Here is a 111,381-nt window from a genome sequence, read left to right on the forward strand (position 1 = left end):
GGCGCGAGTGACGGGGCTCGAACCCGCGACCTCCGGCGTGACAGGCCGGCGCTCTAACCAACTGAGCTACACCCGCTCGTATCAAGCTTGCACCCATGCCGTTTGGCCGGGCGCGCACCCGATCTATTCAAATGCCTTCCTGGCGATCGCAACCATCCGTGAAGGATGGCGCGAGTGACGGGGCTCGAACCCGCGACCTCCGGCGTGACAGGCCGGCGCTCTAACCAACTGAGCTACACCCGCTTGGATCAGCGTGGAGGCGCGCCACTATGCCACGGTTGCGGGGCTGTCAACGACTGACGCCTCGCTTTTTTCACCGCGCCGGAACCGCCCGCGCGGCTGGCGTACCAAAGTGCCATGTTCGAACAGGAAGCCGGCGATGTCCGGCTTGCCCGCCGCGCCCAGGATCGTCTGCACGATGATCAGCAGCGGCACCGCCAGCAGCGCGCCGATCGTGCCCCACACCCACCCCCAATAGCTCAGCGAGACAAGGATCAGCACCGGATTGATCGTCAGCCGGTGCCCGACGATCAGTGGCGTCACCACGTTCGCCTCGATGAGGTGGAGGCCATACATGATCGCCGGCGCCGCCAGCGCGGTCCAGATGTCGGAAAAGGTCATCAGCCCGCCGATCGCCACGAGCAGCGCGGCGATCACCGGCCCGAAATAGGGGATGTAGTTGAAAAGCGCGACGATCCCGCCCCACATCAAGGGGAAGGGCATGCCGAGAAGGTACAGCGCGCCTGCCGTCACCAGGCCCAGCACGATGTTGATCGCGGTGATCGTGCCGAGATAGCTCGACACGTCGTCGATCACGTCCTGGATCACCCGCGCCGTCGCCATCGCGCCGCCGAAGCTTTCGCGGTTGGTGATCATCTTCGCGCGAAACTTCGTCCACCCCGACAGGAAGAAGAAGGTGACGAGAACGGCGTAGAGCACCTGAATGATGACGCCAGGCGCCGAAGTCGCGGCCAGCTCCAGGATCGAGCTCGGCGGCGCGACCGCGGCGGTGGGCGAGGACCGGATCGGCGTCGAGGCAAGCTGCCGCAGCGTCCGGTTCGCATAGCGCTCGAGGTTCGAATAAAGATCGAGCAGCGGCGCCAGGTTCTCCTGGATCCGCCCGATGCGGCTTGGCAGCAGCCGGAAGAAATCGGTCGCCGGCACCACGATCGCTGCCAGCGCCACGTTCGCCGCGATCAGGAACACCAGAACGCAGAACAGCGAGGCGACCGCGGACGGGATCCGCCGCGACTCCAGCCATTCCAGCAGCGGGATCAGCGCCACGCCAACCACCAGCGCCGCCGCGGTCGGCATGAAGAACTCGGCCCCCGCCTTCAACGCAAACGGCAGTCCCAGCGCCAGCCCCGCGCCGGCGGTCAGCGTCAGGGCTGCCAGCAACCGGTCACGTCGGAGGCCGATCCGCGGATCCTCCGGAAGCACCGGAGATGCAGCAGGCGGGGTGCCCGCCGTTAAGGGAGCAAGCGGGTCCTGCGGCGCGGGATCTGACATATGGGCCGATCTTACTGGGGTCAGTGTCCGCCGCCTAGCGATATCGATTGGCGGTTCGGCGCTGCTCGCCTTCGGTCCACGGCCCGTCGCTGAGATACAGGTAATCCGAATCGAACTCGCCCAGCCGGGCAAGCTGCTGGAAGTTGTGGATCTCGGCGCGCCCGCGCCCCACGGTTGCCAGCCCCTCCTCGCGCAGCCGCCGGATCACGCGGTTCACGTGCACGCTGGTCAGCCCCACCGCCTCGCCCAGATCCTGCTGCGTCATCGGCAATTCGAAGCTGCCGTCGCGCACCCGTCCCACCGCCTCCATCCGGCAACAGGTTTCGCACAGGAAGTGCGCGAGCCGCCCGATCGCGTCGAGCCGGCCGATGCGGAAGATCCATTCCCGGTGCATCGCCGCGTCCAGCATCGTGCTGAACCACAATTGCCGGGCAAGGTGCGGCCGCTCCGCCATGATCGCCTCGAGCCGCTCGTGCGGCACCAGGCCAATCGTCGATTCGCTGATCGCCGCGATGTCATGGTCGATATACCGGGTCGGGAAGCCGTGCAGGTCCACGAAGTCGCCCGGAACCTGATAGGACAGCAGCTGCCGGTATCCGTCGCGGGCATCCATGTATCGGCACATGAAGCCGCCGATCAGCAGCGTGCTGTAATGCAGCCGCTCGCCCCGTCGCGAGATCACCTTGCGCGCCGGCACCGTGTCGACGCGCTCGATAGCGGCCTCCAGCGCCGCAAGATCGTCCTCCGACAATTCGTGTCGCCGCCGGCCACGCAGAAAGTCGTCGGTCTTCATCTCGCTGCCCTTCGTTTCGACCGGGTAACGCTTCAGGCCGCAGCACGATCCTCGAAATAGGCCTTCAGGTCACGCTTCAGGATTTTCCCATTGGCATTGCGCGGCAACATCTCGTCGCAAAAGCGGATCGCCACCGGCACCTTGAAGGCGGCAAGCCGATCGCGGACCCACGCCTGAAGCTCCGCTTCGCTGGCGCTGGTGCCCGGCGCCAGGTGCACCACCGCCGCCGGCTCCTCGCCCAGCGTACGGTGCGGAATGCCGATCAGCGCGCAATCGGTGACGGCGGGGTGATCGTAAAGGCAGTTCTCCACCTCGCTGGAATAGATGTTCTCTCCGCCGCGGATCACCATGTCCTTGGCGCGGTCGACGATGAAGCAGAAGCCTTCCTCGTCCAGCCGTGCAAGGTCCCCGGTGCGCACCCAGCCATCGACGAACGTGGCTGCGGTCGCCTCGGGCTTGTTCCAATATCCCTTCACGATCATCGGCCCGCGCGCCCACAGCTCGCCCACCTCGCCAGCCGGCAATTCACGCACGCCATCGGGATCCATGATCCTGAGGTCCGCCACGGCCACGGCGGGGCCGCAGCTTTCGGGCCGGTTCACATAATCCTCGCCGGAATGGGTGGTGACCGTCGCGGTGGTCTCGGTCATGCCCCATCCGTTGCCCGGCGCGCTCTTCAGCTCGCCGGCGATCTTGCGCACCAGTTCCGGCGCGGACGGCGCGCCGCCATAACCGATCGTCTCCAGGCTTGAGAGGTCGTAGCGGTGGCGTTCGGGATGCTCCAGCAACTGCCAGGCGATGGTGGGCACGCCGCCCGTCGAATTCACCTTCTCGCGCTCGATGATCTCCATCGCGCGGATCGGCTCGAACTTGCGCATGTAGATGATGGTGTGGCCGCCAGCCATCGCGCCCATCAGCCCGGCGGACAGGGCGGTTGCGTGGAACAGCGGAATGACGGTCAGCGCCACCTTCGGCGTCGGCTCGGGCAAGGCCTCGCCACGCCGCAGTATCGTCCGCGCGGCGGCATAGGCGGTCGACAGGATGTTGGTCATGAAGTTGCGGTGGGTGCCCAGCGCGCCCTTGGGCTTGCCGGTCGTGCCGCTGGTATAAAGGATTGTCGCCTCGTCCTCCGGCATCAGCGCCACCGCCGGCAGGTCACGCGTTGCCAGCCCGGCCCAGTCGCGCGGCGTGCCGATCACGTCCTCCAGTCGCTCCGCGCCGTACAGCGGCTGGGTGGCGCGACTCACCAGGACGCGCGCCACGCCCGGGATCTCGCTGCGTAGCGGCGCAAGCCGGTCCCAGCGCTCGTCATCGGTGATCAGCACCTTCGCGCCCGCGTCATTCAGGCCGTAGACCAGTTCCTCGCCCGTCCACCACGCGTTCAGCGGGACCGCGATTGCGCCGAGCGTGGTCGCGGCAAAAAAGGCGACGATCCATTCCGGTAGGTTGCGCATCGCCACTGCCACGCGGTCGCCCTTGGTCACGCCACCGGCGGCGAGGTCGGCGGCCAGAGTCGCGATCGCGCGGAACTGCGCTTCGTAGCTGACGCGCTCATCCTCGTAGATCGTCGCCAGCCGTTCGCCATGCGTACGCGATAGCTGGACGAGCGCGGCCATGTGCGGCGGCGCGTTCTTCCATACGCGCGTCGGCACACCGCGAATGTCCACCGTCTCCATCTCGAACTTGGCGCCGGGTGCCGTCAGCAGCGCCTCTACCTCTTTGATGGACATGGCCGGCCATGATGCGGCCGATGCTTGTGTCGCCACGGCGATCCTCCCCAGATCGAAAAACGAGTGTGCAGGACCTCGCATTAGGATTGATTCATGCCTCGCTCAAGCGATAGGGAGATCAGGATTTAGAAACCGGGGTATGGAGGGGCCATGAAGATCGCTGCACCCGAGAAGCACGGGTTCGACGGCAGCCGCCTGCGCGCCATCGATACGTTCCTGAAAGAGCGGTACCTCGATTCGGGCGAGTTCCCGCACGCCCAGCTGCTGGTATCGCGCGACGGCGAAATCGTGCACTTCTCGTCTCAGGGTGCGGCGCGCGAGGGCGGGTCCGCCACCATCGACGAAGGCAGCCTGTTCCGCATCGCCTCGATGACGAAGCCGATCACTTCGGTCGCGTTCATGATGCTGGTGGAAGAGTGCAAGGTCGCGCTCGACACGCCGGTCCACCACGTCCTGCCGGAATTCAGGAAGACCGGCGTCTATGCTGGCGGCGGCGCGGGTGTGCCGTTCATCACCAAGCGCACCGATGAACCGATGCGGATGGTGGATCTCCTGCGGCACACCTCCGGCCTCACCTACGGCTTCCAGAACCGCTCGAACGTCGATGCCGCTCACCGCGAGCTGAAGCTGGAGAACTGGCACGGCAACTACGATCTCGACACCTTCGTCGCCGAGCTCGCGCGGCTGCCGCTCGAATTCTCGCCCGGAACGAGCTGGAACTATTCGGTCTCGACCGACGTGCTCGGTGCGGTGGTGCAGCGCGTCTCGGGCATGTCGCTGGCGGACTTCTTCGAACAGCGCATTTTCAAGCCGCTCGGCATGAACGACACTGGCTTCACCGTGCCGGCAGACAAGCTCGATCGCCTCGTCGATTGCTACACGCTCGTTCCCGGCAAGGGCCGCGTGATGTTCGATCGCGCGCAAGAAAGCATGTGGTCGAGCCCGTTCAAGCTCGTCTCGGGCGGCGGCGGCCTCGTCTCCACTGCGCTCGATTACCAGCGCTTCTGCCAGATGTGCCTCAACGGCGGCACCCTCGATGGCACGCGGATCCTCGGCCGCAAGACGATCGAGCTGATGACGCAGAACCACTTGCCCGGCGGTGCGGATCTGTCGGCCATGTCGAAGTCGCTGTTCAGCGAAACGCAGAATGCCGGCACCGGCTTCGGCCTCGGCTTTGCGGTGACGATCGATACCGCCCGCTCGATGATGCCGGGCAGCGTCGGCGAATATTACTGGGGCGGCATGTTCTCGACCGCCTTCTTCATCGATCCGGTGGAGCGCGTCACGATGGTGTTCATGACTCAGCTGTCGCCCAGCATGATCTACCCGATCCGGCGCGAGCTGAAGACGATGATCTACTCCGCCCTTACCTGACCAGCTTTCGGCCCCGGGCAACCGGGCCGCACGTCCTTCCTGTATTGGAGAGCAACGCACAATGACCTCCCCCGTCCGCTTCGAACGCCACGACGACGTTCTCGTCATCATTTCCGATTCGCCGCCGGTTAACGCGCTTGGCGCCGGCGTGCGTGACGGGCTGAAGGAAGGCGTCTCTCAGGGCATCAACGATCCCGCGGTGAAGGCGATGGTGATCCGCTGTGACGGCAAGACCTTCTTCGCCGGCGCCGACATCACCGAGTTCGGCAAGCCGCCCAAGGGCGCCTCGCTCCACGAAGTCATCGACATGATGGATTCGAGCGAGAAGCCGATCGTCGCAGCAATCCACGGCACCGCGCTCGGCGGTGGCTGCGAAGTCGCGCTCGCCTGCCACTATCGCGTCGCCGTGCCATCGGCGGTGATGGGCCTCCCCGAGGTCAAGCTGGGGCTGCTCCCCGGTGCCGGCGGCACGCAGCGCCTGCCGCGCATCGTCGGCGTGAAGGCCGCGATCGAGATGGTCGCGATTGGCGATCCGATCTCCGCCAAGAAGGCGGCAGAGGTCGGCCTCGTCGACCGCGTCGTTGGAGAGGACAGTCTGGAGGCGGACGCCATCGCCTTCGCGCGCGAGATCGCCGACAAGAAGCCGATCCCACGCGTTCGCGACAAGACAGTCGCCCCGGACCCCGAGGCGGTCGAGGAGTTCAAAAAGAAGCACGGTCGCCGCATGCGCGGCTTCGATGCGCCGGCCGCCAACATCGCCTGCGTCGTCGCCGCCAGCGAATTGCCCTTCGACGAGGGCATGAAGTTCGAGCGCGAGCAGTTCATGAAGCTGATGACCGGCACCCAGTCGGCGGCGCAGCGCCACCTGTTCTTCGCCGAGCGCCAGGCCGCCAAGATCGACGACGTCGATCCCAAGACCCCGCTTCGCCCGATCAACAAGGTCGGCGTCATCGGCGCCGGCACGATGGGCGGCGGCATTTCGATGAACTTCCTGTCGGCCGGGATCCCCGTCACCATCATCGAGATGCAGCAGGAAGCGCTCGACCGTGGCACCGGCGTGATGCGCAAGAACTACGAGGCGTCCGCTGCTAAGGGCCGGATCAAGCCCGACGCGCCCGAGAAGGCGATGGGCCTCCTCACCCCGACGCTTAGCCTTGAGGATCTCGCCGACTGCGATCTCATCATCGAGGCGGTGTATGAGAACATGGACGTCAAGAAGGAGCTGTTCACCAAGCTCGACGCCATCGCGAAGCCCGGCGCGATCCTCGCCACCAACACCAGCTACCTCAACGTCGACGAGATCGCCGCCGTCACCAAGCGTCCCGAGGACGTGCTCGGCATGCACTTCTTCTCACCGGCCAACGTCATGCGCCTGCTCGAAGTGGTGCGCGGCGAGAAGACCGCGAAGGACGTGCTCGCCACCGTCATGGCACTCGCCAAGAAGATCAAGAAGGTCGCCGTCGTCGCCGGCGTCTGCCATGGCTTCATCGGCAACCGCATGCTCAGCCCGCGTCAGATCGAGGCGAACAAGCTCCTCATGGAAGGGGCGACCCCGCAGCAGATCGACAAGGTCCATACCGATTTCGGCATGCCGATGGGCCCGTTCCAGATGGCCGATCTCGCCGGCGTCGACATCGGCTGGCACCGCGATCCGAGCCGGATCGAGAGCATCCGCGATGCGCTCGCCGCTGAGGGTCGCTGGGGCCAGAAGAAGGGCGCCGGCTATTACGATTACGACGAGAAGCGTAACGCGACGCCGAGCCCCCGCGCGCTAGAGATCATCGAGGAATTCCGCGCCAAGTCGAACCTGCCCAAGCGCGAGATCACCGATCAGGAGATCGTCGAGCGCACTTTGTATCCGATGGTCAACGAAGGCGCGCTGATCCTCGAAGAGGGCAAGGCACAGCGCGCCAGCGACATCGATGTGGTCTGGATCATGGGCTATGGCTGGCCGGTCTATCGCGGCGGCCCGATGTTCTGGGCGCAGAATGAAGTCGGCCTGAAGAAGATCGTCGAAGGCCTTGAAAAGCATGGCTTCAAGGTTGCCGAGAGCCTCAAGACCGCAGCCGAGACGGGCGCTGCGCTGAAGTGACCGCATCGTGTTCCGCCCTGCCCGTCACCGCGCGGTGCCGCCTCTCCCTATTCGGGGCTGGCGTTACCACGCGCGCCGGGCAGGCGGGCACAGGAGGAGGGGCCGATGACTGAACGCACCGCTCTTCAAACCGCCGCCGCGGTCCGCTCCGGCACCACCACGGCGCTGGCGGAAACCGAGGCGGCGATCGCCCGCATCGAGGAACGCGACGGCCCGCTCAACGCCGTCGTGGTCCGTGATTTCGATCGCGCCCGCGCCGCCGCTGCCGAGCTCGACGCGCGCATCGCCGAAGGCTTCGACGGCCCGCTGCTCGGCGTGCCGATGACGATCAAGGAAAGCTATGACGTCGCCGGCCTGCCGACGACCTTCGGCTTTGCCGAGCATCGCGATTTCACCGCTGCGCAAGATGCCGTCACCGTTCGACGCCTGAAGGCCGCCGGCGCGATCATCCTGGGCAAGACCAACGTCCCGCCTGCCCTGTCGGATCTCCAGTCCGACAACCCGGTCTATGGCCGCACCAACAATGCGGTGAACCCTGATCGCGTGGCGGGCGGTTCCTCCGGCGGATCGGCCGTTGCGCTCGCCGCCGGCATGGTCCCGCTGGAATTCGGATCCGACATCGGCGGCTCGATCCGCGTGCCCGCCGCCTTCAACGGCGTGTGGGGGCACAAGACCACCTGGGGCGTGATCCCCACGGAGGGCCATTACATGCCCGGCACGGACGGGGCGCGCACCGTCCTGTCGGTGCTCGGCCCGATGGCACGCGACGCTGACGATCTCGAAACGGCGCTCGGCATCGTCGCCGATCACCCGCTCGCCCCGGCACGCCGCCACGGCAGCAACTGGCGCTTCCTGCTCCTCACCAGCCATCTGATGGCACGGGTGCAGCAATCGATCGTCGATGCCCTCGAACGGGTGGCCGCGGCGTTGCGCGAAACCGGCGCGACCGTCGACACCAGCAGCGATCTCCTGCCCGACCTCGAACGCCAGCACGCCGGCTATTGGAAGATGCTCAACATCGCCATGTCACGCCGTGCACCGCGGCCGGAGGGCGAGGCCGCGCCCGAGCTCGAACCCTGGCTCCACCTCCATGACGAACAGGCGCGCAACCAGCGTCAGTGGCGCCGCCTGTTCGAAACCTACGACGCGGTGATCGCGCCAACCGTCGGCATGACGGCATTCCCGCACGATCCCACGCCACTCGCCACCCGCCGCCTCTCGATCAACGGCGAGGATACGCAATTCTTCCACCAGTTCGTCTTCCCCGGCCTCGCGACCTTCCCGATGCTGCCCGCCACCAGCGTGCCGATCGGCAACGATGCGGACGGGCTGCCGATCGGCGTCCAGGTGATCGCGGACCTTTATGCCGATCGCACCGCGATCGCCGCGGCACGCGACATTCACGACGCCGCCGGAGGCGCGCAATGACCGTCGGCCGCATCCTCTTCACCAAGTTCGTCGTGGAGGATCTGCCCCGCGCGCTCGCCTTCTACGAGCAAGCGTTCGGCTTCACGGAACGCAGGCGGATCGCGCTACCGGGCCTGGAGGAGGTGCTGATCGGCCTTCCCGATGATCCCTTCACCCTCGTCCTCTATCATCACACCGACGGCCGCGCCCTTGTGCGCGGGGACAATCACGGGCCGCTCGGCCTCTCGACGCGCGACATCCAGGCCGCCTGGGATCGCGCGATCGCCGCCGGTGCCACCGCCGTTCGCCCGCCGGAGGATCTCCCCGGCATGCGCATCGCCTTCCTCGATGATCCGGAAGGCCACACCATCGAACTCATCCAATATCTGCGCGAGAAGACCCGCGAAGGAGCAAGCGAATGACCGATCTTGATCAGTTCCGCGCCGAGACGCGCGCGTGGCTCGAGGCGAATTGCCCGCCCGAGATGCGCGAGCCGATCCGCAGCGAAAAAGACAGCGTCTGGGGTGGCCGCGACCAGAGCGCCATGACCCCGGCGCAGAAGAAGTGGATGGACGCCATGGGCGCGAAGGGCTGGACGGTGCCCGACTGGCCCAAGGAATATGGCGGCGGCGGGCTGTCTGCTGCCGAAACCAAGATCCTGCGCGAGGAAATGGCGAAGCTGCGGTGCCGCAACCCGCTCTCCTCGTTCGGCATCTCGATGCTTGGGCCGGCGCTGCTGAAATACGGCACCGAGGAGCAGAAGAAGGAGCATCTGCCCAAGATCGCGCGCGGCGAGATCCGCTGGTGTCAGGGCTATTCGGAGCCAAACGCCGGGTCCGACCTTGCGAGCCTCGCCACCTCGGCGGAGGACAAGGGCGATCACTTCCTCATCAACGGCCAGAAGATCTGGACCAGCTACGCGAATTACGCGGACTGGATCTTCTGCCTCGTGCGCACCGACAAGACGAACAAGCACAAGGGCATCAGCTTCGTCCTGTTCGACATGCAGACGCCGGGCGTCTCCACCAAGCCGATCCTGCTGATCAGCGGCTATTCGCCCTTCTGCGAAACCTTCTTCGACAATGTGAAGGTGCCGAAGGAGAACCTCGTCGGTGAGCTCAACAAGGGCTGGGACGTCGCGAAATACCTGCTCGGCCATGAGCGTGAGATGATCTCGAACATGGGCCTTGGCGGCGGCGGCAGGAACCCGCTGATCGAAGGCGCGATCGCCACCATCGGCCTCGATCATGACGGCCGCCTTGCCGATCCGCTGCTGCGCGCCAAGATCGCCGAGTTCGAGGTCCGCTCCAAGGCGTTCGCGGCCCAGTCCGAACGCTTCATTGACGAACTGAAGGCAGGCCGTGCGCACCCCGCGCAGCCGTCGATGATGAAATATTACGGGACGGAGCTGAACAAGGCCCGCCACGAACTGCTGATGGCATCCGGCGGCTCCGATAATCTGGAATGGGAAAGCGAGCGGTCGCGCGGCGGTGCGCCGGCACGCGACTGGCTGCGCACCAAGGCGAACTCGATCGAGGGCGGCACCAGCGAGGTGCAGCTCAACATCATCTCGAAGCGCATCCTGGAGCTTCCGGGCGCGTGATCGGGTCGCCCTTCCCCCAAGGGGAGGGCGCGCTCGCCAGACCATCTACGGGAAGCGGGCGGCGCGGCCGCAGGCGCCAGCCGCCCCTTCCCACCTCCTCCGGGGCCACATGAGTGCCGGAGCGTAAAAGGGACGAACGATGCCTCTTTTCCTGAACGAAGATCAGACCATGCTGCGCGATACCGCGCGCGATTTCGTGGCCGATTCCGCTCCCGTCAGCCACATGCGCAAGCTGCGCGACGACAATGATCAGACCGGCTTCTCGCGCGATTTGTGGAAGCAGTTCGCCGACATGGGCTTCACCGGCATTCTCATCGACGAGGCACAGGGCGGCCTTGGCCTCGGCCATGTCGAGGCGGGCTTGGTGCTGGAGGAGATCGGCCGCAACCTGTCGCCCTCGCCGTTCCTGCAGACTGCCGTCGCCGCGGTTGAGGCGATGAAGGGCACGCCGCACGCAGAACGCTGGTTCCCTGGCATCCTCGCTGGCGAGACCGTCGCCGCGCTCGCGATCGACGAAGGCGCGAAGCACCGTAACAGCGTGGCCATGAAGGCCGAGCGCGCGGGCAACGGCTTCAAGCTCACCGGCGCGAAGCAGTTCGTCCACCACGGCCATGTCGCCGATGTGGTGATCGTCGCCGCTCGCACCGCCGGCGCTGCCGATGATCAGGACGGCGTGACGCTGTTCGCCGTGCCCAAGAATGCCGCGGGCATGACCGCCAAGGCCGAGCGCCTTACCGACGCCAGCCTCGCCGCGCGGATTGAGTTCGCCGGTGTCGAAGTCGATGCCGACGCCGTAATCGGCGAAGTCGATGCCGGCCGCACGCCGCTCGATCGCCTGCTGCGCGCCGGCCGTGCGGGTGCCGCTGCCGAAATGCTCGGCGTCGGCGCTGGCGCGATGGACATGACGGTCAATTACCTGAAGGAGCGCAAGCAGTTCGGCGTGCTGATCGGCAGCTTCCAGGCGCTGCAGCACCGCGCCTCGCACCTCTACAGCGAGATGGAAGTGGCGCGCGCTGCCGTGCTGAAGGCGCAGCAGTTGCTCGACGCCGGTGACGAGAAGGCCGACGCCGCCGTCTCGGTCGCCAAGGCGATGACCGGTCTCGCCACGATGCTCAGCGTGCAGGAAGGCATCCAGATGCACGGCGGCATCGGCATGACCGATGAATATGACATCGGTTTCTACATGAAGCGCCAGCGCGTGCTCGCCGAACTGTTCGGAGACGCCAACTTCCACGCCGATCGCCTCGCGCGCGCGGCCGGCTATTGACGCTTTTCCCCTCCCTCCCGCAGGAGGGAGGGGAGCGACATCAGGGGCAGGTCGCAACGGGTGTGCCAGGCGTGATCCACGGCCGCCCTGCTTGCCTGCCCCATCGCGGCAGGCACAGGGACCGGATTAGATGAGCGACACCTCGAACGACACGCGCATTCCCCCCACCCCCGAGGCTCTGGCCGCCGATCTCGTTGATCTGCTCGACGTTGAGGAAATCGACACCGATCTCTATCGCGGCCGCCGGTCGAAGGGCGGCGTCGGCCGCGTCTTCGGCGGCCAGGTGATCGCGCAGGCGCTCCAGGCGGCGCAGCGCTCGACCGACGCGCCAAAGGTGGCTCATTCACTCCACGCCTATTTCATGCGGCCGGGGGACGAGAATTTCCCGATCATCTACCGCGTCGTGCGCGATTTCGAAGGCCGCAGCTTCGCCACCCGCCGCGTCATCGCGATGCAGCGCGGCGCCCCGATCCTCAATCTTGCCTGCTCGCTGCAGGTGCCGGAGGACGGCTTCCACCACCAGGATCGCATGCCCGACGTGCCCCCGCCCGAATCGCTGCCGACCGAGGCGGAACTGCGCGAGAAGGACGCGGTGAACCTGCCCGAAAAGCAGCGCCGGATGGTCACGCGCCCGCGCCCGATCGAGATCCGCCCCGTCTATCCGCGCAAGTGGTTCAACCCGACGCCGACCGAGCCGATCCAGCACAGCTGGTTCCGCGCCGTCGCCCCCGTCGGCGACGATCCCTCGATGCACCGCGCGATCCTCTCCTACGCGTCTGACATGGCGCTGCTCGGCACCTGTATGCTGCCGCACGGCGTCAACTGGACGACGCCCGGCTTCCAGAGCGCCAGCCTCGACCACTCCGTCTGGCTGCACGAGGATTTCCGCGCCGACGAATGGCTGCTCTACGCCACCGACAGCCCCTGGGCCGGCCATGCGCGCGGCATGAACCGCGGTCAGATCTTCACGCAGGATGGCCGCCTCGTCGCCAGCGTCGCGCAGGAGGGATTGATCCGTCAGCGCACCCCGCGCGCGGAATGACGTTCCATCGCTGCGCATTCGGCATCCATCGCCGCGCGACCACGCGCATTGATGCGCATCGGGCGCCAATCCCCGTCCCTTGAAAGCCATGTCATGACCATTGCGCGCCGCGATTTCCTCACCGGCACCGCCGCCGTCGCGGCCACCTCGGCCGTTTCCGCTCCCGTACTGGCGCAATCCGCCGACGCCGCCGCGCTCGCCACACTCGACCGCCACGCAGAGGCGCTGCTCACTGCGTACCCCGAGGGCGCCGCCTATCTCGGCCTCGACAATGGCAAGCGCATCGCGCTCAAGGCCAAGCTAACCGACCGCAGTGCCACCGCCGAGGCCACCCGGCGCAGTGACGCTGCCCAGAGCCTCGCCGAGCTGCGCCGCATCGACAGCGCTTCGCTTTCCCCGACGGTCGCGACACACGTCAAAACCGTCATCGCAGCTCATGAGATTGCGCTGGACGGCTGGAAGCGGATGCCGGTCGGCGACATGGCCTTCCTGTCGAATAATGGTTATCGCTCAACGCCTTACATAGTCACGCAGGGCAATGGCGCGTTCGTCGACACGCCCGATCTGCTGGAAAACAAGCATCAGGTGACGAACAGCGCGGACGCCGAAGCTTATCTGGCCCGGCTCGAAGCCTACGCAGCGCAACTGGCAGCAGAAACCGAGCGCCTTTGGGCGGATGCCGCGGAGGGCGTCCTCCTCCCGGCGCCGTTCAACGATATCACCGTGGCCCAGCTTCGCGCTGGGGCTGCCCAGCCCGCGGCCGAGCAGGGCATGATCCGCAGCTTCGCCGAGAAAACCGCAAAGGCTGGTCTCAAGGGCGACTGGGTCAGCCGCGCCGCGGCCATGGTCGACCGTCGCATCACCCCCGCCCTGATCAATCAAGCCGACACCCTTGCCGCACTCAAGGCTCGCGCCTCACAGGACGGGGGGATGTGGCATCTCCCCGACACGGCCGACCGCTATGCCTGGCTCGCCGAGGCGGCCACCACCACCAAACGTACGCCTGAACAGATTCACGAACTCGGGCTCGAACAATGCCGCGTTTATGCCGCTGAACTCGATCCTTTACTCCGCGCCCAAGGCCTCACCAAAGGCACGGCGGGCGAGCGGATGGCGGCGCTCGGCAAGCGGCCGGACCTGTTGTTTGCGGACAATGATCAGGGTCGCGCGGAACTGCTCGCCTATCTCAATACGATCGTCGCGAAGTTGCGGCCGAAGCTGCCGCAGGCGTTCGGGAAGCTCGTGCGCGGCAACCTCGTCATCAAACGCGTGCCGCCGGCGATCCAGAACGGTGCGCCCAACGGCTATGCGGGTCCGGGTGCGCTCGATGGCTCAACACCCGGAATTTACTTCATCAATCTCAAGGACATGGATAGCTGGGCGCGCTTCGGCCTGCCCACCCTCACCTTCCACGAAGGCATTCCGGGCCACATCTGGCAGGGCGAATATACCTTCGATCTGCCGCTGATCCGTACCCTCCTCGGGTTCAACGCCTATTCGGAAGGCTGGGGGCTCTACGCGGAGCAGATCGGGGCCGAGCTTGGCTATTACGATGACGATCCCCTCGGCCGCATCGGCTATCTGCAATCGATGAACTTCCGAGCGGCGCGCCTCGTCGTCGATACCGGCTTGCATCACAAGCGCTGGTCGATCGATCAGGCAACGCGCTGGATGATGGCAGCCACTGGCTACACTGAGGCGCATGCCCGGTCCGAGATCAACCGCTACTGCATCTGGCCCGGCCAGGCACTCGGCTACAAGACAGGCCACAACGAGATCAATCGCCTCCGCGACGCCGCAAAGGCGAAGCTCGGCCAGCGCTTCGACGTGCGCGGCTTCAATGATGCCGTGGTGCAGGCCGGGGGCATGCCGCTAGGCGTGCTCGGCAAGGTAGTGGATCGCTGGACGGCGAGCCGGGTCTAATCCCGGCGAGGCCGAAGCTTTAGCGGAGGCCGAGCAGCTTGTGCGTCTGCAGCGACAGGCGCCAGCGAGGCCGCGCCATCACCATCGCCATTGCTTCATCGCGGTTCGCATCGGCATGCGGATCATCAAGCGGCTGCAGCAGGAAGTGACGGAAATCCCACTCTTCCATTGCCGCGATGTCACTGCCCGGCTGTGGCCAGACCAGCTTCAACTCGTCACCGCGCCGCTGCACGGTAACGCTACCCGCCTTGGGACTGATGCACACCCAGTCGATGCCCGGGTGCACCGCCAGCGTTCCGTTGCTTTCGATGGCGATAAAGAAGCCGGCGGCGTGCAGTGCGTCGATCAACGCGTCGTCGATCTGCAACATCGGCTCCCCACCGGTGAGAACGACGAAGCGATCTTCCATCCCCTCGCCCCACATCGCGGTTACGGCAGCCACCAGCGCCTCGGCATCAGCGAAGCGGCCGCCACCAAGGCCATGGATGCCCACGAAATCGGTGTCGCAGAAGCGGCAGATCGCGCTCGCCCGATCCTGCTCACGGCCAGACCACAGGTTGCAGCCGGCAAAGCGCACGAACACCGCGCGCCGACCCGCTTGCACGCCTTCACCCTGGAGCGTCAGGAACATTTCCTTGACCGCATAGCTCATGCCGGCGCGATCCGTCAGGGCGCCGGCGGCGTCACGGCATAGACGGTAGGGTCCGAAACCCCGGCGTCCTCAAAGCCTTTGTGGCGGAGACGGCAGCTGTCGCACAGTCCGCAATGAACATCGTTCGGCGCCGGGTCATAACACGACCAGCTAAGTCCAAGATCGAGGCCTAGCCGCGTGCCCTCACGCACGATATCCGCCTTCGTCATGCTCTGCAGCGGGGCCTGGATGCGGAAGGCATTCCCCTCCACGCCTGCCTTGGTGGCGAGTTCCGCCAGCGCCTCGAAGCCGGCGATGAACTCGGGGCGACAATCGGGGTATCCCGAATAATCCAGCGCGTTCACCCCGATGTAGAGTGAGCGCGCACCTGCCGCCTCTGCCCAGGCGAGCGCCAGGCTGAGAAAAACCGTGTTGCGCGCCGGAACATAGGTCACCGGGATATCGCCGCCGACCCCGTCTTTCGGAACGTCGATGTCGGCCGTCAGGGCCGATCCGCCGAAGGCCCGCAGATCAATCGGCAGCACCACGTGCCGGATGGCCCCCAGCACTCGCGCGATCCGGGCGGCAGCCGCCAGTTCGACCTGGTGGCGCTGGTTATAATCGATCGACAGGGCGAGCAGCGGGTGTCCCGCCTCGCGCGCCAAGGCAGCGGATACCATGGAATCGAGGCCCCCGGAGACCAGCGCGACTGCGGGTGGAAGTTGGCTTGTCATGATCGCGCGGCGGCTAGGCGCATTGGGCGCGCGGCGCAAGAAAAAGGGCCGCACCGGCAAACCGGGCGGCCCAGGGTGCCCTTGTGAGGCGAAAAAACTAGGGAGAGAAAGTGCTCGGCTAGAAGCACGCGGCGCATTTAACGCCCAAAGCGTTAACACCGCGCTAATTTTTGGCCGATCGCACGCATATCCCGTCGCGTCTCGCCTCGTAATCCATGTCGAAGGGCGCCCCTTGAGCGAGCCCCTGCGTCTGAATGCGAACGAGCGTCGGACTTTCAGCGGTCAGGGTGGTGCGGCCGTATCCCTGGCCTGCGCAGGTGTAGCTCACGGTTGTCGTACGTTGATCGCTGGAGACGACGAAGCGCGCACATTGTGCCGCGCCGTGATGAACCTGCAGCAGGGACGCGGCATCGGTGACGCAAATCGTCCTTCGTGCGGCGGGCGAACCGATCTCGTGCAGCGTCCAGCTGCCCGGACGCAGCTGATCGAGCAATGCGGGTCGCGCGCCCTGCGCTGCGGCGGCCGCGGCAACGGCAGCCAGCCCGATCGCGGCTAGGTAAGCGAAGCGAAGCATGTCTCTTTCCCTGTCCTCACCGACGCGCGATCCTCAGCGCTCGGCTTGGCGATCCGGCAATAGCATAATCGTTGCGGTTGAAGGACGGCTGTCGACCGTCATGCGACGAGTTCGTCGACCCGAATTGGGAACACGGTCGAGCAGAAAGCGCAATCGACACCGATGACCCCTTCTTCATTGGCCATGGCGCGCTGCTCTTCGGGCGGGAACTTCGCCAGGACCGAGCGGATGTGCTCGATCGTACAGCGGCATCCCTTGACGATGGTCGTCTCCGCGAGGACACGAACCTCTTCCTCTTCGTTGAAAAGTCGCCACACCAGCGTTTCAAGCGGCAGCGTCGGGTCCGCGAGTTCCTCGCTCCCCATCGTGGCGCCAAGGGCTGCGACATGATCCCACTCGGGGTGGTCGAGCTTCGTATGCAGCCGCTCGCGGCCCTCTTCGCCCTCCGGCAAGTGCTGAAGCAGGAGACCACCGGCAACGCACTTACCATCCCGCTTGGCGAACCCGACCTGTACCTGCGTCGGGATCTGCTCGGACTGGGCAAAATAGCTCTGCACAGCGTCGCACAGGCGATCGCCGTCCAGAGGTACGATCCCCTGGTACCGCTCGCCGGTCGCTGCCAAGTCGAAAGTGATCGCCAGGTATGCCTGTCCGAACAGGCCGAAGAGCGTGGGGTCAGCCGGGGCGTCCGCCAGCTTGTCCGGATCGAACTGGACGTAGCCGCGAAGCTCCCCGGCGCGGTAATCGCACACCAGAAGACGCACGACACCATGCTCGCCCTGCGATTGCAGCGTCAGTTGTCCGCCCACATCCTTCAGCGTCGAGCCGACCAGCGCAGTGAGCGTCAGGGCCTCTGCCAGCAGCGACTCAATTGCCGGAGGATAGGCGTGAGCGGCAAGGATTTCGTCCAGCACCGGTCCCAGCCGAACGAGGCGGCCCCGAGCATTCTGATGCGGGATCGTGAATCCGATGGCGCGATCAAAGTCGTGATTGATGAGGTCAGTCATTTCCACCGTGCGGGGCTGAGAAGATGAAGCCCTGTCGTCGCGCCGCGAGCGGCAGGACAGCGGACGGGGATTCGGTCAGGCGCAGATGGGTATCGGGGGCGCTTCGATCAACCGATCTGGCCGAAGCACCAGCGAAGGATAGATTTCTGCGCATGCAGCCGGTTCTCAGCCTCGGCCCAGATCAGCGACTGCGGACCATCGATGACGTCCTCGGTCACCTCTTCGCCACGATGCGCCGGGAGGCAGTGGAGGAACTTCGCGTCGGGCTTGGCGGTGGCCATCAGCGCTGCATCGACCTGGAACGGCATCATGGCCGCGAGCTTCGTGTCGGCGTGCGCCTGACCCATCGAGATCCAGGTGTCGGTGACGACGATATCGGCGCCCTCAACGGCTTCGCGCGCATTGCCCACGACCTTCGCGCGCCCTTTTCCAAGGGCGAGGTCGGAGTCGGATGGCTGGAAGCCCTGCGGGCAGGCGGCGACAACGTCGAACTGCATCAGCCCGGCTGCCTCGACGATCGAGGCAAGCACATTGTTGCCATCGCCGAGCCAGGCGACCTTCAGGCCCGGCAGCGCCTTGCCCTGCTCCAGAACGGTCAGAAGGTCGGCGACGATCTGGCAAGGGTGCGAGGCGTCGGTCAGGCCGTTGATCACCGGAACGCTGGCGTAATGCGCCATTTCCTCGACCTTGGCATGGTCGTCGGTTCGGATCATGATCGCGTCGACATAGCCCGAGAGGACGCGGGCGGTGTCGGCCACGGTTTCGCCGCGACCGAGCTGCATCTGGCCCGCCTCCATCACGATCGACTGGCCGCCGAGCTGGCGGACCGCCATGTCGAACGAGACGCGGGTGCGGGTGGAGTTCTTCTCAAAGATCATCGCCAGGACGTGGCCGGCGAGCGGGGCGTCGGCGTCGACGCGGCCCTTGGTCCAGCCGGCGCGGGCCTTTTTGCGATCGAGCGCGTCCGCGAGGATGGCGGCGAGGCCGTCGGCACCAGCGTCCGACAGGTTCAAGAAATGGCGGGTCACTTCAGCTCCTCCAATGGCCTCATGCGCATCATGGGCGGCCGCTATCCGGCGAACATCGGCCTCAATCGGACTCGCGGCGGCCAGATCCGTCCAAACGGCTCCGGCGCGAGGCGCCGGAGCCCGTTCATCAATCGTCGCTGGCGGGAACGTAGACGCGTGCCGCCTCGCTGAGCTTCTCGATGCACTCGGCGATGTGGCTTTCGTCGATCACCAGCGGCGGCAGGACGCGCACGACATTCTCGCCGGCCGAGACCAGCAGCAGGCCGTGGTTGTCGCGGGCGAATTCGACGAAGCGGCGGCTGTCGCTCTTGAGCTTCAGGCCGAGCATCAGGCCGTGGCCGCGCACGCTGTCGAACAGGTGATCGTAGTTCGGGATCATCTGCTCAAGGGAGGAGCGCAGCCGCTCGCCCATCTGCGTCACCCGATCAAGGAAGCCGTCTTCCAGGATCACGTCGAGCACGGCCTCACCCGCCGCCATCGCGAGCGGGTTGCCGCCATAGGTGGAGCCGTGCGTGCCGATCACCATGCCCTTGGCCGCTTCCTCGGTGGCAAGGCAGGCGCCGAGCGGGAAGCCGCCGCCGATGCCCTTGGCCGAGGCCATGATGTCGGGCGTGATGCCGTAGAGTTCGTGCGCGAACAGCTTGCCGGTGCGGCCATAGCCCGCCTGCACTTCATCGAGCACCAGCAGCAGGCCGTGGTCGTCGCACGCCTTGCGCAAGCCCTTGAGGAATTCCGGCGTCGCGGCGCGGATGCCGCCTTCGCCCTGGATCGGTTCGACCAGGAAGCCGGCGGTATTTTCATCGATCAGCGCCAGTGCGCCTTCGAGATCGTTGAACTCGGCATATTTGAAGCCCGGCAGCAGCGGCTCGAACCCGTCACGCATCTTGGCCTGGTTGGTGGCCGAGATGGTGCCCATGGTGCGGCCGTGGAACGCCATCGAGAAGGTGATGAGGTCGTGGCGCTGCGGATTGCCATTGGCGAAGTGATAGCGGCGCGCGGTCTTGATCGCGCATTCCACCGCCTCTGCGCCCGAGTTGGTGAAGAACACCGTGTCGGCAAAGGTATTGTCGACCAGCCGCTGCGCGAACTGTTCACCCTGCGGGCTGCCGTAGAGGTTGCTGACGTGCATCAGCGTGGCGGCCTGATCGGCGATCGCCTTCACCAGTTTCGGATGGCCATGGCCGAGCGCGTTCACTGCGATGCCGCTGGCGAAATCCAGGAAACGGCGGCCATCCTCGCTGATCAGATGGCACCCCTCGCCTCGCACTGGCCGCACCCCGCAGCGGGGATAAACGGGCATCAGGGCGGTGATCGACACGGGGCGTCTCCTTGAAAGAGCAAGGGCGGCCCAACAGGGACCGCCCTGACGCCCTGATACGGATTCGGTGCCGGGGGCGTCAACACCGTGAAAGGCGTGACGCCATAACCGGCGGATCAGCCCTTCGCCGCGTCCAGCGCCTGCGCCAGATCGGCGAGGATATCGTCGATATGTTCAAGCCCGATCGAGAGGCGGACGTAGCCAGCCGAGACGCCGGTCGCGAACTGTTCCTCCTCCGACAATTGCGAATGGGTGGTGGAGGCGGGATGGATCGCGAGGCTGCGCGCGTCCCCGATGTTGGCGACATGGTAGAACAATTGCAGCGCATCGATGAAGCGCCGGCCGCCATCGCGACCGCTGGCAAGCTCGATGCCGATCAGCCCGCCGAGGCCACCGGTGAGGTAACGATCGGCGCGGGCGCGCTGCTTCCCCTCCTGAACCGAGGGGTGGATGATGCGGGTGACGTCCGAGCAGCCCTTCAGGAAATCGACCACCTTCAGCGCATTGTCGCAGTGGCGCGGCATGCGCAGCGGCAGCGTTTCCAGCCCCTGAAGGATCTGGAAGGCGTTGAACGGCGAGAGCGCGGCGCCGAGATCGCGCAGCAGCACGGTGCGGGCGCGTAGCGCATAAGCGATCGGGCCGAGCGGCTTTGCCGCCTCCGCCCAGACGGCGCCGTGATAGCTGGGATCGGGCGTGTTGAGCAGCGGCTGACGATCAGGATAGGCCGACCAGTCGAAATTGCCGCCGTCGACGATCATGCCGCCGATCGAGGTGCCATGGCCGCCGATGTACTTGGTGGTCGAATAGACGACGATCGCCGCGCCATGATCGAGCGGGCGGGCAAGCAGCGGCGCGGCGGTATTGTCGACGATGAGCGGGATGCCGAGCTCGCGCCCCGCGGCGGCAGTCTCCGCCAGCGGCGAGACGACCAGCTTCGGATTGGGCAAAGTCTCGACATACCAAGCGCGGGTGCGATCGTCGGAGGCAGCGGCGAAGGCGCCCGGATCGCTCGGATCGACGAAACGGGTCTCGATCCCCATGTCGCGCAGCGTGTTGGCGAAGAGATTGTAGGTACCGCCGTAGAGGTCGGTCGCGCTGACGATATTGTCGCCGGCGCGGGCGAGGTTCTGCACCGCATAGGCCGACGCTGCCTGGCCCGAGGCGACCGCGACCGCCGCCGCGCCGCCCTCGATCGCGGCAATCCGCTGTTCGAGGATGTCGGTCGTCGGGTTGCCGATGCGGGTGTAGATGTTGCCGAGTTCCTGCAACGCGAACAGCCCGGCGGCATGGTCGGCATCGCGGAACTGGTAGGAGGTCGTCTGGAAGATCGGCGGGGCCACCGATCCGGTGGCGGGATCCGCGCGCCAACCGGCATGCAGCGCCAGCGTTTCCGGACGGTAATTGGCCTTGCTCACGAACACTCTCCCTTGGCTTGGTTGCGGGCAGGCTATCGCCTCGCGCCCCGATCGCGAACCTAGAAAGGGTTTCGATCCCCCAAGATGGTATCGCCGTGACGCCAGACCGAGTGGCGCGTGCGACGATCCCCCCTTCCCCGGCGATGCCCGGCCGGAGTATCCATGTGTGTTAAGTGATCAACACAGACGAATGGAGCATGTCACATGGCCGGTCCCTGGTCCCATCACGCCCGTACCGGGCTGTCGGACGATATCGATTTCGAGATCAAGGGACAGGAATTGCAGTTCGTCGAGATCGAGCTGGACCCGGGCGAAAGCGCGGTCGCCGAGGCGGGGGCCTTCGTGTGGAAGGATGCCTCGATCGAGATGACCACCGTCTTCGGTGATGGGTCCGGCGGCAGTGATGGCGGGTTCATGGGCAAGCTGCTGGGGGCGGGCAAGCGCCTCGTCACCGGTGAAAGCCTGTTCACCACCGTCTTCACCCATCGCGGATCGGGCAAGGCGCGGGTCGCCTTCGCCAGCCCGACGCCGGGGACGATCCTGCCGATCCGCCTCGCCGACCTGGGCGGCACGCTGATCTGCCAGAAGGACAGCTTCCTTGCGGCGGCGAAGGGCGTGTCGATCGGCGTCGCGTTCCAGCGGCGGATGATGACCGGGCTGTTCGGCGGCGAAGGCTTCATCATGCAGAAGCTGGAGGGCGATGGCTGGGTGTTCGTTCAGATGGGCGGCACGCTGGTGGAGCGCGAGCTTGCCCCCGGCGAGCAATTGCACGTCGATACCGGCTGCCTTGCCGCGTTCACGCCCTCGGTCGATTTCGACCTGGAGATGGTGCGCGGCGTGAAGAGCATGATCTTCGGCGGCGAGGGCATGTTCTATGCGCGGCTGACCGGGCCGGGGAAAGTGTGGGTCCAGTCGCTGCCCTTCGCGCGGCTTGCGGGCCGGATGATGGCCGCAGCGCAGGGCGGCGGCGGCAACCGTGGCGAAGGATCGGCGCTGGGCGGGTTTGGCGATTTCATCGGCGGCAATCGCTAGCCGCGCAACCGGGGCGGCGACCGGCGTCGCCCCGCGATTTTCGGGAGGTAGCCATGCTGGATCATGTGAGCATTGCGGTGGGCGACATGCGGCGCTCGCTTGCCTTCTATGACAAGGCGCTGGCGCCGCTCGGCATCACGCGGGTCATGGTGCAGGGCGGCAGCGAAGAGTTGCCCGACCAGGTGGGCTATGGCGTCGGACCCAAGCCGTTCCTGTGGATCGCCAAGGGACGGGCGATCAGCGGCGCCATCCATATCGCGGTTGCGGCCCCCGACCGGGCCAGCGTTGACGCCTTTCACGCGGCGGCGCTGGCGGCCGGCGGGCAGGACAATGGCGCGCCCGGCCTGCGGCCCCATTACCATCCGGGCTATTACGCTGCCTTCGTGCTCGATCCCGACGGGTGCAATCTGGAGGCCGTCCACCACAGTTTCTGAGGCGTGGCGGGCGGCCCCCGATGCTCAGCCGGCGGCGGCGTCGATCACCGCGGCGGTCATGCGCGAGAGGCAGATGAGCTTGCCCGCATCATCCTCGATCCGGATCGTCCACACCTGAGTCGTGCGGCCGAGCTGCTCCGCCTTTGCGGTGGCGTGGACATAGCCGTCGCGCGCGGCGCGCACGTGATTGGCGTTGATGTCGAGCCCGACGGTCACCTTGCCGTCGGGCACGACCATCGCGCCGGCGACCGACGCCACCGTTTCGGCCAGCACCACCGAGGCGCCGCCGTGGAGGCGGCCGAAGGGCTGATGCACCTTCTTGCCCACCGGCATCCGCGCGCGCAGCCAATCGTCACCGTGATCGGTGAACTCGATCTCCAGCAGCCCGGGAAGGACGCCCTCCCCCAATGTGTTGAGCTGCGCCAGGTCGATCGGGCGGGTCCAGATCGCCATCAGTAGGACCGTCCGATCAGCACACGCTCGACCGCCGGGCCGCCGGTGAAGATGCAAGGCGCGCCGGGGTGGCCGGTCTGTCCCATCGGTGCGTTGCGGATGGTGAGCTTCAGCGCCTTCAGCCGCTCGACCACCTTGTCGAGTTCGGCGCCGGTCGGGCGCGACCAAGCGACGTCGGCCCAGCCGGGTTTCGCCGCGCTGTCGGCGAACATCGCCTCGACGCCGGCCCAGTCGTCGACGGGGCTGATGCTGGCCTTCAGCCGCTCGGACGCCTCCTTGTGGAGCGCGACCTGGATATCCTCGAGCATTGCGCCGGCCTGTTCGACGAACGTGTCCCGCGTGACGATCGCGCTGTCGAGCTTGCCATCCTCGCGATAAAGGCGGTCGCGACGGACGACCGAGACGTTGCCGCCGGCCATGTCGCGTGGGCCGACCTCGACAATGATCGGGGCGCCCTTCTTCACCCAGCCCCAACGCTTCGTCGCGGCCTTGGCGGGCTTCAGGTCGAGCAGCGCGCGGACCGGCTCGCCGAGCGCGGTCTGCTTCGCCAGCGACGCCTGCAGCGCCTTGCAATAATCGACCAGCTCCGCGTCCTCCGGCTTGTCGCGCAGCATGGGGACGATCACGATCTGCCACGGCGCGATGCGCGGCGGCACGCGCAGGCCATCGTCGTCGCCATGCACCATGATGACGCCGCCGATCATTCGGGTCGAGACGCCCCAGCTGGTGGTGTTGGCGAACTCAAGCTCGCCATTCGCATTCTGGAAGCGGATGTTCTGCGCATGGGCGAAATTGGTGCCGAGGAAGTGGCTGGTGCCCGCCTGGAGCGCCTTGCCGTCCTGCATCATCGCCTCGATCGAATAGGTCGCGACGGCGCCGGGGAAACGCTCATTCTCCGGCTTCTCGCCAGCGACGACCGGGAGCGCGAGGCAGTTTTCGGCGAAGTCGCGATAGACCTCGAGCATCTTCAGCGTCTCGTCACGCGCCTCGTCGGCGGTGGCGTGGGCGGTGTGCCCTTCCTGCCAGAGGAATTCGCTGGTGCGCAGGAACATGCGGGTGCGCATTTCCCAGCGGACGACATTGGCCCATTGGTTGATGAGCACCGGGAGATCGCGCCACGACTGGACCCAGCGGGAGAATGCGGTGCCGATCACCGTTTCGCTGGTCGGGCGGACGACCAGCGGCTCCTCCAGCTTGGCCTCGGGATCGGGGGTCAGGCCGCCCTTGCCATCGGCGACGAGGCGGTGGTGGGTGACGACCGCCATCTCCTTCGCGAAGCCTTCGACATGCTCGGCCTCCTTCTCGAAATAGGAGAGCGGGATGAACAGCGGGAAATAGCAATTTTCATGGCCGGTCGCCTTGATGCGATCGTCGAGCAGGCGCTGGATGCGTTCCCAGATGCCATAGCCCCATGGCCGGATGACCATGCAGCCGCGCACGCCCGATTCCTCGGCGAGGTCGGCTTCCGAAATGACGGCCTGGTACCAGGCGGCGAAATCCGCCTCGCGCGTGACGGGGAGTGCATGCTTGATCATTAGGCGCGGATAGCGGCGGTTGGCGCCATGTGCCAGATAGGACGTCTGCTGCCATCCACTGGCTAACCGAAGAGCCGAGGATCTCCCGGAGGCGGCACGGTGACCACTCCAGCTATCATGTGCGCGCGGAAGAACCGCAGTCGGCCGCGATCCTGGTAATCGGCTTCGTGAACCATCCAACCTAGGTCCCGCGTCTCGTTGATGGGCACTCCCTCTTCCGGCGCGGCATCCTCCAGCAATCGTATTTCGCCTGGATACGCCTCTCCTCCTAAGAAAACTGATGCGCCGCTTCGAACTTGACGCCTGAACATCCCTCTATGGCGTTCCGGTTCGTCCAAGGGTCCAGCCTTGGCCGTCAGATCAAAATGGGCGTCGATGAGATAACCGACATCGCGCAAGATGATGGAGCGACGGCGAAGGTGCTCATCTGCAGAGGTGCGGTACTCGCAAACACAGATCGGACGAAGAATGCTGATCGCGTTGATGCCCCAGCGAATTGCCGGTCGCCAATGTACACGATCTAGAACGCCTCGCGTGGCCGAAGGCGTCAGAACGTCGTAGGTGACTTCGTCGCGACGAAACTCCGGTCTTGGAAAACACGCGCTTTCCGCTGTCAGTAACACGCGAACGGCCGTCAGATTCGCCATACGTTCCTTGTATGTTCATATTCGGCAATCGCAAATGGGTGGTTAGTCCGTTCTGGAGCAACATGACGTTGCGACGATTCCGATCCTTAATGGACCCATCTGGATAGCCGCACGGCTTTGATCAGGAGGGTGCTTTGGGCTCAATCAAGATTGCTATAACGGTCAGCGCAGACAGTCAGTTGGCGTATTCAATATGTGTCGCGGCCGGCCCGCAGCCCTCACCCGCTCCAGTCGACGCTCGCAGGACTAGTCACGCTACGCCGAAACCAAAATCCTGCGGTTGCTGGCGGCAATAGAGTTTTCCTAAACAACGATCGTCGCATATGCGCGGGCGCAATGCCCGCGGCCCCTGAGTCTCTTTCAAACGCCATCGGCCTGCGCCTAATTTCTGTTGCGCTCTTTGCGACGATGAACGTCGTGATCAAGCTGGCAGAAGCCGAAGGGGCGGGTCTGGGCGAGATCCTGTTCTGGCGGCAGTTCGGAGCGGCACTGCTGGTTGCGGCGATTGTCGGCACGGGGCCGGGATTCGCCTCGCTCAAGACGCAGCGATTTGGTGCGCATGTGCTGCGCTGCGTGATCGGGCTGACCGCGATGTCGCTCACGTTCTGGACGTTGCTGCTGCTGCCGCTGGCCGAGGCGACGACGCTGGGGTTCTCCATGCCGATCTTCGCGACGATGCTGGGCGCATTGTTGCTGCACGAGGCGACCGGGTGGCGGCGCTGGGCGGCGGTGCTGACGGGGTTCATCGGCGTGCTGATCGTGACGCAGCCAGGCGACGGGCATATTCCGCCGCTGGGGATCATGACCGGGCTGGGCGCGGCGTTCTGCACCGCCTGTATCTCGATCCTGCTGCGGACCATCGGCAAGACCGAATCGGGGCTGACCACCGTCTTCTGGTTTTCCAGCCTGTCGCTGGTGCCGCTATCACTGGTCTATGCCGTGTCGGTGAAGGCGCATCCGCCGCTGGTATGGGTGCTGCTCCTCGCCATCGGCCTGCTCGGCGGCGTGGCGCAGATCGCGATGACGCGGTCGTTGCAGCTGGGCGATGTCAGCCTGGTGGTACCGATGGATTATACTGCGCTGCTCTGGGCGACGCTGTTCGGGTGGGTGGTGTTCGGGATGCTGCCGGTGCCGAGCACCTGGCTGGGCGCGCCGGTGATCATTGCATCGGGCCTCTACATTGTGTGGCGCGAGCATGTGCGGCGGCGGAAGGAGACAAAGGGCGCGATTTCGATGGAGTGACCGCTTGCGAGGACCGCAATGATCGGACACCTAGCCTGACATGCCCTTCCTTGCCCCGCTCGCCCTCGTTGCCGCTGCCACCGCTCCCGCCCCTGCCGCTACCGCCGCCGATGCCGCCTTCGACGCGATCTGGCGCGCGGAATGGGCGTGGCGACAAAGCGAAGGCCTGGCGGATGCCGGGCCGGGCGTGGTCGATGACCGGCTGCCCGACGTTTCAGCGGCAGCGCATGCGAAGCGCCTCGCCTATTGGAAAGGGATTCTGGCAAAGCTCGACGTGGTCGACACCAAGCGGCTGTCGCCCGACACGCTGATCGACTGGCAGGTCTATCGCGCGCAGATCGCCGCGCTGATCGACGAGGAGCAGTTCCGCGAGTGGGAAAAGCCGCTGAACGGCGACAGCGCGTTCTGGAGCGACCTGCATTATACCGCGCGTGGCAGCTTCGCCGGGGGCGAGAAGGATTATCGCCGATACCTGAGCTGGCTGCGCACCATGCCGCGGTACCTGGAGCAGCAGACCGACAATATGCGGCTGGGCCTGAAGCGCGGCTTCACCCCGCCCGCCGTCATCATGCAGGGCCGTGACAAGGCGGTGGAGACGATCGCGACGGCGACCGACCCGACGACGGTGGTCTATTACGAGCCCTTCGCCAAACTGCCGGCGTGGATGCCGGCGGATCGGCGCGCCGCGTTGCAGGCCGAAGCGCGCGCGATCATCGCCGAGCAGATCGTACCCGCGCACAAGACGCTGCTGACGTTCCTGCGCGGCGAATATTTCCCGGGCATGACGAACGAGCTGGCGGCGACGCGTTATGACAATGGCGCGGATTATTACCGCAGCCGGATCCGGGCCTTCACCACGCTGGACATGACGCCCGACGCGATTCACGCGCTGGGGCTGGCCGAGATCGCCAAGATCCGCGGCGAGATGGAGCAGGTGAAGAAGGATGCGAAGTTCGACGGCGACCTGCCGGCGTTCCTGAAGGTCCTGCGCACCGACCCGCAATTCTACCCCAAGACCGCCGACGAGCTGATGAAGGAGGCGGCGTGGCACGCCAAGCGTTTCGACGCGATGGCGGGCAAGTGGTTCGGCCGGCTGCCGCGGCAGCGGTTCGCGATCATCGAGGTTCCGCCCGACATCGCCCCCTTCTACACCGCGGGGCGCGGCGGGCCGGGCACGTATCTGGTCAACACCTATGACCTGCCATCGCGACCGCTGTTCCAGCTCCCGGCGCTGACGCTGCATGAAAGCGCGCCGGGGCATGCATTCCAGATGCCGCTGTCGATCGAGAATACGACGCTGAAGCCGTTCCGGCGCAACAGCTATATCTCGGCATTCGGCGAAGGCTGGGCGCTGTATACCGAGCGGCTGGGCGACGAGATGGGCTTCTATCGCACGCCCTATGAGCGGTTCGGCATGTTGTCGTACCAGGCGTGGCGGGCGGCGCGGCTGGTGATCGACACCGGCATTCACGCCAAGGGATGGACCCGCGCCCAGGCGCTGCAATATTTCCGTGAGAATACCGCGCTGAGCGAGCATGAGATCACCACCGAGGTGGATCGGTACATCGGCTGGCCGGCGCAGGCGCTGAGCTACTACCTCGGGCAGCTCGCCATCCAGCGGACTCGGACCAAGGCGGAGAAGGCACTTGGCGACAAGTTCGACATCCGCAACTTCCACGACATGGTGCTGAGCCTGGGCAGCGTGCCGATCCCGGTGCTGGAAGCGCGCGTCGACCGGTTCATCGCGGAAGGCGGCCCCTCCCCCTATTCCCAGGACGACGCGCCGGTCAGCTGACGAGCAGGCCGAGCCAGGCGAGGTCGAGCAGCAGCGCCGCGGCCAGGACGAGGCTCCATCGATGGGTCGACCGGCCCGTCGATGTGCGCCAGGCCATGACGGTCGCACCGGCGAGGGCACCGACCGCCAGCGCGCTGGGTAGCATGGGTACCAGCCTGATGAGGCCCGGCCGGGCGCCGTCGTCCAGCACGGTCAGATGATAGACGTCGAACCAGAAGGTGACGATCACGATCGCCGCCAGCACCACGAGCGCGGCACCGCCGACGAGGCCGAACAGCCCCGCCAGCGCTGCGCGCGCCCACATTATTCGGCGGCCTCGCTCGTCAGCACCGGCTCCTTCCACACGAGCTTCGGCTTGCGCGCGGCTAGCGTTTCATCGAGGCGGCTGCGCGGCGCGAAGTGCGGCGCGGTCTTGAGGCTGGCGTCGCCCGCCTTCGCGCGCTCTGCCACCGAGCGCAGCGCACCGATGAACTGATCGAGCGCGGCCTTTGACTCCGTTTCCGTCGGCTCGACCAGCATCGCGCCATGGACGACCAGCGGGAAATACATGGTCATCGGATGGAAGCCCTCGTCGATCAGCGCCTTGGCAACGTCGATCGTCGAGAAGCCCTCAGGGAAGCCTTCGTCGGAGAAGATCGCCTCGTGCATGCACGGGCCGGAGAAGGCGAACGGCGCGTCGAGCGTGTCCTCAAGGCTGCGCAGGACGTAGTTCGCGTTGAGCACCGCGTCTTCGGCGACCTGACGCAGACCATCGGCGCCGTGGCTGAGGATGTAGGTGAGAGCGCGGGTGAACATGCCCATCTGGCCGTGGAAGGCCGTCATGCGGCCGAAGCTGTGGAGCTTGCCGCCGAAATGCTCGGCCGAGAATTCCTCCGCACGCTCCTCCTCGATGAGGTGGATGTGACCGTCCTTGGTGCGCGCGGTGTAGGGCAAAGGTGCGAAGGGGCTGAGCGCCTCCGACAGCACGGTCGGGCCCGAGCCCGGGCCGCCGCCGCCGTGGGGGGTGGAGAAGGTCTTGTGCAGGTTGATGTGCATCGCGTCGACGCCAAGGTCGCCCGGACGAACCCGGCCGACGATGGCGTTGAAGTTCGCACCGTCGCAATAAACATACGCGCCCGCCGCATGGACCGCGTCCGAAATCGCCTTCAGATCACGCTCGAACAGGCCGCAGGTGTTCGGATTGGTGATCATCACCGCCGCGACGTCCGGCCCGAGCCGCGCCTTCAGCGCCTCGGTGTCGACGCGCCCCTCGGCGGTGGCGGGAATGTCCTCGACGCTGAAGCCGGCGAACGCCGCGGTCGCGGGGTTGGTGCCGTGCGCGCTTTCGGGCACCAGCACGACCTTGCGGTGACCCTCGCCGCGCTTTTCCAGCGCCGCCTTGATGCACAGGATGCCGCACAGCTCACCATGCGCGCCGGCCTTGGGGCTCATCGCGACGCCATGCATGCCGGTCAGCTCGATCAGCCACATGGCGAGTTCGTTGATGACGCCGAGCGCGCCCTGCACCGTATCGACCGGCTGGAGGGGGTGAACGTCGGCAAAGCCCGGCAGCCGCGCCATCTTCTCGTTCAGGCGCGGATTGTGCTTCATCGTGCACGAGCCGAGCGGGAACAGGCCGAGATCGATGGCGTAATTTTGCCGGCTGAGGCGCGTGTAATGCCGCACCGTCTCCGGCTCGCTGAGGCCGGGCAGGCCGATCGTCGCGGTGCGCGCGAGATTGCCGAGGCGGCTCGTCGTGGTGACGGGCTCCGCCACTTCGACGCCGGTCGTATCGGTCGAACCGATCTCGAAGATCAGCGCTTCCTCAAGCATCAGCGCCTTGTTGCCGGTGAAGGTTGCCGAAGTTGCCGAGCCCTGCTCCGGGCTCGTCGGACGCCAGCCGCTCTGGTTCAAGGCCATGGAATCATTGCCCTTTCAGCGTCTCGACGACATTCGCCGACGACGATTGCAAAAAACGAATGTTGAGGAAGTTGAGGCGATAGCGCGTTTTTCTCCAACGCCGCGCCGGGGTGCTTTCGCGGGCGGCAGGCGGGAAAGGCAGATGATCAGCCATGTTCCGAGAGAACCACGACTTTTCCAACTTTTGAAGAGGGCTAGCATGGTCGCCTTCGCCCCTTCGCAACCCGGTGCGAGCCTGCGCATCATCTCCGCAGTTCGTGCCGAGCAGCGTCGAGGCACGGCCAGCGAGGGCGGCGCTTCGGGCACGTCCCTCGACTTCGCTCGAGACGAACGGAGGGGATTTGGTCCCCAAGGGATGCCTCGACGAGGTCACGCCAGCGCTGCTTCGAGCGCGGTGGCCAGCGCTTCCACGTCCTCTGCCGTCGTCGTTTCGGTGACGGCGACGACGAGGCCGTTCTGCAACGCCGCTTCACCCGGATAGAGCCGGCCGAGCGACACGCCGGCAAGGATTCCCTGATCGGCAAGGGCACGAACGATCGGGCGCGCCTCATGCCCGAGATCGAGCGTGAATTCGTTGAAGAAGGTGTCGTTCACGAGGGTAACGCCTGGCACACGGGCGAGCCGTTCTGCCGCCGCGACGGCGCCCGCGTGATTCGTCGCTGCAAGCGCGCGCAGACCCGCCTCGCCCAGCAGCGTCATGTGGATCGAGAAGGCCAGCGCGCACAGGCCGGAGTTCGTGCAGATGTTGCTCGTCGCCTTCTCACGGCGGATGTGCTGCTCGCGCGTGGAGAGCGTCAGCACGAAGCCGCGGCGGCCGTCGGCGTCCACCGTCTCGCCACACAATCGGCCGGGCATCTGGCGGACATATTTGTCCTTGCAGCCGAACAGGCCCACGTAGGGCCCGCCGAACTGAAGCCCGACGCCGATCGACTGGCCCTCGCCGACCACGATATCGGCGTCCATCTCACCCGGCGACTTGATCGCGCCGAGTGCCACCGGCTCGGTGACGACGGCGATCAGCAGCGCCTTCTTCGCGTGGCACGCGTCCGCCAGCGGCTGAAGATCGGTGATGCGGCCGAGGATGTCGGGGTACTGCACGACGACGCAACTGGTGTCGTCATCGATGCTGGCGATCAGCGCGTCGACGTCCGTCTCTGCGGTCAGTGCAGGGACCGAGGTTTCGAGCGAGTCGCCGGTGTATTTCGCCATCGTCCTGGCGACGGAGACGTAATGCGGGTGGAGACCGCCCGACAGGATCGCCTTGGCGCGCTTGGTGATGCGACGCGCCATGCCGATCGCTTCCCAGCAGGCGGTCGAGCCGTCGTACATCGATGCATTGGCCACATCGGTCCCCAGCAGGCGCGCGACCTGCGTCTGGAACTCGAACAGCATCTGCAGCGTGCCCTGCGCGATTTCCGGCTGGTAGGGCGTGTAGGCGGTCAGGAACTCGCCGCGCTGGATCAGGTGATCGACGCTGGCGGGGACGTGATGGCGGTACGCGCCGCAGCCGAGAAAGAACGGCGCCTCGCCGGCGGACAGATTCTGCCGCGCGAGCTTCGTCATGTGGCGTTCGACCGCCAGTTCGCTGGCGTGCGCGGGAAGGTTCGCGATCGGGCCGGAAAGGCGCGCGGATTCGGGCACGTCGACGAACAGGTCGTCGATCGAGCCGGCACCGATGACGGCGAGCATCTCGCGGCGGTCATGGTCGGTAAGCGGTAGGTAGCGCATTCGATACACTCCTCCCCTCCCACCAGCGGGAGGGGCTGACAGGGTGTGTCACCCTCACGCGGCACAGCGCCGGCGGAGAGACCCCACCCCAACCCCTCCCCTGAAGGAGAGGGGCTAGTTGCCAATCACAGCTTCGCGACGAAGGCCTGGTAGGCGGCTTCGTCCATCAGGCCGTCGAGCTGCGACGCGTCGGACAGGGTCAGCTTGAAGAACCAGCCCTCGCCTTCCGGATCGGTGTTCACCAGGCCCGGCTCGTCAGCGAGCGCGGCGTTGCCTTCGATCACGGAGCCCGAGACCGGCGAATAGACGTCGCTGGCGGCCTTCACGCTTTCGACCACGGCTGCCTCGTCACCCTTGACGAGCGACTTGCCGGCTTCCGGCACGTCGACGAACACGATGTCGCCAAGCTGGCCCTGCGCATAATCCGAGATGCCGACCGAGCCGACATCACCGTCGACGTCGATCCACTCATGATCCTCGGTGAAATAACGGCTCATCTTACTTCGCTCCTCGGACATAGCGGTGGGGGACGAATGGCATGGGAGTAACGGTGGCGGCGTGGACCTTGCCACGCTGCGAAAGCTGGATGCGGGTGCCCGGCGTCGCCATCGCGAGCGGAACGTACGCCATGGCGATCGGTGCCCCGACGCTGGGAGCGAAGCCGCCGGACGTGACGTTGCCGACGGTGCTGCCGTCTTCATCGAGCACGGTGGCGCCCTCGCGCACCGGCTGGCGCCCTTCCACCAGCAGGCCGACCCGCTTGGTGACGGGGCCGTTCTCGCGCTCGGCCAGGATGCGCTCGGCACCGGGGAAGCCGCCTTCCTCGCGACGGCGCTTGAACAGCGCGAAACCGAGGTCCGCCATCACCGGGGTGATCTCCGGCGAGAGGTCATGACCGTAGAGCGGGAGCCCAGCCTCGAGGCGCAGCGAATCGCGTGCGCCAAGGCCGATCGGCTTCACTTCGGGCTGTTCGAGCAGCGCATCGGCGAACGCCCCGACGCCCTCCGCCGGGATCGAGATCTCGAAGCCATCCTCGCCGGTATAACCCGAGCGGCTGATCCACAGATCATGCCCCTCCCAGGTGAAAAGCGCGGCCTGCATGAACACCAAAGCATCGACGCCCGGCACCAGCCGCACCAGCGCATCCACTGCCTTGGGGCCCTGCAGCGCCAAGAGCGCATGGTCCTCCATCAGGTTCAGCGTGATGTCGTCCGGCAGATGATCGAGCATGTGCGCGATGTCGTCGTACTTGGTCGCGCCGTTGACGACCATGTAGATGCGCTCGCCATCCTCGTCGGCCGGCAGGCGCGTCAGCATCAGATCGTCGAGGATGCCGCCGCCCTCGTCGAGCAGCAACGAATAGCGTGCGCGATTGAGCGCGAGGCCGGCGATGTCGGCGGGCATCATCGCCTCGAGCGCGGGCACCAGCCCCTCGCCGCGGAAGGTGATCTGCCCCATGTGGCTGACATCGAACAGGCCGGCGCTTTCGCGCGTCCACAGATGCTCGGCCATGATGCCTTCGTACTGCACGGGCATCCAATAGCCAGCGAACTCGACCATCCGGCCGCCGCGCGCACGATGCCAGCCGTCGAGCGGCAGCGTCATGGTTTCGATGATTACGTCTTCGTCGTCGTGATCGCTCATCGCGGATCGTCCGTCTTCAAGGGCGATCGTCCGCCATTGCTGGCGAAACGAACCGAACCCCCTCTGTCACGGAACCTGAGAGCTTTCGCACGAGGACGCGCCCGTGCTTACACCTTCGGTGGGCCACGCCGCTGGCGGGGCCGCTTTCCAGAGCGTCGATGGGTGTGCGCGGTCCCTGCTGCCTGAGAGATTCCGGGGTGGTTGCTCCTTCGGCGGCGGATCGTGCCTGAAAGGCCATCCGCGCTCTCCCGCGCGCCCACGCCGGTTGCCCGGCATCGACAATTGCGCCTGTGGCGGGGCGCGGGGGGCGAGTCAATCGCCCATGATCGCGGCCCGTCTCAGCGCTGTGCGTTGTAGCGCAGTTGCTCTTCGGTGAGCTGGAAACCGACCAGCGCCTCGAAGCTGGCGGAGAGCACCGCCTGGCGCACGTCCGGCGCCGACAGCGGATCGATCGCGGCATCCTCGTCACCCGCCTTGCGCTTGCGCGTCAGGCGTTCGCGGACGGAGTCCGGCAGCGTCGCGGCGGCGCGGCTGACGCTGGCACTGGCCTGCGCGCTGGTGCTGGCGATCGCCTGGCCGGCATCGAAGTGCACCGTGACCTGACCGACGCGCTTCGCCACCACCTGCGTGCCGCCGCGAACGATGGTGATGAAATAGGGCAGCGTCACATCACGCGCGGCATCGGCACGGGCGCGGCGGGCGCGCACGTCGAAGGTGACGGTGCTGGTGACGTCCGCGCCGACGTCATTGCAGGTGCCGCGCACGTTGGTGATCAGCGCGGAAACGTCGATCGCGCTGGCGTCGCGGCTCGCCGGGGGATCGAACAGCGTGATGTCGCCCGTGCCGGCCGGCACGCCCACCACCGGGCAGACCGAGCGGACCGAACTGATGCCGACACCGCCATCGACGAGAATGTCCCCGCTCTTGGCGCAACCGCCGGCAAGCAGGAGCAGGGCGATGGGAGCGGCGGTGATGCGGAAGGACACGTGGCGGACACCTTATACGATACGGCCGCGCTCATAACCGCCTTCCGTGCGGGCAGGCAATCGCGTAAGCGCGGGAGCATGACCGACAAGCCTGTGCTCGAACTGCTGATCGCCGCGCCGCGCGGCTTCTGCGCCGGGGTGGACCGCGCGATCCGCATCGTCGAACTCGCGATCGAGAAGCACGGCGCGCCCGTCTATGTCCGGCACGAGATCGTCCACAACAAGTTCGTTGTCGACACGCTGAAGGCGAAGGGCGCGGTGTTCGTCGAGGAGCTGGACGAGGTGCCCGATGGCGCGCCGGTCGTCTTCTCGGCGCATGGCGTGCCCAAGTCCGTCCCGGCCAATGCCGAGGCGCGCGGGCTGGAGTATCTCGACGCCACCTGCCCGCTGGTGTCGAAGGTGCATCGCCAGGCGGAACGGCTGGTCGCCGCGGGGCGCCACATCCTGTTCATCGGCCACGCCGGCCACCCGGAGGTGATCGGGACGTTCGGCCAGGTGCCCCAGGGTGCGATGACGCTAGTGGAGGATCTGGCGGATGCCGAGAGCATCCAGCCGGCGGATCCCGACAATCTCGCGTTCCTCACGCAGACCACGCTTTCGGTGGACGACACGTCGGAGATGGTGCGCACGCTGCAGCGCCGCTTCCCCAGCATCCAGGCGCCGCGCGGCGAAGACATCTGTTATGCGACGTCGAACCGCCAGGCGGCGGTGAAGGCGATCGCGAGCGCGTGTGACGCCGTGCTGGTGATCGGGGCGCCCAATTCGTCGAACTCCCTTCGTTTGGTCGAGGTGGCCGAACGCGAGGGCGTGCGCGCGGCGCTGATCCAGCGGGCGAGCGATCTCGACTGGGCGTTCCTCGACGGCGTCGGCACGCTGGGGCTGACGGCGGGCGCGTCCGCGCCGGAGCTGCTGGTGCGCGAGCTCGTCGAGCGGCTGTCGACCCGCTACGAGGTGAGCGAGCGCGAGGAGGAGACGACGCGCGAGACGATCGCCTTCAAGCTGCCGCGCGCGCTGGAAGAGGCGGCCTGAGCCGCCGTCGGGGCACAAGACAATATCGGTAAAGGGAGACGCCGGCCTCGCGCGGGCGTGACGGGTGAATGGCGGTCTACACGCATGTCTCGGCGGAAGCGCTCGCCGATTTCCTCCGGCGCTACGACGTGGGCGAGCTCGTCTCCGCCAAGGGCATCGCGGAGGGCGTGGAGAACTCCAACTACCTCGTCGACACGACTCGCGGTCGCTTCATTTTGACCTTGTATGAAAAGCGCGTGGCGGCGGATGACCTGCCGTTCTTCATGGCGCTGCTCGATCATCTCGACGCAAAGGGCCTGCCGGTGCCACCCGCGATCAAGGATCGCGAGGGACAAGAGATCCAGGAGTTGGAGGGTCGCCCGGCCTGCCTGATCAAGTTCCTGTCAGGCGTTTCGCTGTCGCACCCCACCCCGGCACAGGCGCTGTCTGCCGGCGACGCGATGGGCGCGATGCACCGCGCCGTCGCCGATTTCCCGGAGACGCGCGAGAATTCTATGGGCGTCTCGACGTGGCAGCCGCTGTTCGAGCGCTGCGGCCGCAGCCTGGATGAAATCGCGCCCGGCCTCTATGACCGGCTCGGCCGCGCGCTGGACGATGTGCTGGCGCAATGGCGCCCCAAAGCGTTCGATCAGGGCGCGATCCATGCCGATCTCTTCCCCGACAACGTCCTGATGCTGGGCGACCGGGTGACGGGGCTGATCGATTTCTACTTCGCCTGCACCGATATTCGCGTCTACGACCTGGCGGTGATGCACAGCGCCTGGTCGTTCGATTTGCACGGCCGCGCCTTCGATGCCGCGATCGGCGACGCGCTGATCCAAGGTTATGAGCGCCACTATACGCTCTCGGACTTCGAGCGGGCGCAGTTCGCCACGCTGGCGAGCGGGGCGTGCATCCGCTTTGCGCTGTCGCGCGCTTGGGACTGGCTCAACACGCCGGCCGACGCGCTGGTGATGCGCAAAGACCCCCTCGCTTATGTCCGCCGGCTCGACCATTACCGCGCCGCATGAGCGAATTACCCAAGGTCGAAGCCTTCACTGACGGCGCGTGCAAAGGAAATCCCGGTCCCGGTGGCTGGGGCGTAGTGCTGCGCATGGGCGAGCACGAAAAGGAACTGTCTGGCGGCGAGCCCGTCACCACCAACAACCGAATGGAACTGACCGCCGCGATCGAGGCGCTGAAGGCGTTCACCCGCCCCTGCAACGTCACGCTCTACACCGACAGCCGGTATGTCATGGACGGGCTGACGAAATGGATCCACGGCTGGCGCCGCAACGGCTGGAAGACGGCCGACAAGAAGCCGGTAAAGAACGTGGAGCTGTGGCAAGCGCTGGTCGAGGCGGCCGATCGCCATCAGGTGCAATGGCAATGGGTGAAGGGCCACGCCGGCCACCCCGAGAACGAGCGCGCCGACAAGCTGGCGAGCGACGCAGCGATGGCCGCAGGAAAGCGCGCCTGACAGGACCAGCGCGGCGTTCGGGCCGCGCCGACCCGTTCACAGCGTCAGAATCGTCCGGGCGAATAGCGGGCGATATCGAATCCGAGCTCCGGCTCCTCGCCCATCAGCAGGGCCGCGCCGATCATTGCCGCGGCCGGCGCGGTCTGGATGCCGAAGCCGCCCTGCCCCGCGAACCAGAAGAAGCCTGAGGTGCGTGGATCGAAGCCGTAAACCGGCAGGCGATCAGGCGCGAAACTGCGCAGGCCGGCCCATTTGCGCTCCACCTGCGTGACGCGCCAGTCGACGAGATGCTCCAGCCGATCGATGGCGATGGCGACGTCGAGTTCCTCGGGCTGTGCGTCGCAGGGATCGCATGGCGTTTCGTCATGCGGGCTGAGCCACAGGCGGCCGCCGGCCTCCGGCTTGAAGTAGAAGTCACCGCCGAGATGCGCGACGTGCGGGATCGCCGGCGTCGACGGCGGATCGGTCTGCAGCTGAACGAGCGTCCGGCGATACGGCTGGATGCCGAGCGGTGCCGCGCCCGCGATGGCCGCCACGGCATCGGCCCAGGCACCGGCGGCATCGACCAGGATCTCGGCCTCGAACTCACCCGCACGGGTTTCGATGCGCCACTGCGCGCCGTGCCGGGTCGCCGCCTTGAGCGACGCGCCGAGCACCAGCGTGGCGCCCGCCCGCCGCGCACGGGCCAGCGCATCGGCGTGAAGCGCGGCCACGTCGATATAGGCGCAGCTGCGCTCCATCACGCCGATCGTCCAGCCCGGCCGCAGCCCGGACAGATAGTCGCGCGGGTCCACCCGCTCCAGATCGACGCCCGTTCCGGCGAATTCGGCGAGGAACGCTTCGGCGCGGCCCTCGTCCTTCGCCTCCCCGACATGGAGCGAACCAAGCGGCTCCAGGAAGCCGCCATGGCGCAACGGGGCACCGGAAAGCGACGTGAGCGGCTGGATGCCCGGGCCACCATAGGTTTCGGACCAGAAGGCGGCGGACCGCCCGGTCGCGTGATAGCCCGCGACATCCTCCGCCTCGAGCAGCAGGACACGGGCCCGGTCACCGAGTTCGGCGGCGAGCGTGGCGCCGGCAATCCCGGCGCCGACGATGGCGATATCGTAGGTCATGGTGCCTCGGCTGTAAGGAACGCATCGATTGCGGCAAGCGCCCGACCACGCACCGGATCAGCCTCACGCAGGATTTCGTGTGCCGACTCGCGGCCGAAGCGGACGAGTTGCGCATTGGGCAGCAGCCCCGCGACCCCGATCGCCGCCCGCGAATCGACCAGCCCATCCGCCTCCGCGACCAGCATCAGGATCGGGATAGCGAGCGTCGCGAGCCGAGGATCGGCGCGCTGCAGCCGGGTCGAAGCAAAGGCTTCCGCCAGCCAGGACCAGCTCGGCGGTCCGAGCTTGATCTCCGGCACCTGCTCGTACCAATATTGCTCGTCCTCGTAGCGACTGCGATCGCTGGTCAGCAGCTTCTGCCGATCGAGCCGCGCGCCGGGGCGCTCATGGCCTTTCCACGCCGGCCGTGCGGGATCGCCCAGTCCGCGCATCAAGCGCGCCAGCCGTTCGGCCATTCCCGCGCCGATCGGTGTCTTCAGCCCGAGCATCGGGGCGATCAGCACCGCGGCGGCCGGATCGATCGCCTGTTCCAGCATCGCGCGCAGCACGAGGTGCCCGCCCATCGAATGGCCCATCACCACGCGTGGGCCGTGCGCGTCCAGCGTTCGCCAGACGGCCGCGAGATCCGCGATCCACGGCGCAAAATCCGTGGCATGGCCGACATGCGGATCGGCGCTCAGTCGCCCCGAGCCGCCCTGCCCGCGCCAATCGAACGCAGTGATTGACCAGCCCGCTGCATGCCAATGCTCGAACGCCTCGAGATACTTCTCGATCACGTCACCGCGGCCGCCCTGGAACAGGATCGTGCCGCGGCCGGTGCCCGCCCAGTCGAAGCGGCGCAGCGGCCAGCCGTCCGCCGCCGCCCAGCGCGTGATCGCGGCTTCTGCCGGCAGCGCACGGCGGATCGGGCGTCCTGTCATCATGTCCATGCGCTGGTTACGGTTTGGCAAGCCATTCCGTCTACTGCCGTTCCTTCATGGGGTGGGACGTTCTTTCCTGGATGTTGCCGGCACTGCTGGTCCTGCTGCTCGTTTCGGCGGGCATCGAGGATGCGCGTACCCGCGAGATCGCCAATTGGAAAAACGCTGCGATCGCGCTGATGGCTCCGCTGTGGTGGGTTTCGATCGGGCTGGCGCCCTGGCCCGACATGGCGATCCAGATCGGCATAGCGACGGTGGTGCTGGCGCTGTTTTGCGTCGCCTTCCACTTCGGCCAGATGGGCGGCGGCGATGTGAAGCTGATCGCGGCGCTGGCGCTGTGGCTGCCGATCGCGCCGCTGATGCAGATGCTGCTGCTGATGTCAGTTCTCGGCGGGGCACTCACGCTGGTGATGCTAATAGAGCACAAGTTACGCAAAAATCCGCGAGCTCTAGAGATCCCATATGGCGTCGCAATCGCAATAGCCGCGCTGCTCGGCCTCCGCGAACCGCTTCTTAACCAATTCACGTAATCATATGCCGGCAACGAAAGAACAGCCCGCGCTGATGCGAAAGGCATGACAGGTCATGGATAGTCGGAAGGTCATCTTGCTGGTGGGTGCGCTGATCGTCGCCGCGATCACTGCATTCATGGCACGCACGCTGATCATGGGCAGCAGTGCCCCGATGGCGACCGCCATGCCGAACGAGGCGCAGCCGATCAACGGCCCGAAGGTGCTGGTCGCGACGCGCGCCCTGCCGGTCGGCACGATCATCGATCCCGGCTCCGTCAAGTTCCAGCCCTGGCCGCAGGAGCTCGTCGAGGGCGCCTATTTCCAGGAGCTGCCGGAATTCGACATGAAGACCGTGCTTGGCACGGTGGTGCGCAATCCGATCACCGCCGGCCAGCCGATCACCCAGGGCGCGCTGGTGAAGCCCGGCGATCGCGGCTTCCTGGCCGCGGCGCTAGGCCCAGGCATGCGCGCCGTGACGGTGCCGGTGTCGACCCAGTCGTCCGTCGCGGGCTTCGTCTTCCCGGGTGACCGCGTCGACCTGCTTCTGACCCAGGCGGTCGAGGGCGGCGGTGATGGCCCGCCGCTGAAGGCGGCGGAGACGATCATGCGCAACCTGCGCGTGCTGGCGACCGACCAGCGCACCAGCCAGGAGAAGGACGAGAACGGCAATACCGTCGTGCGCACCTTCTCGAACGTGACGATCGAGGCGACGCCCAAGATCGCCGAGCAGATTGCGGTAGCGCAGACACTCGGCTCGCTCTCGCTGTCGCTGCGCTCGATCGCGGACAATACCGCGGAACTGGAACAGGCGATCGCATCGGGTGACGTGAGGGTGCCGGAGGGCACCGATCCGAAGGCCGAGAAGGCGATGCTGCTTCAGCTCGCCACCGCCCCGCAGGCGGGCAACAGCACCTATGCCGTCGGCGCCGACGTGTCCCGCTTCCAGCGCCGCACGGTGCCGGGGAAGACCGAGCAGCCGGCGATGAACGGCCCGGTGATGGCGGGCGGCGCGCCCGGCGCGCCCTATCCCGGCGCGGCGGTGCGGGTGTCCGGCCCGGTGGTGCGGATCGCACGCGGAAATTCTGTGACCGAGGTTCCGGTCGGGGGGAAGAACTGAAGATGCGTATTCGCTCGACATCGATCGCCCGCTCGCTCGCGGTTGCGCTTGCCGCCGCCGCGGCGCTTGGCGCGCCGGCCGCGGCGCCCGCCCAGAGCGTCTCGGCCCGTCCGGAAACGCTGTCCGTCGCAACGGACCGCGGCCGCCTGATCACCCTGCCGCGCCCGATGAGCGACCTGTTCGTCGCCAACCCGGAGATCGCCGACGTGCAGGTGCGCTCGCCCACCCAGCTGTATGTCTTCGGCAAGAAGGCGGGCGAGACGACCGTGTCAGCCACGGCCAAGGGCGGCGCAGTGGTCTATGCCGCCACGGTTCGCGTGGGCAACAACTTCGACACGCTCGGCCAGATGCTGGCCATGGCGATGCCGGACGCAAACGTCACGACGACGACGATGAACGGCCTCGTGTTGCTGACCGGCACGGTCGCGAGCCCCGATGACGGCGCCGAGGCCGAACGGCTGGTGCAGGCATTCGTCGGCGAGGGCACGAAGGTGATCAGCCGGCTGCGCACCGCGACGCCGCTGCAGGTGAACCTGCAGGTGCGCTTCGCCGAGGTGAGCCGCAGCTTCGTGAAGAATATCGGCAGCAACTTCGCCACCGTCGACCAAACCGGAGGCTTCAAGTTCGGCCTGTCACGCGGCCGGTCCACCGGCCCTCAGTTTACGCCGGGCGGGCCGCTGGGCGTTGGCTTCACCGTGCCGCCAGTCGGCGGCTCGCTGGTGACTCAGGGTTCCAATGCCTCGACGGTCGGCCTTGCCGGCAAGCTGCTCGGCCTCGACGTACTCGGCGCGCTCGACCTGGGTGAACGCATCGGCCAGGTGACGAGCCTTGCCAACCCGAACCTCACCGCGCTGTCGGGCGAGACGGGCACGTTCCTTGCTGGCGGTGAGATCCCGATCCCGATCGCTCAGGGACTTGGCGGCGTCGGCGTCGAGTACAAGCAATATGGCGTGAGCCTGGCCTACACGCCGACGGTTCTGGCAGACGGGCGGATTTCGCTTCGCGTACGCCCGGAAGTGTCGCAGCTCGATTATTCGAACGCGGTGACGGTTGGTGGCGCGCAGGTGCCGGGGCTCACGACGCGGCGGACCGAGACCACGGTGGAGCTTGGTTCAGGCCAGAGCTTCATGATCGCCGGGCTGCTGCAGAACAACCACAACAACTCGATCGAGAAGACGCCGGGCATCGGTGACGTGCCTATCCTGGGTGCACTGTTCCGTTCGAACGGCTTCCAGCGCAACGAAACCGAGCTGGTGATCGTCATCACGCCGTATCTGGTGAAGCCGGTCAACGCGAACGACATCGTGCTGCCGACGGACGGCTACAAATCGCCGACCGACGTGGAGCGCGTGCTGCTGGGGCAGCTGAGCTCGGGCAAGTCGGGCGAGACCCGGCCGAAGCCGAGCATGGAAGCGCTGCCGCCGGCAGCACCGGCGGTCGGCGCGGTGGCGCCTGTCGCCCCGGTCCCGCTGCCCGGCACCGCGGCGCCCGCCGTTGCCGACGCCAAGGCGCCGCGCGATGCAGGCCGCAAGAGCGGCAAGAAGGGCGGCGGCTCTGCCCCTGCCCCCGGCTTCTCGATCAACTGATGATGACGGACGGGAACATCATGATGCTCAAGCGCTCGCTCCTCCTCGCCATCGCACCGGCCGTGCTGGCCGCCGGGTGCACGGGCACGCAGAACCGCGGGCTCGAATCGGTCCATCAGCCGGTCGTCTCGCGCGCCGATTATGCCTTTGACGTGGGCGCCGGGCCGAACGGCCTCGCGCCGGGCGAAGCACGCCGGCTGAGCGGCTGGATGTCGTCACTGCGCGTCGGCTACGGGGACCGGATCGCGGTCGACGATCCGTCGCGCGACCCGGCGACCCGGGCCGATGTTGCGGCCGCTGCTGCCCGTCATGGCCTGCTGGTGGCGGATGAGGCGCCGGTCACGGCGGCGCCGATCGCGCCCGGCACCGTCCGCGTCGTCGTCAGCCGCGCGCGTGCCTATGTGCCGGGCTGCCCCGACTATAGCCGCATGGCGCAGCCCGATTACGAAGCGCACACCTCGTCCAACCAGGGATGCGCGGTGAACAGCAACTTGGCCGCGATGGTCGCAAGGCCGACGGACCTTGTCCGCGGCGAAGGCAACGACGCCTACGATCCGGCGGTCGGCACGCGCGCGATCGACACCTTCCGCAAGGCGACGCCAACGGGCGGCGGCGGGACGACCGTGCGGTCGGAAGGCACCGGGGGAGGCCGCTAAGATGAATGCACCCTGGAAACCGGCTGGCGCCAGCAATCGCGAGCCTTTCGTCGCCTATGTCTGCGACGAAGCCACGGCGCAGGCGCTTCGCCCCGTCGCCAGCGAAATGGGCTGGTCGGCGGAGAAGGTGAACAAGGGCGGCCTGCGCAACGCGGTCCAGTCGCTCAGCGTCTCCGCCAGCCCGCAGATCCTGTTCGTTGACCTCGCCGAATCGGGCGATCCGCTGAACGACATCAACTCGCTTGCCGAGGTATGCGAGCCGGGGACGATCGTCATCGCCGCCGGCCAGGTCAACGACGTCCGCCTCTACCGTGACCTGATCGCGAGCGGCATCCAGGACTATCTGCTGAAGCCGCTCAGCCCCGAGGCGCTGCGCGACACCTTTGCGCATGCCCAGGCGATCCTGAACGCACCCAAGCATGTCGAGCCGACGACCGAACATCCGCATTGCGCGGTCGCGGTGATCGGCACCCGCGGCGGCGCCGGCGCATCGACCATCGCGACGTCGCTCGCATGGCTGGTCAGCGACAAGGAACGCCGCTCCACCGCCCTGCTCGATCTCGACGTTCATTTCGGCACGGGCGCGCTCGCGCTCGACCTCGAGCCCGGCCGTGGCCTGACCGACGCGATCGAGAACCCCAGCCGGATCGACGGTCTGTTCATCGAGCGCGCCATGGTGCGCGCTTCGGAGAATCTGGCCGTCCTGTCGGCCGAGGCGCCGATCACCTCGCCGATGGTGACGGATGGCAGCGCCTTTCATCAGCTGCAGGGCGAGATGCGCGCAGCATTCGAGGCAACGATCATCGATCTGCCGCGCTCGATGCTCGTCAACCACCCGCACCTCATCAATGACGTGCAAGCGGCGGTGATCGTCACCGAATTGACGCTGGCGGCAGCGCGCGACACGATCCGGATCCTCGCCTGGCTGCGCTCGAACGCGCCTGAAACGCAAGTGCTTCTGGTCGCCAACAAGGTGCAGCCCGGCACCCAGCTGGAGATCACGCGCAAGGACTTCGAGACGTCGATCGAACGCAAGATCGATTACGTCATCCCGTTCGACCAGAAGCTCGCGGCCCAGGCCGCGAAGCTAGGCAAGCCGTTCGCCGAAGCCGGCAAGACCTCCAAGACCGTCGCGCCGCTCGCCGATCTCGTCACCAAGCTCTGCGTGATCAGCGCGGAAGGCGAGACGGCGAAGGGCGCCGGCAAGGGACGCAAGGGCGGCAAGGGCACATCGCTGATCGGCAAGTTTGCCGATTTGAAGGGTTTGATGCCCAAGAAGCCCGCGAAGAACTGACCAGCCTCCGGCGCGCGCACCATGTGCGTGCCGGCCGCAACGGAGCACGGAACGCAAGATGCCGTTGATACCCATCATCACCGTGGCGGTCGGCGGGCTCATCGTGCTCGGGATGATTTACCTCGCCTTCGCTGGACCATCGGCCGAGCGCGCCGGCAATCGCCGCCTCGCCGAACTGCGTGAGCGGCATGCCGCCTCGCCCGGCGCGGTGATGGAGGCGCAGATGCGCCGCATCACCGGCCGTAGCGCGACCAAGGCGGACAAGGCGGCGATGCGTTTCCTGCCGCGCCCGGAGGAGCTTCAGAAGCGCCTCAACATGACGGGCAAGTCATGGACGGTGGGTCGCTATGGTGCGGCGACACTCGGCATCACGATCGGCGTCGCGCTGCTGCTGCTCGTCGTCGGCTTGCCATTCCTGATCGCGCTGTTCCTTGGCCTAGCGCTTGGTGCGGGCATCCCGCACTTCGTGGTCAGCTATTTCATCGGCAAGCGGATCAAGGAGTTCAACGCCAAGTTCCCGGATGCGATCGAACTGCTGGTGCGCGGCCTGCGTTCCGGCCTGCCGATCACCGAGACAATGGCGGTTGTCGGCAACGAAGTGCCCGGCCCCGTCGGCGAGGAATTCCGCTCGGTCGCGGACAAGATGAAGATCGGCCGGTCGATGGATGTGGCGCTGCAGGATACGGCGGACCGCCTCGGCACCCCGGAATTCCAGTTCTTCGTCATCACCATCGCGATCCAGCGCGAAACCGGCGGCAACCTCGCCGAAACGCTGCAGAACCTCGCCACCGTGCTGCGTCAGCGCGGCCAGATGAAGCTCAAGATCCGCGCGATGGCGTCGGAATCCAAGGCATCGGCCTATATCATCGGCTCGCTGCCTTTCATCGTCTTCGTGATGATCTGGTTCATCAACGGCGGCTATATGCAGACCTTCTTCACCGATCAGCGGCTGATGGTGGCTGGTGGCGGCGGGCTCATCTGGATGGGCATCGGCGCGTACATCATGGCCCAGATGATCAACTTCGAGATCTGACGCGATGGAACCGACCCAGGGACCGACGCTGCTTGGCGTCGACGTATTGTGGGTAGCGACGCTGCTCTCCGCCGTCGCCGCGTTCGCGGTGATGGTCGCCATCTATGCCGCGCTCAGCGTACGCGATCCCATGGCAAAGCGCGTGAAGGCGCTTAACGACCGCCGCGAGCAGCTGAAGGCGGGCATCACCGCCTCCACGAGCAAGCGCCGCGCGAAGCTGGTCCAGAAGAGCGCGAGCGCCGATCGCATCCGCGATTTCCTGGAATCGCTGAAGGTCCTGCAGGACAGCCAGCTGAAGGAAGCGCAGACCAAGCTGCTTCAGGCCGGCATCCGCAAGAAGGACTGGGCCGTCGGCGTGATCTTCGGCCGACTGGTGCTGCCCATCGTGCTCGGCGGCTTCATGGTGTTCCTGGTCTATGGCACCGACACCTTCGCCGACTGGACGCCGCTGAAGCGCTACGGCCTTGTCGCCGTCACCTTCCTGCTGAGCTACAAGGCACCGGATCTCTACCTCAAGAACAAGATCACCAAGCGTTCGGCGGCGATCCGCAAGGGCCTGCCCGATGCGCTCGACCTGCTGGTGATCTGCGCCGAGGCGGGGCTAACCGTGGACGCAGCCTTCCATCGCGTGGCGAAGGAACTGGGCAAGGCCTATCCCGAGCTTGGCGACGAATTCGCGCTGACCGCGATCGAGCTCGGTTTTCTTACCGACCGTCGCCATGCCTTTGAAAACTTCGCCAACCGCGTCGCGCTGGATGAAGTGCGGGGCATCGTCACCACGATGATCCAGACGGAGAAATACGGCACCCCGCTGGCCAGCGCGCTGCGCGTCCTGTCGGCCGAATTCCGCAACGAGCGCATGATGCGTGCGGAGGAAAAGGCCGCGCGGCTGCCCGCGATCATGACGGTGCCGCTGATCCTGTTCATCCTCCCCGTGCTGTTCGTCGTCATCCTGGGGCCCGCCGCCTGCTCGATCAGCGACGCCTTCATCGGCGGCAGCGCCTGAGCCTTCGGGAACGCGCAAACAGGAGCATCGTTGTCCTTCCGTAACAGGGAGGATCGCGATGCTCTTCACCACGCCCACACAATGGCTGGCACTCGCCGTGGCGCTGATCGCCGGATGGCTGTTCGGTCTGGCAAGTCACCCCGGCGGCCGCAAGTGGAAGCAGCGCTACGCCGACGAGCGTGACGTCCACGCCCGTACGCGCAAGGATCTCGAAGGCCGCGTCGTCGAGCAGGAAGCTCGGATCAAGGAACTGGAGCGCGAGAATGCGCGACTAGCGTCGGCGACGCCGGTCGCAGCCCCCACTGCTGCCCCGGTCGCCACCACCGCCGCAGATACGCGCGTCGTGCAGACCGAAACGGTGCGCGAACCCGTCGCTCCGCGAACGACGGTAGCGCAATCGGCCGCGCAGCCCGCGGGCATGACGCGCGCGCGCTGGTTCAACTGGACCAACCGGGTCGGGACGAACGGCTGACCGTTCGCCCCGCCGATCGGCTTAGCCCTTCGCCTTGAGCGCTGCCTGCGCCGCAGCGAGCCGGGCGATGGGCACGCGGTAGGGCGAGGCGGAGACGTAATCGAGGCCGACGCTTTCGCAGAAGGCGATCGACGCGGGATCGCCGCCATGTTCGCCGCAGATGCCGAGCTTCAGCCCGGGCTTCGTCGCCCGGCCACGCTCGGCCGCTAGCTTCACCAGTTCGCCCACGCCCTCGACGTCGATGCTGACGAACGGATCCTTGGCGTAGATCCCCTGCTCGACATAGGAGCCGAGGAAGCGGCCCGCGTCGTCACGGCTGACGCCGAGCGTCGTCTGCGTCAGGTCGTTGGTGCCGAACGAGAAGAATTCGCCAGCCTCGGCGATCTCGCCAGCCCGAAGCGCGGCGCGCGGCAGCTCGATCATCGTGCCGACGAGATAATCGACCGTCTTGCCGCGCTCCTCGAACACCGCCTTAGCGGTGCGGTCGACCACGGCCTTCATCAGCTCCAGCTCGCGCTTCGTGGCGACGAGCGGGATCATGACTTCCGGGATCGGCGCCTCACCCGATTTGTCCGCGACATCCAGCGCCGCCTCGAAGATCGCGCGGGCCTGCATCTCGTAGATCTCGGGGTAGGTGACGCCGAGGCGGCAGCCGCGGTGGCCGAGCATCGGGTTGAACTCGTGCAGCTCCGCCGCGCGGCGCTTCAGCGTCTCGACGTCAACGCCAGCCGCGGTCGCGACCTCGCTGAACTCCGCCTCCTCATGGGGCAGGAATTCGTGCAGCGGCGGATCGAGCAGCCGGACGGTGACCGGCAGGCCAGCCATCACCTCGAAGATCTCGGCGAAGTCGCTGCGCTGTTCCGGCAACAGCTTTTCGAGCGCGGCGCGCCGGCCGGCTTCGTCCTCCGCCAGGATCATCTGGCGAACGGCGGTGATGCGCGCGGCATCGAAGAACATGTGCTCCGTGCGGCACAGGCCGATACCCTCAGCGCCGAAATCGCGCGCCGTGCGGCAGTCGAGCGGCGTCTCGGCGTTTGCGCGCACCTTCAGGCGGCGAACCTCGTCGGCCCATTCCATCAGCGTGCCGAAGTCACCGGCCAGCTCCGGCTGGATGGTGGCGACTTCGCCCGCCATCACTTCGCCCGTCGCGCCGTCGATGGTGAGAAGATCACCCTCCCTCACCTCGCGGCCACCGACGCGCGCGATCTTCGCCTTGGCGTCGATCGACAGCGATCCGGCACCGGACACGCAAGGGCGACCCATGCCGCGTGCCACGACGGCGGCGTGGCTGGTCATGCCGCCCCGCGCGGTGAGGATGCCCTTCGCCGCGTGCATGCCATGGATGTCCTCCGGGCTGGTCTCGGTGCGCACCAGGATCACCGACTTGCCCTCGGCCGCCCAGGTCTCCGCGGTATCGGCGTCGAACACCGCCGCGCCGCTCGCCGCGCCGGGCGATGCGGGCAAGCCCTTGGTCAGCACGTCGCGCTTGGCAGCGGGATCGAGTGTCGGATGAAGAAGCTGATCGAGCGCCTGCGGATCGACCCGCGCAATCGCTTCCTCGCGGCTGATCAGCCCCTCGCCCGCCATGTCCACCGCGATCTTCAGCGCCGCCTTCGCGGTGCGCTTGCCCGAGCGCGTCTGGAGCATCCAGAGCTTGCCCTGCTGCACCGTGAACTCGATGTCCTGCATGTCGCGGTAATGCCGCTCCAGCCGGTCGAACACCGCGGCGAGCTCCGCATAGGCGGCAGGCATCGCCTCTTCCATGCTGAGCGGCTTGGCGCCCGCATCCTCACGCGCGGTCTTGGTCAGATATTGCGGCGTGCGGATGCCGGCGACGACGTCCTCGCCCTGCGCGTTGATCAGGAATTCGCCGTAATAGGCATTGTGGCCGGTCGACGGATCACGCGTGAAAGCGACGCCGGTGGCGGACGTTTCGCCCATGTTGCCGAACACCATCGCCTGCACGTTGACGGCGGTGCCCCAGCTGGCCGGAATGTCGTTCAGCCGGCGATAGACCTTGGCGCGATCGGACTGCCACGATCCGAACACCGCGCCGATCGCGCCCCACAGCTGATCATGCACGTCCTGCGGGAAGGGCTTGCCCCATTGCTCCTGGACCAACCCCTTGAACTCGGCGACCAGTGCCTTCAGGTCATCGGCCGACAGCTCGGTATCGAGCGAGAAGCCGCGGTCCTCCTTGGCGATCTCCAGCGCTTCCTCGAACGCGCCGTGGTCGAGGCCGAGCACCACGTCCGAATACATCTGGATGAAGCGGCGATAGCTGTCCCACGCGAACCGCTCGTCGTTCGAGGTGGCCGCGAGCCCCTCGACCGTCTCGTCGTTCAGGCCGAGGTTGAGGACGGTGTCCATCATGCCCGGCATCGAGACGCGCGCGCCCGAGCGCACCGAGACGAGCAAAGGATCGGCCGCATTGCCGAACGTCTTGCCGGTGATGCCCTCGATATGGGCGATGCCATTGGCCACTTCGGCGCGCAGGCTGTCCGGGAAGGCCTCGCCTTCCTCGTAATAGCGCGTGCACATCGCCGTGCTGATCGTGAAGCCCGGCGGCACCGGCAGGCCAATCGACGCCATCTCGGCAAGGTTCGCGCCCTTGCCGCCCAGCAGGTTCTTGTCCCCGTTACCGCCATCCGACACGCCGCCGCCGAAGCGATAGACGTAGCGCTCGTCCGCCTGGGGTTTCACCGCGGTCGCCATCGTCGTCGTCTCCTGAGTACGTAACTTGCGCGCTGCAACACACCGGCAGGCCGGCTATTGCAAGGACAAACCTGTCCGGGTTCGGATGTAACCGTTTACCCTTATCCCTCGATCCGCGAGAAATCCGCGACGCCATGCACCGCCGCCCGAACGCGAGCCAGCAAGGCGAGACGCGCCGTGCGCTTGGCGGGATCGGCATCGTTCACGGTGACCGTGTCGAAGAAGGCGTCGATCGGCGCGCGCAGCGTGGCGAGCGCGGCCATCGCCGCCTCGAAATCCTCGTTGGCGACAGCATCGGCCGCCGCCGGCTCCGCGGCATCGAGCGCCGCCGCGAGCGCGGCTTCCGCAGGCTCCGGATCATAGGCACCGCTCACGGTCGGGGCGGAGGCCTCGATGCCTTCCTTCTTCAGGATGTTCGCGGCGCGCTTGTAGCCGGCGAGGAGGTTTGCGCCATCCTCGGTCCCGACGAACGATTGCAGCGCCTTCACCCGAGCGAGCAGGCGGACGAGATCGTCCTCGCCGCCGAGCGCGAACACCGCGTCGATCAGATCGTGGCGGACGCCGGCTTCGCGCTGCTGGACCTTGAGGCGGTCGGCGAAGAAATCGAGAACGTCGCCGTTGGCGATGCGCGACAGCGGGAAGCGGAGACCGTTGTCGAGGATCAGCGCGAGGATGCCCAAGGCCGAGCGGCGCAACGCGAACGGATCCTTGGAGCCGCTGGGCTTCAGGTCTGCGCCGAAGAACTGGGTGATGCTGTCGAGCTTGTCCGCCAGCGATACCACTACCGTGACCGGCGCGGTGGGGACGTCGTCGCCCTGCCCGACCGGCTTGTAGTGATCGCGGATCGCCTCGGCGACTTCGGCGGGCTCGCCCTGTGCGGCGGCGTAATAGCCGCCCATCAGGCCCTGGAGCTCGGGGAACTCGCCGACCATGCCGGTGACGAGATCGGCCTTGGCGAGGCGCGCGGCGCGCTCAGCCAACTGGGGATCGGCACCCTTGACGATGCCTTCCTCGGCCAGCCAGCGGGCGAGGTTTGCGACACGCTCTACCTTGTCGGCGACGGTGCCGAGCTTTTCGTGGAAGACGATCTTTTCGAGCTTCTTCGCCTGGTCGGCGAGCGGTACCTTGAGATCGGTTTCGTAGAAGAAGCGCGCGTCGGCGAGGCGCGCGGCGAGCACCTTGCGGTTGCCCTCCACGATCCGCTCGCCGCCATCCGATGCGTCGATGTTCGCGGTGCAGACGAAGGCGTTGGCGAGTTTCCCGCCGGCATCGCGGCAGACGAAATACTTCTGGTTCACGCGCGCGGTGAGCTGGATCACCTCGGGTGGCACATCAAGGAACGTCTCGTCGAAGCGGCCGAGCAGCGGCACCGGCCATTCGGTGAGGCCGGCGTTCTCGCTGACCAGCCCCTCATCCTCGATCAGCGTGAGGCCGGCCATGTTCGCGGCAAGCTTCGCGCCGAGTGCGATGGTGGTGCGGCGTTCGTTCTGGTCGACGATGACATGGCAGGCGCGCAGTTTCTCGACATAGTCGGCGGCGCTGCCGATGGTGATGACGCCCGGGTGATGGAAGCGGTGGCCGACGGTGGCCGCGCCGCTTTCGACGCCGGCGATCGCGCAGGGCACCACATCGTCACCGAACAGCGCGATGATGCCCTGCAGCGGGCGGACCCAGCGCGGGCTTTCGGTGGAGATCGACGCCTCGCCCCAGCGCATCGACTTGGGCCAGGGGAAGGCGCGGATGATCGCGGGGATCGCGTTAGCCAGCACATCGGCGGTGGCGCGCCCGGGCTTGTCGATCACCGCGAACAAGGTCGCGCGGCCCTTCACCTCGCGGGTCTGAAGCGCGTCGCGCGTCAGGCCGGCCTTGCGCAGGAAGCCTTCGACCGCAGCGTCAGGCGCGTCGGCGGGCGGGCCCTTCAGCTCCTCGCTCACCGCCGCAGTCTCAGCCGGCAGGTCGCGCGCGATCAGCGCCAGGCGGCGCGGCGTCGCATAGGTGACGAGTTCGGCCGCCTTCAGGCCAGCCTTGGCGAGTTCGGCGGTGAACAGGCGGGCGAGATCCTCGCGCGCCTTGTCCTGCATGCGCGCCGGGATTTCCTCCGAGCGCAGTTCGAGCAGAAAATCGGTCATGCCGCGCTCCAGTTCGGGAAGCGGGCTTTCCAGCCCTCGGCATTCTTTTCCATATACGCCGTGCAGGCACCCTTCGCGAGATCGCGGACGCGGCCGATATAGGCCTGACGCTCGGCGACGGAGATGACGCCGCGCGCGTTCAGCAGGTTGAAGATGTGGCTCGCCTCGATCGCCTGCTCATAGGCCGGGATCGGCAGCTTCGCGGCGAGGCAATTCTCGCACTCGGCCGCCGCCTTGCGGAACAGGTCGAACAAGGTGTCGGTGTCGGCGACCTCGAAATTCCAGGTCGACATCTGCCGCTCATTTTCGAGGAACACGTCGCCGTAGGAAACGCCCGCGTCGTTGAAGCGCAGGTCGTACACATTGTCGACGTTCTGGATGTACATCGCCAGCCGTTCGAGCCCGTAGGTGAGCTCGCCCGCGACCGGCTTGCAATCAAAGCCGCCCATCTGCTGGAAATAGGTGAACTGGGTCACCTCCATCCCGTCGCACCACACTTCCCAGCCGAGGCCCCAGGCGCCCAAGGTGGGGCTTTCCCAGTCATCCTCGACGAAGCGGATGTCGTGGCGGGTGAAATCGATGCCGATCGCCGCGAGGGAGCCGAGATACAGCTCCTGCAGATCGGGCGGGCTTGGCTTCAGGATCACCTGATACTGGTAATAATGCTGCAGCCGGTTCGGGTTCTCGCCATAGCGGCCGTCGGTGGGGCGGCGGCTGGGCTGGACGAAGGCGGCGTTCCACGGATCGGGCCCCAGGGCACGCAGCGTCGTGGCGGGGTGAAAGGTGCCCGCGCCCATGCGCATGTCATAGGGTTGCAGAATGGCGCAGCCCCGCGCTCCCCAATAGGAATGGAGGCGCAGGATCATGTCCTGGAAGCTCAATGGCGCGTCTGTTGAGGTGGCGTTCATCGCGCGGCGGGCAATGGCGGATGGCTCGCCAACAGGCAAGGCCCGCGCTAGGCTCTCGCCACCCCGAAGAGGAAGGTCTCAACCACTCGTGTTCCGTTCGCTGACTTCCGTATTCGCCAGCCTTGGCCTCGCCTTCGCGCTCCCCGCCTGCGCCGAGCCCGCACCGGTCGTGAAGCAGGATGCCGATCCCGCGCTGTGGGTGGTGAAGGACAAGGACACGACGATCTACCTGTTCGGCACGATCCACGTGCTGAAGCCGGGGCTGAGCTGGTTCGACGAAGCGGTGAAGAAGGCGTTCGACCGTTCCGGTACGCTGGTGCTGGAGATGGTGGAGCCGGATGCGGAGACGCAGCAGAAGGTGGTCGTCTCCAAGGCGTTCGACACCAAGGGCCCGCCGCTGACCGAGAAGCTGCCCGAGGGCAAGCGCGCCCAGTTCGTGAAGACGCTGGAGGAGAACAAGCTGCCCCTCGGCTCCTATGAGCGGATGCAGCCGTGGTTCGCCGCGATCAGCCTCAGCGTGCTGCCGGTGCAGAAGCTGGGCTATGACGCCAAGAACGGCCCGGAAGGCATCCTCACCCGCGCGGCCAAGGCGCAGAAGAAGCAGGTGATGGGCCTCGAGACGTTCGAGGGGCAGCTCTCGATCTTCGATTCGCTGTCCCAGAAGGCCCAGATCGAACTTCTCACCTCCACGATCGACGAATTGCCCAAGGCCGGCGAGACGATGAACCGGATGGTCGACAATTGGGCGAAGGGCGATCCCGATGCGCTGGCCGCGACGATGAACGAGAGCCTGAAGGAATCGCCCGAGGTGGCGAAGGCACTGCTGGTCGATCGCAACGCCAAATGGGCGGCCTGGATCGCGGAACGGATGCGCACCCCCGGCCGTGTCTTCATCGCGGTCGGCGCGGGGCACCTCGCCGGGCCCGACAGCGTCCAGGCGCATCTGCGCAAGTACAAGCTGAAGGCGGTACGCGTCAGGTATTGAGCGGCGACGCACGCCCCGCTCCTCGCGTGAGGATTGCCTTTCGCGCCTCTCCCCGCTATGCGCGCCCGCTTCCGGCCATGGTCATCCCTGGAGGCGTGGCGCGGAAGGACACACATGAGTTTCGGAGAATATCGATGAGCGACCAGTTGACGCTCGCAGCCGAGACGCGTGACCGGGTTGGCAAGGGAGCCTCCCGGGCGCTGCGTCGTGCAGGCCGCGTCCCCGCCGTGATCTACGGCCAGAACAAGGAACCCACCTCGATCCACCTCGAGGAAAAGGAGCTTGTGAAGGCGCTGGGCACCGGCCACTTCATGAACACCGTCGTGATGATCAACGGTGAGCGCACCCTGCCCAAGGACGTGCACTTCCACGCCGTGACCGATCGTCCGGTCCACGTGGACTTCCTGCGCATCGCCGCCAACACCACTGTCACCGTCGCGGTGCCGGTCGTGTTCGCCGACGAGGAAGAAGCACCGGGCCTCAAGAAGGGCGGCGTGCTGAACGTCGTTCGTCACGAGCTGGAACTGGTGTGCGACGCGGCCAACATCCCGTCGGAAGTCATCGTTTCGGTGAAGGGCCTGGACGTGGGCGATTCGCTCCACATCTCGGCGGTGACGCTGCCCGAGGGCACGCAGTCGGCGATCGATGACCGCGACTTCACCATCGCCACGGTGGTTGCACCGTCGGCGCTGAAGTCGGCCGAGGGCGACACGTCGACCGAGGCGACCGAGGAAGCTACGGGCGAGTAACATCGCCTGGTGCCGCCCGGGGCGGCACGGTTTCGCGGGCGGGTGGCGGCGACGCCCCCCGCCCGTTTTCGTTTGGCGCCAGTGAGACGATGGGATCGGAGATGCAGCTTTGGGTCGGCCTGGGCAATCCGGGCCCGCAATATGCGATGCAGCGGCACAATGTCGGCTTCATGGCCGTCGACGCCATCGCCGAGGTGCATGATTTCGGCGCCACAGCGAAGAAGTTTCAGGGTTGGGTCCGCGAAGGCCGGCTGGGCAATGAGAAGGTCCTGCTGCTGAAGCCCGCCACCTTCATGAACGAAAGCGGCCGCAGCGTCGCCGAGGCGCTGCGCTTCTACAAGCTGGGCGTCGAGGCGCTGACCGTGTTCCATGACGAACTCGACCTTGCGCCGATGAAGGTGAAGGTGCGCGTCGGCGGTGGGCTGGCCGGGCACAATGGCCTGCGCTCGATCGACCAGCATCTCGGGCCGGAATTCCGCCGCGTGCGCATCGGCATCGGTCACCCCGGCCACAAGGATCGCGTGACCGGCCACGTGCTCGGCAATTACGCGAAGAGCGAGCTTGATCCGCTGACCGACCTGCTCGGCGCACTGGCCTCGGAGGCGCCCACGCTCGCGGCGGGCGACGACGTGCGCTTCATGAACGATGTTGCGCTGCGGCTTCAGGGCTGACGGGCGCCCTTCCCCATTGCCGTGGCGCGCAGTATCGCGTGGCCGCCATGCTGTTCCCGCCCGACACCTGCCGCCGCCTCGTCGTCAAGATCGGCTCGGCGCTGCTGGTCGACCCGTCGGGCGCCGTGCGGCGCGAGTGGCTGGCCGGCATCGCCGCCGATGTCGCGGCGCGGGCGACTGCGGGGCAGCAGGTCGCGATCGTCTCCTCCGGCGCGATCGCGCTTGGTGCCCGCCGCCTCGGCCTGCCGCGCGGTGGCCGCGCCAGTCTGGAGGACGCGCAGGCCGCCGCTGCCACGGGTCAGATCGCACTCAGCCAGACCTGGGCCGAGGTGCTGGCCGCCAATGGCCTCACCGCCGCGCAGATGCTGGTGACGCTGGACGATCTCGAGGATCGCCGGCGCTACCTCAACGCCGCGGCGACGCTCGGCCGGCTGCTTCAGCTCGGCGCCGTTCCCGTCATCAACGAGAACGATAGCGTCGCGACTGCTGAGATCCGCTTCGGCGACAATGATCGCCTCGCCGCACGTGTTGCCCAGGCAGCGGGCGCACAGGGCGTGGTGCTGCTGTCCGACATCGACGGCCTTTACGATCGCAATCCTGCACAACCCGGCGCCGTCCATATCCCGGAAGTCGCGCAGATCGATGCGCGGATCGCAGGCATGGCGGACGATGGCTCCGCCTCCGGCATGGGATCGGGCGGCATGGTGTCGAAGATCGCCGCTGCCCGGATAGCGACCGGCGCAGGCGTCGCGCTCGCCATCGCTTCGGGGCGGATCGATCGCCCGCTCTCTACCGGCGCCCGCCACACGATCTTCCTTCCCGAACGCCGAACTGCCGCGCGCAAGGCCTGGCTTGCCGGTCGGCTGACGGTGAAGGGCACGATCCATGTCGATGCCGGCGCTGCCGAAGCGCTGGCCGCCGGGCGCAGCCTTCTCGCCGCCGGTGCTACCGCGATCACCGGCAGCTTCGCGCGCGGTGACGTGGTGGCGATCGACGGGCCAGGCGGCACGATCGCACGCGGCCTCGCCGAATATGACGCGGCCGACATGCAGCGGCTGCTCGGCCGGCGGAGCGAGGAGCAGGAAGCGCTGCTCGGCCATGCGCCGCGCGCCGCACTCGTCCACCGCAACCATATGGCCTTGCTGTGAGGGCGTTCGCATGATCCTCGCCATTACCGGCGGCACCGGTTTCGTCGGCCGTGCGACGATCGCGCGGGCGCTGGCCGCCGGACATCAGGTGCGCGCCCTCACCCGCCGTCCGCAGCCGCCGCGCGACGGCGTTACCTGGATTGCAGGCGCGCTTGATGACCAGGCCAGCCTCGATGCGCTGGTCACCGGCAGCGATGCGGTGATCCATATCGCCGGCGTGGTGAATGCGCCCGACCGCGCGGGCTTCGTCGCGGGCAACGTCACCGGCACCGCAGCGATCCTGGTGGCGAGCGGCTCGCGGCGCTTCGTCCATGTCTCCTCCCTTTCCGCGCGCGAGCCGCAACTGTCGATGTACGGCCAGTCGAAGCGCGATGCGGAGGAGTTGGTGATCGCCAGCGCCGCGGATTGGACGATCGTGCGGCCCGCGGGCATCTACGGCCCGGAGGATACCGAAATGCGCGACGTGTTCCGCCTGGCGCGCCTCGGCCTCGCCTTCCTCCCCCCGCCCGGCCTCGTCGGGCTGATCCACGTCGATGATTTCGCCCGCCTCCTGGTGGCGCTTGCCGAGCATCCGGGCGACCGGGCGATCTACGAAGTCGATGACGGCACCAGCCCGTCACATGCCGAGTTCGCGCAAGCGATCGGCCGCGCCGTTGGCCAGCGGGTGCTGCCGCTCCATCTCCCCAAGCCGCTGCTTCGCCTGGCGGCCGGGATCGACAAGCGCCTGCGCGGTGCCGGCGCGAAGCTGACGCAGGATCGCGTCGGGTATCTCAGCCATCCGGACTGGACGGCGCGCGCCGACATGCGCCCACCAGCCTCGCTCTGGACGCCGCAGATTCCGCTCGACCGTGGCCTCGCCGAGACGGCCCGCGGCTACGCCAAGCGATGACCACGCTTCCGCCGCATTCGATTGGCACGCCTGCGACACGACGCTAAGGAGCCGCCATGAGCGACCGCGACAGCATTTACGATACGATCACGACGCAGATCGAACCCTTCAACAAGAAGGGCGTGACGGTGACCGAGGCAACCACCTTCCAGGGCGATCTGGAATGGGATTCGCTGACGGTGATGGATTTTGTCGCCGCGATCGAGGACGAGTTCGATATCATCATCACGATGAACATGCAGGCCGAGATCGAGACGGTCGGCCAACTCGCCGACGCCGTGGCGAAGCTGAAGAACTAACACCCGCTCGTCCCGTACGAAGTCGAGGGACGTGCCGCAAACGCTGCGCGTGGTGCCTCGACTTCGCTCGACACGAACGGTTTGGGACTAGAATCTATGACCGAAACCGGCCTCCAGGCAGAAGCCCTTCCTGCCGAACCCGCTGCCGCGCCGGCCGAGCGGGATCTGTTCGATAAGTTCGCGCCGCTGATCGCGGAACGGCAGGCGCTGCTCGATTCCGGCCTGCGCGATCCGTTCGGCATCGTGATGGAGGAGGTGAAGAGCCCGACCGTCGCGGTGATCAAGGGCCGCGAGACGATCCTGCTCGGCACCTACAATTATATGGGCATGACGTTCGACCCGGACGTCATCGCCGCCGGCAAGGAAGCGTTCGACAAGTTCGGCAGCGGCACCAACGGCAGCCGCGCGCTGAACGGCACCTTCCACGACCACATGGAGGTCGAGCAGGCGCTGCGCGACTTCTACGGCATGTCGGGCGCAATCGTCTTTTCAACGGGTTACCAGGCGAACCTCGGCGTCATCTCAGCCATTGCGGGCAAGGGCGAGTATATCATCCTCGACGCTGACAGCCATGCGTCGATCTACGACGGCTGCGCGATGGGTAATGCCGAGATCGTCCGCTTCCGCCACAATTCGGTCGAGGACCTCGACAAGCGGCTGGGCCGCCTGCCCAAGGAGCCGGGCAAGCTCGTCGTGCTCGAGGGCGTCTATTCGATGCTGGGCGATATCGCGCCGCTGAAGGAGATGGTCGCCGTCGCCAAGAAGCATGGCGCGATGGTGCTGGTCGACGAGGCGCATTCGATGGGCTTCTTCGGCCACAACGGCCGCGGCGTTTATGAGGACCAGGGCCTGCAGGACCAGGTCGATTTCGTGATCGGCACCTTTTCCAAGTCGGTCGGCACGGTCGGCGGTTTCTGCGTGTCGAACCACCCGAAGTTCGAGATCCTGCGCTTCGTCTGCCGGCCGTACATCTTCACTGCCAGCCTGCCGCCCGCCGTCGTCGCCTCGGCGACCGCGTCGATCCGCAAGCTGATGCACGCCAAGGACAAGCGTGAGCGGTTGTGGGCGAACACGCGCCAGCTGCACGCCGGGCTCAAGGCGCTGGGCTTCCGGCTCCCGACCGAAACGCCGGAATCCGCCATCGTCGCGGTGCTGCTCGATGATCAGGACCAGGCCGTGCGCATGTGGCAGGGGCTGCTCAATGCCGGTCTCTACGTGAATGTCGCGCGCCCGCCCGCGACGCCCGCCGGCATGTTCCTGCTGCGCTGCTCGGTTTGTGCGGAACATAGCAGCGACCAGATGAGCCGCGTCGTACAGATGTTTGAAGAAGCAGGGCGCGCCACTGGCGTGATCGGCTGAGCCGTCGGCTTCTTCCGCGAGCATTTCGTCTCTGATACTCACCTGTACGTGATCATGGACGAAGGCACGAGCGCGGCGGCCGACGCTCCACACGGCCTGCGCGGCGCCTGGCGCACCATCATGCTGGTAGTGATGGGGGTGCTTGGCGTCGGCGTGCTCGTCGCCCTGATCCTGACGCTGGGCGAGGCGAACCGTCAGCGCAATCGCGCGATCACGCTTCAGTCGCGAAGCTATGACGTCATGGTGCTGGCGCGTACCCTCTCGGGCACGATCGCCCGGTCGGAGGCGTCGCTCGGCCGCTATGTCATCTCCGGCGACAAGCAGCTGGGTCGCCTGTATTTCGAGGATTGGCGGCGCGCCGGGGAGCAGTTGCAGCGCCTAGAGCAGCTGACCCGCGACAGCGACGAACACATTGCTCGCCTCCAGCGCCTGCGCCGCGCCTATGCGGAGCGGGGGGAGCAACTGTCGCTGACGGCTCTTTCCACCAATTACGGAAAGAACGCACAGGCGCTGTCGCGCTACTACCAGGCGCGCAATTCCGCCTCCCTCGACGAGATTAACCGCGTGCTGGACGAGATCATCGCCGGGGAACGCGGGGTGCTGGAGCGGCGCACGACGGAAGCAATGACGCTGGTGGAGCGTTCGACGCGCGCGGCGTTCGTACTTTCATCATTCGGGGTCCTGCTGTTGCTGGGCGCGATTGCGCTTGGCTGGCTCACGGTGCGCGCATTGACCGAACGCGCGACGGCCAAGGCGGAAGCCGAGGCTGAGCGCGCCCGCGCCGAGGAACTGGCCCTCGCCGTGGCTGCCGCGACCGAGGAGTTGCGCGTGCAGGAAGCGCGGCTGCGACAAGTGCAGAAGATGGATGCGGTCGGACAGTTGACAGGTGGAATTGCGCACGATTTCAACAACATGCTTGCCGTCGTTACCGGCGGGATCGAACTTGCGCGCCGATCCCAGGCAGCCGGGCGCGACGATGTCGCGCGCCATCTAGCGAGCGCGGCGGACGGCGCCGCGCGCGCTGCCGAGCTCACCCGCCGGCTACTGGCGTTCGCGCGGGAGGAAGCGATCAACCCGGAAGCGATCCCGGTCGGAGCGCTGATCGCCGGGATGCGTGACCTCCTCGACCGCACGCTTGGGGATGGCGTTCTGGTCCAATTCGTCGACGAGTCCGGCGACGCCTGCGTCTGTGCCGACCGGGTACAGCTTGAAAACACGCTCCTCAATCTTGCCGTCAACGCGCGCGATGCGATGGAGGGTCGCGGCACGCTGACGATCACCGCCGCCACCGAGACGGGGGACGGCCAAGAGCGCGTGGTGATCACCGTTCGCGATACTGGCTGCGGCATGACGCCCGAAGTGGCGGAGCGCGTGTTCGAGCCGTTCTTCACCACCAAGCCGGTCGGCAAGGGCACCGGCCTTGGCCTCAGCCAGATCTTCGCCTTCGTCCGCCAGCAGGGCGGCGATGTCGCGATCGACACCGCGCCCGGCGAAGGCACCGCCGTTCGCATCAGCCTGCCGCGCGAAACCGTTGCGACACCATCGGCGGCGGTGCCGGAGCTGCTGCCGACCCCCTCGGAAGACGCAGCCGGGCTGACGGTGCTGGTGGTGGAGGATGATCCGCGGGTGCTCGCTGCCACCGTCGGCGCGCTGGAGGAACTTGGCCATCACGCCATCCGCTGTGACGACCCGCTCGCCGCACCCGCGCTGCTCGACGCGAACCCGGCGACCGATCTCATCATCAGCGACGTGCTGATGCCCGTGCGAACCGGCCCGGAGATGATCGCCGCGCTCGATCCGCGCCACGCGCATCTCGCAGTGCTGTTCGTCACCGGCTTCGCGGGCGAAACGACGGAGGGGTTCATCTTCAACGGCCACCATGTGCTGCGCAAGCCGTTCACGCTGAACGCCCTCGAGCGCGCGATCGCCGAGGCCTTGTCGCGCCGGCGCGCCGCTTCGCCGCACGGGATCGCCGCAGAGTAAAAGCACACCGCGGAACATCCTTCCACGCCGGAACATTCAGGGCTGGCACTCCCCGCCCCGTTGCCTATACCGGCCACCCCAACCGAACGATCCGAGCCCCTGTCCAGCCGCCCATGAAATCGATCGATCGCTACATGGCCCGGCTGATCGCGCTGCCGTTGTTCTCAACGCTCGTGATCTCCGCGATGCTGCTGGTGCTCGATCGCATGCTGCGCCTGTTCGACTTCGTCGCGACCGAAGGCGGGCCGGTGAACGTCGTGTGGAAGCTCTTGGCAAACCTGCTGCCGGAATACCTCGGCCTCGGCATCCCGATCGGTCTGATGCTTGGCATCCTCCTCGCCTTCCGCCGCCTTGCGACCTCGTCGGAGCTGGACGTGATGCGCGGGGTGGGCATGAGCTACGGCCGGCTGCTTCGGGTGCCGTACATGTATGCGACGGTGCTCGCGCTCGTGAACCTCGCCATCGTCGGCTATATCCAGCCGCGCGCGCGCTACGCCTACGAAGGCCTACGGTTCGAGCTTCGCACGGGCGCGCTCGGCGCCTCGATCAAGGTGGGCGAGTTCACGCATCTGGGCGACCGGATGACGCTGCGGATCGAGCGCAGCCGCGAGAAGGGCCGGGAGCTCTCGGGCATCTTCGTCCACGCGCAGACGCCAAAGGGCGACTGGATCGGTGTGACGGCGCAGCGCGGGCAGTTCCTGGCGACCGACGATCCCAACACCATCATCTTCCGCCTGACGAACGGCACGCTCGTCCATAACCGGCCGGAGTTCGCGACACCGCGCGTGCTGACCTTCACCGCGCACGACTTGCCGATCGACCTGCCCCGGTTCGAAAGCTTCCGCGCGCGGGGCGGGCGCAACCTCGAATACACCATTCCCGAACTGGCGCGGATCGGCGCCAGCGGCGAGAGCGAACAGGCACGCGATGCCAGCAAGTCGGAACTTTATTTCCGCTTGGCTGAGGTGCTGACGATGTTCCTGCTGCCGCTGCTGGCCGTATCGCTGGGCGTGCCGCCGAAACGGTCGACCTCGGCGATCGGCGTGTTCCTGTCGATCGTGATGGTCGTGGCGTACCACAAGGTGAACCAATATGCCGCTTCGGTCGGCGAGCTTGGCCGGGTCGATCCGTTCATCGCGCTGTGGACGCCGTTCGCAATCTTCGCCGCGCTTATCATCTGGATGTATTACACGCTCGCCTATGTCCCTGGCGGGCAGCCGATCGGCGCACTAGAGCGCGCGGCCAGCAAGGCGCTGAAGTTCATCACCAGCCGCCTGCCCGGCCGGCGCCGGCGGGAAGCGCGCGCATGACCTCGTTTTTCCCTTCGCGCACCGTCGCGCTCTACATGGGCCGAATGTTCTTGGTGCGCACCTTCGGCATCCTCGCCGGACTGGTACTGGTCCTCCAGGCGCTCGATCTGCTGGGTGAATCCGGCAAGATCCTGGCGATCCCAGGCAATGGTGACGCTGAGGTTTGGCGCTACATGTCGCTGCGCGTGCCAGAGATCATCGCCCGCTTTTTGCCCTTCTCGGTTCTGCTGGGCACGATCCTGACGCTGATCACGATGAACCAGAACAGCGAGATCGTCGCGCTGAAGGCCTCCGGCCTTTCCGCGCACCAGGTGCTGGCGCCGCTGATCCTCGCCAGCGTCGGCATTGCGGGCATCAGCTTCACCTTCAACGAACGGATCGTGGCGCGCGCCACCTCGACGCTCGATCAATGGCAGAAGGTGAATTACGGTCCGCTGCCGATCGATCGGGGCGAGCGATCGAACGTCTGGGTGCGTACCGACGACGATCTGATCGAGGTGGACCAGATCAAGGGCCGTGGGGACGCGGCGCAGCTTGGCGGCATCACCCTCTATGAGCGTGATCGCGGCAGCCTTCGCGCGATCGTCACCGCGCCGCGTGGCTGGCGCAGCGGGGATGGCTGGGCGATCGGCCCGGCGCGCCGCTTCGACGTGGCGACCGGCAAGATCACTCAGGTCGGCCAGATGGTCATCGCGCGCGGCGTGACCCCGGATCAGTTCACTTTGTCGACGGTCGACGCGGATGGCATGACCTTCGGGCAGCTGCGCGCCGCGATCGACGATCTCAGCGCCGCGGGCCGGCCGACCAAGTCGCTGGAAGGCGCGCTGTGGCACAAATTGTCGGGGCCGCTGTCGTCGGTGCTGATGCCGCTGCTGGGCGCAGTCGCCGCCTTCGGCATCGCGCGCTCGGGCAAGCTGTTCGTCCGCGCCGTGATCGGCATGGCACTTGGCTTTGCCTATTTCGTCGCGGATAACTTTGCGCTGGCGATGGGCAATCTCGGCGCTTACCCGCCGTTCCTCGCCGCCTGGGCACCGTTCCTTCTGTTCCTGCTGATCGGTGAGGCAGTGCTGATCCGGACCGAGGAATAGGCTCCCGCCGCACTGGCAGCGGGAGCGTCACGCAGGTTTACGCCGTCGTGCGGCCGTATTCCTGCTTCGTCACCGGGTGGCTGGACGACAGGCCGCCATCGACCGCGATCGCCTGCCCGTTGACGTAGCTTGCGTCGTCCGAAGCGAGGAACAGCGCGACCTTCGCCAGCTCCTCCGGCTGCGCGCCGCGGCGCAGCGGGTTGAGGCGGCCGACGCGGTCGATCTTGCCCGCGTCACGGGCGTAATCGAAGACGGACTTGGTCATCCCCGTCTCCGTCAGACCAGGGCAGATCGCGTTGACGCGCACGTTCGATCCCGACAACTGCTGCGCCGACACCTGGGCGAGGTTGATCACCCCGGCCTTGGACGCGGAATAGGCTGGCGACCCGGCGCCCGAACGGATGCCGGCGACGCTTGCCGTCAGGATGATCGCGCCCTGCCCGCGCTCGGCGATGCGCGGCGCGGCGTGCTTGATCGCCAGAAACGGGCCGATCAGGTTCACGCGCAGCACTTCGGTGATCAGCGCTACGTCCGTATCGAAGATGTTGGCCATGCCACCCGAGATGCCCGCATTGGCGAACATCACGTCGAGCCCGCCGAACTTGTCGCAGGCGAGCGCGACGGTGCGCACGACATCTTCCTCGCTGCCGGCATCCATCTCGATCGCATGCGCCGTACCGCCGGCGGCGCGGATCGCCTCGACCGTCTCCTCCGCCCCCTTCTTGTCGGCCGCGATGACCCGGCCACCCTCGGCGGCAAAAAGCGTTGCGGCGGCGCGGCCGATGCCGGAGCCGGCACCCGTCACGATGATCGATTTGTCGGTGAACCTAGCCATGTCTCACTCCGTTGGCGCCGGCGTGGAAGAAACGCCCCCCGTGCCTCGCTTTATCAATACTTCCGCGCCCCTCACCTGAGGAGCGGCGGGATCAGATCGTCACGCCGCCGTCGATCACCATCGTCTGGCCGGTCATGAAGCCGCTGGCGCGCGACGCGAGATAGACGACCGCGCCCGCGATCTCCTCCGGCTCACCGATGCGGCGCAGCGGCGTCGTGCGGTTGCGTTCGGCAACTGCCGCCTCGTCTTCCCATAGCGCCTTGGCGAAATCTGTCTTGATCAGGCCCGGGGCGATGCAGTTCACGCGGATGCCGTGGGCGCCATATTCATGCGCCAAGTTGCGGGCGAGCTGCATGTCGGCCGCCTTGCTGATGCAATAGGCGCCGATCACGGTCGATCCACGCAGGCCGCCAATCGACGAGACGATGACGATAGAGCCTTCCTTGCGCTCCTTCATCTCGGGCGCAACCATCGTGATCAGCCAGTGGTTGGAGAGGATATTGTTGTCGAGGATCTTGCGGAACTGCTCGTCCGCGATCCCTTCCTGCGGCCCGTAATACGGGTTGGACGCGGCGTTGCAGACCAGGCAGTCGATCCGCCCGAACTCGCGCCGGCTCTGGTCGACGAGATGCTGCAGCGCCGCCTTGTCGGAGATGTTCGCGGCAATCGCCACCGCCGTGCCCGGCCCGAACCGCGCGTTGATCTCGTCCGCCACCTCTTCGCAGGCATCCTGCTTACGGCTGGAGATCACCACCTTTGCGCCCTGCTCGGCACAAGCGATTGCGCTGGCCTTGCCGATCCCGCGCGAGGATCCGGTGATCAGGACGGCCTTGCCGGTCAGATCGAACAAACTCATGGCTCACTCCCCTCCCGCTTGCGGGAAGGGCTGAAGGTGGGCCGGCCCGCAAGTGATTGCATAAAGGGGGAGGAGCATGCCCCTCCCCGATCCGTGCCCGCCGACAGGCAGGCGTTACGCGGTTGCGCCGGCCTTCTGTGCGAACTGCCAGGCCGCATCGGCCAGCATCGGCACGCGTGCGCTGGTCGCCTCGGCATTGGCGCTGGACGCCGTGCCGATCAGGAAGCGCTTGCGGATACCCTGGACGATGGAGGCAAGGCGGAACAGGTTGAACGCCAACAGCCAGTTTAGATCCGGAACGCCATCCCGCCCGGTCTTCTCGCAATAACGCGCGACGACTTCCTCGACGGTCGGGATGCCGGTCTCCGGCCCGGTCAGGCCCATCACGCCCGAGCGGCCCTCCGGCTCGGTCACCCAGCTGATCAGGAAATAGCTGAGGTCGGCGAGCGGATCGCCCGTCGTGCAGAGTTCCCAGTCGAGCACCGCGGCGACGCGCGGTTCAAGGCCCGGTGCGAACTTCATATTGTCGCAGCGGTAATCGCCATGGACGATCGTGGTGCGGGTCTGCTCGGGAATGGTGCGCGGCAGCCATTCGATCAGCCGCTCCATCGCCGGCATACGCTCGGTCTCGGCACCGCGATACTGCTTCGTCCAGCGGCTCACCTGCCGCTCGAAGTAATTACCCGGCCGCCCGAAATCCTCGAGCCCCGTCGCTTTCAGATCGACATTGTGGAGCGCCGCCAGGGTATCGATCATCGCATTGTAATGCGCGCGCCGGGTGTCGGCATCCATGCCCGGGAAGGCGCCGTCCCAGATCGTGCGGCCGTCCACCATCTCCATGACGTAGAAGGCCGAACCGATGACGCTGTCATCCTCGCACAGGCCATATTGCCGGGGCACCGGGAAGCCGGTCGGGTGGAGCGCGGCCATGACGCGATATTCGCGATCAACCTGGTGCGCGGACGGGAGCAGCTCGCCCATCGGCTTGCGGCGAAGCACGTAGTTGCGCCCCGGCGTCATCAGCTTGTACGTCGGGTTCGATTGTCCGCCGGCGAACTTCGCATAGGTCAGCGGACCCGCGAAGTCCGTGACGTGGGCTTCCATCCAGGTGTAGAGGCGATCGGTGTCCAGCCGATCGCGCTCGCTGATCTCCGCCTGGAGGCCGGTATCTTCCGCCACGGCCGTGCTCATTGATCGAACACGATCACGCTGCGCGTCGCATCGCCCTTGCGGAGTTCGTCGAACGCGTCGTTGATGCGGTTGAGCGGCAGGCGCTCCGCGATGATCGTGTCGAGATCGAGCATGCCGCGCATGTAGAAATCCACCAGGCGCGGGATGTCGACCGGGAAGCGGTTCGACCCCATGATGCCCCCCTGCAGCTTCTTGCCCGACAGCAGCTCCATCGCGGAAAGGCCAACCTTCTGGTCGAGCGGCATCATGCCGAGGATCGTCGCGGTGCCGCCGCGGCGAAGCACGTCGACCGTGGTCTGCGCCGACTGCGGCCGGCCGACAGCTTCGATCGCATGATGGACGCCGCCCTTGGTGAGTTCCACCACTTCGCCGACGACACCTTCCTTCATCGGATCGAAGGTATGGGTCGCGCCCAGCTTCTCGGCGACGGCGCGCTTCTCAGGCACCGGATCCAGGGCGATGATCTTGCCCGCGCCGGCGATCTTCGCGGCATTCACCGCGGCAAGGCCAATGCCGCCGCAGCCGACGACGCAGACCGTCTCGCCCGGCGTCACGTCCGTGGTGTTGAACACGGCGCCGGCGCCCGTCGTCACGGCGCAGCCGATCAGCGCGGCACGGTCGAGCGGCATTTCCGGGTCGATCGCGACGCAGGCATGCTCGTGCACCAGCATCTGTTCGGCATAGGCCGACAGGTTCAGCATCTGGTTGACGTTGCCGCCGTTCGCCAGGCGAAGCCGCGGCTCCGCCGTTGGCCCACGGCGCGTCTCGGCGCTGACGCACAGGAACATGCGGCCCGTGATGCAGAACTCGCAATGGCCGCAGAAGGCGCTGAGGCAGGTGACGACCGCATCGCCAACCTTCACCGTGCGCACTTCATCACCCACCGCCTCGACGATGCCGGCGGCCTCGTGCCCCGGGATCGCCGGCAGCGGATGCGGATAGACACCGTCGACGAAATGAAGATCGGAACGGCAGACGCCGCACGCGACGGTGCGGATCAGCACCTCGTGCGGGCCGGGCTTGGATACGACGACGTCCTCGATCTGGAGCGGCGCCTTGGTTTCAAAGATGACGGCGGCTTTCACGGTCTCTCTCCATTATTCTCACGAATGATCGTCACCCGGCCGCCAAGCCCGCAACCGCGATGGCTGGCAGCGGGCTCCGGGTCCGGTCCTGTGACGAAAAGGCTCAGCGCGATACGCCGATATCACCACTCGAAATCTCGGCACCGCGCGGCGCGCCGCGATCATTCGCGATCTCCGCCTTCCAGTCGCCGTACTTGCCGAATTCGTTGCGGGCGATGGCGCGGGCGTGAACCTCGTCCGGGCCGTCGGCGAGGCGAAGCGTGCGCTGCGAAGCCCACGCATGCGCGAGGCCATAATCCTCCGCCACACCGCCGCCGCCATGCGCCTGCACCGCATCGTCGAGGATGCGCAGCGCCATGTTCGGCGCGAACACCTTGATCATCGCGATTTCTTGGCTGGCCGCCTTGTTGCCCGCCGCGTCCATCGTCTGCGCTGCCTTGAGGCACAGCAGACGGGTCATCTCGATCTCGATCCGGGCCTGCGCCACGCGCTGCTCCCATACCGAGTGATCGGAAATCCGCTTGCCGAAGGCGACGCGGCTGAGGAGGCGCTTCGCCATCTTCTCCAGCGCCACCTCGGCGACGCCGATCGTGCGCATGCAGTGATGGATGCGGCCCGGCCCGAGCCGGCCCTGCGCGATCTCGAACCCGCGGCCCTCGCCGAGGATGACGTTCTCGACCGGCACGCGCACGTTGGTGAAGCTCACCTCGCCATGGCCGTGCGGCGCATGATCATAGCCATAGACCGACAGCATGCGCTCGATCTTGATGCCCGGCGTATCCATCGGCACCAGGATTTGGCTCTGCTGCTGGTGGCGCGAGCCCTCGAAGCTCGTCTTGCCCATCAGGATGCCGATCTTGCAGCGCGGATCGCCCACGCCTGACGACCACCATTTCACGCCGTTGATCACATAATGATCGCCGTCACGCTCGATCCGAGTCTCGATGTTGGTGGCGTCGGACGAGGCGACCGCCGGCTCGGTCATCAGGAAGACGGAGCGGATCTCGCCGTTCATCAGCGGGCGAAGCCACTTCTCCTTCTGTTCCAGCGTGCCATAGCGATGCAGCACTTCCATGTTGCCCGTGTCCGGCGCGGAGCAGTTGAAGCACTCGCTGGCCCAGCCGATCTTGCCCATTTCCTCGGCGCACAGCGCATACTCGAGGTTGGTGAGCTGCGTCCCTTCGAACTCGAACGTCTCGTCGACATGCGTCTGGCCCGAGTGCGGCGGCATGAAGAAGTTCCAGAGCCCGGCCGCCTTGGCCTTGGCCTTCACCTCTTCGATGACGGGGATCACCTTCCAGCGATCGCCAGTGTGCGCCTGTTCGTGATACTCGGCCTGCCGCGGCGCGATCTCGGCGTCGATGAAGGCCTTCACGCGGTCCCTGAAATAGGTTTCGCGCTCGGTCAGGGTGAAGTCCATAGCATCCCTCCGCTCGATATTTGCGCCGGCTGTAGAACGTACCGCATCTTCGGTAAAGCATCAGAATCGCGGCCGAACGCGCTGCCCTGACGCTTGCGACAGGCCGTGTAGAAAAAGGACTGTTTCTTCGAAAATTGAATGCTAGGGTCGCTGGATGCAGGCTCAGGGGGAACTGGGCGGCGACGGAGAGGAGACGGGCACGCGCCGCTTCAGGGCGAAGCGCGAAGCCATTCTTGCCGCCGCTGCCGATGCGATCAACGAACAAAGCGCGAAGGGCATGACCTTCGCCGATGTCGCGCGCCGTGTCGGCCTCAATACCACCAGTGTCACTTACTATTTCAAGCGCAAGGAGGACCTTGCCGCCGCCGCGTTCGAGCACACGCTCGATTACCTGCTGGTGATGCTCGATACCGCGATGGAAGCGGATACGCCGGAAGCGCGCGTGGAGCGCTATCTCGCGCTCAACATGGCCCGGCTCGCCCGCGTGCAGCGCGGCGAGGAGCGGCAGATCGCCGGCCTCTCCGATCTTCGCGCGATGGACGAGCCGGTGCGCGGCCGTCTGATGGCTGGCTGGCGCGAGGTGTTCCGCCGTGCGCGCCGCCTGTGGGGGCCAGCAAACAGCCGCGCGCAGACCGATCTCAACGGCGCGCGCGCCCATGTGCTGATGGAAAACACCTTCTGGCTGCCGGTCTGGCTGCCGCGCTACGAGCCTGATCAATATGATCGCGTCGAGGCGCGGGTGATGGACGTGTTCCGCCATGGCCTTGCGGTGCGTGGCGCGCGATGGGACCCCTCCCCTGTCGAACTGCCGCATGATTCATCAGAAGGCCGCGACGCCTTCCTGCTCGCGGCCACGCGCCTCATCAACGAACTGGGCTATCGCGGCGCTTCGGTGCAGCGCATCGCGAGCGAGTTGAACGTCACCAAGGGCAGCTTCTACCACCATCTCGATGCCAAGGACGATCTTGTTATCGCCTGCTACAAGCGCAGCTTCGACACCATCACCGCGGCGCAGCGGCTGGCGGACGATCAGGGCGGCACGCAATGGGATCGGCTGTGCGCGATGTTTGCCACGTTGCTGGGCGTGCAGTTCTCCGAACTCGGCCCGCTGCTGCGCACCACGGCGCTCAGCGGCCTTCCCGGCACCGTGCGGCAAGCGATGGTCGATCGATCGAACCGAATCGCGCGGCGCTTCGCGGGAACGATCTCGGACGGGATCGCGGAAGGCACGGTGCGTGCCGTCGATCCGCTCGTCGCCAGCCAGCTGGTGATGGCGTTCCTCAACGCCGCGTTCGACATGCGCAAATGGGCCTGGGCGATGCCGCGCGAGCGCGCGATCGGCCTCTACGCCTCGACGCTCGCCTTCGGCATGTTCGACGACCGCATTATCGAGGATTGATCCAGGACGGAGTGACCGTCCGCTCCGGTGGCGCCGTCTAGATCAGGTCGTCGGCGGTCGCGGCAATCCACCGCCGGCACAGGGACGCCAGCGAAGCCGCATCCCGTTCGATATCCGCCAGTTCCCGCCACACGATCACGCCGCGGTCCGGCGCCGGCCATTTGGCCAGATGCTCATCATCGCTGAACGAGAAACCGGTGGTGCTGCGCGGCTTGGCACCACGATGCAACACGAGCCTGACGCCGCCCCTGCGCTCCACGCCCAGGGTGATGCGATCAGCCTCCCCAACGCCGAAGCTCGGCGCGTTCCACTTGATCCGTTCGACCAGGTCGGGGTGCGCGCTGGAGACGATCACGCGGAGCCGGTCGATCATCGCACGCGTGTCGCCGTTCAGCGACTGGCGATATTCCTCGACACTGGGCACCCGCCCCCTCCCCGGCCATTCTGTCCCACGAAGAACGGGGCCTCCACCATGGCGGCAGAGGCCCGGCGCTGAGATCAGGCCGCGCTGGTCGCGAAATTGCCCTCGCCCGCCGCTTCCTGGCGCTTCATCAGCACGCCAGCGCGCCAATAATGGAAGATGCCCCACGGCGTCAGCATCGCGACCGAGAACATCGCCCAGCGCAGCGATTCCGCGCCATAGGTCGGCCGCAACAGATCGCTGATCTGGCCCACCGCGAACGGCCCGAGGCCAAGGCCGAGCAGGCTAGTCGCGAGCAGCGTCAGCGCCGCCCAGGTCGCGCGCAGCCGCAGCGGCGCGAGGTGCTGGATCATCGCATAGGTCGGGCCGATATATGCGCCGGCGAAGATCGCCGCGACGAAGTACGAGCCCAACGCCAGCCACAGGTGATCGACGAAGTAGAAGGCCAGCGCAAACGGGAAGGCGACGATCTTCATCACCGCCACGACATAGCTTTGCGCGTAGATGCCCTTGCTCTTCGCCGCCCTATCGCACAGCCAGCCGCCGAGCATCGCGGAGAAGCCGGCAACGAACGCCGCCGGCAGCGCGACATATTTGGATACGTCCAGCATCGACATGCCGAGCGAGCGCTGCATGTAGCTCGGTCCCCAGCCAGTGACGGCATAGCCGACCAGCGAGGTGATGGTGATCGCCGCGACCAGATGGAAGGCCGCGCCGTTGTTCCACATGGTCCCGATGCCCTTCCACAAGCCCATCACCGGCGCGCCGTCAGGCTCGGCCGGCGCCTTGCCGTCGGAAAGGCCGCGGCGCGGCTCGACCACGAACAGCTTCATGATCACGGCAAGCGCAATGCCCGGCAGGCCGACAACCATCATCGCGACGCGCCAGCCATAGGAATGCGCGACGACGCCGCCGATCACGATGCCGAGCCCGCCGCCCAACAGCACGCCGAGCGAGTAGATCGCCATGGCGCTGGCCCGCCTCTCTGGCGGATAAAGGTCGGCAATGATCGACTGGCTGGGCGGGCCGAAGCCCGCCTCACCGATACCGACGCCGATGCGCGCCAGCATCAGATGGACGAAATTCTGCGCGAAGCCGCACACCGCCGTCATCGCGCTCCAGAAGGCAAGGCTGGCGGCAATGATGTTGGTGCGGCTGGACCGGTCGGCAAGCCGCGCGATCGGCAGGCCCAGCGTTGCATAGAAGATGGCGAATACCAGCCCGGACAATAGCCCCAGCTGCGTATCCGACAGCTGCAGGTCGGCCTTGATCGCTTCCATCAGGATCGACAGGATCTGGCGATCCATGAAGCTGAAGAAATAGGCCGTGGTCAGCAGCCCCAGCGTCCAGCCACGGCGGCGTAGCGCCCGTGCGTCGCGCGACTCCTGCGACCACGTGGTGCTGGCATCCATCTCGTTCTCCCCAACCCATATTATTCATTCCGGCCTATCGGCTCGGCCGGCAAACGTCAGCAGCAGGTGGCCGGCAGCAATGTTTCGTAACATCACTGCCGGCACCCGGTCAGAAGGCCTGAGACACGGCGGCTTTCAACGTGAAGCCGAGCGGCGACGCAGTGAAGCTGTCATAGTTCGGATCGAGCCGCGCGAAGGGCGGATCGCGATCGAAGATGTTGACCGCCGCCAGCGTGAAGCTGGTGCCGCTGTCGAGCGCCAGGCGGTAGGTCGCGTCGAACGTCCGCCACGATCCGATATCCTTGCCGCGCGTCACCGAGGCGCCGGCGAGGGCGCCAGCGTTCGGGCCGAAGATCGCAGGGCCCCGCTGATCGGTATAGCCATCGACATAGTTGAACTGCAGCCGCAGCGAGTGCGGGCCGGCATCACCCTGGACGTACCAGTTCCCGCGCCATTGCGGGATCGGGTAAGCCGTCGTCTGGAAGTTCAGCAGGCCGACCGCGTCGAACGCGGGCTGCACCGTGATCCCCTCCACCTGCAACGCGCCGATCTTGTAATCGATCACATAGGTCGCAGACCCGCCCACCGTCACGCGCGCCGGGCCAAGCTCGCCACGATATGCCGCCTGGAAGTCAAGGCCTGAGGTTTTCACATCGGCGCTGTTGAACACCTGGGTGCGCAGCCGGCTGACGTTGTTGATGTTGCAGCCCGCCGCGTTGAAGGTGAAGCGCGCCTGCAGCGCGGCATAGGCCGGGTTGTCGCAGTTCGCCGCGCCAGACGCGCCGAACAGCGCGTTGGTGATGCCGGACACCGGCTCCGCCTCGATCGGCCCCTTGAAGTCATAGCGCCAGTAATCGAGGCTCGCCGTGAACGGACCGCGATCGATCAGCACGCCGCCATTGTAGGTGGTCGCACTTTCCGGCCGCAGCAGGGGGTTGCCGAACACTTCCACCGCGCGGAAGCCCGTGCCGATCACCTGCAGCGACACCGCCGAGCCCGACAGGTTCTGCGGCGGCGGGCCACGGAAGCTGGTGCCGACGCCGCCGCGCAGGCCCAGCCAGTCGGTCAGCTCGATCTTCAGGCGCGCCTGCGGATCGAAGGTGGAGCCGACGTTGCCGCGATAATCCTCGTAGCGCGCCGACAGCTGCAGGTTGATCGCCTCGATGATCGGCACCTGAAGTTCGGCGAACAGCGCGTACACGTCGGCATTTTCGCTGCGCTGCGGATTGGTGCCGAGGAAGCCCAGGGCGCCGGTCTGCGGGTTGCAGGTGGCGGCCGGGTTCAGCGGCGTGCCGGGGCACGGCGTGATCGCGATGTTCGCATCATTGTTCAGCAACGTGCGGAACCAGTTCTTGCGATATTGCGCGCCCACCGCGAAGCCGATGTCCTCATCCGCCCACAGGCGGATCCCGGTGCGGCCGGACAGCGACAGGTCACCCACGAACTGCTTCGTGCGCACCTGCGTGTTGGGCGTGCGGAAGAACAGGTCGATCGTCGACAGGTCGTTGATCAGGCCCGCGCCCGGCGTCAGGCTGAACCCGGCCGGGTTGCGCGTACCGGCGAAGTTTGGATTGGGGACCCCGCTCACCGCATTCGCCGGGATCGCGGTTGAGAACGGGTTGAAATAGGTACAGCCGTTGGTGCCGGCGAGCCCGGCGAGCTGCGCTGGCGTCAGTCCAGCGCGCGAGGCGGTGGAGGCATAGGGGCAGTTCGGACCGCCAAAGCCGGCCATCGCGTTCTGCAACAGATCACCGAAGGCGTCGGTGCCGTCATAATCGCGCGCATATTCGCTGAAGGTCAGGCCAGCGTTGAAATCGATGTCGCTCGTCAGCTTGACGTTGACGTCGGCGGTGAAGCGATAAGCCTCGGTCTCGCGCTTGGAGATCGCCGATCCGCGATTGTTCTTCTCGTCTTGGAACAGGGGATTGCCGCCGAGCAGGAACGGCCGGAACAGCACGGGCAGGCCCACCGCACTATCCAGCGCACCGGTGGGTCCACGCGTACAGCCCGCGGCCGCGCCATAGAGCGTGCAATAGTCCCGCAGCGCCGGGGCATAGCCCGGGATGACGAACAGCGATCCATTGCCGAACGCTGCATTGGTCGACGGTGGCAGCGTCGGCAGATAACTCGGCGAGCTCGTCACCCTGGTGTTGGTGAAGGCGAGCAGGCCGGTCAGCCGCAGCGTGGCGCTATCGGTGATGTCGAACTCGGTATCGACCCACGCCTGGAACCGCTCTTCCGGCTCCACCAGATTGTCGAACTGCCCGAAATTGGTGAAGCAGCGGTCGGTGTTCGATCCGGGTGCGCTGCGGAAGCCGCCGAGGCCGGCACAGCCAAGATCGGTCGTCAGGTTGATGCCGCCGACGGTGCCGTTGAAGTCGAAGTTGCCGGGATTGCCGCCGCCGGTCCACGCGCCCTGCGGGTTGGTGGGATATGGCTGAACCGCGAAGTCACGATCGGTGAACCGCAGTTCGGACCGGCGCTGATAACCGAACGAGCCGAACACGCGGAAGCCATCCTGTTCGTGGCCATAGGACAGCGCACCGCCGTAATCGCCATCGGACCCGCGGATGTAGCGATAGTCGCCCGACGCCAGGAAACCCTGCTGATCGGTGCGGGTAATGAAGTTGACCACGCCGGCGATCGCGTCCGAGCCGTAGGTGGCGGCGGCGCCGTCCTTCAGGATTTCGATGCGGCCGATCGCGGCAGCGGGGAACATGTTCACGTCGACGATCGGGATGCCGAGGCCGGACGCCACCATGCGCTTGCCGTTAAGGAGGACGAGCGTTCGCTGCGGGCCAAGGCCGCGCAGATTGACGGACGCGACGCCTTCGGACCCTTGCGCACGGGTGTCGAACTGGTTGGCGTCACCCACCGTGCCGTTGGCGATGGTCAGGTTCTTGAGCAGGTCGACCGCGGTCGGCGCGCCCTGCCGCGCCAGTTCCTCGCCGGAGATGACGTCCACCGGCACCGCCAGGTTCTCCGGCGTGCCCCTGATCAGCGTACCGGTAACCACAATATCGGGGGCTGCGGTCTCTTGGGGGGTGGTCTGTACCGGGGCGGGATCGCCGCCGATCTGAGCGTGTGCCGTGCCAATCGCCAGGGCCCACGCAAGCGCCGTCGAGGCGCTTGCGCGTGCGAAAATCGCTTTCGCCATCATCTCTCTCCCGTTGCCGATCAGCGTCTGTGTGCGCCGTACCGGTTCCTCGAATAGACGATGCGCTTTCCGCTACGTCAAGCCGCTTAACGCCTCCTTCCCGCCGCCGGACATAAAAAAGCGGCGGAGCCCTGAGGAGCCCCGCCGCCGTACCGTAAATTGTGAAACGTGTTTCAATAGCCGTTGAGGCGGGCGAAACGGTCGCGGTGATAGGACGCGGTGCCCCACATCGTCTCCAGCACCGCCGCGCGCTTCAGATACAGGCCCGCATCATATTCGTCGGTCATGCCGACACCGCCGTGCAGCTGCACCATCTCGCGGCTAACGAGCTTCAGCGTATCGTTGGCGATCGCCTTCGAGAGGCTGACGGCTTGGTCGACATCCGAGCGGCCAGCGTCGATCGCCTCGAGCGCGCCCTCGACCGCGGAGCGCATCAGCTCCAGCTCGGTCTTCATCTTGGCCATGCGATGCTGCAGCGCCTGGAAGGTCGAGAGCACCTGGCCGAACTGGACGCGCTGCTTGAGGTAATCGAGCGTCTGATCGAACGCGCTGTCCGCCATGCCCAGCATCTCGGCCGCGGTCACCGCGGTCGCGCGGTCGACGATCGCCTGCGTCAGTTCCGGTCCGCCCAGCTTCTCGGCCGGCGCATCGGCGAAGGTCACATCGGCATGGCTGCGGCTGTCCGCCATCTTGCGGGTCGACACCGTCACGCCCTCGCCGCGCGGGACGAGATAAAGGCCGTCGGTTGCCGCGACGACGAACACGTCCGCCCCATCACCCTCGGCGACGAACTTCTTCGCGCCGCTCAGCTTCCCGCCCGAAACGCTGGCTTCGATCTTGCCGCCGTGAACCGGGCCTTCGTCGATCGCCAGCGTCGCCACCGCCTCGCCCGAAGCGAGCTTGGGCAGCCATTCGTTCTTGGCCGTGTCGGAGCCGCCCATCGCGATCGCGCTTGCCGCCACCGCGGTGGACGACAACGGACTCACCGCCAGGTTGCGGCCGAGCTGCTCTACCACCAGGCCAAGCGAGAGATAGCCGAAGGCCGATCCGCCGAATTCCTCCGGGATGACAATCCCGCTCCAGCCCATCTGGCCGATCGTGTTCCAGGCCTCGGTATCGAAGCCCTTTGCCGGTGCCGCGTCGCGCAGCTTGCGGAAGGCGGTGGTGGGCTGTTCGTTGTCAGCCCACTCGCGCGCCATGTCCCGCAGCATCACTTGTTCGTCGTTCAGTGCTGCCATGTGTTCAAACCCCTTAGAAGGACCTGCCGGGGAGGGAGAGCGTTCTGCCGCGCTCTCCCTCGACCCGGCCCTCTCCGACGCGTGTCTGCGCCGCGCCTAACCGTGATTACTGGTGATCAAGCATCCCGAGGATGCGCTTGGCGATGACGTTGTTCTGGATCTCGGACGAGCCGCCGTAGATCGACACCGCCTTGCCCCACAGCCACGTGCGGGTCTGCGCCAGTTCCTCGTTGCTGAAGCCCTCGCCTTCCCAGCCCAGGCCCTGCATGCCCATGATCTCGATCGCCAGTTCCGCGCGATCCTGCGTGATCCGCGCGCCGACGTTCTTCATCACGCTGGTCGCCGCGGACGGCCCGGCATTGCCCTTGGCCTCCAGCGCCGCGCGGCGCAGCGTCAGCGCGAAGGCACGCTGGTCCATCTCGTGCTTGATGATGCGGGTGCGCAGGTCGCTATCGGCCAGCTTACCCTCGGCATCGACACCACGATACTTCTTGGCGATCGACGGGATCGGCTCGCCCTGGTTCATCCGGCCCTGCGAGCCGCCGCCGCCCGACAGCGAGTTGCGCTCGTGCTGCAGCAGGCGGGTGCCGATCGTCCAGCCCTGCCCTTCCTGGCCGACCAGGTTTTCCTTCGGCACCTTTACGTTCGTGAAGAAGGTCTCGCAGAAGGGCGACGCGCCGGAGATCAGCTTGATCGGCCGGGTCTCGACGCCCTCGGCGTCCATGTCGATCAGCAGGAAGCTGATGCCGGCATGCTTCTGCGTCTTGTCGGTACGCACCAGCGCGAAGCACTTGTCCGCCCACTGGCCGCCGCTCGTCCAGGTCTTCTGGCCGTTGACGATGTAATGATCGCCCTTGTCCTCGGCGAAGGTCTGCAAGGACGCGAGGTCCGAACCGGCGCCCGGCTCCGAATAGCCCTGGCACCAGCGCACTTCACCGCGGACGATGCCCGGGATGTGCTTCCGCTTCTGCTCCTCGTTGCCATATTCCAGCAGCGTCGGGCCGAACATCATCACGCCCATGCCGCCGATCGGGTTCCAGGCCCCGATGCGCATCATTTCCTCGCTAAGGATGCGCGCCTGCTCGCGGGTCAGCCCGCCGCCGCCATATTCCTTCGGCCAGGTGGGCGTGCCCCACCCCTTCTCGCCCATCGCCTCGCGCCACTGCTTCTGCTCGGGCGTCTCGTCAGTCGGGCCATCGACGGCGGACATCGCGTTGTCCTTGCCGCGCAGGCTCTGCGGGAAATTCGCCTCCAGCCAGGCACGTGCCTCCTGGCGGAAGCCGTCGGCGCTATCGGCGGGGCGTTCGAGTTCGGCGGCAGTTGCCATCAGTTCAATTCTCCGAAGCCGATTCTGAATATCGGGTATGGCGCGAAGTCATGGCACGTTTGATCGCGGAAGCAAAGGGACATGCAAGCCCCGATCGGCTAGATCAGCGCTGAGGGGAGCCAGAGCGATGCGATTCGATCACCGCGCCGTGCCAATCGCCGTCCTGGCCATGCTGATCGACTCGATCGGCTTCGGAATCGTGTTGCCGGTACTTCCCTCGCTGATCGTCGAACTGGGCGGCGTATCGCTGGCGCAGGGCGCGCGGATCGGCGGCTATCTGCTTGCCGTCTATGCTGTGACTCACTTCTTTGCCGGCCCGGTGATCGGCAGCCTGTCGGATCGCTTCGGCCGGCGCCGGGTACTGCTGATCAGCCTTACCTGCTTCGGCATCGACTATGGGCTGATGGCGTTCGCGCCTACCCTCGCTTGGCTGTTCCTCGGCCGGGCTATCGCGGGGATCGCCGGCGCGACCTACGGCCCCGCCAACGCCGTGATCGCCGACGTCACCCCGCCCGAACGGCGCGGACAGGCGTTCGGCCTGCTCGGCGCGGCCTTCGGTGGCGGATTCATCCTGGGCCCGGCGATCGGCGGCCTGTTGGTGGAATTCGGCACCCGCGCGCCGTTCGTCGCGGCGGCGGCGCTGGCCCTGGTCAACGCCGGGGTGATCCTGTTCCTGATGCCCGAGACCCTCCCGCCGGAGCGCCGTCGCCCGTTCGATTGGCGCCGCGCCAATGCGGTGGGTGCCTTCGCGCCCTTGTTCCGCGCTGGCGGAGCGGCCGCGCTGCTCGCCGGCGCGCTCGTCTGGCAGATCGCGCACATGGTCTATCCGTCCACCTGGGCGTTCTTCGGCGAGATCGCGCTTGGCTGGGATGCGAAGGCGATCGGCTGGTCGCTCGCCGCCTCCGGCCTTTCCATGATGGTGGCGCAGATCTTCCTCATCGGCCGCGCGATCCGGCGCTTCGGCGAGGAGCGAACCGTGCTGATCGGGCTGGCCGCCGGGATGATCGTCTTTGCCGGCTATGTCTTCGCGCGGGCGGAGTGGCAGATCTATCTGCTCATCGCGCTGGGGGCGCTGACCGGCCTCGTCGGCCCATCGATTAACGCGATCCTGTCGGCACGGGTCGACGCCTCCAATCAAGGCGCGCTGCAGGGCGGCATGGCCAGCATCGCCAGCATTGCCGCGATCGTCGGCCCACTGGCGATGACCCAGGCACTGGCGTTCGGCACGGAGCGCGGCGCGGCGGGCGGCGCCTTTGCCCTCGCCTCGCTGCTCTGCGCCGTCACCTTCGCGATCTTCCTGTTCGGCGTGGTGCTCCGCCGCGGCAAGCTCGCATGATCACGTCCATGCACACACGATCCTGAAGTGCGTCACACCGGACGTGATCCGGGGTGACGCTACTTCGCAATCCCTCGCTCAGTCGCGCCCCGGCCGCCGGCTGCCGCCGGTGTCTAGGTGGAACCCGGCATCCACCCGCCATGTCTCGCCCACGATCGCCCGCGCTGCGGGATCGAGCAGCATCTCGATCGGCCCGGCAATGTCCTCCGCCTGCGGGGCCATCGCCATCGGCGTCTGCGCTGCGATCCGCTGGTCGAGCTTCGCCTTGCCCTCCACGCCCAGCGCCTTTTCGAACCAGCCGGTGCCGACATAGCCCGGCGCCACCGCGTTCACCCGGATCGCCGGCGCCAATACGCGTGCCAGGCTCTGCGTCATGGTGATCAGCGCGCCCTTGGACGCGGCATAAGCGATCGAGGAGCCGACACCGTGCAGCCCGGCGATCGAGGCGACGTTGACGACCGCGCTCATCGGCCCCTCGCGCATTGCCGGCGCACATGCGCGCACCATCTGGAAGGCGGCAATCGTGTTCAGGCGATAGATGCCGACGAAATCCTCGGCATCCAGCCCGTCCAGCTCCTCGTGCACCACATGCTTGGTGCGCCCGGCATTGTTCACAAGGAAATCGAGCCGGCCGAACGCCTCGGTCGCCGCAGCGGCAAGCTTCCGGCACTCGGCGTCCTCGGCAATGTCGGCCTGCACCGCGATCGATCCGTTCGCGACCTCGGCGGCCAGCGCCTCCGCCTCGGCGCGGCTATGGGCATAGTTGATGACGCAGCGCACCCCGCGCTTTGCCAGCCGCCGCACCACCGCTGCCCCGATGCCCGTTCCCCCACCCGTCACGATCGCCACGCCGCCGTCCATCACGCTCTCCTGCATTTTCGAACGTGGCGTATGGCATTCGCGGGATCGTGCCGCTAGCGACCGAATCATGGAGAGAGTTGAAGATCTGCTTGCCCAGCCGTTCGGCACCCTGCCGGACCTGATCCGTCACCACGCCGTGGCCCAGCCCGACAAGCTCGCGATCGCCGACGGCGACACGCAAGTCACGTACGGCGAACTCGATGCCGCCATGGACCGCGCCGCCGCCGCGCTTCAACGCGACGGTACGGTGCAAGGCCAGGCAGTGGCGATGGTGAGCTACCCCAGTGTGGCCCAGGGAATCGTCTTTCTTGCCGCGGTGCGGGCCGGATCGGTCGCCGCGCCGATCCAGCCCTCCGCCACGCCCGATCAGATCGCCGGCATGATCGCCGACAGCGGCGCGAACCTCGTTTTCCTGGATGCCGCCAATGCCGCCGCGCTGAAGGACGAGACCTTGGCCGCCCGCATCATCATGCTGGAGGAACTGGACGGCTGGCTCGCGCCTGCCGACGCCAAGCCCGCCCCTGTCAGCATCGCGCCCGATGATGGCTTCAACATCATCTATTCCTCGGGCACCACCGGCATTCCCAAGGGGATCGTGCAGAGCCACGCGATGCGCTGGCAGCATCTCTCGCGCAACAGCGGCGCCGGCTTCGACACCGCCGTCACCCTGCTATCGACCCCGCTTTATTCGAACACCACGCTCGTCAGCTTCCTGCCCACCCTCGCCTGGGGCGGCACCGTGGTGCTGATGAAGAAGTTTGACGCGCGCACGTATCTGGAGCTCGCCGAAAAATATCGCGCGACGCACACCATGCTCGTCCCGGTGCAATATCAACGCATCATGGCGCTGCCCGATTTCGACAAGTTCGATCTCAGCGCGTTCCGCTTCAAGACGTGCACCTCGGCCCCCTTTAAGGCGGAGCTGAAGCGCGACATCCTCGATCGCTGGCCCGGCAAGCTGGTCGAATATTATGGCATGACGGAAGGCGGCGCCTCCTTCATCCTCGTCGCGGACGAGCATCCGGACAAGCTCCACACCGTCGGCCGCTTGTCGCCCGGCCACCAGGCGATCCTGCTCGACGAGGAGGGCAAGGAAGTCGCCCCCGGCGAGATGGGGGAGATCGTCGGCCGCTCGCCGGCGATGATGAACGGCTATCACAAGCGCGAGGGCGCGACGCGCGACGCCGAATATTACGATGCGAACGGCAATCGCTGGATCCGCCATGGCGATGTCGGGCGGATCGACGAGGACGGCTTCCTGATCCTCATGGATCGCAAGAAGGACATGATCATCTCGGGCGGGTTCAACATCTACCCGTCGGATCTGGAAGCGGTGCTGGCGCAGCATCCCGCCGTCGCCGACTGTACCGTCGTCGGCGTGCCGAGCGAGGAATGGGGCGAAACGCCGGTCGGCTTCTACGTCCCACGCGATGGTGCCACCGCAAGCGCGGAGGAGATCCGCGCCGCCACCAACGAGAAGCTCGGCAAGACGCAGCGCCTGTCGAAACTGTATGTCGCTGACGAGCTGCCACGCAGCGCGATCGGCAAGGTATTGAAGCGCGAGCTGCGCGATCGGCTCGCCGCAGGGGATTTCCGGGGGAAAGACGCATGACCAGCCTGAAAGAGATTCTCGATGGCCTGACGCCGCTTGGCGACGCGCCGGGCTGGCGCGGCGAAATTCCGGATGGCTGGCTGCAGGGCCGCACCGCATACGGCGGGCTCTCTGCGGCGATCGCACTCCACTGCGCGATGCAGTCGGATACCGATCTGCCCCCGCTCCGCTCGGCCCAGGTCAGCTTCATCGGCCCGCTTTCCGGCCCGATCCTCGTCACCGCGCATCGCCTGCGCCGCGGCAAGAACGCCGCCTTCATCCAGGCGGATATCGAAAGCGAAGCCGGACTTGGCCTGCGCTGCACCTTCGTCTTCATGCGCGCGATCGAAAGCGAGGTGGATTACGCCACCACCACCGTCCCCGATTTCAAGCAGCCCGGCCCGGAGGAAAAAACGTTCAAGGGCAACCCGCACGTCGCCTTCACGCAGAACTTCGAATTCCTTGATCGGCGTGACGGGCCGAACCTGCTTCCCGCCGAATGGCTGCGCTGGACGCGGCTCAACGAACGCGAGGGGCTCGATCCGATGGTCGAGCTGATGGCGGTCGGCGATTGCCTGCCGCCCGCCGCGCTCCGCCTGCTCGGCCGCAACGTGCCGATGAGCTCGATGACGTGGATCCTCAACGTCCTCGGGCCGCAGCCGAAGACCGAAGACGGCTGGTGGCTGCTGCGCTCCAACGCCGATTATGCGCGCGCCGGCAGCTCCTCGCAGCAGATGGGTATCTGGAACAGCGCCGGCGAAATGGTCGCCGAACAGATGCAGTCGGTCGCCGTCTTCGCCTGATCGAGCGATGCGTTCGGGAGGGGCCGCCAAGTCCCTCCCATGCCGCACCAATGCGGCGCACATCCCGCCGTGCCGCGACAAATTGCGACACTTGCCGGCCGTAACGGCACACTCGCGCGACAGATGGGTTCCATATCGGTCCCATCAGCGGGGAAGGTCCCGCATCGCACGAAGGATCATTACGGATGAAGCGTATCATCATCGCCGCCGCGCTCGCAGGCACCACCACCACCGGCATCGCCGCGGCGCAGACCGCTGGCCAGACGACCGCGCCGACCGCAGCGGGCAAGTTCCGCGGGGATCGCGGCATGGGCCTCGATCTTAACAAGGACGGCGTGATCACCCGCGCCGAAGTCATCGCCGCCACTGACGCGCGCTTCGCGAAGCTCGATGCCAACAAGGACGGCAAGATCACCGCCGACGAGCGGTCCGGCCGCCGCACCAACATGCCGGACATCACGCAGGAGCAGATGCGTCAGGCGGCGCTTGCCCGCTTCGACCGGGCGGATGCCAACAAGGACGGCAAGATCGACGCGACCGAACGCCAGGCAATGCGCGGCATGCACCGCGGCGGGCGCGGCGGGCCGGACGGCATGCGCCACGTCGGGCGCGGCCACGGCGGCGCGATGGCCGCAATGGCCATGGCCGACACCAACCGCGACGGCGTCGTCACCAAGGCCGAAGCCGTCGCCGCAACCCAGGCCATGTTCGACCGGCTCGACACCAATCGAGACGGCAAGATCGACCAGGCCGAACGCGACGCCGCCCGTGACGCCATGAAGGCGCGTCGCGGCGGTGGCGCAGCGCAGCCCGGCGGCGCTCGCTGACGCCGGCGCGCGCCGGGCGGGGACCTCTCAGCCCGCCCGGCGCTTCCCGCGGGAGCATGACATGCTAGACACCGACGCCATGGCCGAACTGCCCCACCTGCTGCTCGTCGACGACGAGCGCTCTATCCGCGAGCCGCTGGCGCAATATCTCACCAAACAGGGCTTCCGTGTCACCCAGGTGGGTGATGCCGAGGCTGCCCGTGCGCGGCTCGGCGCTTATGCGATCGATCTCGTGGTGCTCGACATCATGATGCCGGGCGAGGACGGGCTCAGCCTGTGTCGCCACATTCGCGAGACCAGCGATATCCCCGTCATCCTGCTCACCGCGCGTACCGAGGAGACCGACCGGATCGTCGGCCTGGAAATGGGCGCCGACGATTATGTCGTAAAGCCCTTCTCCCCGCGCGAGCTTGCCGCCCGGATCAAGGTCGTGCTGCGCCGGCTGCGCGGCGGCGGCACGCGGCAGCATGCACCTGACGCGAGCGCCTATGCCTTTGCCGGCTGGGTGCTGAAGACGGGCGAGCGCACCCTGGTCGATCGCGAGGGCGTCGCCGTCCCGCTGTCGACCGGCGAGTACAACCTCCTCCACGCCTTGGTCACCCGGCCGCGCCAGGTGCTGACCCGCGACCAGCTGCTCGATCTCACGCAAGGGCGCGAAGCGGCCGCCTTCGATCGCGCGATCGACAACCAGGTCAGCCGCCTGCGCAAGAAGATCGAGGCCGACCCCAAGTCGCCGCAGCTGATCAAGACGGTATGGGGCGGCGGCTATACGCTGGCCGCGGAAGTAACCCGGCTGTGACGGCCCGAGCGTGAGGCTCCCCTTCCCTCGCAACCTGCCGGGCCAGTTGGCGCTGCTGCTGGCGATCGCCCTGTTCGCCGCGCAGGCGATCAATCTTGCGCTCGTGCTGCGCGATCGCGCCAACTTCCGCCTCGCCCAGGCCACCCGTCCGGCCGCGGTGCGGATCGCCGACGCACTTGAACGCGCGGACGAGCGGCCGATCTTCGAGGACCGCGGCCGCGTCCGCCGCCGCGCCGCCAATCCGCTCGAGCCTGCCTGGGAACGTCACCCTGACGTCGCCGAGGAGCTGCGCCGCCAGCTGATCGAAGCCGGCGTCAGCCCCGGGCGGATCGAGGTCGGCCTTCGTCCGGCCGATGCCCGCGAGCCGACGACCCGCGTCTCCGACGAGCGGCAACGGCGCCTTGGCCGCGCGCACCGCGCCCGAATCGCTGACACGTTGGTCATTGCGGTGCAGCAGCCCGACGGCAGCTGGATCAGCACCAACGCGCCCTGGCCGCGCCGGGACATGCGCATCATCTGGGCGCTCTTTGCCCAGACGCTGATCATCTATGTCCTGATCCTCGTCCCTGTCCTGTGGCTGGCGCGCCGCATCGCGCGCCCGCTGCGCGCGCTTGCGGTGGCAGCCCGCAACTTCACGCCGGGCAGCGCGCCCGAGCCGCTGGCGGTCGACGGGCCGAGCGATGTGCGCGACGTGGTCGCCGCGTTCAACGCGCTTACTCGCCGCGTCACCGCGATGCTCGAAGAAAAGGACCGGATGCTCGGCGCAATCGGCCACGATCTGCGCACGCCCCTTGCGGCGCTTCGCGTGCGGATCGAGTCGGTCGAGGACGAGCAGGACCGCGCCCGCATGGCCGACACGATCGAGGAAATGAGCCGCACGCTGGACGACATCCTCTCGCTCGCCCGCCTTGGCCGCCCGAGCGAAGCGATCACTGAAGTCGATCTCGCCGCGCTGGTCGATGCGGTGGTCGAGGATTTCCGCGACCTTGGCGCCGATGTCTCATTCGAGGAGGCCGATCGCCTCCGCATGCGGCTTCGCCCCACGCTCTTCCGCCGCGCGGTGCGCAACCTCATCGAGAATGCGATCAAATATGCCGGCGCCGTCGAGGTCTCGCTGCAGCAGACACCCGGCCGCGTCCTCGTCTGCGTCGCCGATCGCGGCCCCGGCATCCCGGCCGATCGCATGGAGGCCGTGTTCGATCCCTTCACGCGCCTCGAAGGATCACGCAACCGCGATACCGGTGGCATCGGCCTTGGCCTGGCGCTCGCCCGCGCCATCGTCCGCGATGCCGGCGGCGACATCACCCTCGCCAACCGCGACGGCGGCGGCCTCACCGCCACGATCACCCTGCCGCGGTGACGGGCGGCGGCGCAGTGCTTCGCCGATCGGCAGCGGCCAACGCAGCAGCGCCGCGCCAGCAGGCATGATCCCCACGGCACCATTCGAGGCCAACATCTGGCGCCTGCTCGATGAAGCGCTCATCAACACACCGATGGCGCCGGCAAGGGCGCCGAGCGGCCGGTTCCACCATTTTGGCCAGATCGCCATCTATGCGTCGCTAAGCCCGGAGGGCGCGGAGCTCGCCATGCGCCGCTACGCCGCCGATGGCATCCGACGCATCCTCGTTCCGCTACGCCTCCTGACGAACCGTGCCGCGGACATTCGAGAGGTGACGGCGGCCTCGGCTGACTGGCAGGATTTCATCAGGCGAGGCGAGACGCCGCCCACCTGGCCGTTGTCTGACGCGGCAAGACAGCTCGGCGCGGAAGCGATGGTCTACTCGTCGCGCTCGAGCCCCCGCCTCTCGCACGTCGTGGTCTTTGAACCTCGCTGCCTGACCCCCCTCGACAGACCGTTGGCGCACGGCAGCTGATCTCCACGAGCCGGCCACATCCTCTCGCACCGCCACACGCACCAGCACCTTGCCAAGCCGCGCGCGGGCGGCGAAGAGCGCGGCGGAGGGAGCGCAACAATGTCCGTGCAGTCAGACCGGTGGATTCGCGAGCAGGCGCTCACCAACGGCATGATCGAGCCGTTCGTCGAGGCACAGCGGCGCGATGGCTGCATCAGCTACGGTCTCAGCTCCTACGGCTATGACGCTCGGGTCGCAGACGAATTCAAGATCTTCACCAACGTCGATTCGGCGACGGTGGACCCGAAGGATTTCGCCGCCAACAGCTTCGTCGATCGCAAGACGGACGTCTGCATCATCCCGCCCAACAGCTTCGCGCTGGCGCGGACGGTGGAATATTTCCGCGTGCCCCGCGACGTGCTGGTGATCTGCCTCGGCAAGTCGACCTATGCGCGCTGCGGGATCATCGTGAACGTCACCCCGCTGGAACCCGGCTGGGAAGGCCATGTGACGCTGGAGTTCTCGAACACCACCCCGCTGCCGGCCAAGATCTACGCCAACGAGGGCGCGTGCCAGTTCCTGTTCCTGCAAGGGAACGAGCCGTGCGAGATCAGCTACGCCGATCGCGCCGGCAAATATATGGGCCAGCGCGGCGTCACCCTGCCGCGGCTGTGAGCGGAAGGCGGTAAGGCCCTCCAACGACAAGGGGCGAACCACAGAACCCGACAAGACTGATGCCCTGCGGGAAGCCAGGTGCAGTCAGGACGCGCTCAGGTATTCTGACGGCTCCCCGGCGCGGCGCCACCTCGTCACGGCCGCCCCGACGGAGGAGATTTCTTCGGGCACGCCGGCACCGGTGAACGATCATCCACGCCCAAGCCGATCGGTCATTCCGCCTGGGCCAGAAAGCGTCCGGGCGCATCTTGCCGATAGTGCCGGGACGCCCCGGCACCCCGGGCTGGACCCGGGATCCCGCTTCTACCTCGAGCTTAGCTGAACGCCGGCAGCATTCAGGGGCAAGGCATGCGCCGTCAGCGCCCTCAAAGCGACCGCGCAAACCAGCTTACGCGGTTGATCAGCGCCCCGCGAGCGTCACCCCGCCCAGCCGGTCGAGCCCGCGTTGTGCCACCTCGCGGGAGGACTCCACCTCGCCATTGGGCATCGCCATCTCGACATCGCTCGCGTTCAGTGCCGCACGGTACAGCGACGCCGCCTCGCCGATGCGGCCGGTGCGGGCATAGACGGTCGCAAGGTTGATCATCAGCTCAGGCCGGCGCGGGAAGATGCGCCGCTCCGCCACAAGCGTGGCTTCCGCTGCCTGGTAATCACCGGCCGAGATTGCCTGGTAGCCGGTCCGGTCGCTCGCCGCCGCCGGTGTAGCGGCGATCGCAGCACCGCAGAGCGCCAAGAGGATAACGCGCATATCCATTCTCCCAGCATGACAGGCGGATGACGCCTGCGTTTCATTTTTGTGACAGGAGAATGTCACTTTTGAGACAGTGATGCAATGACTCCAGGGGCCGACGCGCGACGCACATAAAAAAAGGGCGGCCCGCCAGGGGCCGCCCGTATCGTTCGCAGATCGCCGCGGACTTAGAAGTCGCGGTAATACTGCTCGTTGCCGATGAAGCCGAGCTTCGTGATGTTCGACCGCTTGATCACCGCCAGCGTCTGATCAACGACGTCGTAGCGCACCTGCGGATCAGGCTGGAAGTGCAGCTCCGGCTCCGGGTTCATCGCTGCCGACACGTCGAGGTACTGACGCAGCCGCACCGCATCGACCGGCGAACCGTTCCACGTGATCGTGCCATCGGCCGCGATCGCGATCTTGTTCTTGTCCGGCTGGACCGGCGGCGGCGCGTTGTTCGGCGAATTCTGCGGAAGATCCACCTTCACCGCGTGGGTTTGGATCGGGATGGTGATGATGAACATGATGAGGAGCACGAGCATGACGTCGATCAACGGCGTCGTGTTCATCTCCATCATCGGCTCGCCATCGTCTTTGCCGCCACTCATTGCCATTTCGATTACTCCTCGTGGCTGTGCTTAAAGACGCGAGACGTTCTCACCCGGGGGCGGTTCGGAAATGAACCCCACCTTGGCGAAGCCTGCCATCTGCATGTTGTAGATCGCGCCTGCCACGCACTTCCACGGCGTGTTTACGTCGCCGCGCACATGCGCTTCCGGAAGCTCCAGGCCCGGAGCATTGACCCCGCCCTGGCGCTCGATCTCGGCCTTCAGCTTGGCCACCGCGCGATCGAGCAGCTCCTGGTGGGTCACCTTCGTCATGCCCCAGTACACGGCGCACTGACCGTCCTCCGAGGTGATCGAGAGCGAGACATTCTCAGGCTTGGTCGTCGTCGGGTCGAAGCGGACCTGCGGCAGCTGCACCGGGACCGTCTGGATCACGACCGGGACCGCGATCAGGAAGATGATGAGGAGCACCAGCATGACGTCCACGAGGGGCGTCGTGTTGATGTCCGACATCGGGGTTTCTGCGGCGGAGTCTCCACCAACGCTCATCGCCATAAGTCAGGCTATCCTATGTCTTCGTTCCCGCCGGTCATCCGGCCGGGAAAGGTGGCGGGGCCGCCGAGCGGCAACCCCGCTTTCCCCCATTACGAGCGGGTCGGCTGCACGCCGCCGGTCTGACCGGCCGTGGTGGTGCCGACCGGCTTGGCAGCAACCGGCTTGGCCGCGCCGGCAACCGTCGGGCGCACCGCGCCGTTCGACGCGAGGTAGCCGAGCACGTCGTTCGAGAAGGCCGACAGCTCTTCCGCGATCGACTTGTTGCGACGCTGCAGCCAGTTGTAGCCGAGCACCGCCGGAACGGCCACGGCGAGACCGAGCGCGGTCATGATGAGCGCTTCACCGACCGGACCGGCGACCGCGTCGATCGACGCCTGGCCAGCCGCACCGATCTTGATGAGCGCGCGGTAGATGCCGATAACCGTACCGAACAGGCCGATGAACGGCGCCGTCGCACCCACGGTCGCGAGGAACGCGAGGCCGGTGCCCAGACGCGAGTTGATCATCGCTTCCGAGCGAGCGAGCGAGCCGTGCAGCCAGTCATGTGCTTCGACCGGATCGGTCAGCTTGGCGTGCTGCTCCTGCGCCTGCAGGCCGTCGTCGACGATCTGCTTGTAGGCCGAGTTCTTCTCCAGCTTCGCCGAACCTTCGCGCAGCGAGGTCGTCTGCCAGAACGAGGCGCGCACGCGCTTCGCCTGGTTGATGATCTTCTGCTGCTCGAAGAGCTTGGTGAACATGATGTAGAACGAGACGACCGACATCAGCACGAGGATGCCGAAGGTGCTCTGGGCGATGATGCCGCCCTGCTCGAGCGCGGCGGCCAGGCCGTACGGGTTTTCGCCGCCGTGTGCGGCCGGGTCGGCGGCTGCAGCGAGGATGGTGGTGATCATTCGATTGGTATCCCTCTGAAAAGCGCAAATTCTGGCGTGTGAAGATCAGTCCCGCGGCAGGCGCCAGACCACGCGACGGCTCTGCGTCGTTGCGATCGGGTTACCCGCAGCGTCGGTCGCCGGCGAATAGCGCGCCCGGCGGGTCAGTGCCCGGCAAGCCGCCTGGTCGAGGGCGTTGGATCCGCTCGATTCCGTCACGACACAGTTCTCGACACGTCCCTGCGTATTGATTGTCCACTTGATCGCAGTCGTGCCTTCTTCCTCGGCACGGATCGAGCTGGGCGGATAATCGTCATTCGTGATCCACTGTGCCGGATCGCCCTTGGCACCCGCAGCCTTGCTGACCACCGGCGGAGCCGGGGGAGCGGGCGGCGGCGCAGGCGGCGAGACCGGCGTCGGCACGTATACCGGCGGCGGAGTCGGCACGGTCGCGATGACGACGGGCGGCGACGGAGTCGTCACGATGGGCGGCGGCGCCACGACGGGCGGCGGCGTCATCGGAATATCCGGCGGCGGGGGCGGCGGCTCATCCGGCGGCGGGGGAGGCGGCTCCTCCACGTCGAACGTATTCAGCTTCTCCGAAACCTTTTTCACGTATTGGAACGCGAGGCCGGTGACGAAGGCGTAGCCGAGAGCAGCATGGATCAACGCGACAATAACGATCGCGACGATCTTGCTCCCGCTCATCTTCTGGTCAGAGTAGGCCATTCAGCAAAAGCACTCCCTAATCCCTATGGCCCGAAGGGGCCGGGCGGCCTGCCACGGCCTCCGCGGGGGGCGGAGTAGGCGTGCCGGTCCGTCCGCAAGGGCTAAACGACACCCCTGCGGTGTGCGAGTCCTAACTTGCGCCTTAACGACACGCAAACGCTTTGTCGGACGCAACAAACGAACAATCGCCTTGCTGCAGATTTATTTCTGTATCACGGGAAGGGGATCGATTAACCGAAGGGCATGGCTTCCCTAAGAAAAAGTTCGGTTTGGCTGGGCCTCGCGATGGCCACGGCGCCGCTCCAGATTCCCGCCGCGCTCAATGCGCAACAACCGGGACCCGCGATGGTTCCCGCCGCCCCCGCGCTGTCCTATGCGCGGATCGCGGACATGGTGATCGCGAGTCCGGTGATCGTTGATGCAACGATCCGTTCCGCCACGCGCATCAAGGGCGCGGAGGCCGCCAATGTCTCGCCGGGGTACACACGCTATTATATAGAGGCCGATGTCCTGGCGCTGGTCCGCGGCCCCGGGGCCATCCCGCCGCGCGTCGGCTATCTCCTCGATGCCCCGCTCGGCCCCGACGGGCGCCAGCCGAAGCTGAAACGCGCCCGCGTGCTGCTGTTCGCCCGCCCGGTTCCCGGCAGCCCGACTCAGCTCCAGCTCATCTCCCCCTCGGCGCAGCTATGGTGGTCGCCCGAGGTTGACGCCCTCACCCGCCGTATCGCGCAGGAAGTGATCGCCGGTGATGCGCCTCCGGTCGTCACCGGCATCGGTAACGCCTTCCACGTGCCCGGCTCGCTGCCGGGCGAAGGCGAGACCCAGGTGTTCCTGACGACGCAGGACAATCGCCCCGTCTCGCTATCGATCCTGCGCCGTCCGGGCGAGCAGCCGCGCTGGGCCGTTGCGCTGTCGGAGATCGTGGACGACGCCGCCGGCCCGCCGCAGCGTGACACGTTGCTATGGTATCGCCTCGCCTGCGCCCTGCCCCCGGCCCTGCCGGCGCGCAGCACGCAGGCGCTGGAGCCCGCCGACGCCGCCGTCGCGCGCGAGGATTATCGCTACGTGATCCAGCAGCTCGGCCCGTGCGATCGCGGCGATCAGGGCCCGGCGCAGTAACGTTGAAGGCCTCGCCCTGCGCCATCGCCGGGCGAGGCGGATACCCGCCGCGCCTTAACGGCGGTGGCGGACCAGCGTGATCCCGATCGATTCGCCCGCCTCGGCGATCGCCAGCTTGACGATCTTCACCTTCACCCGCCGCACCCGCTTGTCCTGCAGGAACAATGTCTCGGCGATATGATCGGCAACGCCCTCGATCAGCGTGAAATGCACACCCGGCGGCAATGCGTCGGTCGCGGCATGCTTCAGGTCGAGATAGTTCTTCGATGCCGTCAGCGGCGTATCCGGCGCGAAATGCGGCAGGGCATCCAGCAGCACCGTCAACGATATCCGCAGCGGCTGCGGCAGGTGCGTCTCCTCTGAATAGACGCCGGTCAGCACCGGCACTTCCAGATCGTGCACTTCGAGTTCGAGCGTGTCTTCCACCCCCGCGCGCTTAGCGGCACTTTCGCCGCGGCGCCATTCCGCTTGCGTTCAGGCCTGCAGGGTCTAAGGCGCGCCACCCCCTGATTCTGGGGCGGGAGGCAGGCATGATCGAGCTCGTGGGGCTGGAAACGGTGGAATCGCAGGCGGTGGAGCAATTGCTCGATCGTGCCTTCGGCGCCGACCGCCACGGCCGCACCGCCTATCGCCTTCGCGACGGAGTCGCCGCCCTCACCGGCCCCAGCCTTGCTGCGGTTGACGATGGCGCGTTGGTCGGCTCGATCCAGCTCTGGCCGGTGCAATTCACCGGCGATGACGGGCGCTGCGTGCCCATGGCGCTGGTCGGCCCGGTGGCGGTGGAGCCCGCCCGGCAACGTGACGGCATCGGCCGGATGCTGGTCGCCGCGGCGCTGGAACGGATGGGTGATGCGCCGCTGATGCTCATCGGCGATCCCGAATATTACGGCCGCTTTTTCGGCTTCTCCGCCGATCGCACCGGCGAATGGCGCCTGCCCGGCCCGTTCGAGCAGCGGCGCCTCCTCGCCCGCGGCGCCGGGGTGCCTGCGGGCGCCGGGACGATCGGCCCGCGCGTCGCGGCGCTGGCGTGATCGTGGGCGGCATCTTTACCCGGATGCCGCGCTTCCCTACCTCGGGCTCATGCCAATGGCGCCTCCCCCCGAATTCAGCACGCTGACGATCGCCGACATCGCGCGGCTGACCGAAGCGGATCGTCTGCCGCCCGTCGATCTGTGGAACCCGGCGCATTGCGGGCACAGCGATATGCGGATCGCGCGTGACGGCACCTGGTTTCACGAAGGCTCTCCGATCGGCCGCATGGCGATGGTGCGCGCGTTCAGCCGCATCCTGCGCCGCGAGCCCGATGGCGGCTATGTCCTCGTCACCCCGGTCGAGAAGCTCGATATCGAGGTGGAGGACGCGCCCTTCGTCGCGGTGGAGATGAAGACCGAGGGCGAAGGCCGCGAGTCGCAGATCGCCTTCCGGCTCAACACGGGTGAGATGGTGACGGTATCGGCCGATCATCCGCTGCGCTTCGAAGAACGCGAGGACGGCCCCCACCCTTACGTCCACGTGCGGGGCGGGCTGGAGGCGCTGATCTCGCGGCCGCTCTTTTACGAGCTTGCGGAACGCGCCCTGTCGGGTGACGACGAGCCGCCCGGCATCTGGAGCGGCGGGGCCTTCTTCCCGATCGAATCATGACCGCACTCATTGACCGGCTCGGCCGCGCGCTCACCGCCGGCATGGGCCAGGAGACGGTCCTCTTGGCCGGCGACCATGTCGATCTGCCGCGCGCGTCGGACGGCAGCCTCAAGCCCGCCGCCGTGCTGGTGCCAGTGACCGATCGGGCCCGCCCCGGCGTGATCCTCACCCAGCGCACCGAGACACTGCGCAGCCACGCCGGCCAGGTGGCGTTCCCCGGCGGTCGGCTTGATCCGGGCGAAGATGCCGTCACCGCTGCATTGCGCGAGGCGGACGAAGAAATCGCGCTGCCGCCGAGCGCCGTGACCGTGCTTGGCGAGGCCGATCGCTACCGCACCGTCACCGGCTATGCCGTGACGCCCATCGTCGGCGTGGTGCCGCCCGATCTGCCGCTCCGCCCCTCGGAGGCGGAGGTCGCCAGCGTGTTCGAAGTGCCGCTCGATTTCCTCCTCGATCCCAAGAATCAGATCGAGGCGAGCGTTGAGTGGAATGGCCGCCAGCGGCGCTATTACGAGATCCTCTGGGAGGATCGCCGAATTTGGGGAGCGACTGCCGCCATGATCGTCAACCTGTCGCGGCGGCTGCGATGGACCGCGTGATGCTGCCCGACGCCGCCTGGCGTCATCGCGCTGGCCTTGGTCGTCTCGCTGAGGCGCTGGACGCGGCCGACGGCGGCGCGCGCTATGTCGGCGGCGCGGTACGCGACACCCTGCTCGGACATGACGTGTCCGATCTCGATCTTGCGACCCCGCATTCGCCGCAGGACGTGATCGCACGGCTGGAGGGTGCCGGGATAAAGGCAATCCCGACTGGTATCGCCCACGGCACTGTCACCGCCGTGTCGCAAGGCACGGTGGTGGAGGTGACGACGCTGCGGCGCGACGTCTCCACCGATGGCCGGCACGCCGTGGTCGCCTTCACCGATGACTGGCGCGAGGATGCGGCGCGGCGCGATTTCACCATGAACGCGCTTTACGCCGATCCGGTCTCCGGCGAGGTGTTCGACTGGTTCGACGGGCTCGCCGATCTTCAGGCGCGGCACGTGCGCTTCATCGGCGATCCCTATCGTCGAATCGCGGAGGATCATTTGCGGATCCTGCGCTTCTTCCGTTTTCACGCGCGCTTCGGCGACGTGATCGACTCCTCCGGGCTCGATGCCTGCACCGATCGCGCCAACGATCTCATGGCCTTGTCGCGCGAGCGAATCGCGGCAGAATTGCTGAAGCTCCTCGTCGCGCCGCGCGCCGTGCCGGTCGTGCGCCTGATGGTAGAGCGCGGCATCTTCCGCCCCGTCCTCCCTGAGATCGCCGATGTGACGGCGCTCGAGGATCTCGCCGCCGCCGAAGCCGCTGCTGGCCTCGCCCCCGATCCGATCCGCCGCCTCGCCGCGCTCATCCCCGCCGCCAGCGCCGAGTCGGTCGGTGCGCGGCTTCGCCTGTCCAACGCCGATCGCAAGCGCCTGATCGCGGCCAGCGACGGCCCCGGCAGCGAAGGCCCGCGCGGGCTCGCCTTCCGCGTCGGTCGCGAGATCGCGATCGATCGCCTGCTGCTTGCCGGCCAAAGCATCGATGCGCTGGCGGACTGGACGCCCCCGCGGCTCCCGATCTCCGGCGGCGATCTCGTCGCGCGCGGCATTGCCCGCGGCCCTGAAGTCGCCCGTGCGCTGCGCCAGGTCGAAAGCCAGTGGATTGCTGAAGGCTTTCCGGATGCCACCCGCGTCGCCGAGATCGCTGACGCGGTGACGGCTCAGCTGTTGGTCGACACCAGCAGCCGGTAAGCTTCCTCCGCCGGCAGCGGTCGCGAATAGGCGTAGCCTTGGCCGTAGGTGCAGCCGAGCGCGGCCAGCGTCTGCCCCAGTTCCTGTCCCTCGATCCCTTCCGCGATCGTCTCCATGCCCAGCGCCTGGGCGAGGCTCAGGATCGCGCGGACGATGGCGATCTTGTCGCGGTCGCCCAGCATCCCGGTCACGAAGCTGCGGTCGATCTTCAATATGTCGATCGGCAGCCGCTGGAGATAGGCGAGGTTGGAATAGCCGGTGCCGAAATCGTCCATCGCGATCGTCGCGCCCGTCGCCTTCAGCGCGCGCAGGATCTCGGCATTGCCGTCCGGATCGGCGATCAGCGCGCTTTCGGTCAGCTCCAGCTTCAGCCGGTCGCCGCTCAGCCGATGCTGCGCCAGCGCCTCGGCCACCACGGGTGCGATCCGGTCGCGCTGCAGCTGGATCGGCGACAGGTTCACCGCCACCTTGACGCCGCATGTTCCGCCCGACCGCTGGTCCCATTGCGCCAGCGTGCGGATCGCCTCGTCGATCGCCCACCGGCCCAGCGGCACGATCAGGCCCGATTCCTCGGCGACGGGGATGAAATCGTTGGGCGGTATGTCGACGCCGTTCTCGCCCGGCCAGCGCGCCAGCGATTCGAACGCCACGATCCGCCCGGTGCCCAGGTCGCAGATCGGCTGGTAATGAAGCTCCAGCCGGTTCGCCTCGATCGCACGGCGAAGCGCGGTCTCCATCACGAATTGCTCGCGTGCCCGGTCCAGGGCCCGCGTCTGATAGGCTTCGGCCTGCCCCGTCTCCTTGGATCGGCGCACGGCGAATTGCGCATGGCGGATCACGTCCTCCGCATCGCCCGTAGCCTCGCTGCCGAAGGCAATACCGATCGCGCAGGAAATGCGGATCTCCAGTTCACTCAGCCGGAACGGCGTCGACAGCACCGCCCTGATCCGCTGCGCCGCCCGGTCGGTTTCGCTCCGATCCGAATCGATCGCCAGCAGGATGCCGAATTCGTCCCCGCCGATCCGGCCGAGCACGTCGTTCGTCCGCAGCGCACCCTTGATCCGCCTTGCGACGGTGATGAGCAATTCGTCACCCGCCATGCTGCCAAGGCAGGAATTCACGCGGCCGAAGCGGTCGAGATCGATCACCAGCACCGCGTAATCGCGCGCTCCGGCCTCGATCATCGCCTCCAGCCGGTCACTGAACCCGGCGCGGTTCGGCAGCCCGGTCAGGCTGTCGGTGCTCATCTCGCGCCGCAGGCTCAGCTCCGTGCGCACTTCGCCGGTATGATCGATCAGCGTGACGAGGCAGCGCGCCCGCGTGCCATCATCGAGCCGCGCCAGCGTCACGTCGAAATGGCGCTGCTCCACCGCATTGCCCGTCCGCCACGGCAGCTGGTCGCGTACCGCGCCACCGCCGAGGAAAGCGATGATCCGCCCACCCAGATCGCGCGCCAATGGGGAGGTGACCGGGTCCATGCCGAGGCCCAGGCTGCGGAATACCGCATTGGGCAGGTCGAAGGTCAGTTTGCCCTCGACCAGCGTCGCCACCACCGCCGCGATCGGCAGCAGCTCTAGCGCGCGTTCGGACGCCGAGAGCCCGTCGGGCGTGGCGAACGCGTCATGGTCCGGTCGTGCTGCGGCGGTGAAGCGCATCGGCCGACGCCTAAGGCTCTGCGGTAAAGTTTGGCTTAACCGCGAAAAGCTTGTCAGGCGAAGCGGTTGTCGCGCGGGAAGCCGGTCGGCGGCATCCGCCCGGCCGCGCCGCGCGCGGTGCGCCATGGCGACAGGTCCGCCTCGGTCCGCGTCCGCCCGCTGTCGCCGCCCATCGGCCAGCTCAGCCCGTCGCTGAACTTGAACGTGATGGCGTCGCTCAGGCCACCGTCGCGATAGCGCTGCAGCTGCGATCCCTGCCCGCGCGTCATCTCGGCCAGCTCCGCCAGCGGGAAGACGACCATCTTGCGATTGTCACCGATCGCAGCGACGTAATCGTCGTCCTTCGCCACCGGCCGCACCACCGCCAGCTTCGCGCCGGTGCGCGGCGTCACCACCGTCTTGCCCTTGCGAGTCTCGGCCAGCACCTCGTTCACCGGCACGATGAAGCCGCGCCCGTCGCTCGCCGCTACCAGCAGCTTGCCGTCGCGCTCCGCCTTCAGCAGCCGAACGATGCCGATCCCGCCATCGAGGTCGATCGTCGCGCGCACCGGCTCGCCGAAGCCGCGTCCGCCCGGCAGCTTGTCCGCCGCCAGCGTGTAGAAACGCCCGTTCTCCGCCGCGAGCAGCAGCTTGTCCGTCGTCTGCGCGTGGAAGGCAAAGGCGGGTCCATCGCCTTCCTTGAACTTCAGCGTCTCGGCGGAGGCCAGCTCGACATGCCCCTTCATCGCCCGGATCCAGCCGCGCTGCGACAGGATGACGGTGATCGGCTCGCGCTCGATCATCGCCTCCAGCGGGATGTCGCGCGCCGGCGCGGCTTCCTCGATCGTCGTGCGCCGTTTGCCCAGCGCTGTCTCCGGGCCATAGCGGTCGCGGATCTTCTCCAGATCCTTCTTCATCCGCGTCCGCTGGCGCGCGTCCGATCCCAGCAGCAGCTGAAGGCTCGCCTGCTCCTTCTCCAGGGCCACCTGTTCGCGCTTCAGCTCCATTTCCTCAAGCTTGCGCAAGCTGCGCAGCCGCATGTTGAGGATCGCCTCGGCCTGCCGGTCGGTCAGGTCGAACTCAGCGATCATCACCGCCTTGGGCTCGTCCTCGGTGCGGATGATCTCGATCACCCGGTCGAGGTTGAGGAAGGCGGTGATATAGCCCTTCACCAGCTCAAGCCGGTCGGCGATCTTGTTCAGCCGATGCTCGGTGCGGCGGCGAAGCACGATGAACTGATGTTCCAGCCACGACGCCAGCGCCTGCGCCAGGCTCATCACCCGCGGCGTGCGCTGCGCATCCAGCACGTTGAGGTTGAGCGGCACGCGCGTCTCGAGATCGGACAGGCGATAGAGCCCGTCCATCAGCACTTGCGGATCGACCGTCCGGCTGCGCGGCTCCAGCACCAGGCGGATCTCCGCGTCGGATTCGTCGCGCACATCGGCCAGGATCGGCAGCTTCTTGTCGTTCACCAGGCCGGCGATCTGCTCGATCAGCTTGCCCTTCTGCACGCCGTACGGGATCTCGCTGACGATGATCTGCCAGCCCCCGCCCTTCTCCCGCTCCACGCTCCAGCGGCAGCGCACGCGGAACGATCCGCGCCCCGTGGCATAGGCCTCGCGGATGATCGCCGGCGGATCGACCAAGAGGCCGCCCGTCGGGAAGTCCGGCCCCTGAACGAACGCGAGCGGATCGGCGGCGGGATCGTCGATCAGCGCGATCGCCGCGTCCAGCAGCTCGGCCGCATTGTGCGGCGGAATGCTGGTCGCCATGCCCACGGCAATGCCGCTCGCGCCATTTGCCAGCAGGTTGGGGAACAGGCCCGGGAACAGTTCGGGCTCCTGGTCCTCGCCATTGTACGTCGGGCGGAAGGCGACGGCATCCTCGTCCAGCCCGTCCATCAGGTCGATTGCGACCTGCGTCAGCCGCGCCTCGGTGTAGCGGTAGGCCGCAGCATTATCGCCGTCGATGTTGCCGAAATTGCCCTGCCCGTCGACAAGCGGATAACGCAGCGCGAAATCCTGCGCGAGGCGGACCATCGCGTCATAGACCGACTGGTCGCCGTGCGGGTGGTATTTACCGATCACGTCGCCGACGACGCGGGCGCACTTCTTGTAGCCCTGCGTCGGATCGAGCCGCAGCAGCCGCATCGCCCACAACAAGCGGCGATGCACCGGCTTCAGCCCATCACGGACATCGGGCAGCGATCGCGCGGTGATCGTCGACAGCGCATAGACGAGATAGCGTTCGGAAAGCGCGGAATCGAACGGCGCGTCCAGCACGCCGATCGGGGGGTCATCACGAAGATCGGTCATTGTCGCCGACGATAGCAGCGGGTGCGGGGCGCGGCTATCGCCCGCTTGCGATCTCCGCCAGCAGCCATTCCCGGAAACGCGCGATCTTGGGCACGCGCCGGCGATGCTCCTGGCAGACCAGCCAGTAGCTGAGGCCAAGCTCCGATACCTGGGCGAACGGCTGCACCAGCCGGCCGGTCGCGATCTCGCCTTGCCACAGCTTCGGCGTCAGCATCGCGATGCCGTGCCCGGCCATCGCCGCCTGCCCCTCGCTCGACTGGGAATCGTAACGAATGGCCGGGCGTAGCGATGCGGCGGCAAAGTCCACCCCCGCATCGCGCAGCCATTGCTCGATCCAGGGATCGTCCGGGCTGATCAGCGGCAGCCGCAGCAGATCGGCCGGCACCTTCGGCCCGCCGTGGCGCTCGAAGAACTCGGGGCTGCACATCGGCGTGAAGTCGACCGCCATCAGCCGTTCCTGCGTCAGCCCCGGCCAGCCGCCCGTGCCACTGCGGATCGCCAGATCCACCTCCGCGGTCGCGAAATCGATCATCGTGTTGGTCGTCTGGATGCGCACTTCCAGATCGGGGTGCGCCGCCTGAAACCCGCCGATCCGCCGCGCCAGCCACGTCGAGCCGAAGGTATTGGTCGTGGTGATCGACAGCACCCCGGCATCCTCCGCCCGTACCATCGCGAAGGCGGCGTCGATCGCATCGAACGCCGGGATCAGCTGCGCAGCGACCCGAGAACCGATATCGGTGAGCGCGACGCGGCGCTTTTCCCTGCGAAACAAGGTAGTTGCAAGCCGTTCTTCCAGCACCTTGATCTGATAGCTGACGGCCGCCTGGGTCATGCCCAGCTCCTGCGCGGCCGCGGTGAAATTCTGGTGCCGCGCCGCCGCCTCGAACACCCGAACGGCAGCAAGGGACGGCAGGCGTCGCATGGCCGAAGATGATAAGCTCCGCTTATCGAAATGGTCCAGCGATTTGTTGGCCGCGCGGGGCGGCAAGCGTCATCTTCTTCTCGTCACGAGAGGAGGCAACAATGCGCGACGATTTCCTTAGCCGCGACTGGGCCGAGCACCACAGCAGCATGTCGAGCGGGATCGGCCGGCTGATCGATAACACGATGGCCGCCTTCGCCCGGCTGCGTGCCAGGCAGTTCGACGCCCCCTGGAAGACGGCGCGGCGCGAGCGCTGCGGCTGATGCGAGGATTACGACAGCCGGTACGAACAACACACATTCCGGCTTGTCGAATGCCCGCCGCCCTGCCCCGCGGCATACGGGCCGATGCGGCCGGCACTTCGACAAGCCCGGTTACGAAACACACCAGCGCGCACTTCTTCATAGTATCGACGGAAAAGCCGACGTAGCGTAGCCGCGTGATCGCCCTGCTCCTGCCGCTGCTGCTCGCCGCCATGCCCGAACCCGAAGCCAAACTCCTCACCTGGCCCGATCTGCTGTCGCGTGCCCGGCCCAGCGCCGACGCGACGATCGTCTACGGGCCGGACCCGTATCAGAAGGTGGATCTGTGGCGCCCCGCCGGCCCCGGTCCCCACCCCGTCGTGGTGATGGTCCACGGCGGCTGCTGGCAGACCAGCATCGCCGATCGAACGATCATGGACTGGATTGCAGACGACCTGCGCGGTGCCGGGATCGCGGTGTGGAATATCGATTACCGCGGCGTGGATCGTGCGGGTGGCGGCTATCCCGGCACCTTCATAGACGCCGCGAAAGCTGCCGATCAACTCGCGGCAAACGCACGGAAATATAATCTCGACACCAGCCGTGTCGTCGCCGTCGGCCACTCCGCGGGCGGGCACCTCGCGCTGTGGCTCGCCGCCCGCGGCAAATTGCCGGCGACCAGCCCGCTCTACACGGCCGCACCGCTCAAGATCGCGCATGTCATCAGCCTCGGCGGCCTCCCGGATCTCGAAGCCACCGCATCAAGCCCGGACAATGGCTGCGGCACCGAGGTGGTGGGCAAGCTCGTCGGCACCGATCGCTCCGATCCGTATGCCGACACGTCCGTGCCCCGCCTCTTCCCGCTCCGCGTCTCGCAAACGCTGGTCAATGGGCGCGAGGATCGCATCATCCCGTTTCGCATGGCAACCGACTATGTTGCCCGCGCGAGGAACGCCGGGGACGCGGTTGAACTCATCGAGGTGCCCGCCACCGGCCATGTCGAACTCGTGACGCCGGATACCGGCGCCTGGGCTGGGACACGCCAGTTGATCCAGTCGTTCTTCGCTGGCTCCCCGGCGACGCGCCACTGATCTTCAGGCCCGCCGTGATTGCGCCATCGGCACCCTTGGCCTATACGCGCCCCCATTCCCGCCCCGGCCGCGCCGCTTCCGTCGCGTCGCCGGGGCTGTCCATTTCAGGGGTGATGCGATGGCGCGGCGCCGGCAGATTTACGAAGGCAAGGCGAAGATCCTGTACGAGGGTCCCGAACCCGGCACCTTGATCCAGTATTTCAAGGACGACGCGACGGCGTTCAATGCCCAGAAGAAGGGCACGATCAACGGCAAGGGCGTCCTCAACAACCGCATCAGCGAGCACATCTTCACGCTGCTCGATGCGATCGGCGTCCCGACGCACTTCATCCGCCGTCTCAACATGCGCGAACAACTTATTCGCCAGGTTGAGATCGTGCCGATCGAGGTGGTGGTGCGCAACGTCGCCGCGGGTTCGCTGACGAAGCGGCTCGGGATCGAGGAAGGCACCAAGCTGCCGCGCACGATCATCGAATATTATTACAAGGACGATGCGCTCGGCGATCCGATGATCTCCGACGAGCATATCGCCGCCTTCGGCTGGGCCAGCCAGGAAGAGATGCACGACATCGCCGATCTGGCGATTCGGGTGAACGATTTCCTCTCCGGCCTGTTCGCTGGCGTCGGCATCCGCCTTGTCGACTTCAAGCTCGAATTCGGTCGCATCTGGGATAACGACTACGGCCGCATCATCCTCGCGGACGAGATCAGCCCCGATGGCTGCCGCCTGTGGGACATGACCACCAACGAGAAGCTCGACAAGGATCGCTTCCGCCGCGATCTCGGCGGCGAAGTCGAGGCCTATCAAGAGGTTGCACGTCGCCTTGGCCTTCTCCCCGAAGGTGGCGAGACGGCCGTGCTCGACATGGCCGAACACCGCGAGAAGCGCGGAAAGTAACGACGAACAGGCTCTCGGATCGTAGCCGGAGCGATGCTCCGACGGTTGCGATCCGACAGCGCATCGAATAGCGGACCGCCATGAAATTGCGCATCCATGTCACGCTCAAGCCCGGCGTCCTCGATCCCCAGGGCAAGGCGATCGAACACGCTTTGACCGGGCTCGGCTTTGCCGGTGTCGAAGGCGTCCGCGTCGGCAAGCTGATCGAGCTCGACGTCGCCGATAATGTTGACGATGCGCAGGTCGACGCCATGTGCCGCCAGCTCCTCGCCAACACGGTGATCGAGAATTATCGGATCGAACGGGCATGAAAACCGCCGTTGTCGTCTTTCCGGGCTCGAATTGCGATCGCGACATCGCCGTCGCGCTCGAGGACGTCACCGGCCGCGCGCCGGAGATGGTCTGGCACCGCGATACCGAGCTGCCCGACGGCGTTGGCCTCGTCGCGGTTCCCGGCGGTTTCTCCTACGGCGATTACCTGCGCTCCGGCGCCCTCGCCGCGCGCTCGCCGATCCTGCGCGCGGTCGCCGAACAGGCGAATCGCGGCCTGCCGGTGCTTGGCGTCTGCAACGGCTTCCAGATCCTCACCGAATCCGGCCTCCTGCCCGGCGCCTTGATGCGCAACGCCGGCCTCAACTTCGTCTGCCGCGATGTCGCGCTGACGGTCGAGAATGCGCAGAGCAGCTTCACCAGCCGCTATAATGCCGGCGAGACGATCGAGATCCCCGTCGCCCACCACGACGGCAATTACGTCGCCGACGCCGAGACGCTCGACCGGCTCGAAGGCGAAGGCCGCGTCGCCTTCCGCTATGCCGAGGAAGTGAACGGCTCCGCGCGGCGGATCGCCGGCATCCTCAATTCGGCCGGCAACGTGCTCGGCATGATGCCGCACCCCGAACGCCGCATCGGCCCGGCCCATGGCGGCGACGATGGCCGTCGGCTCTTCGAAGGGCTGCTGGAACTGGTCGCATGATCCCCGCCGCCACGCTCCCGATGGAGTGTGGCGGCGTTCCGATTGCCCGGCCCGGTCGGTGAGCGCCGCCGCTACGGTTCGCGTCGGCATCATCCTCTATGTGAACCGCTCGGGCTCGACGCTCCTGTCGCGGCTCCTCGCCGAATCGCTGGAGGACACCTTCGTCTTCCCCGAACTGCGCTTCACGCTCGACGTGCTCGTGGCGCTCCGCCGTGGCCGCACGATCCCGCCACCGGAGTTGCTCCGCCTGATGCGCGAGGACGTTCGCCTCGCCAGCCTCGGTCTCGCCGACGAGCAGATGGCCGCCGCCGCCCGCGATCACGGCGCCAGAGATCTTCGCGGCCTCCTCACCGCGCTCGCCACCGCCGCTTCCGGCCGGCGCCCGAAAGCGATGATCCTTAAGCTCGAGCCCTATATTGGCTTCATCCCGGAACTGGACACGGCTCTGACCACGCCACTCCTCATCCACGCGCTCCGCGATCCCCGCGCCGTCGCGCGATCGATGCTCGAAACGCCAGTCCCGGAAAAGCCCGGCTTCGATATGGCCCGCGGCAGCATCGTCTACGCCGCCCGCCACTGGCGCGACAATATAAGGCGCATCGACCGGCTCGCCGTCACCCGGGATGTCGTCACGATCCGCTACGAGCGCCTAACCGATCCCAACGCTCTACCATTGACGGCCATCGCTGATCGTCTGGGAACCAAGATCGCGCAAAACGCACCATCCGCATTCCAAATCGCGCCATTGGACACCGCGATACACCCGCATGTGCACGCCCCTTTCGATGCCGCTCGCGCCGATCAATGGCAGCATGACCTTCCCACTTCGGACGTCGCCTTGATTGAGACGATCTGCGCCACTGAGATGGATCGCGCAGGCTACAAGCGTACTACCCCGTCCCTCGGCCCTGCCGCGCTGACCATCGCTCACCTCCGCCATTGTCGCGCGATGACCCGGCATCTCTTGCGAACCGGCAGGATCTACGCAGAGCGCCCCGATTCCCTCCGTCGCCTCGCTGCCCGGCTCCAGCTCGCCCGAAGCGCGGGCGAATTGTGACGCCTACACCTGTGCACGGAATGGCGTGAAATCAGTGCCTTCGTCGTAAACGTCGATGCCCTCCGCCCGCTTCAGCCACCCGACAACGAGGTAGGTGACGGGGGTCAGCAGCACCTCCCAGCCAACCTTCAGCACCCATTGCGTGAACAATACGGTGATTACCAACTGCGTCGTCCATCCTTCCGCGCCAAGGAACGCGAGCGGGTAGAAGATCAGGCTGTCCACCCCCTGACCCGCGATGGTCGAACCGATGGTGCGCATCCACAGATGCTTCCCCTCCGTCATCACCTTCATGCGGGCGAGCACGTAGGAGTTCACGAACTCCCCGGCCCAAAACGCGCAGATGCTGGCAAACACGATCCGCGGCACCTGGCCGAACACCGCCTCATACGCCGCCTGGTTGGTCCAGTCTGGCGCCGGGGGCAGCGCGACGACGACCCAGGCCATGAAGGCCATGAAGATCGTCGCGGCGAACCCTGCCCAGATCACCCGCCGCGCGCGGGCATAGCCATAGACCTCGGTCAGCACGTCTCCGATGACATAGCCGACGGGAAAGAAGAGAATGCCGGCGCCGAACGGCCAATATCCGATCCCCGGCAACCACACCTGTGCAACTTTGCCTGCGCCCAGAACATTGGACAACAACAGGATGGCAACGAACGCTGCCATCACATAGTCGTAGTAGCGCAGGCTCTTCCCGTGCAGCGCAGCCGCTGCGACACGGTTCGGCAATTCCTCGTCCCTCATGGCCAGGCATCATGACGACGGTTTCCCGAGCCCGCAATCCACGCTAACAGCCCTTTGGTGGCGCCCGTAGCTCAGTTGGATAGAGCACGAGCCTTCTAAGCTTGGGGCCGCTGGTTCGAATCCAGCCGGGCGCGCCATCAGATGTTGTGACTCACCCGCGCAGAGAGAGGCGGGCTTACTCAGGCCGCGTGCCACTTCGGTCGCGCAAACGAAAATCTCTGCGCTTGGTGAACGATCCTCCTTGATCTGCATTAAGGTTTGATGCCGGATCAACATGCTCCCTTTGCAGTTGTCGTCGACGACGAACCCCTCATCCGCCTCGATGCATGCGACATCCTTGATCGAGCAGGCTTCCGCTGCCTTGACGCAGCGAACGCGGAAGAGGCGATCGACATCCTGGAGCGGCATGGCGGCCAGGTTGCCTTGCTGTTCAGCGACGTTGATCTCGGGAGCGGCATGAACGGCTTCGCGCTGGCGACAATCGTTAGCGAGCGCTGGCCGGACGTCGGCATTCTCGTCGCATCGGGCGCTTCGGTGCCTGATGAGGGGCAGCTTCCGGAAGGCGCCGTCTTCATCCGCAAGCCATTCTCCGCGGAGGTGGTGCATGATCGCGTGGCCGAAATTCTACCGGACGGCAAGAAACCCGCGCCGCTGCGTCGTGAACAATCCGAGGCGCGGCCGGCCCGCTAGCTTATCGCGTCTGGGTCACTCACGCGGCGCGCGCAGCAACCGCGACCGACAGTGCTGCACATAGCTCGTCCAGCCGCTTCGCCTGAAGGGCCATCACCTCGGGGATGGCACCCTCACATGTAAGCGGAAGCAGCATGTTCTGGTGCAGATACTCCAGGCACTCCTTTGACAGAAGGCCGCCTCCTGCCATTGCTGCTGCGAGTGCGAAGACGCCGTTGAAAGCCGACTGGCTAAGCGCGATTGCCGTCTGCGCCGCTTCGGCAATGCTCGCCTCGAATTTCTCGTTCACACTCGGAACTCCTGTCGCATCGGGCAACCTTGCGATGGTTGCTCCCTGCACACGCGACCAGCCGAGAATTGGCCAAGGCCGGATCGAACCGCAATCGGGGTTTCCCGTAGTTTCGGGCGCCAAAGATGGCGGCCGCATCGCCATTGACTCATTGTGCAACTCACTCGTACCTGTCGCAGATTAGGTCGGTCGACTTAATTGAGCTGATCCTCTGTCCACGATGACGGCGGGCGGTCTGGAGAGCGGGCATGGCGTACGACATCATCGTGATCGGCGGCGGGATCGGCGGGTCAGCGCTGGCCGCGGTGATGGCGCGAGCGGGACGGTCCGTTCTGCTGCTCGAAAAGACCACCGTTTACGAAGACAAGGTCCGCGGAGAGTGGATCGCGCCTTGGGGCGTGACGGAAACGAAGCGGCTGGGCCTGTACGACACCTTGGTCGCCGCCGGCGGCCATCACTTGACCAGCCATGTCACGTACGACGAGACGCGCGATCCGGCCGAGGCGGAGGCGCGCACCCTGCCACTTGGCATGTTCGCACCGGATGTGCCGGGTCCCTTGTGCATCCGGCACCCGGTGCACTGCCAGACCTTGTTCGACACGGCCGCCGCATCAGGCGCGACCGCACTGCGCGGCGTCGAGGTAAAGCAGATCGAACTCGGCGCCTCCCCCCGCGTCACCTATGCCCATGATGGCGCGGAGCATGTCGCGCGCGCATCGCTCGTGGTCGGCGCCGAGGGCCGCCAGTCGGCGGTGAGGCGCGCGGCCCGCATCGCGCTCCATCAGGACAAGCCGCATCACTGGTTCGCTGGCCTCCTCGTCGACGACGTGAAGGGCTGGGACGATCGCCGCCAGGCCATCGGCACCGAAGACGATTTTGCCTTTCTTGCCTTCCCGCAGGGCGGCCATCGGGTGCGCGTTTATGGTGGATGGTCTCTCGCCGACGCAAAGCGCTTCGCCGGGCCGGAGGGGCCGGCACGTTTCATACAGGCGTTCCGCATGCAGTCCGCGCCGCACAATGAAGCGATCGCTTCCGGCACGCCCGCCGGCCCGCTGTTCGCCTACCACAACAATTGCAGTGCCGCGGAGCGCCCGTTCGCCCCCGGCGCAGTGCTGGTGGGGGATGCGGCTGGATGGAACGATCCTATCCTGGGCCTTGGGCTGTCCATAACGTACCGGGACGTCCGGTTCGTCAGCGACATTCTGACAGAAACCCCGACCGGCGCTGCACCGGATTTCCGGCCCTACGCCGAAGAGCGCGCCGAGCGGATGCGGCGGCTGCGCATCGCGTCGGAAATGCAGGCGACGCTCGACATGGAGTTCGGCGAGGAGGCGCGCACCCGCCGGCGACGCTATCACGAGGCAAGCGCGGCGGATCCGATGCTCGGCCTCCACGGTGTCGCAACCTTGGCGGGGCCAGAGGCCGTGCCGCCCGAGGTTTTCGAACCAGCGCATGTCGCCCGCGTGATCGGAGCCTGATCGATGGATATTGCCCGCTACAATGCTGACTGGCTTGCTGCCTGGACAGCCAAGGACGTGGAAACGCTACTCGGCTTCTACGCCGAGGACTGCCGCTATTTCGATCCGCAGACCGCGGCCGGCATCATCGGCCACGATGGGCTGCGCAACTATCTGACGCAGCTATTCGCCGCGACGCCCGCCATGACCTACACGCCCGACGAGACGTGGCCGATCCCGGGCGGCTTTTGTGGTCGCTGGTATTGCGACGTGGCCGGTGGCGGGCGCCTGCGCGGTTTCGACATGGTGCTGCTGGACGGCGACCGGATTTCCCACAACGAAGTGTACGTTCACCAGCTTCCTCAGGAATAGGAGAGGAATCGATGCAGTTCGATTTCAGCGAACAACAGAATGAGTTCCGCGCCGAGGCTCGTCGTTTCCTCGCGGCGGAATGCTCGACGGAGCGAGTACGCAAGGTTCTGGAAGGCGGCGGCTTTGATCGCGCGCTATGGAACGGCGTTGCCGAAATGGGCTTTCTCGGGATCGCGGTTCCGGAGGAGCATGGCGGTCTCGGCCTTGGCTATCTCGAGCTCTGCGCCGTCGCGGAGGAGTTTGGCCGCGCCCTTGCGCCGCTGCCGATCCTCTCGTCGGTCTACCTTGCGGCCGAGGCCATCAAGTCGTTCGGCAACGCGCAGCAACAGAGCGAATGGCTGCCAAAGATCGCCGCCGGCGCGGCGGTCGGCTGCCTCGCCACCGCCGAAGGGGAGCGGCTGACGGAGAAGACGGTCCGGGCCACCTTCGCCAACGGCGTGCTGAACGGAAGAAAGGCGCCGGTGCTCGACGGCGATATCGCCGACGTGGCGATCGTACTGGCGAAGGAAGGAGACGCGCTGAGCCTCGTGCTCGTCGATCTGTCGCAGGATGCCGTCACCCGCCGGTCGGTCGAAACGATCGATCCGACCCGCGGCCAAGCGCATCTCACCTTCGATAATGCCGCCGCCGAACGGCTCGGGGAGCGCGGCGAAGGCTGGGCGAACCTGCAGATCCTGCTTGATCGTGCGGCCGTTCTCGTCGCCTTCGAACAGATCGGCGGCGCGGATCGGGCGCTGGAGATGGGACGCGACTATGCGCTGGAACGCATGGCGTTCGGCCGCCAGATCGGCAGCTTCCAAGCGATCAAGCACATGCTGGCCGACATGTATGTGTCGGCGACGCTGGCGCGCTCCAACGCTTATTACGGGGCTTGGGCACTTTCCACGGGCGCGGCCGAGTTGCCACGTGCCGCGGCCACGGCGCGCGTCTCGGCGACCAACGCCTTCCGCCACTGCGCCAAGAACAACATTCAGGTGCACGGCGGGATGGGCTTCACGTGGCAGATGGATTGCCACCTCTTCTATCGCCGCGCGAACCAACTGGCGCTGGCGCTCGGCAGCCTGCCGGACTGGGAAGAAAAGCTGGTCACCCGCCTCGCCGCGGCAAACGAGCCACTCGCGGCGTGATGTCGGCCACCTCCCCCTACAGCTAACCATCATCGGAGGCCTAGAGCCATGAACTTCGACGATACTCCCGAAGAAGCCACCTTCCGTGCCGAGGCCCGCGCCTGGATTGACGCGAATGCGCCCAAGCACCTTTATCCGCTACTGTCGGGCTCCGGTCATGGTACGGCAGGCGACATCGCGGATTTTGACATGCTTGCCGAGAGCAAGGCGTGGCAGAAGAAGAAATATGATGCCGGATGGGCCTGCCTTCACTGGCCCAAGGAGTACGGTGGCCGGGGCGCGACGCCGATGCAGCGCGTCATCTGGAACCAGGAGGAAGGCGTCTATGCCCAGCTCTCCTTCACCTTCATCATCGGCCAGGGAATGTGCGGCCCGACGGTGATGGCGTGGGGTAGCGAGGAAGACAAACAGGCGCTTCTTCCACCGCTTGCCGCGGGCGAGGACATCTGGTGCCAGATGTTTTCCGAGCCCTCCGCCGGCTCAGACCTGGCGGGTTTGCGTACACGCGCGGTCAAAGATGGTGACGAATGGGTCATCAATGGTTCGAAAATATGGACCTCTGGTGCCCATATCTCGCAATATGGCATCCTCCTGACCCGCACTGATCCGAGCGTCGCGAAGCACAAGGGGCTGACGATGTTCTGGGTCGACATGCGCTCGCCCGGCATCGAGGTGAGGCCGATCCTGCAAGCGCACGGCCAGTCGGGCTTCAACGAGGTGTTCTTCACCGATTTGCGCATCCCGGACAGCCAACGCCTGGGCGGCGTCGGCCAGGGATGGACGGTGTCGCTGACGACACTGATGAACGAGCGGCTTTCGATCGGGTCGGGCATGTCGACCGGGTTCGAGACCTTGCTTGATTATGCGGTGCGGGCGCCGGGTGCCGATGGGGGCCGGCTGGTGGACGATCCCGCGATCCGCTCCAAACTGGCGGACTGGGCGACGAAGGCAAGCGGACTCAAATACACCTCGATGCGCGCGCTCACTGCCCTGTCAAAAGGCCAGGAGCCAGGACCGGAGAATTCGATCGGCAAGCTGGTAGCCGGCGCGACGAGCCAGGAAATCGCCACCTTCGCGATCGACCTGCAGGGAGAGGCCGGCGTGTTCACCGATCCGGCACAGGCGGCGCACGCCGCACGCTTCCAGGCGACGCTGATGCGAAGCCCCGCGACACGGATCGAAGGCGGCACGGACGAGATCCTGCGCAACATCATCGCCGAACGCGTGCTTGGCCTGCCGGGCGACGTGCGCGTCGACAAGGACGTGCCGTTCGAGAAGATTCCTACCCGCGCCTGAGACGCAGCAAGTGGCGGGGCGCCCTCAGGCGAGCGGCGCCCCGAGATCCGGGTCAGCAGGCAAGATCGCATCCGGCAGGGCGATCACATCCCGCAACCTCGATCCGATCATGAACGGGCGCGTGTCAATCTCGTTGCCGGCGCGACTATCGGGCAAGCGAAACATCGCGATCTCGTGCTGCATCGCAAGTTCGAGATGGGCTCGGCGTGCACGTTCGTCGATCGCATGAGCAGCAGCTCTTCGCTCGCTGAGCGCACGTTGGCGATGATATATAGCGGTAGCGCCGTCGAATTCGCTGCCTCGCATTCGCCTCCGCCCTTCCTGACATTATCTCCTGGAAAACAAAGATCACTGCTGACGCTTAACGATTTGCTGTTGAAACTGGTTAACTCCCTTCCGCGAAGGATCTCGATTTCTATTCTTGGCGCTTTCGGCGAAGTGGCAGTGACGAACATGCTCGGCGGGTAATTGATGCGCAGATCTCTACATGCATTTGCTGTGCTTCAACTATGCGATGGGGCTCGCTGTCGGGTGCATTGCTGCACCGCGATCCGGTGCCGCGTTGCAGGTGATACCCTCAGTTCTCCCCCCGTGGCCCCTTCCCCGGCGCGGATCTGGCGTTAGGTTCGTTTCGCACGTCCAATGCCACGCCTTCACAAAGGGCGCGTGAGCATGCCGCGATCCAGGGGAAACGACAGCGAATGAAGGTGACCGTCTTCAGCACCAAAAGCTATGATCGCCGGTTCCTGGAAGCAGCCAATCAGGACAAGGCACATGCCCTCGTCTTCATCGAGGCTCGGTTGAACCAACACACCGCTGCGCTTGCCGCCGGGTCCGAGGCGATCTGCGCCTTCGTCAACGATCAGCTGGATCGCGAGACGCTGATCCAATTGGCAGACGGCGGCTGTCGGCTCGTGGCGCTGCGCAGCGCGGGCTTCAACAATGTCGATCTTGCGGCCGCCCGGGATCTTGGCATGACCATCGCGCGCGTGCCGGCATATTCGCCAAGCGCGATCGCCGAACATACCGTCGCGCTGATCCTGTCGCTCAATCGCAGGATCCACCGCGCCTATGCACGCGTGCGCGAAGGCAATTTCGCGCTGGACGGCCTGCTGGGCTTCGGCATGCGCGGGCGCACGGTCGGGATCGTCGGGACAGGCGAGATCGGGATCGAGGTGGCTCGCATCCTCGACGGCTTTGGCTGCCGCCTGATCGGCAGCGATCCCCTTGAGAGCGAGGAGTTCGTTCGCCTTGGCGGCAGCTACCTGCCGCTGGAGACGGTGTTTGCCGAAAGCGACATCATCACGCTGCATTGCCCGCTGACACCGGCCACCCGTCACCTGATCGATGATGCCGCCATCGCGACGATGAAGCCAGGCGTCATGCTGATCAACACCAGCCGCGGCACGGTAGTGGACACGCGGGCCGCGATCGAGGGGCTCAAGTCCGGCCGCATCGGCTACCTTGGCCTCGACGTCTATGAGGAAGAGGAAGAGCTCTTCTTCGAGAACCTGTCCGACCAGATGATCCGGGACGATCTGTTCGCGCGGCTGCTGACCTTTCCGAACGTGCTGATCACCGGCCACCAGGGCTTTTTCACGACGGAAGCACTGACCGCCATCGCGGAAACGACGATCGCCAATATCAGCGCCTTTGCCGCCACTGGTCGGCCGCTCCATGCTGTCTCCACGGAACGCCTGGCCTGACGCAATAAAGCCACCGGAACCGCGCATCCGGCCGCGGGGAGATACGTATTCCCCCACTTTCTGACCAAAGCTACGCCTCCGGCAAGCAATATGACAGGAGGTCTCCGTGGCTCGTGATATGGCTGTTCTCCCCTCCCAGAAGCGACAAACTCCGAACATCCAGGTTCTGGCGCCGCTCGCGCGGCTGCGTGAGGAAATGGATCAATGGCTCGGCGA

The 111,381-nt window shown here is 66.5% G+C and carries 108 protein-coding genes, 3 tRNA genes and 1 riboswitch (1 of these 112 cut by a window edge); of the genes, 61 read left to right on the top strand and 50 right to left on the bottom strand.

Translation table 11 applies throughout. From position 1 onward, the window contains the following. Positions 1-2 precede the first annotated feature (2 nt). From ACH0AE_RS07330 to ACH0AE_RS07350, 5 genes are all read right to left on the bottom strand, one after another. Positions 3-76: transfer RNA gene (locus tag ACH0AE_RS07330), tRNA-Asp, on the bottom strand. 90 nt (positions 77-166) lie between these two features. Next, positions 167-243: transfer RNA gene (locus ACH0AE_RS07335), tRNA-Asp, on the bottom strand. 24 nt (positions 244-267) lie between these two features. Continuing rightward, positions 268-1,509, bottom strand: a complete 1,242-nt coding sequence (locus tag ACH0AE_RS07340) for an AI-2E family transporter (RefSeq protein ID WP_406875604.1) — start codon at positions 1,507-1,509, stop codon at positions 268-270. Positions 1,510-1,543: 34 nt separating this feature from the next. Next, entirely contained in the window at positions 1,544-2,302 is a 759-nt protein-coding gene (locus ACH0AE_RS07345) for a Crp/Fnr family transcriptional regulator (RefSeq protein WP_406875605.1), read from the bottom strand. 32 nt (positions 2,303-2,334) lie between these two features. Further along, positions 2,335-4,032, bottom strand: coding sequence for a class I adenylate-forming enzyme family protein (locus ACH0AE_RS07350; RefSeq protein WP_406875606.1), 1,698 nt, complete (start codon positions 4,030-4,032; stop codon positions 2,335-2,337). Positions 4,033-4,182: 150 nt separating this feature from the next. On the opposite strand from ACH0AE_RS07350, the gene ACH0AE_RS07355 reads away from it, so the two are divergent. The 8 genes from ACH0AE_RS07355 (at position 4,183) to ACH0AE_RS07390 (ending at position 14,740) form a co-directional block, all read left to right on the top strand. Then, a complete protein-coding gene (locus tag ACH0AE_RS07355; RefSeq protein WP_294445067.1) occupies positions 4,183-5,406 on the top strand; it encodes a serine hydrolase in 1,224 nt (407 codons plus the stop codon). Positions 5,407-5,467: 61 nt separating this feature from the next. After that, a complete protein-coding gene (locus ACH0AE_RS07360; RefSeq protein WP_406875607.1) occupies positions 5,468-7,498 on the top strand; it encodes a 3-hydroxyacyl-CoA dehydrogenase NAD-binding domain-containing protein in 2,031 nt (676 codons plus the stop codon). Between the two features lie 105 nt (positions 7,499-7,603). Further along, positions 7,604-8,926, top strand: a complete 1,323-nt coding sequence (locus ACH0AE_RS07365) for an amidase family protein (RefSeq protein ID WP_406875608.1) — start codon at positions 7,604-7,606, stop codon at positions 8,924-8,926. Beyond that, positions 8,923-9,327 carry a VOC family protein gene (locus ACH0AE_RS07370; RefSeq protein ID WP_227770390.1) on the top strand — a complete coding sequence of 135 codons (405 nt, stop codon included), beginning with the start codon at positions 8,923-8,925 and terminating at the stop codon, positions 9,325-9,327. Before ACH0AE_RS07365 ends, ACH0AE_RS07370 begins: the two co-directional genes overlap by 4 nt. Continuing rightward, positions 9,324-10,508 carry an acyl-CoA dehydrogenase family protein gene (locus tag ACH0AE_RS07375; protein ID WP_294445062.1) on the top strand — a complete coding sequence of 395 codons (1,185 nt, stop codon included), beginning with the start codon at positions 9,324-9,326 and terminating at the stop codon, positions 10,506-10,508. The genes ACH0AE_RS07370 and ACH0AE_RS07375 overlap by 4 nt, the downstream gene beginning before the upstream one ends. Before the next feature lie 139 nt (positions 10,509-10,647). Continuing rightward, entirely contained in the window at positions 10,648-11,775 is a 1,128-nt protein-coding gene (locus ACH0AE_RS07380) for an acyl-CoA dehydrogenase family protein (RefSeq protein ID WP_294441852.1), read from the top strand. Between the two features lie 130 nt (positions 11,776-11,905). Next, positions 11,906-12,817 (top strand): acyl-CoA thioesterase II, encoded by a 912-nt coding sequence (locus ACH0AE_RS07385; protein WP_294441848.1) that lies wholly within the window; start codon positions 11,906-11,908, stop codon positions 12,815-12,817. A gap of 93 nt (positions 12,818-12,910) precedes the next feature. Further along, positions 12,911-14,740 carry a DUF885 domain-containing protein gene (locus tag ACH0AE_RS07390; RefSeq protein WP_406875609.1) on the top strand — a complete coding sequence of 610 codons (1,830 nt, stop codon included), beginning with the start codon at positions 12,911-12,913 and terminating at the stop codon, positions 14,738-14,740. 19 nt (positions 14,741-14,759) lie between these two features. Here the strand turns inward: ACH0AE_RS07390 and queE are convergent, their stop codons facing one another. From queE to ACH0AE_RS07425, 7 genes are all read right to left on the bottom strand, one after another. Next, the gene (gene queE, locus ACH0AE_RS07395; RefSeq protein WP_294441846.1) at positions 14,760-15,392 is read right to left on the bottom strand and encodes a 7-carboxy-7-deazaguanine synthase; all 633 of its coding nucleotides are present in this window, start codon (positions 15,390-15,392) and stop codon (positions 14,760-14,762) included. A 14-nt stretch (positions 15,393-15,406) separates the two neighbouring features. After that, the gene (queC, locus tag ACH0AE_RS07400; RefSeq protein ID WP_294441845.1) at positions 15,407-16,105 is read right to left on the bottom strand and encodes a 7-cyano-7-deazaguanine synthase QueC; all 699 of its coding nucleotides are present in this window, start codon (positions 16,103-16,105) and stop codon (positions 15,407-15,409) included. A 163-nt stretch (positions 16,106-16,268) separates the two neighbouring features. After that, positions 16,269-16,679, bottom strand: coding sequence for a hypothetical protein (locus tag ACH0AE_RS07405; protein ID WP_294441844.1), 411 nt, complete (start codon positions 16,677-16,679; stop codon positions 16,269-16,271). A 98-nt stretch (positions 16,680-16,777) separates the two neighbouring features. Then, positions 16,778-17,686, bottom strand: coding sequence for an Hsp33 family molecular chaperone HslO (locus ACH0AE_RS07410; protein ID WP_294441843.1), 909 nt, complete (start codon positions 17,684-17,686; stop codon positions 16,778-16,780). A gap of 107 nt (positions 17,687-17,793) precedes the next feature. Continuing rightward, on the bottom strand, positions 17,794-18,714 hold the full coding sequence (gene argF, locus ACH0AE_RS07415; RefSeq protein WP_294441842.1) for an ornithine carbamoyltransferase: 921 nt from the start codon (positions 18,712-18,714) through the stop codon (positions 17,794-17,796). A 127-nt stretch (positions 18,715-18,841) separates the two neighbouring features. Further along, positions 18,842-20,032 (bottom strand): aspartate aminotransferase family protein, encoded by a 1,191-nt coding sequence (locus ACH0AE_RS07420; RefSeq protein WP_406875610.1) that lies wholly within the window; start codon positions 20,030-20,032, stop codon positions 18,842-18,844. Positions 20,033-20,148: 116 nt separating this feature from the next. Then, positions 20,149-21,447, bottom strand: coding sequence for an O-acetylhomoserine aminocarboxypropyltransferase/cysteine synthase family protein (locus tag ACH0AE_RS07425; protein ID WP_294441840.1), 1,299 nt, complete (start codon positions 21,445-21,447; stop codon positions 20,149-20,151). A 204-nt stretch (positions 21,448-21,651) separates the two neighbouring features. Between ACH0AE_RS07425 and ACH0AE_RS07430 the strand changes: the two genes are divergently transcribed. Together ACH0AE_RS07430 and ACH0AE_RS07435 are read left to right on the top strand one after the other, a co-directional pair. Beyond that, complete coding sequence (locus ACH0AE_RS07430) at positions 21,652-22,479, top strand: TIGR00266 family protein (RefSeq protein ID WP_046410897.1); 828 nt, start codon at positions 21,652-21,654, stop codon at positions 22,477-22,479. A 53-nt stretch (positions 22,480-22,532) separates the two neighbouring features. Continuing rightward, on the top strand, positions 22,533-22,913 hold the full coding sequence (locus ACH0AE_RS07435; RefSeq protein ID WP_136451537.1) for a VOC family protein: 381 nt from the start codon (positions 22,533-22,535) through the stop codon (positions 22,911-22,913). Positions 22,914-22,937: 24 nt separating this feature from the next. On the opposite strand, the gene ACH0AE_RS07440 is transcribed toward ACH0AE_RS07435, so the two are convergent. From ACH0AE_RS07440 to cas5c, 3 genes are all read right to left on the bottom strand, one after another. Continuing rightward, positions 22,938-23,366 carry a hotdog fold thioesterase gene (locus tag ACH0AE_RS07440; RefSeq protein ID WP_294441839.1) on the bottom strand — a complete coding sequence of 143 codons (429 nt, stop codon included), beginning with the start codon at positions 23,364-23,366 and terminating at the stop codon, positions 22,938-22,940. Continuing rightward, the gene (gene proS / locus ACH0AE_RS07445) at positions 23,366-24,901 is read right to left on the bottom strand and encodes a proline--tRNA ligase (RefSeq protein ID WP_294441838.1); all 1,536 of its coding nucleotides are present in this window, start codon (positions 24,899-24,901) and stop codon (positions 23,366-23,368) included. Before proS ends, ACH0AE_RS07440 begins: the two co-directional genes overlap by 1 nt. A 62-nt stretch (positions 24,902-24,963) precedes the next feature. Beyond that, entirely contained in the window at positions 24,964-25,548 is a 585-nt protein-coding gene (cas5c, locus tag ACH0AE_RS07450; RefSeq protein WP_294441837.1) for a type I-C CRISPR-associated protein Cas5c, read from the bottom strand. A 336-nt stretch (positions 25,549-25,884) separates the two neighbouring features. On the opposite strand from cas5c, the gene ACH0AE_RS07455 reads away from it, so the two are divergent. Both ACH0AE_RS07455 and ACH0AE_RS07460 read left to right on the top strand, forming a co-directional pair. Then, positions 25,885-26,790, top strand: coding sequence for a DMT family transporter (locus ACH0AE_RS07455; protein WP_294441836.1), 906 nt, complete (start codon positions 25,885-25,887; stop codon positions 26,788-26,790). A gap of 40 nt (positions 26,791-26,830) precedes the next feature. Continuing rightward, the gene (locus ACH0AE_RS07460; RefSeq protein ID WP_294441835.1) at positions 26,831-28,585 is read left to right on the top strand and encodes a DUF885 family protein; all 1,755 of its coding nucleotides are present in this window, start codon (positions 26,831-26,833) and stop codon (positions 28,583-28,585) included. Here the strand turns inward: ACH0AE_RS07460 and ACH0AE_RS07465 are convergent. The 7 genes from ACH0AE_RS07465 to ACH0AE_RS07495 all read right to left on the bottom strand — a co-directional run bounded on the left by ACH0AE_RS07465 (position 28,578) and on the right by ACH0AE_RS07495 (position 34,842). Continuing rightward, the gene (locus tag ACH0AE_RS07465) at positions 28,578-28,889 is read right to left on the bottom strand and encodes a hypothetical protein (protein ID WP_294441834.1); all 312 of its coding nucleotides are present in this window, start codon (positions 28,887-28,889) and stop codon (positions 28,578-28,580) included. The two genes, ACH0AE_RS07460 and ACH0AE_RS07465, sit on opposite strands and share 8 nt — an antisense overlap. After that, entirely contained in the window at positions 28,889-30,484 is a 1,596-nt protein-coding gene (gcvPB, locus tag ACH0AE_RS07470; RefSeq protein WP_294441833.1) for an aminomethyl-transferring glycine dehydrogenase subunit GcvPB, read from the bottom strand. Before gcvPB ends, ACH0AE_RS07465 begins: the two co-directional genes overlap by 1 nt. 4 nt (positions 30,485-30,488) lie before the next feature. Further along, positions 30,489-30,638 (bottom strand): hypothetical protein, encoded by a 150-nt coding sequence (locus tag ACH0AE_RS07475; RefSeq protein ID WP_294441832.1) that lies wholly within the window; start codon positions 30,636-30,638, stop codon positions 30,489-30,491. A gap of 215 nt (positions 30,639-30,853) precedes the next feature. Beyond that, positions 30,854-32,212, bottom strand: coding sequence for an aminomethyl-transferring glycine dehydrogenase subunit GcvPA (gene gcvPA, locus ACH0AE_RS07480; RefSeq protein ID WP_294441831.1), 1,359 nt, complete (start codon positions 32,210-32,212; stop codon positions 30,854-30,856). Positions 32,213-32,337: 125 nt separating this feature from the next. Then, on the bottom strand, positions 32,338-32,709 hold the full coding sequence (gene gcvH / locus ACH0AE_RS07485; RefSeq protein ID WP_294441830.1) for a glycine cleavage system protein GcvH: 372 nt from the start codon (positions 32,707-32,709) through the stop codon (positions 32,338-32,340). Between the two features lies 1 nt (position 32,710). After that, positions 32,711-33,856: a glycine cleavage system aminomethyltransferase GcvT gene (gene gcvT / locus ACH0AE_RS07490; RefSeq protein WP_294441829.1), complete on the bottom strand. Its 1,146-nt coding sequence runs from the start codon at positions 33,854-33,856 to the stop codon at positions 32,711-32,713. Between the two features lie 159 nt (positions 33,857-34,015). Further along, a riboswitch (glycine riboswitch) is annotated at positions 34,016-34,117 on the bottom strand. A gap of 77 nt (positions 34,118-34,194) precedes the next feature. Continuing rightward, on the bottom strand, positions 34,195-34,842 hold the full coding sequence (locus tag ACH0AE_RS07495) for a hypothetical protein (protein ID WP_294441828.1): 648 nt from the start codon (positions 34,840-34,842) through the stop codon (positions 34,195-34,197). 78 nt (positions 34,843-34,920) lie between these two features. Between ACH0AE_RS07495 and ispH the strand changes: the two genes are divergently transcribed. The 3 genes from ispH (at position 34,921) to rnhA (ending at position 37,330) form a co-directional block, all read left to right on the top strand. Next, complete coding sequence (gene ispH / locus ACH0AE_RS07500; RefSeq protein ID WP_406875612.1) at positions 34,921-35,871, top strand: 4-hydroxy-3-methylbut-2-enyl diphosphate reductase; 951 nt, start codon at positions 34,921-34,923, stop codon at positions 35,869-35,871. Positions 35,872-35,939: 68 nt separating this feature from the next. Continuing rightward, positions 35,940-36,881, top strand: coding sequence for a homoserine kinase (gene thrB / locus ACH0AE_RS07505; RefSeq protein WP_294441826.1), 942 nt, complete (start codon positions 35,940-35,942; stop codon positions 36,879-36,881). Further along, the gene (gene rnhA / locus ACH0AE_RS07510; RefSeq protein ID WP_294441825.1) at positions 36,878-37,330 is read left to right on the top strand and encodes a ribonuclease HI; all 453 of its coding nucleotides are present in this window, start codon (positions 36,878-36,880) and stop codon (positions 37,328-37,330) included. The genes thrB and rnhA overlap by 4 nt, the downstream gene beginning before the upstream one ends. A 44-nt stretch (positions 37,331-37,374) precedes the next feature. Here rnhA and ACH0AE_RS07515 read toward each other — a convergent pair whose 3' ends face one another. Further along, complete coding sequence (locus ACH0AE_RS07515) at positions 37,375-38,445, bottom strand: FAD-binding oxidoreductase (RefSeq protein ID WP_294441823.1); 1,071 nt, start codon at positions 38,443-38,445, stop codon at positions 37,375-37,377. Then, entirely contained in the window at positions 38,442-39,368 is a 927-nt protein-coding gene (locus ACH0AE_RS07520) for an alpha/beta fold hydrolase (protein WP_294441822.1), read from the bottom strand. Before ACH0AE_RS07520 ends, ACH0AE_RS07515 begins: the two co-directional genes overlap by 4 nt. 53 nt (positions 39,369-39,421) lie before the next feature. Here ACH0AE_RS07520 and ACH0AE_RS07525 point away from each other — a divergent pair, with 53 nt between their 5' ends. Genes ACH0AE_RS07525 through ACH0AE_RS07560 form a run of 8 tightly spaced genes read left to right on the top strand, consistent with a single transcriptional unit; the run spans position 39,422 to position 47,041 of the window. Further along, positions 39,422-39,895, top strand: coding sequence for a prepilin peptidase (locus ACH0AE_RS07525; protein WP_294441851.1), 474 nt, complete (start codon positions 39,422-39,424; stop codon positions 39,893-39,895). A 55-nt stretch (positions 39,896-39,950) separates the two neighbouring features. Then, entirely contained in the window at positions 39,951-40,994 is a 1,044-nt protein-coding gene (gene cpaB, locus ACH0AE_RS07530) for a Flp pilus assembly protein CpaB (RefSeq protein ID WP_294441821.1), read from the top strand. 2 nt (positions 40,995-40,996) lie between these two features. Continuing rightward, positions 40,997-42,580: a type II and III secretion system protein family protein gene (locus tag ACH0AE_RS07535; RefSeq protein ID WP_294441820.1), complete on the top strand. Its 1,584-nt coding sequence runs from the start codon at positions 40,997-40,999 to the stop codon at positions 42,578-42,580. 2 nt (positions 42,581-42,582) lie between these two features. Continuing rightward, positions 42,583-43,236 (top strand): CpaD family pilus assembly lipoprotein, encoded by a 654-nt coding sequence (locus ACH0AE_RS07540; RefSeq protein ID WP_406875613.1) that lies wholly within the window; start codon positions 42,583-42,585, stop codon positions 43,234-43,236. A 1-nt stretch (position 43,237) separates the two neighbouring features. Beyond that, positions 43,238-44,530 carry a pilus assembly protein CpaE gene (locus ACH0AE_RS07545; protein ID WP_294441818.1) on the top strand — a complete coding sequence of 431 codons (1,293 nt, stop codon included), beginning with the start codon at positions 43,238-43,240 and terminating at the stop codon, positions 44,528-44,530. Positions 44,531-44,588: 58 nt separating this feature from the next. Next, positions 44,589-45,563, top strand: coding sequence for a type II secretion system F family protein (locus ACH0AE_RS07550; RefSeq protein WP_294441817.1), 975 nt, complete (start codon positions 44,589-44,591; stop codon positions 45,561-45,563). 4 nt (positions 45,564-45,567) lie between these two features. After that, positions 45,568-46,569, top strand: coding sequence for a type II secretion system F family protein (locus tag ACH0AE_RS07555; protein ID WP_294441816.1), 1,002 nt, complete (start codon positions 45,568-45,570; stop codon positions 46,567-46,569). A 58-nt stretch (positions 46,570-46,627) separates the two neighbouring features. Further along, positions 46,628-47,041 carry a hypothetical protein gene (locus tag ACH0AE_RS07560; RefSeq protein ID WP_294441815.1) on the top strand — a complete coding sequence of 138 codons (414 nt, stop codon included), beginning with the start codon at positions 46,628-46,630 and terminating at the stop codon, positions 47,039-47,041. Between the two features lie 21 nt (positions 47,042-47,062). Here ACH0AE_RS07560 and ppdK read toward each other — a convergent pair whose 3' ends face one another. From ppdK to ACH0AE_RS07575, 3 genes are all read right to left on the bottom strand, one after another. Beyond that, positions 47,063-49,756: a pyruvate, phosphate dikinase gene (ppdK, locus tag ACH0AE_RS07565; protein ID WP_294441814.1), complete on the bottom strand. Its 2,694-nt coding sequence runs from the start codon at positions 49,754-49,756 to the stop codon at positions 47,063-47,065. 101 nt (positions 49,757-49,857) lie between these two features. Beyond that, complete coding sequence (glyS, locus tag ACH0AE_RS07570; protein ID WP_294441813.1) at positions 49,858-51,885, bottom strand: glycine--tRNA ligase subunit beta; 2,028 nt, start codon at positions 51,883-51,885, stop codon at positions 49,858-49,860. After that, positions 51,882-52,751 carry a glycine--tRNA ligase subunit alpha gene (locus ACH0AE_RS07575; protein ID WP_294441812.1) on the bottom strand — a complete coding sequence of 290 codons (870 nt, stop codon included), beginning with the start codon at positions 52,749-52,751 and terminating at the stop codon, positions 51,882-51,884. The genes glyS and ACH0AE_RS07575 overlap by 4 nt, the downstream gene beginning before the upstream one ends. 130 nt (positions 52,752-52,881) lie before the next feature. Here ACH0AE_RS07575 and ACH0AE_RS07580 point away from each other — a divergent pair, with 130 nt between their 5' ends. The 10 genes from ACH0AE_RS07580 (at position 52,882) to lptG (ending at position 63,274) form a co-directional block, all read left to right on the top strand. Further along, the gene (locus ACH0AE_RS07580; protein ID WP_294441811.1) at positions 52,882-53,778 is read left to right on the top strand and encodes a TraB/GumN family protein; all 897 of its coding nucleotides are present in this window, start codon (positions 52,882-52,884) and stop codon (positions 53,776-53,778) included. Positions 53,779-53,912: 134 nt separating this feature from the next. Further along, on the top strand, positions 53,913-54,527 hold the full coding sequence (locus tag ACH0AE_RS07585) for a 50S ribosomal protein L25/general stress protein Ctc (protein WP_294441810.1): 615 nt from the start codon (positions 53,913-53,915) through the stop codon (positions 54,525-54,527). A gap of 101 nt (positions 54,528-54,628) precedes the next feature. Next, complete coding sequence (gene pth, locus ACH0AE_RS07590; protein WP_294441809.1) at positions 54,629-55,198, top strand: aminoacyl-tRNA hydrolase; 570 nt, start codon at positions 54,629-54,631, stop codon at positions 55,196-55,198. A gap of 47 nt (positions 55,199-55,245) precedes the next feature. Next, complete coding sequence (gene proB, locus ACH0AE_RS07595; RefSeq protein ID WP_294441850.1) at positions 55,246-56,346, top strand: glutamate 5-kinase; 1,101 nt, start codon at positions 55,246-55,248, stop codon at positions 56,344-56,346. 10 nt (positions 56,347-56,356) lie between these two features. Continuing rightward, complete coding sequence (locus ACH0AE_RS07600) at positions 56,357-57,235, top strand: NAD(P)-dependent oxidoreductase (protein WP_294441808.1); 879 nt, start codon at positions 56,357-56,359, stop codon at positions 57,233-57,235. A gap of 56 nt (positions 57,236-57,291) precedes the next feature. Next, a complete protein-coding gene (locus ACH0AE_RS07605; protein WP_294441807.1) occupies positions 57,292-57,534 on the top strand; it encodes an acyl carrier protein in 243 nt (80 codons plus the stop codon). A 96-nt stretch (positions 57,535-57,630) separates the two neighbouring features. Further along, positions 57,631-58,893, top strand: a complete 1,263-nt coding sequence (spt, locus tag ACH0AE_RS07610) for a serine palmitoyltransferase (protein WP_294441806.1) — start codon at positions 57,631-57,633, stop codon at positions 58,891-58,893. A 54-nt stretch (positions 58,894-58,947) separates the two neighbouring features. After that, complete coding sequence (locus ACH0AE_RS07615; protein WP_294441805.1) at positions 58,948-60,876, top strand: ATP-binding protein; 1,929 nt, start codon at positions 58,948-58,950, stop codon at positions 60,874-60,876. Positions 60,877-60,989: 113 nt separating this feature from the next. Beyond that, positions 60,990-62,186: an LPS export ABC transporter permease LptF gene (gene lptF / locus ACH0AE_RS07620; RefSeq protein WP_294441804.1), complete on the top strand. Its 1,197-nt coding sequence runs from the start codon at positions 60,990-60,992 to the stop codon at positions 62,184-62,186. Continuing rightward, on the top strand, positions 62,183-63,274 hold the full coding sequence (lptG, locus tag ACH0AE_RS07625; protein WP_294441803.1) for an LPS export ABC transporter permease LptG: 1,092 nt from the start codon (positions 62,183-62,185) through the stop codon (positions 63,272-63,274). The genes lptF and lptG overlap by 4 nt, the downstream gene beginning before the upstream one ends. A 37-nt stretch (positions 63,275-63,311) precedes the next feature. On the opposite strand, the gene ACH0AE_RS07630 is transcribed toward lptG, so the two are convergent. The 5 genes from ACH0AE_RS07630 to ACH0AE_RS07650 form a co-directional block, all read right to left on the bottom strand. Next, on the bottom strand, positions 63,312-64,109 hold the full coding sequence (locus tag ACH0AE_RS07630) for an SDR family NAD(P)-dependent oxidoreductase (RefSeq protein WP_227770394.1): 798 nt from the start codon (positions 64,107-64,109) through the stop codon (positions 63,312-63,314). Between the two features lie 91 nt (positions 64,110-64,200). Beyond that, positions 64,201-64,965, bottom strand: a complete 765-nt coding sequence (locus ACH0AE_RS07635) for an SDR family NAD(P)-dependent oxidoreductase (RefSeq protein ID WP_294441802.1) — start codon at positions 64,963-64,965, stop codon at positions 64,201-64,203. A 114-nt stretch (positions 64,966-65,079) separates the two neighbouring features. Continuing rightward, positions 65,080-66,156, bottom strand: coding sequence for a phosphotransferase family protein (locus ACH0AE_RS07640; protein WP_294441801.1), 1,077 nt, complete (start codon positions 66,154-66,156; stop codon positions 65,080-65,082). Then, the gene (locus ACH0AE_RS07645; RefSeq protein WP_294441800.1) at positions 66,153-67,241 is read right to left on the bottom strand and encodes a Zn-dependent alcohol dehydrogenase; all 1,089 of its coding nucleotides are present in this window, start codon (positions 67,239-67,241) and stop codon (positions 66,153-66,155) included. Before ACH0AE_RS07645 ends, ACH0AE_RS07640 begins: the two co-directional genes overlap by 4 nt. 103 nt (positions 67,242-67,344) lie before the next feature. Then, the gene (locus ACH0AE_RS07650) at positions 67,345-68,661 is read right to left on the bottom strand and encodes an acyl-CoA dehydrogenase family protein (RefSeq protein WP_294441799.1); all 1,317 of its coding nucleotides are present in this window, start codon (positions 68,659-68,661) and stop codon (positions 67,345-67,347) included. Between the two features lie 154 nt (positions 68,662-68,815). Between ACH0AE_RS07650 and ACH0AE_RS07655 the strand changes: the two genes are divergently transcribed. Beyond that, positions 68,816-70,060, top strand: a complete 1,245-nt coding sequence (locus ACH0AE_RS07655; protein WP_294441798.1) for a TetR/AcrR family transcriptional regulator — start codon at positions 68,816-68,818, stop codon at positions 70,058-70,060. A gap of 37 nt (positions 70,061-70,097) precedes the next feature. Here the strand turns inward: ACH0AE_RS07655 and ACH0AE_RS07660 are convergent, their stop codons facing one another. From ACH0AE_RS07660 to ACH0AE_RS07680, 5 genes are all read right to left on the bottom strand, one after another. Next, on the bottom strand, positions 70,098-70,433 hold the full coding sequence (locus ACH0AE_RS07660) for a DUF1801 domain-containing protein (RefSeq protein ID WP_406875615.1): 336 nt from the start codon (positions 70,431-70,433) through the stop codon (positions 70,098-70,100). A gap of 125 nt (positions 70,434-70,558) precedes the next feature. Beyond that, on the bottom strand, positions 70,559-71,893 hold the full coding sequence (locus ACH0AE_RS07665) for an MFS transporter (protein ID WP_294441796.1): 1,335 nt from the start codon (positions 71,891-71,893) through the stop codon (positions 70,559-70,561). A 109-nt stretch (positions 71,894-72,002) separates the two neighbouring features. After that, a complete protein-coding gene (locus ACH0AE_RS07670) occupies positions 72,003-75,050 on the bottom strand; it encodes a TonB-dependent siderophore receptor (protein WP_294441795.1) in 3,048 nt (1,015 codons plus the stop codon). A gap of 173 nt (positions 75,051-75,223) precedes the next feature. Beyond that, positions 75,224-76,288: an acyl-CoA dehydrogenase family protein gene (locus ACH0AE_RS07675; protein WP_294441794.1), complete on the bottom strand. Its 1,065-nt coding sequence runs from the start codon at positions 76,286-76,288 to the stop codon at positions 75,224-75,226. Positions 76,289-76,394: 106 nt separating this feature from the next. Continuing rightward, complete coding sequence (locus tag ACH0AE_RS07680; protein ID WP_294441793.1) at positions 76,395-77,615, bottom strand: acyl-CoA dehydrogenase family protein; 1,221 nt, start codon at positions 77,613-77,615, stop codon at positions 76,395-76,397. 127 nt (positions 77,616-77,742) lie between these two features. On the opposite strand from ACH0AE_RS07680, the gene ACH0AE_RS07685 reads away from it, so the two are divergent. Continuing rightward, positions 77,743-78,951: an MFS transporter gene (locus ACH0AE_RS07685; RefSeq protein ID WP_294441792.1), complete on the top strand. Its 1,209-nt coding sequence runs from the start codon at positions 77,743-77,745 to the stop codon at positions 78,949-78,951. A 78-nt stretch (positions 78,952-79,029) separates the two neighbouring features. On the opposite strand, the gene ACH0AE_RS07690 is transcribed toward ACH0AE_RS07685, so the two are convergent. Beyond that, positions 79,030-79,812 (bottom strand): SDR family NAD(P)-dependent oxidoreductase, encoded by a 783-nt coding sequence (locus ACH0AE_RS07690; protein ID WP_294441791.1) that lies wholly within the window; start codon positions 79,810-79,812, stop codon positions 79,030-79,032. A gap of 67 nt (positions 79,813-79,879) precedes the next feature. On the opposite strand from ACH0AE_RS07690, the gene ACH0AE_RS07695 reads away from it, so the two are divergent. The 7 genes from ACH0AE_RS07695 (at position 79,880) to dcd (ending at position 86,360) form a co-directional block, all read left to right on the top strand. Then, positions 79,880-81,424 (top strand): class I adenylate-forming enzyme family protein, encoded by a 1,545-nt coding sequence (locus ACH0AE_RS07695; protein ID WP_294441790.1) that lies wholly within the window; start codon positions 79,880-79,882, stop codon positions 81,422-81,424. Then, positions 81,421-82,206, top strand: a complete 786-nt coding sequence (locus tag ACH0AE_RS07700) for a thioesterase family protein (protein ID WP_406875616.1) — start codon at positions 81,421-81,423, stop codon at positions 82,204-82,206. The genes ACH0AE_RS07695 and ACH0AE_RS07700 overlap by 4 nt, the downstream gene beginning before the upstream one ends. Positions 82,207-82,391: 185 nt before the next feature. Further along, positions 82,392-83,033: an EF-hand domain-containing protein gene (locus ACH0AE_RS07705; protein WP_294441788.1), complete on the top strand. Its 642-nt coding sequence runs from the start codon at positions 82,392-82,394 to the stop codon at positions 83,031-83,033. Positions 83,034-83,112: 79 nt separating this feature from the next. Beyond that, a complete protein-coding gene (locus ACH0AE_RS07710; protein WP_294441849.1) occupies positions 83,113-83,832 on the top strand; it encodes a response regulator in 720 nt (239 codons plus the stop codon). A 10-nt stretch (positions 83,833-83,842) separates the two neighbouring features. Continuing rightward, positions 83,843-85,192 carry an ATP-binding protein gene (locus tag ACH0AE_RS07715; RefSeq protein ID WP_294441787.1) on the top strand — a complete coding sequence of 450 codons (1,350 nt, stop codon included), beginning with the start codon at positions 83,843-83,845 and terminating at the stop codon, positions 85,190-85,192. Between the two features lie 64 nt (positions 85,193-85,256). Continuing rightward, positions 85,257-85,706, top strand: coding sequence for an RES family NAD+ phosphorylase (locus ACH0AE_RS07720; protein ID WP_294441786.1), 450 nt, complete (start codon positions 85,257-85,259; stop codon positions 85,704-85,706). A gap of 99 nt (positions 85,707-85,805) precedes the next feature. Then, positions 85,806-86,360 carry a dCTP deaminase gene (gene dcd / locus ACH0AE_RS07725; RefSeq protein ID WP_294441785.1) on the top strand — a complete coding sequence of 185 codons (555 nt, stop codon included), beginning with the start codon at positions 85,806-85,808 and terminating at the stop codon, positions 86,358-86,360. A gap of 400 nt (positions 86,361-86,760) precedes the next feature. Here the strand turns inward: dcd and ACH0AE_RS07730 are convergent, their stop codons facing one another. From ACH0AE_RS07730 to ACH0AE_RS07750, 5 genes are all read right to left on the bottom strand, one after another. Then, positions 86,761-87,108 (bottom strand): tetratricopeptide repeat protein, encoded by a 348-nt coding sequence (locus tag ACH0AE_RS07730; RefSeq protein ID WP_294441784.1) that lies wholly within the window; start codon positions 87,106-87,108, stop codon positions 86,761-86,763. A 170-nt stretch (positions 87,109-87,278) separates the two neighbouring features. Then, on the bottom strand, positions 87,279-87,707 hold the full coding sequence (locus ACH0AE_RS07735; RefSeq protein WP_294441783.1) for a biopolymer transporter ExbD: 429 nt from the start codon (positions 87,705-87,707) through the stop codon (positions 87,279-87,281). Between the two features lie 24 nt (positions 87,708-87,731). After that, positions 87,732-88,214, bottom strand: coding sequence for a biopolymer transporter ExbD (locus tag ACH0AE_RS07740; RefSeq protein WP_294441782.1), 483 nt, complete (start codon positions 88,212-88,214; stop codon positions 87,732-87,734). A gap of 89 nt (positions 88,215-88,303) precedes the next feature. Next, on the bottom strand, positions 88,304-89,104 hold the full coding sequence (locus tag ACH0AE_RS07745) for a MotA/TolQ/ExbB proton channel family protein (RefSeq protein WP_294441781.1): 801 nt from the start codon (positions 89,102-89,104) through the stop codon (positions 88,304-88,306). A 45-nt stretch (positions 89,105-89,149) separates the two neighbouring features. Beyond that, complete coding sequence (locus ACH0AE_RS07750) at positions 89,150-89,812, bottom strand: energy transducer TonB (protein WP_294441780.1); 663 nt, start codon at positions 89,810-89,812, stop codon at positions 89,150-89,152. 345 nt (positions 89,813-90,157) lie between these two features. Here ACH0AE_RS07750 and ACH0AE_RS07755 point away from each other — a divergent pair, with 345 nt between their 5' ends. Next, complete coding sequence (locus tag ACH0AE_RS07755) at positions 90,158-90,931, top strand: hypothetical protein (protein ID WP_294441779.1); 774 nt, start codon at positions 90,158-90,160, stop codon at positions 90,929-90,931. A 54-nt stretch (positions 90,932-90,985) separates the two neighbouring features. Here ACH0AE_RS07755 and ACH0AE_RS07760 read toward each other — a convergent pair whose 3' ends face one another. Next, complete coding sequence (locus tag ACH0AE_RS07760; protein WP_294441778.1) at positions 90,986-91,357, bottom strand: dihydroneopterin aldolase; 372 nt, start codon at positions 91,355-91,357, stop codon at positions 90,986-90,988. Positions 91,358-91,461: 104 nt separating this feature from the next. Here ACH0AE_RS07760 and ACH0AE_RS07765 point away from each other — a divergent pair, with 104 nt between their 5' ends. From ACH0AE_RS07765 to ACH0AE_RS07780, 4 genes are read left to right on the top strand one after another with little or no spacing between them, the layout of a single operon-like run. Next, positions 91,462-91,962 (top strand): GNAT family N-acetyltransferase, encoded by a 501-nt coding sequence (locus ACH0AE_RS07765; RefSeq protein WP_294441777.1) that lies wholly within the window; start codon positions 91,462-91,464, stop codon positions 91,960-91,962. Between the two features lie 49 nt (positions 91,963-92,011). Beyond that, positions 92,012-92,572, top strand: coding sequence for a DUF1285 domain-containing protein (locus ACH0AE_RS07770; protein ID WP_294441776.1), 561 nt, complete (start codon positions 92,012-92,014; stop codon positions 92,570-92,572). Continuing rightward, positions 92,569-93,171 (top strand): CoA pyrophosphatase, encoded by a 603-nt coding sequence (locus tag ACH0AE_RS07775; protein WP_294441775.1) that lies wholly within the window; start codon positions 92,569-92,571, stop codon positions 93,169-93,171. Before ACH0AE_RS07770 ends, ACH0AE_RS07775 begins: the two co-directional genes overlap by 4 nt. After that, positions 93,159-94,349: a CCA tRNA nucleotidyltransferase gene (locus ACH0AE_RS07780; protein ID WP_294441774.1), complete on the top strand. Its 1,191-nt coding sequence runs from the start codon at positions 93,159-93,161 to the stop codon at positions 94,347-94,349. The genes ACH0AE_RS07775 and ACH0AE_RS07780 overlap by 13 nt, the downstream gene beginning before the upstream one ends. On the opposite strand, the gene ACH0AE_RS07785 is transcribed toward ACH0AE_RS07780, so the two are convergent. The 3 genes from ACH0AE_RS07785 to gcvA are packed head-to-tail and all read right to left on the bottom strand — an operon-like array spanning position 94,319 to position 99,220. Further along, the gene (locus ACH0AE_RS07785; RefSeq protein WP_406875617.1) at positions 94,319-96,004 is read right to left on the bottom strand and encodes a putative bifunctional diguanylate cyclase/phosphodiesterase; all 1,686 of its coding nucleotides are present in this window, start codon (positions 96,002-96,004) and stop codon (positions 94,319-94,321) included. The genes ACH0AE_RS07780 and ACH0AE_RS07785 overlap by 31 nt on opposite strands. Positions 96,005-96,057: 53 nt before the next feature. Continuing rightward, positions 96,058-98,298 (bottom strand): DNA topoisomerase IV subunit A, encoded by a 2,241-nt coding sequence (parC, locus tag ACH0AE_RS07790; protein WP_294441772.1) that lies wholly within the window; start codon positions 98,296-98,298, stop codon positions 96,058-96,060. A gap of 34 nt (positions 98,299-98,332) precedes the next feature. Further along, positions 98,333-99,220, bottom strand: coding sequence for a transcriptional regulator GcvA (gene gcvA, locus ACH0AE_RS07795; protein ID WP_294441771.1), 888 nt, complete (start codon positions 99,218-99,220; stop codon positions 98,333-98,335). Between the two features lie 101 nt (positions 99,221-99,321). Between gcvA and ACH0AE_RS07800 the strand changes: the two genes are divergently transcribed. From ACH0AE_RS07800 to ACH0AE_RS07825, 6 genes are all read left to right on the top strand, one after another. Further along, complete coding sequence (locus ACH0AE_RS07800; protein ID WP_294441770.1) at positions 99,322-99,483, top strand: hypothetical protein; 162 nt, start codon at positions 99,322-99,324, stop codon at positions 99,481-99,483. A 176-nt stretch (positions 99,484-99,659) separates the two neighbouring features. Further along, entirely contained in the window at positions 99,660-100,553 is an 894-nt protein-coding gene (locus ACH0AE_RS07805; protein ID WP_294441769.1) for an alpha/beta hydrolase, read from the top strand. A 118-nt stretch (positions 100,554-100,671) separates the two neighbouring features. After that, positions 100,672-101,451: a phosphoribosylaminoimidazolesuccinocarboxamide synthase gene (gene purC, locus ACH0AE_RS07810; RefSeq protein WP_294441768.1), complete on the top strand. Its 780-nt coding sequence runs from the start codon at positions 100,672-100,674 to the stop codon at positions 101,449-101,451. Positions 101,452-101,531: 80 nt separating this feature from the next. After that, positions 101,532-101,762, top strand: a complete 231-nt coding sequence (gene purS / locus ACH0AE_RS07815) for a phosphoribosylformylglycinamidine synthase subunit PurS (protein WP_294441767.1) — start codon at positions 101,532-101,534, stop codon at positions 101,760-101,762. Continuing rightward, positions 101,759-102,424: a phosphoribosylformylglycinamidine synthase subunit PurQ gene (gene purQ / locus ACH0AE_RS07820; protein ID WP_294441766.1), complete on the top strand. Its 666-nt coding sequence runs from the start codon at positions 101,759-101,761 to the stop codon at positions 102,422-102,424. The genes purS and purQ overlap by 4 nt, the downstream gene beginning before the upstream one ends. After that, complete coding sequence (locus ACH0AE_RS07825) at positions 102,381-103,481, top strand: sulfotransferase (protein ID WP_294441765.1); 1,101 nt, start codon at positions 102,381-102,383, stop codon at positions 103,479-103,481. Before purQ ends, ACH0AE_RS07825 begins: the two co-directional genes overlap by 44 nt. 3 nt (positions 103,482-103,484) lie before the next feature. Here ACH0AE_RS07825 and ACH0AE_RS07830 read toward each other — a convergent pair whose 3' ends face one another. Beyond that, positions 103,485-104,228: a queuosine precursor transporter gene (locus ACH0AE_RS07830; protein WP_294441764.1), complete on the bottom strand. Its 744-nt coding sequence runs from the start codon at positions 104,226-104,228 to the stop codon at positions 103,485-103,487. A 60-nt stretch (positions 104,229-104,288) separates the two neighbouring features. On the opposite strand from ACH0AE_RS07830, the gene ACH0AE_RS07835 reads away from it, so the two are divergent. Further along, positions 104,289-104,365 (top strand) — tRNA-Arg (locus ACH0AE_RS07835). A 124-nt stretch (positions 104,366-104,489) separates the two neighbouring features. After that, positions 104,490-104,918, top strand: coding sequence for a response regulator (locus tag ACH0AE_RS07840; protein WP_294441763.1), 429 nt, complete (start codon positions 104,490-104,492; stop codon positions 104,916-104,918). A 19-nt stretch (positions 104,919-104,937) separates the two neighbouring features. Here the strand turns inward: ACH0AE_RS07840 and ACH0AE_RS07845 are convergent, their stop codons facing one another. Then, a complete protein-coding gene (locus ACH0AE_RS07845; protein ID WP_294441762.1) occupies positions 104,938-105,207 on the bottom strand; it encodes a hypothetical protein in 270 nt (89 codons plus the stop codon). Positions 105,208-105,455: 248 nt separating this feature from the next. Between ACH0AE_RS07845 and ACH0AE_RS07850 the strand changes: the two genes are divergently transcribed. From ACH0AE_RS07850 to ACH0AE_RS07865, 4 genes are read left to right on the top strand one after another with little or no spacing between them, the layout of a single operon-like run. Continuing rightward, entirely contained in the window at positions 105,456-106,685 is a 1,230-nt protein-coding gene (locus tag ACH0AE_RS07850; protein ID WP_294441761.1) for an NAD(P)/FAD-dependent oxidoreductase, read from the top strand. Between the two features lie 3 nt (positions 106,686-106,688). After that, the gene (locus tag ACH0AE_RS07855) at positions 106,689-107,036 is read left to right on the top strand and encodes a nuclear transport factor 2 family protein (protein ID WP_294441760.1); all 348 of its coding nucleotides are present in this window, start codon (positions 106,689-106,691) and stop codon (positions 107,034-107,036) included. An 11-nt stretch (positions 107,037-107,047) separates the two neighbouring features. Next, on the top strand, positions 107,048-108,163 hold the full coding sequence (locus ACH0AE_RS07860; protein WP_294441759.1) for an acyl-CoA dehydrogenase family protein: 1,116 nt from the start codon (positions 107,048-107,050) through the stop codon (positions 108,161-108,163). Between the two features lie 48 nt (positions 108,164-108,211). Beyond that, a complete protein-coding gene (locus ACH0AE_RS07865) occupies positions 108,212-109,459 on the top strand; it encodes an acyl-CoA dehydrogenase (protein ID WP_294441758.1) in 1,248 nt (415 codons plus the stop codon). Positions 109,460-109,483: 24 nt separating this feature from the next. On the opposite strand, the gene ACH0AE_RS07870 is transcribed toward ACH0AE_RS07865, so the two are convergent. Further along, on the bottom strand, positions 109,484-109,765 hold the full coding sequence (locus tag ACH0AE_RS07870; RefSeq protein ID WP_406875618.1) for a hypothetical protein: 282 nt from the start codon (positions 109,763-109,765) through the stop codon (positions 109,484-109,486). Positions 109,766-110,160: 395 nt separating this feature from the next. Between ACH0AE_RS07870 and ACH0AE_RS07875 the strand changes: the two genes are divergently transcribed. After that, positions 110,161-111,165 carry a 2-hydroxyacid dehydrogenase gene (locus ACH0AE_RS07875; RefSeq protein ID WP_294441756.1) on the top strand — a complete coding sequence of 335 codons (1,005 nt, stop codon included), beginning with the start codon at positions 110,161-110,163 and terminating at the stop codon, positions 111,163-111,165. 106 nt (positions 111,166-111,271) lie between these two features. Further along, positions 111,272-111,381: the start of an Hsp20 family protein gene (locus ACH0AE_RS07880; RefSeq protein WP_406875619.1), read on the top strand. Its footprint extends 385 nt past the window's final position; 110 of the gene's 495 nt are visible here — the first part of the coding sequence; the start codon lies at positions 111,272-111,274; the stop codon falls past the right edge of the window.

The organism is Sphingomonas sp. 179-A 2A2 NHS (assembly GCF_045371305.1).
In the GTDB taxonomy this organism is placed as follows: Bacteria; Pseudomonadota; Alphaproteobacteria; order Sphingomonadales; family Sphingomonadaceae; genus Sphingomonas.

What these genes read in the sequence shown, in the direction of transcription:
- ACH0AE_RS07340 (WP_406875604.1), bottom strand. Translation starts at nt 1,509, where the DNA reads ATGTCAGATCCCGCGCCGCAGGACCCGCTTGCTCCCTTAACGGCGGGC.
- ACH0AE_RS07345 (WP_406875605.1), bottom strand. Translation starts at nt 2,302, where the DNA reads ATGAAGACCGACGACTTTCTGCGTGGCCGGCGGCGACACGAATTGTCG.
- ACH0AE_RS07350 (WP_406875606.1), bottom strand. Translation starts at nt 4,032, where the DNA reads ATGTCCATCAAAGAGGTAGAGGCGCTGCTGACGGCACCCGGCGCCAAG.
- ACH0AE_RS07355 (WP_294445067.1), top strand. Translation starts at nt 4,183, where the DNA reads ATGAAGATCGCTGCACCCGAGAAGCACGGGTTCGACGGCAGCCGCCTG.
- ACH0AE_RS07360 (WP_406875607.1), top strand. Translation starts at nt 5,468, where the DNA reads ATGACCTCCCCCGTCCGCTTCGAACGCCACGACGACGTTCTCGTCATC.
- ACH0AE_RS07365 (WP_406875608.1), top strand. Translation starts at nt 7,604, where the DNA reads ATGACTGAACGCACCGCTCTTCAAACCGCCGCCGCGGTCCGCTCCGGC.
- ACH0AE_RS07370 (WP_227770390.1), top strand. Translation starts at nt 8,923, where the DNA reads ATGACCGTCGGCCGCATCCTCTTCACCAAGTTCGTCGTGGAGGATCTG.
- ACH0AE_RS07375 (WP_294445062.1), top strand. Translation starts at nt 9,324, where the DNA reads ATGACCGATCTTGATCAGTTCCGCGCCGAGACGCGCGCGTGGCTCGAG.
- ACH0AE_RS07380 (WP_294441852.1), top strand. Translation starts at nt 10,648, where the DNA reads ATGCCTCTTTTCCTGAACGAAGATCAGACCATGCTGCGCGATACCGCG.
- ACH0AE_RS07385 (WP_294441848.1), top strand. Translation starts at nt 11,906, where the DNA reads ATGAGCGACACCTCGAACGACACGCGCATTCCCCCCACCCCCGAGGCT.
- ACH0AE_RS07390 (WP_406875609.1), top strand. Translation starts at nt 12,911, where the DNA reads ATGACCATTGCGCGCCGCGATTTCCTCACCGGCACCGCCGCCGTCGCG.
- queE (WP_294441846.1), bottom strand. Translation starts at nt 15,392, where the DNA reads ATGAGCTATGCGGTCAAGGAAATGTTCCTGACGCTCCAGGGTGAAGGC.
- queC (WP_294441845.1), bottom strand. Translation starts at nt 16,105, where the DNA reads ATGACAAGCCAACTTCCACCCGCAGTCGCGCTGGTCTCCGGGGGCCTC.
- ACH0AE_RS07405 (WP_294441844.1), bottom strand. Translation starts at nt 16,679, where the DNA reads ATGCTTCGCTTCGCTTACCTAGCCGCGATCGGGCTGGCTGCCGTTGCC.
- ACH0AE_RS07410 (WP_294441843.1), bottom strand. Translation starts at nt 17,686, where the DNA reads ATGACTGACCTCATCAATCACGACTTTGATCGCGCCATCGGATTCACG.
- ACH0AE_RS07430 (WP_046410897.1), top strand. Translation starts at nt 21,652, where the DNA reads ATGGCCGGTCCCTGGTCCCATCACGCCCGTACCGGGCTGTCGGACGAT.
- ACH0AE_RS07435 (WP_136451537.1), top strand. Translation starts at nt 22,533, where the DNA reads ATGCTGGATCATGTGAGCATTGCGGTGGGCGACATGCGGCGCTCGCTT.
- ACH0AE_RS07440 (WP_294441839.1), bottom strand. Translation starts at nt 23,366, where the DNA reads ATGGCGATCTGGACCCGCCCGATCGACCTGGCGCAGCTCAACACATTG.
- proS (WP_294441838.1), bottom strand. Translation starts at nt 24,901, where the DNA reads ATGATCAAGCATGCACTCCCCGTCACGCGCGAGGCGGATTTCGCCGCC.
- cas5c (WP_294441837.1), bottom strand. Translation starts at nt 25,548, where the DNA reads ATGGCGAATCTGACGGCCGTTCGCGTGTTACTGACAGCGGAAAGCGCG.
- ACH0AE_RS07455 (WP_294441836.1), top strand. Translation starts at nt 25,885, where the DNA reads ATGCCCGCGGCCCCTGAGTCTCTTTCAAACGCCATCGGCCTGCGCCTA.
- ACH0AE_RS07460 (WP_294441835.1), top strand. Translation starts at nt 26,831, where the DNA reads ATGCCCTTCCTTGCCCCGCTCGCCCTCGTTGCCGCTGCCACCGCTCCC.
- ACH0AE_RS07465 (WP_294441834.1), bottom strand. Translation starts at nt 28,889, where the DNA reads ATGTGGGCGCGCGCAGCGCTGGCGGGGCTGTTCGGCCTCGTCGGCGGT.
- gcvPB (WP_294441833.1), bottom strand. Translation starts at nt 30,484, where the DNA reads ATGGCCTTGAACCAGAGCGGCTGGCGTCCGACGAGCCCGGAGCAGGGC.
- ACH0AE_RS07475 (WP_294441832.1), bottom strand. Translation starts at nt 30,638, where the DNA reads ATGGCTGATCATCTGCCTTTCCCGCCTGCCGCCCGCGAAAGCACCCCG.
- gcvPA (WP_294441831.1), bottom strand. Translation starts at nt 32,212, where the DNA reads ATGCGCTACCTACCGCTTACCGACCATGACCGCCGCGAGATGCTCGCC.
- gcvH (WP_294441830.1), bottom strand. Translation starts at nt 32,709, where the DNA reads ATGAGCCGTTATTTCACCGAGGATCATGAGTGGATCGACGTCGACGGT.
- gcvT (WP_294441829.1), bottom strand. Translation starts at nt 33,856, where the DNA reads ATGAGCGATCACGACGACGAAGACGTAATCATCGAAACCATGACGCTG.
- ispH (WP_406875612.1), top strand. Translation starts at nt 34,921, where the DNA reads ATGACCGACAAGCCTGTGCTCGAACTGCTGATCGCCGCGCCGCGCGGC.
- thrB (WP_294441826.1), top strand. Translation starts at nt 35,940, where the DNA reads ATGGCGGTCTACACGCATGTCTCGGCGGAAGCGCTCGCCGATTTCCTC.
- rnhA (WP_294441825.1), top strand. Translation starts at nt 36,878, where the DNA reads ATGAGCGAATTACCCAAGGTCGAAGCCTTCACTGACGGCGCGTGCAAA.
- ACH0AE_RS07515 (WP_294441823.1), bottom strand. Translation starts at nt 38,445, where the DNA reads ATGACCTACGATATCGCCATCGTCGGCGCCGGGATTGCCGGCGCCACG.
- ACH0AE_RS07520 (WP_294441822.1), bottom strand. Translation starts at nt 39,368, where the DNA reads ATGATGACAGGACGCCCGATCCGCCGTGCGCTGCCGGCAGAAGCCGCG.
- ACH0AE_RS07525 (WP_294441851.1), top strand. Translation starts at nt 39,422, where the DNA reads ATGGGGTGGGACGTTCTTTCCTGGATGTTGCCGGCACTGCTGGTCCTG.
- cpaB (WP_294441821.1), top strand. Translation starts at nt 39,951, where the DNA reads ATGGATAGTCGGAAGGTCATCTTGCTGGTGGGTGCGCTGATCGTCGCC.
- ACH0AE_RS07535 (WP_294441820.1), top strand. Translation starts at nt 40,997, where the DNA reads ATGCGTATTCGCTCGACATCGATCGCCCGCTCGCTCGCGGTTGCGCTT.
- ACH0AE_RS07540 (WP_406875613.1), top strand. Translation starts at nt 42,583, where the DNA reads ATGACGGACGGGAACATCATGATGCTCAAGCGCTCGCTCCTCCTCGCC.
- ACH0AE_RS07545 (WP_294441818.1), top strand. Translation starts at nt 43,238, where the DNA reads ATGAATGCACCCTGGAAACCGGCTGGCGCCAGCAATCGCGAGCCTTTC.
- ACH0AE_RS07550 (WP_294441817.1), top strand. Translation starts at nt 44,589, where the DNA reads ATGCCGTTGATACCCATCATCACCGTGGCGGTCGGCGGGCTCATCGTG.
- ACH0AE_RS07555 (WP_294441816.1), top strand. Translation starts at nt 45,568, where the DNA reads ATGGAACCGACCCAGGGACCGACGCTGCTTGGCGTCGACGTATTGTGG.
- ACH0AE_RS07560 (WP_294441815.1), top strand. Translation starts at nt 46,628, where the DNA reads ATGCTCTTCACCACGCCCACACAATGGCTGGCACTCGCCGTGGCGCTG.
- ppdK (WP_294441814.1), bottom strand. Translation starts at nt 49,756, where the DNA reads ATGGCGACCGCGGTGAAACCCCAGGCGGACGAGCGCTACGTCTATCGC.
- glyS (WP_294441813.1), bottom strand. Translation starts at nt 51,885, where the DNA reads ATGACCGATTTTCTGCTCGAACTGCGCTCGGAGGAAATCCCGGCGCGC.
- ACH0AE_RS07575 (WP_294441812.1), bottom strand. Translation starts at nt 52,751, where the DNA reads ATGATCCTGCGCCTCCATTCCTATTGGGGAGCGCGGGGCTGCGCCATT.
- ACH0AE_RS07585 (WP_294441810.1), top strand. Translation starts at nt 53,913, where the DNA reads ATGAGCGACCAGTTGACGCTCGCAGCCGAGACGCGTGACCGGGTTGGC.
- pth (WP_294441809.1), top strand. Translation starts at nt 54,629, where the DNA reads ATGCAGCTTTGGGTCGGCCTGGGCAATCCGGGCCCGCAATATGCGATG.
- proB (WP_294441850.1), top strand. Translation starts at nt 55,246, where the DNA reads ATGCTGTTCCCGCCCGACACCTGCCGCCGCCTCGTCGTCAAGATCGGC.
- ACH0AE_RS07600 (WP_294441808.1), top strand. Translation starts at nt 56,357, where the DNA reads ATGATCCTCGCCATTACCGGCGGCACCGGTTTCGTCGGCCGTGCGACG.
- ACH0AE_RS07605 (WP_294441807.1), top strand. Translation starts at nt 57,292, where the DNA reads ATGAGCGACCGCGACAGCATTTACGATACGATCACGACGCAGATCGAA.
- spt (WP_294441806.1), top strand. Translation starts at nt 57,631, where the DNA reads ATGACCGAAACCGGCCTCCAGGCAGAAGCCCTTCCTGCCGAACCCGCT.
- ACH0AE_RS07615 (WP_294441805.1), top strand. Translation starts at nt 58,948, where the DNA reads ATGGACGAAGGCACGAGCGCGGCGGCCGACGCTCCACACGGCCTGCGC.
- lptF (WP_294441804.1), top strand. Translation starts at nt 60,990, where the DNA reads ATGAAATCGATCGATCGCTACATGGCCCGGCTGATCGCGCTGCCGTTG.
- lptG (WP_294441803.1), top strand. Translation starts at nt 62,183, where the DNA reads ATGACCTCGTTTTTCCCTTCGCGCACCGTCGCGCTCTACATGGGCCGA.
- ACH0AE_RS07630 (WP_227770394.1), bottom strand. Translation starts at nt 64,109, where the DNA reads ATGGCTAGGTTCACCGACAAATCGATCATCGTGACGGGTGCCGGCTCC.
- ACH0AE_RS07635 (WP_294441802.1), bottom strand. Translation starts at nt 64,965, where the DNA reads ATGAGTTTGTTCGATCTGACCGGCAAGGCCGTCCTGATCACCGGATCC.
- ACH0AE_RS07640 (WP_294441801.1), bottom strand. Translation starts at nt 66,156, where the DNA reads ATGAGCACGGCCGTGGCGGAAGATACCGGCCTCCAGGCGGAGATCAGC.
- ACH0AE_RS07650 (WP_294441799.1), bottom strand. Translation starts at nt 68,661, where the DNA reads ATGGACTTCACCCTGACCGAGCGCGAAACCTATTTCAGGGACCGCGTG.
- ACH0AE_RS07655 (WP_294441798.1), top strand. Translation starts at nt 68,816, where the DNA reads ATGCAGGCTCAGGGGGAACTGGGCGGCGACGGAGAGGAGACGGGCACG.
- ACH0AE_RS07660 (WP_406875615.1), bottom strand. Translation starts at nt 70,433, where the DNA reads ATGATCGACCGGCTCCGCGTGATCGTCTCCAGCGCGCACCCCGACCTG.
- ACH0AE_RS07665 (WP_294441796.1), bottom strand. Translation starts at nt 71,893, where the DNA reads ATGGATGCCAGCACCACGTGGTCGCAGGAGTCGCGCGACGCACGGGCG.
- ACH0AE_RS07670 (WP_294441795.1), bottom strand. Translation starts at nt 75,050, where the DNA reads ATGGCGAAAGCGATTTTCGCACGCGCAAGCGCCTCGACGGCGCTTGCG.
- ACH0AE_RS07675 (WP_294441794.1), bottom strand. Translation starts at nt 76,288, where the DNA reads ATGGCAGCACTGAACGACGAACAAGTGATGCTGCGGGACATGGCGCGC.
- ACH0AE_RS07680 (WP_294441793.1), bottom strand. Translation starts at nt 77,615, where the DNA reads ATGGCAACTGCCGCCGAACTCGAACGCCCCGCCGATAGCGCCGACGGC.
- ACH0AE_RS07685 (WP_294441792.1), top strand. Translation starts at nt 77,743, where the DNA reads ATGCGATTCGATCACCGCGCCGTGCCAATCGCCGTCCTGGCCATGCTG.
- ACH0AE_RS07690 (WP_294441791.1), bottom strand. Translation starts at nt 79,812, where the DNA reads ATGGACGGCGGCGTGGCGATCGTGACGGGTGGGGGAACGGGCATCGGG.
- ACH0AE_RS07695 (WP_294441790.1), top strand. Translation starts at nt 79,880, where the DNA reads ATGGAGAGAGTTGAAGATCTGCTTGCCCAGCCGTTCGGCACCCTGCCG.
- ACH0AE_RS07700 (WP_406875616.1), top strand. Translation starts at nt 81,421, where the DNA reads ATGACCAGCCTGAAAGAGATTCTCGATGGCCTGACGCCGCTTGGCGAC.
- ACH0AE_RS07705 (WP_294441788.1), top strand. Translation starts at nt 82,392, where the DNA reads ATGAAGCGTATCATCATCGCCGCCGCGCTCGCAGGCACCACCACCACC.
- ACH0AE_RS07710 (WP_294441849.1), top strand. Translation starts at nt 83,113, where the DNA reads ATGGCCGAACTGCCCCACCTGCTGCTCGTCGACGACGAGCGCTCTATC.
- ACH0AE_RS07720 (WP_294441786.1), top strand. Translation starts at nt 85,257, where the DNA reads ATGATCCCCACGGCACCATTCGAGGCCAACATCTGGCGCCTGCTCGAT.
- dcd (WP_294441785.1), top strand. Translation starts at nt 85,806, where the DNA reads ATGTCCGTGCAGTCAGACCGGTGGATTCGCGAGCAGGCGCTCACCAAC.
- ACH0AE_RS07730 (WP_294441784.1), bottom strand. Translation starts at nt 87,108, where the DNA reads ATGCGCGTTATCCTCTTGGCGCTCTGCGGTGCTGCGATCGCCGCTACA.
- ACH0AE_RS07735 (WP_294441783.1), bottom strand. Translation starts at nt 87,707, where the DNA reads ATGGCAATGAGTGGCGGCAAAGACGATGGCGAGCCGATGATGGAGATG.
- ACH0AE_RS07740 (WP_294441782.1), bottom strand. Translation starts at nt 88,214, where the DNA reads ATGGCGATGAGCGTTGGTGGAGACTCCGCCGCAGAAACCCCGATGTCG.
- ACH0AE_RS07745 (WP_294441781.1), bottom strand. Translation starts at nt 89,104, where the DNA reads ATGATCACCACCATCCTCGCTGCAGCCGCCGACCCGGCCGCACACGGC.
- ACH0AE_RS07750 (WP_294441780.1), bottom strand. Translation starts at nt 89,812, where the DNA reads ATGGCCTACTCTGACCAGAAGATGAGCGGGAGCAAGATCGTCGCGATC.
- ACH0AE_RS07755 (WP_294441779.1), top strand. Translation starts at nt 90,158, where the DNA reads ATGGTTCCCGCCGCCCCCGCGCTGTCCTATGCGCGGATCGCGGACATG.
- ACH0AE_RS07765 (WP_294441777.1), top strand. Translation starts at nt 91,462, where the DNA reads ATGATCGAGCTCGTGGGGCTGGAAACGGTGGAATCGCAGGCGGTGGAG.
- ACH0AE_RS07770 (WP_294441776.1), top strand. Translation starts at nt 92,012, where the DNA reads ATGCCAATGGCGCCTCCCCCCGAATTCAGCACGCTGACGATCGCCGAC.
- ACH0AE_RS07775 (WP_294441775.1), top strand. Translation starts at nt 92,569, where the DNA reads ATGACCGCACTCATTGACCGGCTCGGCCGCGCGCTCACCGCCGGCATG.
- ACH0AE_RS07780 (WP_294441774.1), top strand. Translation starts at nt 93,159, where the DNA reads ATGGACCGCGTGATGCTGCCCGACGCCGCCTGGCGTCATCGCGCTGGC.
- ACH0AE_RS07785 (WP_406875617.1), bottom strand. Translation starts at nt 96,004, where the DNA reads ATGCGCTTCACCGCCGCAGCACGACCGGACCATGACGCGTTCGCCACG.
- parC (WP_294441772.1), bottom strand. Translation starts at nt 98,298, where the DNA reads ATGACCGATCTTCGTGATGACCCCCCGATCGGCGTGCTGGACGCGCCG.
- gcvA (WP_294441771.1), bottom strand. Translation starts at nt 99,220, where the DNA reads ATGCGACGCCTGCCGTCCCTTGCTGCCGTTCGGGTGTTCGAGGCGGCG.
- ACH0AE_RS07800 (WP_294441770.1), top strand. Translation starts at nt 99,322, where the DNA reads ATGCGCGACGATTTCCTTAGCCGCGACTGGGCCGAGCACCACAGCAGC.
- purC (WP_294441768.1), top strand. Translation starts at nt 100,672, where the DNA reads ATGGCGCGGCGCCGGCAGATTTACGAAGGCAAGGCGAAGATCCTGTAC.
- purS (WP_294441767.1), top strand. Translation starts at nt 101,532, where the DNA reads ATGAAATTGCGCATCCATGTCACGCTCAAGCCCGGCGTCCTCGATCCC.
- purQ (WP_294441766.1), top strand. Translation starts at nt 101,759, where the DNA reads ATGAAAACCGCCGTTGTCGTCTTTCCGGGCTCGAATTGCGATCGCGAC.
- ACH0AE_RS07825 (WP_294441765.1), top strand. Translation starts at nt 102,381, where the DNA reads ATGGCCGTCGGCTCTTCGAAGGGCTGCTGGAACTGGTCGCATGATCCC.
- ACH0AE_RS07830 (WP_294441764.1), bottom strand. Translation starts at nt 104,228, where the DNA reads ATGAGGGACGAGGAATTGCCGAACCGTGTCGCAGCGGCTGCGCTGCAC.
- ACH0AE_RS07840 (WP_294441763.1), top strand. Translation starts at nt 104,490, where the DNA reads ATGCCGGATCAACATGCTCCCTTTGCAGTTGTCGTCGACGACGAACCC.
- ACH0AE_RS07850 (WP_294441761.1), top strand. Translation starts at nt 105,456, where the DNA reads ATGGCGTACGACATCATCGTGATCGGCGGCGGGATCGGCGGGTCAGCG.
- ACH0AE_RS07855 (WP_294441760.1), top strand. Translation starts at nt 106,689, where the DNA reads ATGGATATTGCCCGCTACAATGCTGACTGGCTTGCTGCCTGGACAGCC.
- ACH0AE_RS07860 (WP_294441759.1), top strand. Translation starts at nt 107,048, where the DNA reads ATGCAGTTCGATTTCAGCGAACAACAGAATGAGTTCCGCGCCGAGGCT.
- ACH0AE_RS07865 (WP_294441758.1), top strand. Translation starts at nt 108,212, where the DNA reads ATGAACTTCGACGATACTCCCGAAGAAGCCACCTTCCGTGCCGAGGCC.
- ACH0AE_RS07870 (WP_406875618.1), bottom strand. Translation starts at nt 109,765, where the DNA reads ATGCGAGGCAGCGAATTCGACGGCGCTACCGCTATATATCATCGCCAA.
- ACH0AE_RS07875 (WP_294441756.1), top strand. Translation starts at nt 110,161, where the DNA reads ATGAAGGTGACCGTCTTCAGCACCAAAAGCTATGATCGCCGGTTCCTG.